The organism is Okeania sp. SIO2F5 (assembly GCF_010692685.1).
In the GTDB taxonomy this organism is placed as follows: domain Bacteria; phylum Cyanobacteriota; class Cyanobacteriia; order Cyanobacteriales; family Microcoleaceae; genus Okeania; species Okeania hirsuta.
This window is the reverse complement of sequence record NZ_JAAHGU010000001.1, coordinates 57672-139869: the sequence shown is the minus strand read 5'-3', so window position 1 is coordinate 139869 and position 82198 is coordinate 57672. Positions and strand designations below refer to the sequence as shown.

General features: G+C 35.9%; 71 protein-coding genes and 3 pseudogenes (1 of these 74 running past the window's edge). 30 read left to right on the top strand and 44 right to left on the bottom strand.

Going from position 1 to position 82198, the window contains the following annotated elements; translation table 11 throughout:
* The 4 genes and pseudogenes from F6K27_RS00585 to F6K27_RS00570 all read left to right on the top strand — a co-directional run.
* Nucleotides 1-124: pseudogene (locus F6K27_RS00585) on the top strand (photosystem II q(b) protein); the annotation flags it as partial.
* Nucleotides 125-460: 336 nt separating this feature from the next.
* Nucleotides 461-616: a hypothetical protein gene (locus F6K27_RS00580; protein ID WP_161564372.1), complete on the top strand. Its 156-nt coding sequence runs from the start codon at nucleotides 461-463 to the stop codon at nucleotides 614-616.
* Nucleotides 617-646: 30 nt separating this feature from the next.
* Nucleotides 647-844: a hypothetical protein gene (locus F6K27_RS00575; RefSeq protein WP_124143732.1), complete on the top strand. Its 198-nt coding sequence runs from the start codon at nucleotides 647-649 to the stop codon at nucleotides 842-844.
* 652 nt (nucleotides 845-1496) lie between these two features.
* Nucleotides 1497-2480, top strand: coding sequence for an ABC transporter ATP-binding protein (locus F6K27_RS00570; protein ID WP_124143733.1), 984 nt, complete (start codon nucleotides 1497-1499; stop codon nucleotides 2478-2480).
* Between the two features lie 538 nt (nucleotides 2481-3018).
* Here the strand turns inward: F6K27_RS00570 and F6K27_RS00565 are convergent.
* Nucleotides 3019-3957 carry a glycosyltransferase family 2 protein gene (locus F6K27_RS00565; protein ID WP_287273742.1) on the bottom strand — a complete coding sequence of 313 codons (939 nt, stop codon included), beginning with the start codon at nucleotides 3955-3957 and terminating at the stop codon, nucleotides 3019-3021.
* Nucleotides 3958-5935: 1978 nt separating this feature from the next.
* Between F6K27_RS00565 and F6K27_RS00560 the strand changes: the two genes are divergently transcribed.
* The 3 genes from F6K27_RS00560 to F6K27_RS00550 all read left to right on the top strand — a co-directional run bounded on the left by F6K27_RS00560 (nucleotide 5936) and on the right by F6K27_RS00550 (nucleotide 11512).
* Entirely contained in the window at nucleotides 5936-7303 is a 1368-nt protein-coding gene (locus F6K27_RS00560; RefSeq protein ID WP_287273746.1) for an NAD-dependent succinate-semialdehyde dehydrogenase, read from the top strand.
* 991 nt (nucleotides 7304-8294) lie between these two features.
* On the top strand, nucleotides 8295-9932 hold the full coding sequence (locus F6K27_RS00555; protein ID WP_287273748.1) for an acetolactate synthase large subunit: 1638 nt from the start codon (nucleotides 8295-8297) through the stop codon (nucleotides 9930-9932).
* A 401-nt stretch (nucleotides 9933-10333) separates the two neighbouring features.
* Entirely contained in the window at nucleotides 10334-11512 is a 1179-nt protein-coding gene (locus tag F6K27_RS00550) for a transposase (protein ID WP_353735905.1), read from the top strand.
* Nucleotides 11513-11861: 349 nt separating this feature from the next.
* Here F6K27_RS00550 and dndD read toward each other — a convergent pair whose 3' ends face one another.
* The 6 genes from dndD to F6K27_RS00520 all read right to left on the bottom strand — a co-directional run bounded on the left by dndD (nucleotide 11862) and on the right by F6K27_RS00520 (nucleotide 17474).
* Nucleotides 11862-13844 (bottom strand): DNA sulfur modification protein DndD, encoded by a 1983-nt coding sequence (gene dndD / locus F6K27_RS00545; RefSeq protein WP_287273750.1) that lies wholly within the window; start codon nucleotides 13842-13844, stop codon nucleotides 11862-11864.
* A 505-nt stretch (nucleotides 13845-14349) separates the two neighbouring features.
* On the bottom strand, nucleotides 14350-14493 hold the full coding sequence (locus F6K27_RS00540) for a hypothetical protein (RefSeq protein WP_161564373.1): 144 nt from the start codon (nucleotides 14491-14493) through the stop codon (nucleotides 14350-14352).
* Between the two features lie 226 nt (nucleotides 14494-14719).
* Nucleotides 14720-14857, bottom strand: coding sequence for a hypothetical protein (locus F6K27_RS00535; RefSeq protein WP_287273751.1), 138 nt, complete (start codon nucleotides 14855-14857; stop codon nucleotides 14720-14722).
* Between the two features lie 47 nt (nucleotides 14858-14904).
* Entirely contained in the window at nucleotides 14905-16461 is a 1557-nt protein-coding gene (gene dndC, locus F6K27_RS00530) for a DNA phosphorothioation system sulfurtransferase DndC (RefSeq protein ID WP_124143739.1), read from the bottom strand.
* A gap of 60 nt (nucleotides 16462-16521) precedes the next feature.
* Entirely contained in the window at nucleotides 16522-16806 is a 285-nt protein-coding gene (locus F6K27_RS00525) for an HNH endonuclease (RefSeq protein WP_287273752.1), read from the bottom strand.
* Between the two features lie 179 nt (nucleotides 16807-16985).
* Nucleotides 16986-17474, bottom strand: coding sequence for a hypothetical protein (locus F6K27_RS00520; RefSeq protein ID WP_287273754.1), 489 nt, complete (start codon nucleotides 17472-17474; stop codon nucleotides 16986-16988).
* Between the two features lie 761 nt (nucleotides 17475-18235).
* Between F6K27_RS00520 and F6K27_RS00515 the strand changes: the two genes are divergently transcribed.
* Both F6K27_RS00515 and F6K27_RS00510 read left to right on the top strand, forming a co-directional pair.
* Nucleotides 18236-18379 carry a hypothetical protein gene (locus F6K27_RS00515; RefSeq protein ID WP_161564374.1) on the top strand — a complete coding sequence of 48 codons (144 nt, stop codon included), beginning with the start codon at nucleotides 18236-18238 and terminating at the stop codon, nucleotides 18377-18379.
* Nucleotides 18380-18573: 194 nt separating this feature from the next.
* A complete protein-coding gene (locus tag F6K27_RS00510) occupies nucleotides 18574-20175 on the top strand; it encodes a DGQHR domain-containing protein (RefSeq protein WP_287273756.1) in 1602 nt (533 codons plus the stop codon).
* Between the two features lie 473 nt (nucleotides 20176-20648).
* Here the strand turns inward: F6K27_RS00510 and F6K27_RS00505 are convergent, their stop codons facing one another.
* Nucleotides 20649-20909, bottom strand: coding sequence for a hypothetical protein (locus F6K27_RS00505; RefSeq protein WP_124143742.1), 261 nt, complete (start codon nucleotides 20907-20909; stop codon nucleotides 20649-20651).
* Nucleotides 20910-21368: 459 nt separating this feature from the next.
* Between F6K27_RS00505 and F6K27_RS00500 the strand changes: the two genes are divergently transcribed.
* Nucleotides 21369-22259: a GlcNAc-transferase family protein gene (locus F6K27_RS00500; protein WP_287273758.1), complete on the top strand. Its 891-nt coding sequence runs from the start codon at nucleotides 21369-21371 to the stop codon at nucleotides 22257-22259.
* A 278-nt stretch (nucleotides 22260-22537) separates the two neighbouring features.
* Here the strand turns inward: F6K27_RS00500 and F6K27_RS00495 are convergent, their stop codons facing one another.
* The 3 genes from F6K27_RS00495 to F6K27_RS00485 all read right to left on the bottom strand — a co-directional run bounded on the left by F6K27_RS00495 (nucleotide 22538) and on the right by F6K27_RS00485 (nucleotide 26607).
* Nucleotides 22538-23077 carry a Uma2 family endonuclease gene (locus F6K27_RS00495; RefSeq protein WP_287273760.1) on the bottom strand — a complete coding sequence of 180 codons (540 nt, stop codon included), beginning with the start codon at nucleotides 23075-23077 and terminating at the stop codon, nucleotides 22538-22540.
* Between the two features lie 596 nt (nucleotides 23078-23673).
* Nucleotides 23674-24354 carry a hypothetical protein gene (locus tag F6K27_RS00490; RefSeq protein WP_287273761.1) on the bottom strand — a complete coding sequence of 227 codons (681 nt, stop codon included), beginning with the start codon at nucleotides 24352-24354 and terminating at the stop codon, nucleotides 23674-23676.
* A gap of 342 nt (nucleotides 24355-24696) precedes the next feature.
* Complete coding sequence (locus F6K27_RS00485; protein WP_287273763.1) at nucleotides 24697-26607, bottom strand: transketolase C-terminal domain-containing protein; 1911 nt, start codon at nucleotides 26605-26607, stop codon at nucleotides 24697-24699.
* Between the two features lie 1004 nt (nucleotides 26608-27611).
* Here F6K27_RS00485 and hpnJ point away from each other — a divergent pair.
* Complete coding sequence (gene hpnJ / locus F6K27_RS00480) at nucleotides 27612-29045, top strand: hopanoid biosynthesis associated radical SAM protein HpnJ (protein WP_287273765.1); 1434 nt, start codon at nucleotides 27612-27614, stop codon at nucleotides 29043-29045.
* Between the two features lie 963 nt (nucleotides 29046-30008).
* Here hpnJ and F6K27_RS00475 read toward each other — a convergent pair.
* The 7 genes from F6K27_RS00475 to F6K27_RS00445 form a co-directional block, all read right to left on the bottom strand.
* Nucleotides 30009-30173 carry a hypothetical protein gene (locus tag F6K27_RS00475; RefSeq protein WP_287244924.1) on the bottom strand — a complete coding sequence of 55 codons (165 nt, stop codon included), beginning with the start codon at nucleotides 30171-30173 and terminating at the stop codon, nucleotides 30009-30011.
* Between the two features lie 202 nt (nucleotides 30174-30375).
* Nucleotides 30376-31221, bottom strand: a complete 846-nt coding sequence (locus F6K27_RS00470) for an alpha/beta fold hydrolase (protein WP_287273767.1) — start codon at nucleotides 31219-31221, stop codon at nucleotides 30376-30378.
* A gap of 135 nt (nucleotides 31222-31356) precedes the next feature.
* Nucleotides 31357-32124 (bottom strand): class I SAM-dependent methyltransferase, encoded by a 768-nt coding sequence (locus F6K27_RS00465; protein WP_287273769.1) that lies wholly within the window; start codon nucleotides 32122-32124, stop codon nucleotides 31357-31359.
* Complete coding sequence (locus tag F6K27_RS00460) at nucleotides 32099-32224, bottom strand: hypothetical protein (protein ID WP_287273770.1); 126 nt, start codon at nucleotides 32222-32224, stop codon at nucleotides 32099-32101. Before F6K27_RS00460 ends, F6K27_RS00465 begins: the two co-directional genes overlap by 26 nt.
* Nucleotides 32225-32769: 545 nt before the next feature.
* Nucleotides 32770-32898, bottom strand: coding sequence for a hypothetical protein (locus F6K27_RS00455; RefSeq protein WP_287273772.1), 129 nt, complete (start codon nucleotides 32896-32898; stop codon nucleotides 32770-32772).
* Nucleotides 32899-32904: 6 nt separating this feature from the next.
* A complete protein-coding gene (locus F6K27_RS00450; RefSeq protein WP_287273774.1) occupies nucleotides 32905-33294 on the bottom strand; it encodes a GNAT family N-acetyltransferase in 390 nt (129 codons plus the stop codon).
* 435 nt (nucleotides 33295-33729) lie between these two features.
* Entirely contained in the window at nucleotides 33730-34932 is a 1203-nt protein-coding gene (locus tag F6K27_RS00445; RefSeq protein WP_287273776.1) for an LL-diaminopimelate aminotransferase, read from the bottom strand.
* A 16-nt stretch (nucleotides 34933-34948) separates the two neighbouring features.
* Here F6K27_RS00445 and F6K27_RS00440 point away from each other — a divergent pair, with 16 nt between their 5' ends.
* From F6K27_RS00440 to F6K27_RS00435, 3 genes and pseudogenes are all read left to right on the top strand, one after another.
* Nucleotides 34949-35248, top strand: coding sequence for a hypothetical protein (locus tag F6K27_RS00440; protein ID WP_287273778.1), 300 nt, complete (start codon nucleotides 34949-34951; stop codon nucleotides 35246-35248).
* Nucleotides 35249-35449, top strand: a pseudogene (locus tag F6K27_RS33410) (NAD(P)-dependent oxidoreductase); the annotation flags it as partial.
* Between the two features lie 69 nt (nucleotides 35450-35518).
* Nucleotides 35519-36139: an NAD(P)-dependent oxidoreductase gene (locus F6K27_RS00435; RefSeq protein ID WP_287273779.1), complete on the top strand. Its 621-nt coding sequence runs from the start codon at nucleotides 35519-35521 to the stop codon at nucleotides 36137-36139.
* Nucleotides 36140-36193: 54 nt separating this feature from the next.
* Here F6K27_RS00435 and F6K27_RS00430 read toward each other — a convergent pair whose 3' ends face one another.
* From F6K27_RS00430 to F6K27_RS00405, 6 genes are all read right to left on the bottom strand, one after another.
* The gene (locus F6K27_RS00430) at nucleotides 36194-36967 is read right to left on the bottom strand and encodes a class II aldolase/adducin family protein (protein WP_287273781.1); all 774 of its coding nucleotides are present in this window, start codon (nucleotides 36965-36967) and stop codon (nucleotides 36194-36196) included.
* A gap of 446 nt (nucleotides 36968-37413) precedes the next feature.
* Entirely contained in the window at nucleotides 37414-38769 is a 1356-nt protein-coding gene (locus tag F6K27_RS00425; protein WP_287273783.1) for a methyltransferase domain-containing protein, read from the bottom strand.
* A gap of 99 nt (nucleotides 38770-38868) precedes the next feature.
* Nucleotides 38869-39183 (bottom strand): hypothetical protein, encoded by a 315-nt coding sequence (locus F6K27_RS00420; protein WP_287273785.1) that lies wholly within the window; start codon nucleotides 39181-39183, stop codon nucleotides 38869-38871.
* A gap of 373 nt (nucleotides 39184-39556) precedes the next feature.
* On the bottom strand, nucleotides 39557-39892 hold the full coding sequence (locus F6K27_RS00415; protein ID WP_124145529.1) for a ribulose bisphosphate carboxylase small subunit: 336 nt from the start codon (nucleotides 39890-39892) through the stop codon (nucleotides 39557-39559).
* A 308-nt stretch (nucleotides 39893-40200) separates the two neighbouring features.
* Entirely contained in the window at nucleotides 40201-40581 is a 381-nt protein-coding gene (locus F6K27_RS00410; RefSeq protein ID WP_124145528.1) for a chaperonin family protein RbcX, read from the bottom strand.
* 292 nt (nucleotides 40582-40873) lie between these two features.
* Nucleotides 40874-42304: a form I ribulose bisphosphate carboxylase large subunit gene (locus tag F6K27_RS00405; RefSeq protein WP_124145527.1), complete on the bottom strand. Its 1431-nt coding sequence runs from the start codon at nucleotides 42302-42304 to the stop codon at nucleotides 40874-40876.
* Between the two features lie 837 nt (nucleotides 42305-43141).
* Between F6K27_RS00405 and F6K27_RS00400 the strand changes: the two genes are divergently transcribed.
* Nucleotides 43142-44977: a serine/threonine-protein kinase gene (locus F6K27_RS00400; protein WP_287273787.1), complete on the top strand. Its 1836-nt coding sequence runs from the start codon at nucleotides 43142-43144 to the stop codon at nucleotides 44975-44977.
* Between the two features lie 124 nt (nucleotides 44978-45101).
* On the opposite strand, the gene F6K27_RS00395 is transcribed toward F6K27_RS00400, so the two are convergent.
* Nucleotides 45102-45353, bottom strand: a complete 252-nt coding sequence (locus F6K27_RS00395; protein ID WP_287273789.1) for a type II toxin-antitoxin system HicA family toxin — start codon at nucleotides 45351-45353, stop codon at nucleotides 45102-45104.
* Between the two features lie 394 nt (nucleotides 45354-45747).
* Here F6K27_RS00395 and F6K27_RS00390 point away from each other — a divergent pair, with 394 nt between their 5' ends.
* Nucleotides 45748-45984, top strand: a complete 237-nt coding sequence (locus F6K27_RS00390; protein WP_287273790.1) for a hypothetical protein — start codon at nucleotides 45748-45750, stop codon at nucleotides 45982-45984.
* Nucleotides 45985-46357: 373 nt separating this feature from the next.
* Here the strand turns inward: F6K27_RS00390 and F6K27_RS00385 are convergent.
* From F6K27_RS00385 to F6K27_RS00365, 5 genes and pseudogenes are all read right to left on the bottom strand, one after another.
* Nucleotides 46358-46741: pseudogene (locus tag F6K27_RS00385) on the bottom strand (ferredoxin).
* A gap of 615 nt (nucleotides 46742-47356) precedes the next feature.
* On the bottom strand, nucleotides 47357-48445 hold the full coding sequence (gene cobT, locus F6K27_RS00380) for a nicotinate mononucleotide-dependent phosphoribosyltransferase CobT (protein WP_287273791.1): 1089 nt from the start codon (nucleotides 48443-48445) through the stop codon (nucleotides 47357-47359).
* A gap of 729 nt (nucleotides 48446-49174) precedes the next feature.
* Complete coding sequence (locus F6K27_RS00375; RefSeq protein ID WP_287273792.1) at nucleotides 49175-49834, bottom strand: DUF2232 domain-containing protein; 660 nt, start codon at nucleotides 49832-49834, stop codon at nucleotides 49175-49177.
* A 255-nt stretch (nucleotides 49835-50089) separates the two neighbouring features.
* Nucleotides 50090-50224 (bottom strand): hypothetical protein, encoded by a 135-nt coding sequence (locus tag F6K27_RS00370; protein WP_287283982.1) that lies wholly within the window; start codon nucleotides 50222-50224, stop codon nucleotides 50090-50092.
* 6 nt (nucleotides 50225-50230) lie between these two features.
* Nucleotides 50231-50935, bottom strand: a complete 705-nt coding sequence (locus tag F6K27_RS00365; RefSeq protein ID WP_124147463.1) for a Crp/Fnr family transcriptional regulator — start codon at nucleotides 50933-50935, stop codon at nucleotides 50231-50233.
* 823 nt (nucleotides 50936-51758) lie between these two features.
* Between F6K27_RS00365 and F6K27_RS00360 the strand changes: the two genes are divergently transcribed.
* The 3 genes from F6K27_RS00360 (at nucleotide 51759) to F6K27_RS00350 (ending at nucleotide 57085) form a co-directional block, all read left to right on the top strand.
* Nucleotides 51759-53555: a hypothetical protein gene (locus F6K27_RS00360; protein ID WP_287273793.1), complete on the top strand. Its 1797-nt coding sequence runs from the start codon at nucleotides 51759-51761 to the stop codon at nucleotides 53553-53555.
* Between the two features lie 401 nt (nucleotides 53556-53956).
* Entirely contained in the window at nucleotides 53957-55519 is a 1563-nt protein-coding gene (locus tag F6K27_RS00355; RefSeq protein WP_287273794.1) for a hypothetical protein, read from the top strand.
* A gap of 900 nt (nucleotides 55520-56419) precedes the next feature.
* Complete coding sequence (locus F6K27_RS00350) at nucleotides 56420-57085, top strand: sugar transferase (protein ID WP_205127549.1); 666 nt, start codon at nucleotides 56420-56422, stop codon at nucleotides 57083-57085.
* Between the two features lie 333 nt (nucleotides 57086-57418).
* Here F6K27_RS00350 and F6K27_RS00345 read toward each other — a convergent pair whose 3' ends face one another.
* From F6K27_RS00345 to F6K27_RS00320, 6 genes are all read right to left on the bottom strand, one after another.
* Entirely contained in the window at nucleotides 57419-58087 is a 669-nt protein-coding gene (locus F6K27_RS00345; RefSeq protein WP_287273795.1) for an ester cyclase, read from the bottom strand.
* A gap of 786 nt (nucleotides 58088-58873) precedes the next feature.
* Nucleotides 58874-59470 (bottom strand): GNAT family N-acetyltransferase, encoded by a 597-nt coding sequence (locus F6K27_RS00340; RefSeq protein WP_287273796.1) that lies wholly within the window; start codon nucleotides 59468-59470, stop codon nucleotides 58874-58876.
* Between the two features lie 614 nt (nucleotides 59471-60084).
* The gene (locus tag F6K27_RS00335) at nucleotides 60085-60540 is read right to left on the bottom strand and encodes a hypothetical protein (RefSeq protein WP_287273797.1); all 456 of its coding nucleotides are present in this window, start codon (nucleotides 60538-60540) and stop codon (nucleotides 60085-60087) included.
* Nucleotides 60541-60567: 27 nt separating this feature from the next.
* On the bottom strand, nucleotides 60568-61077 hold the full coding sequence (locus F6K27_RS00330) for a class I SAM-dependent methyltransferase (RefSeq protein ID WP_287273798.1): 510 nt from the start codon (nucleotides 61075-61077) through the stop codon (nucleotides 60568-60570).
* Nucleotides 61031-61624, bottom strand: a complete 594-nt coding sequence (locus F6K27_RS00325) for a type I 3-dehydroquinate dehydratase (protein ID WP_287273799.1) — start codon at nucleotides 61622-61624, stop codon at nucleotides 61031-61033. The genes F6K27_RS00330 and F6K27_RS00325 overlap by 47 nt, the downstream gene beginning before the upstream one ends.
* 40 nt (nucleotides 61625-61664) lie before the next feature.
* Nucleotides 61665-61901, bottom strand: a complete 237-nt coding sequence (locus F6K27_RS00320) for an ROK family protein (RefSeq protein ID WP_287273800.1) — start codon at nucleotides 61899-61901, stop codon at nucleotides 61665-61667.
* A gap of 38 nt (nucleotides 61902-61939) precedes the next feature.
* Here F6K27_RS00320 and F6K27_RS00315 point away from each other — a divergent pair, with 38 nt between their 5' ends.
* Nucleotides 61940-62524, top strand: a complete 585-nt coding sequence (locus F6K27_RS00315; RefSeq protein WP_375339643.1) for an RNA-guided endonuclease InsQ/TnpB family protein — start codon at nucleotides 61940-61942, stop codon at nucleotides 62522-62524.
* On the top strand, nucleotides 62427-62738 hold the full coding sequence (locus F6K27_RS34255) for an RNA-guided endonuclease InsQ/TnpB family protein (protein ID WP_375339642.1): 312 nt from the start codon (nucleotides 62427-62429) through the stop codon (nucleotides 62736-62738). Before F6K27_RS00315 ends, F6K27_RS34255 begins: the two co-directional genes overlap by 98 nt.
* Here the strand turns inward: F6K27_RS34255 and F6K27_RS00310 are convergent.
* Together F6K27_RS00310 and ribE are read right to left on the bottom strand one after the other, a co-directional pair.
* On the bottom strand, nucleotides 62710-63111 hold the full coding sequence (locus F6K27_RS00310; protein ID WP_287273801.1) for a hypothetical protein: 402 nt from the start codon (nucleotides 63109-63111) through the stop codon (nucleotides 62710-62712). The genes F6K27_RS34255 and F6K27_RS00310 overlap by 29 nt on opposite strands.
* Nucleotides 63112-63694: 583 nt before the next feature.
* Nucleotides 63695-64408, bottom strand: coding sequence for a riboflavin synthase (ribE, locus tag F6K27_RS00305; protein ID WP_287273802.1), 714 nt, complete (start codon nucleotides 64406-64408; stop codon nucleotides 63695-63697).
* A gap of 419 nt (nucleotides 64409-64827) precedes the next feature.
* Here ribE and F6K27_RS00300 point away from each other — a divergent pair, with 419 nt between their 5' ends.
* The 3 genes from F6K27_RS00300 (at nucleotide 64828) to F6K27_RS00290 (ending at nucleotide 68512) form a co-directional block, all read left to right on the top strand.
* Nucleotides 64828-65334 (top strand): bifunctional nuclease family protein, encoded by a 507-nt coding sequence (locus F6K27_RS00300; RefSeq protein WP_287273803.1) that lies wholly within the window; start codon nucleotides 64828-64830, stop codon nucleotides 65332-65334.
* Nucleotides 65335-65849: 515 nt separating this feature from the next.
* Nucleotides 65850-66965: an aldo/keto reductase gene (locus tag F6K27_RS00295; RefSeq protein ID WP_287273804.1), complete on the top strand. Its 1116-nt coding sequence runs from the start codon at nucleotides 65850-65852 to the stop codon at nucleotides 66963-66965.
* 995 nt (nucleotides 66966-67960) lie between these two features.
* Nucleotides 67961-68512: a gamma-glutamylcyclotransferase gene (locus tag F6K27_RS00290; RefSeq protein WP_287273805.1), complete on the top strand. Its 552-nt coding sequence runs from the start codon at nucleotides 67961-67963 to the stop codon at nucleotides 68510-68512.
* A 472-nt stretch (nucleotides 68513-68984) separates the two neighbouring features.
* On the opposite strand, the gene F6K27_RS00285 is transcribed toward F6K27_RS00290, so the two are convergent.
* Together F6K27_RS00285 and F6K27_RS00280 are read right to left on the bottom strand one after the other, a co-directional pair.
* On the bottom strand, nucleotides 68985-69830 hold the full coding sequence (locus F6K27_RS00285; protein ID WP_287273806.1) for a M56 family metallopeptidase: 846 nt from the start codon (nucleotides 69828-69830) through the stop codon (nucleotides 68985-68987).
* Entirely contained in the window at nucleotides 69830-70252 is a 423-nt protein-coding gene (locus F6K27_RS00280; protein WP_287273807.1) for a BlaI/MecI/CopY family transcriptional regulator, read from the bottom strand. The genes F6K27_RS00285 and F6K27_RS00280 overlap by 1 nt, the downstream gene beginning before the upstream one ends.
* Nucleotides 70253-70477: 225 nt before the next feature.
* On the opposite strand from F6K27_RS00280, the gene petE reads away from it, so the two are divergent.
* From petE to F6K27_RS00265, 3 genes are all read left to right on the top strand, one after another.
* Nucleotides 70478-70879, top strand: a complete 402-nt coding sequence (gene petE, locus F6K27_RS00275) for a plastocyanin (protein ID WP_287273808.1) — start codon at nucleotides 70478-70480, stop codon at nucleotides 70877-70879.
* A 542-nt stretch (nucleotides 70880-71421) separates the two neighbouring features.
* Entirely contained in the window at nucleotides 71422-71766 is a 345-nt protein-coding gene (locus F6K27_RS00270; RefSeq protein WP_287273809.1) for a c-type cytochrome, read from the top strand.
* Between the two features lie 747 nt (nucleotides 71767-72513).
* Nucleotides 72514-73443, top strand: a complete 930-nt coding sequence (locus F6K27_RS00265) for a tetratricopeptide repeat protein (protein ID WP_287273810.1) — start codon at nucleotides 72514-72516, stop codon at nucleotides 73441-73443.
* Nucleotides 73444-74700: 1257 nt separating this feature from the next.
* Here the strand turns inward: F6K27_RS00265 and F6K27_RS00260 are convergent.
* Together F6K27_RS00260 and F6K27_RS00255 are read right to left on the bottom strand one after the other, a co-directional pair.
* Nucleotides 74701-75249, bottom strand: a complete 549-nt coding sequence (locus tag F6K27_RS00260) for a flavodoxin (protein ID WP_287273811.1) — start codon at nucleotides 75247-75249, stop codon at nucleotides 74701-74703.
* Nucleotides 75250-76024: 775 nt separating this feature from the next.
* Nucleotides 76025-77029 (bottom strand): saccharopine dehydrogenase-like oxidoreductase, encoded by a 1005-nt coding sequence (locus tag F6K27_RS00255; RefSeq protein WP_287273812.1) that lies wholly within the window; start codon nucleotides 77027-77029, stop codon nucleotides 76025-76027.
* Between the two features lie 862 nt (nucleotides 77030-77891).
* Between F6K27_RS00255 and F6K27_RS00250 the strand changes: the two genes are divergently transcribed.
* The 3 genes from F6K27_RS00250 to F6K27_RS00240 all read left to right on the top strand — a co-directional run bounded on the left by F6K27_RS00250 (nucleotide 77892) and on the right by F6K27_RS00240 (nucleotide 79218).
* Nucleotides 77892-78104 (top strand): DUF2997 domain-containing protein, encoded by a 213-nt coding sequence (locus tag F6K27_RS00250; RefSeq protein WP_287243012.1) that lies wholly within the window; start codon nucleotides 77892-77894, stop codon nucleotides 78102-78104.
* A gap of 45 nt (nucleotides 78105-78149) precedes the next feature.
* Entirely contained in the window at nucleotides 78150-78536 is a 387-nt protein-coding gene (locus tag F6K27_RS00245; RefSeq protein ID WP_287273813.1) for a DUF1257 domain-containing protein, read from the top strand.
* Nucleotides 78537-78771: 235 nt separating this feature from the next.
* Nucleotides 78772-79218 carry a ferredoxin gene (locus F6K27_RS00240; protein ID WP_287273814.1) on the top strand — a complete coding sequence of 149 codons (447 nt, stop codon included), beginning with the start codon at nucleotides 78772-78774 and terminating at the stop codon, nucleotides 79216-79218.
* 764 nt (nucleotides 79219-79982) lie between these two features.
* Here the strand turns inward: F6K27_RS00240 and F6K27_RS00235 are convergent.
* The gene (locus F6K27_RS00235) at nucleotides 79983-81560 is read right to left on the bottom strand and encodes a sodium:proton antiporter (RefSeq protein ID WP_287273816.1); all 1578 of its coding nucleotides are present in this window, start codon (nucleotides 81558-81560) and stop codon (nucleotides 79983-79985) included.
* Between the two features lie 606 nt (nucleotides 81561-82166).
* Nucleotides 82167-82198 carry the 3' portion of a photosystem II protein Y gene (locus tag F6K27_RS00230; RefSeq protein WP_124147437.1) on the bottom strand. The gene runs 94 nt beyond the window's last position, so only the last 32 of its 126 coding nucleotides appear in the window; the start codon falls outside the window, past its right edge; its stop codon occupies nucleotides 82167-82169.

Genomic DNA, 82198 nt, shown 5'->3' with positions numbered 1-82198 from the left:
GGTAAATACTTGGGCAGACATCATTAACCGGGCTAACTTAGGAATGGAAGTAATGCACGAGCGTAATGCTCACAACTTCCCTCTAGATTTGGCTGCTGTAGAAGCTCCTTCTATCAATGGTTAATTTCTAGTTGATTGATTGAATTTTAAATTACTCAAAAAAACCCTCCCTTTGGAGGGTTTTTTTTATTTCTTTTGTGATACAACTTGAAGTACCGAATGTGGGTTATACCAAATTAATAAATATTTGCTACAAATAGCTAGGATATTTCTTAGGAGTAAACCCATCCCTAACCCCTCCCAGGAGGGTAACTCAGTCGGACTGAGTCAGAATCAATAGCTTCAATACCATTTTTCAGGTCGTAAATCATTCTTTTTGTCAAAGGACATATCATGCATTTGTCTTTTTATTCCTCTTACTATTCGTAACATTATTTTTTCACGCTTGGTATTAGATAAAATGAAAATTACTAATACAATTACAAAGCCAATATTTGTTAGTTGGGCAGCTCTGGCATTAATATTTGGGTCTTTCACTAAAGAACTAAATACACAAAATGTAACATCAGCTCCAGGAGGTAGCACAGGTTGGGAGCCTGTTTCTACTACAAATTAGTCAAATTGTGCAGCTAAAGCAGTACAGAAAATGAGCAGTTTAGTAGCAACAGGACTAATCAAAACTGTTACTGGTTCTTCTTCACGGTATGCAAGAGGGAATGCTGTTTTTAATATTGTCTGTCATAAGAATGGTAAGTATGTTAGGGTTGATATTATATGTTTTATTACTTGTCTGAATGATACTTATGACATTCGTTCCCAGATAGATAAAATGATGAAATGGTAAATTCAACCTTCATCTAAATTATTCAAAAAATCAAATTTTTTTAGAATTTAGTTTTTCCAAGGCTTCAAGTATTCTTGCTTTTAAATAACATATAAATAAGACTTAAACAAAAACACTATATGTAGTTAGTAATAAATTAAAACTATAACGTCTTATATATGTAGTGTCTAGAACTCAAAAATGGTTAAATCATGTGTACATAGGTTTTCATGTGGGTAGACCAAAGTAGCAACGTTCCATGGAATGTCCCTACTGGATTTTAGCTGTTATACCAATTTGATCAATGTTTGCTACAAATAGCTAGGGGATTTTTTCGGAGTCAGTGGTAGGGGCAAAAGGCCGTTTGCCCGTACAGGTAGGGGAGCTTTTGGTAAGGCAATGTATAGAATGAATAGCTTCGATGCCATTTCTTAGTTTATAACTTATCTTATTAGTCAAAGGGACATCTTATCGCCCTTATTATTTGTAACATTCTTTTTTCAAATTGGTATTACTTGAGGTCATCTTTGAGTTCTAGACACTACATATCTATAACGTTATAGTTTTTCAACATAGAAATCTATGAAGAAACCAGGTTTTCGGGTTCTCCTACTGAAGTCCTGATTCAGTTTATGATAAAAAATAAAATATTAAATATATAAGCTGAATTTTTATGGAATCTGCTGTCAATATTCCCACTGAAGTAAAGACACCAGAAAAATTGCCAGTGATAGAAACTAATAATTTAGGTAAATTTTACCGCACTGGTTTTTGGATGAATCAAAAAATAGAATCTCTTAAAAACTGTACTTTGACAGTTTATCAAGGAGAAACTTTTGGACTTTTGGGACAAAATGGTGCAGGAAAAACTACCCTACTTAAAACTTTATTAGGAATTGTATGCCCTACATCTGGATCGGGAGTTTTATTAGGGCAGCCAATAGGCGATCGAGTAATTAAAGAAAAAATTGGTTACTTGCCAGAAAATCCCTACTTTTATGAATATTTAACTGGATGGGAATTTCTAGAATTTGTAGCAGGATTATTTCAAATACCAACATCAATACAAAGACAAAGAATTCCAGAATTACTTGACCTAGTGGGATTGTCTAAATCAACAGCTATTAGAAAGCAACTACGTCAATATTCTAAAGGAATGTTGCAAAGAGTTGGTATGGCGCAAACTTTGATTAATGACCCTGAGTTAGTATTTTTAGATGAACCTATGTCAGGTTTAGATCCAATGGGACGTTATCAAATCAGAGAAATTATTATCTCGCTCAAAAAACAAGGGAAGACTATTTTTTTTAATAGTCATGTTTTGTCTGATGTGGAGAAAATATGTGATCGCATTGCTATTCTTGCACAAGGAGAATTAATTTGTATTGGTACTTTAGATGAAGTATTAGGAACTAATGAAAGTTATTATGTTAAGGGTAAAAGTGGTAATCTTAAGATTCTTAAACAATGGATACCAGATTTAGAATTTGAGCATAATTTTTGGCAAGGTCATTTGCGGGGAGACCCTAAAGAATTTTTAGTTAGTTTGGGATTAATGAAAGCTACACTGATGAAAATGAATATAGAAAGGCTTAGTCTAGAAGAGTATTTTATGCAGCAATTACGAGAAAAGGGAATTTTTTCTAGTAGAGAATAGGGTAATATGATGTGTCCCTCCGAGGGAGCTACGCTATAGGTTAAATACTTATAAATAACTTAGTGAGGAATGAGGAGCCGCCGGATCGGTGACGTACAGGAGTCAGGAATTAGAAGAGTAGAAAGGAGATCAAGTAAACATGATTCAAATATTTCTTCGGTACTGTCAATTCTTAAATGTTATTTATAGCTGATTATCTGATAGCCTAGCTCCCCCGGAGAGGCACATCATATTAAGTATGCAGCCCTATTTTTAATATTATTGTTAATGCTTTGTATTGTTGGTAATAATTATGTTTTTCATAACCAATTGAAAATTATAAAGTTGTCATAAAACCTATGATTTATAATTATTGAAGTTGGAATAATTCGCTTATACTTATAGAGCAGGTGATTATTTTTAAGTGTTTCATCAACAACTATTGATACTAAATTTAGTATGAATTTGGAACCTATATAATTTTACATAAAACTGTTCTATTCTCTATAAAAATAGTTTCGTAATATTCTTTTATCTTCATTGCTATATAAATATAAAATTAATTAATCAAAACTTTTTTGATTAAATTTTTATTGTCTTTTTTCATTCTTCTAGCAATAGTAACTTCTAAAAAAATTTGCCAGGCTTTCAGAGAAAAAAATGCTGGTAATAATATATTGATAGCTGTTAATAATTGTTTTTGTTTGAAAGCAACTATACCCCAATGTAAATTTATGTATTGCCGTATATCTTCAAGTTCTGGAATTAGATTAGAATACTTTTTATGAACTTTAGTATATATTTTTTCTTTTATTAAAATATTAGTATTACAACGTTTTTTCAAAGGAATTTTCCTGTCATATCCTCCTATCCAAATAGTACGATAAACTAAACATTGGTTGAGAAAAATAGCATCACCAAACTCAGTAATTCTAATCCAAGAATCAATATCATCGCAACTCCTTAAATTAGTATCCCATCCTCCAGATTCTAAAAAAGCATCCCGACGAAAAGCAACTTGAATAGGAGTACCAAATGGCAATGATTCTAGTAACATCCCATAGTGAATATCTTCTTGGGAAATATAAAATGCTGTTCCAGGTCCTCTTTTATAAGTACGACTAATTTCTACCTGATGACAATCAACTTGTGCTGCCTGACAAGAAAGAATCACTGCTTGAGAATGAAGAATAATTGCTTTAGTCATTTCCTCTATACAATTAGCTGCCATATAATCATCATCATCTAAAGGTTTTATCCAATCTCCCTGAGCATTTTGCACCCCTAAATTCATTGTTGCTGCATGACCTTGGTTAGAAGAAGTACAATAGTAAATTACACGATCTCCTAAGCTATTGACATATTTTTTTGTACCATCTATTGAACAGTCATCAACTACTATTATTTCACATTCAACCGTTTGTTCTAATGCCGAATTAATTGCCCGTTTTAATAAATCTAAGCGATTATAAGTTGTAATTACGATACTAAATTTCATTAGCAACTTTTCCTCTACAATTGCATTAATAATATCAGAAGATAAACTGTCATTTATATTAAAATCATAGTTGCAAATTTTACAATTTTTATTTATATTATAGCGAAAAAAACTACTGCTACACCAATTTTTCCTCTACAATTGCATTAATAATATCAGAAGATAAACTGTCATTTATATTAAAATCATAGTTGCAAATTTTACAATTTTTATTTATATTATAGCGAAAAAAAAACTACTGCTACACCAATGAATTTACCTATATAAAGATATGCTGTTTGTAATTTGTCTACTGTTAATTATAACTGAATTAGTAATATTGCTTCCTCTGCTTGTAATTATCTTCAGTCTAACTACGTTCCTGTAGATAATTACAATATATTTTTATCTCTGCTGAATTCAATAAAGTTTGTAGTAAGTTTTAAAATAATTATGCTTTTACAGAATTGTAAAGTATTAAATTTAAAATAACGGTTATAGTTATATTTGAATATTGAAAGATTATTTTCATCCCATTCTCATAGTTTCAATATCAAAGATATATATCTAGAAGTTATTTTTGATTGTTCATCAGTCATCCGTTAATATTTTAAACAGGTTCGTTGAAGACCCTCACGCCTCTGGTTAAAAAACTTATAGTATATATTGATGGCAGGTTGCTCATTTCCATCACACATTTGTTAACACAGTTCCTCCACAGGAGGCTAACTATTCACTTTTGACGGATTAAAATTACTCTTGTACAAACAACTTAACGTATGTCAACTGCCCCTGATAATTAGTTAGTTTTCCGTAGAAAATAAGATTGCTAGTTTTAAAATCTAGCTTACTTAAATCTACATCTACTAATATCTCAACATTATAAATATCTAAGTTTGATATTGCAATCTTAGTTGATAATTATGTTATAAAATTGTATCAAATAGTTTAGTCGTCAAAATTTATGATTGATAAATCATAATTAACAGTGTTTTTATGAAATTTTAGATATTACTGAACCTATGCCACTAATAAAATGCGATTAATCCAAATATGTACAGTGACGATATGGCTAACGCCACGCTCCGCGAACCCTAAAAAAGCATCACGGGCAAGCAGAAATACGCTCCCATCGTACAACTAGACGACGATATTTAAGTTGATACCACCCACGCGCAACGCTCTTGTTGAAAACTAGGTACAGAAATTTTGATCGGTCGTCCAGGTTTCTTTTTGCCTTTCCAAAGTCCCTTAGGAAGTTGAGGTCTAATCCCTCTTACTAGATTAAATATTTTTTGATCAACAGTAGTAAATTCAGACATGGTATCTTTAACGAAGTCAGAAGTTATTTTTGTAACGGGGATTTTGAGCAACCTTACAAAAATATTTCGCCTTAAAAGGCGGGGTTTTAGACCAATTATTTTGATAAAAGTGTGATACTTTTTATACATTTAATGATACCCCTATGATGCTGGTTTTTCTGGCCTGATAGGGAGATTTAGACGAAAGTCTAGCAATATTGTAGGTGATTGAGATAAAATATATATACATAGACTTCGCTACAGTTTGAGGAATAGTAAATAAAGACTGTCTATCAGGGCTTACAAAAAAACACTTATAATATAGAACTTAAAAACTAGAGTGCTCCACTATATATGGAGTTTATAACTGAAAAATTTGTAAATCCTATCTATAAGTGTATATTTTTTTATATCGTTAAATGATTGTAAAAGATAGTTAAGAATTAACTGTTTTGGCTAGTGCAAGCGAGTATGATAAAGTATAAAGCCAAACTAAAGTTAACAAAAATTAGTAAGCTCTTGGATGAAATTAACACCCAGGGGTAAAGAAGCGAATAAGTTAAACTATCGAAGGATTTACAGCCGCAAGAAAAAAAGTTATTGTCACATACTTTATTGTCACAAAATGTATTGATATTCATAACTTGTGACTTAATTTAAAAAGTAATTTTTAACTTGAAATTGAGGAGAAAAAATTAATGGCGATCGCTACAATTAATCCAGCAACAGGAGAAACACTAAAAACTTTTGAACCAATCACAGATGCAGAGATTGAAACAAAGCTAGAGCTAGCAATAACAACCTTCCGTCAATATCGTCAAATTATGATGAATCAACGTGGGGAATGGCTATTAGCTGCAGCAGATATATTAGAGAAAAATGCGGAAAAATTTGCCAAAATAATGACCCTAGAAATGGGTAAAACTCTGAGTGGAGCCATCGCCGAAGCTAAAAAATGTGCCCTAGTCTGTCGCTACTATGCAGAAAATGCAGCAAAATTTCTCGCTGACGTACCAGCACAAACTGACGCAAGTAAATCCTTTATCCGTTATCAACCATTAGGCCCAGTGCTAGCTGTTATGCCTTGGAATTTTCCCTTTTGGCAAGTTTTCAGATTTGCAGCACCAGCTTTAATGGCAGGAAATGTAGGTTTATTGAAACACGCCTCTAATGTTCCCCAATGTGCCTTGGCCATTGAAGAAATATTTAAAGAAGCAGGTTTCCCAGAAGGAGCATTTCAAACCCTATTGATAGGTTCCAATAAAGTAGCAGGCATAATGGCAGATGACCGAGTAAAAGCAGGAACTTTAACTGGAAGTGAACCAGCAGGAATGGCTTTAGCAGCAATAGCAGGTCAATCAATCAAAAAAACTGTTTTGGAATTGGGAGGTAGCGATCCATTTATAGTATTAGAAAGTGCTAATTTAGAACAAGCTGTGTCTACTGCAGTTACAGCTCGGATGTTGAATAATGGCCAATCTTGTATTGCAGCTAAACGCTTCATCTTGGCAGAAACCATTGCTGAAGAATTTCAACAGCGCCTAGTAGAAAAATTTGAAGCTTTGAAGGTAGGAGACCCTATGTTGCCAGATACAGATATTGGTCCTTTGGCAACTCCATCTATTCTTCAAGAGTTAAATGCTCAAGTAGAAGCTTCTGTTGAGAAAGGAACAAAAGTTCTGACTGGTGGTCATCTTTTATCTGACAGTCCGGGAAATTTTTACCCTCCTACTATTTTGGCGGAGATTCCAGTAGATTCCCCTGCTTATAAAGAGGAGTTTTTTGGTCCTGTTGCCTTGATATTTCGGGTTACTAATATTGATGAAGCAATAGAACTAGCCAATAACTCTCCTTTCGGATTAGGTGCAAGTGCATGGACTACAGATACAGCCCAGACAGATAGGTTAATATCAGAACTAGAAGCAGGTGCAGTTTTTATCAATGGTTTAGTCAAGTCTGACCCACGTCTGCCTTTTGGTGGGATTAAACGTTCTGGCTATGGCCGAGAACTTAGCAAAGAAGGAATTCTGGAATTTGTCAATATTAAGACAGTTTGGGTGAAATAACTAAGTATCTGGCGATAAATAAAGTTAATTTTGTCTACCTACTTAATAGCTGTTAGGACTTATAGCAATTACTTAAAATATTGTCATACTTAGATTTGATATTTCTCAATCCTAGAAGTTGAATTGAGTGCTTAGTATGTAATAATTCTGATTATTTTCAGAGTGATTTTTACACCCCAATCAAATATAGTGTTGCTTTTAAAAGTGGGTATTATACCAAATCCGGTGTTGAAAAGCCCCTTTTAAAACATTGACTAAATCTTTAATTAGAGCAAGGATTTAGGCTATAAAAATAAGAGATGTATGAAAACCGGATTTGGTATTAGATGTGATATAAAATCCGTTTGTACAGTTATCGAAAAACTTTCTTCTATATGTGAAGTAGTAGGGATGCTCTATAGAAAGTCCCTACATATTCCCACTATGGAATCCTAACTTCTAACCCCTAACTCTTAACTCTTGACTTCTAAGTTATCAAATAACTAATTATCTGGATTTGATGTGAGGTATTATAGGATGTTTAGCAAGTATAGTTTTTGTATCTAAAATAATTCCGAATCTACCTTTAACGCTTTCCCTATTTCAGGAGGATTAACTGGAGATTAGACAACTTTACCCACTAACAACTTTTAAAGCATCATCTTAGATTCAATCTAACAATAGGCAGGAAAAATAATTTTCAGATCTACTACTAAGGTATATTTTTTACTGCCTGTGCGCTGCTTTAACCAAATGTTAAATTGATTTCGCACAGATACTTAATTACCTGGGAAAAAAAGTTAAATAGAGGTTTGATTTATCTTGATTCCGGAAAAGAAAAAAATAATCATTTATAGAATTTGTGTTTTAAAATTAAGCATTATATTTCAGCCTGTAATTTTAGATAAATAGTCGAAATTACTTTTCGTTGTACCCGTAAATCTATCTGAATTTAAAGTTAAAACTTTCGATTTAGTTTTCTACCACCTTTGATCAAAGGAGAAAAATAGAGATGAACACTGCAGAATTATTGGTAAAATGCCTCGAAAATGAAGGAGTAAAATATGTATTTGGACTGCCTGGAGAAGAAAATCTAAACATTCTAGAAGCTCTCAAAGATTCTCCAATTCAATTTATAACTACTCGACACGAACAAGGTGCCGCTTTTATGGCAGATGTCTATGGTCGTTTAACAGGAAAAGCAGGAGTTTGTTTATCAACATTAGGTCCTGGAGCGACTAATTTAATGACAGGTGTTGCTGATGCTAATTTAGATGGGGCACCTTTAGTAGCAATTACAGGTCAAGTTGGTACTGATAGAATGCACATCGAATCTCACCAATATTTAGATTTGGTGGCAATGTTTGAGCCAGTAACTAAATGGAATGCTCAAATTGTTCGCCCTAGTAATACACCAGAAATTGTCCGCAAAGCATTTAAAGTAGCTCAACAAGAAAAGCCTGGCGCAGTACATATTGATTTACCTGAAAACATTGCGGCAATGTCTGTAGAAGGGCAACCTTTGAATCGTGATAAGCAAGAAAAATCTTATTCTGCTTATCAAAGTATGACTGAAGCAGCAGTAGCAATTTCTAAAGCAAAAAACCCTGTAATTTTAGTGGGAAATGGAGCGATTCGGGCTAATGCAAGTGAAGCTTTAACAGAGTTTGCAACACAATTAAATATTCCTGTTGCTAATACTTTTATGGGTAAAGGTGTGATGCCTTATACTCTTCCTCTGTCTTTATGGACTACAGGATTACAACAACGGGATTATATTACTTGTGCTTTTGATGAAACAGATTTGGTTATTGCAGTTGGTTATGATTTGATTGAATATTCACCAAAAAAATGGAATCCTCAAGGTGAAATTCCGATTATTCATATTGGAGCAAAATATGCGGAGATTGATAGTAGTTATATTCCGATAGCTGAAATAGTTGGAGATATTTCAGATTCTTTGAATGAAATTTTACGACGTTCTGAGCGAATGAATCAAGTAAGTCCGACTGTATCAGAAATTAGAACAAATCTTCGCTCTGAATATGAGGGATATAGTAAAGATAATGACTTTCCAATTAAGCCTCAAAAACTAATTTATGATTTACGTCAAGTAATGGGCCCAGAAGATATTGTTATTTCTGATGTTGGTGCTCATAAAATGTGGATTGCTAGACATTATCATTGTGACCGTCCTAATACTTGTTTGATTTCTAATGGATTTGCTGCAATGGGTATTGCTATTCCTGGAGCGATCGCTGCTAAATTAGTCCATCCTGACCGCAAGGTAATAGCTGCAACAGGAGATGGTGGGTTTATGATGAATTGTCAAGAGTTGGAAACTGCTTTGCGGGTGGGTACTGCTTTTGTGACTTTGATTTTTAATGATGGTGGTTATGGTTTGATTGAGTGGAAACAGGAAAATCATTTTGGTAAGTCTTCTTTTATTAAGTTTGGCAATCCAGATTTTGTTAAGTTTGCTGAAAGTTTTGGTTTGAAAGGTTATCGAGTTGAGTCTGCTACTGATTTAATTCCTACTCTGAAGGAGGCTCTTGCTCAAGATGTTCCTGCTGTGATAGATTGTCCTGTTGATTATCGGGAGAATGTTCGTTTTACTAAAAAGTCAGGTGGTTTAAGTTGTTCTATTTAGTTAGAAGTAGATTTTAGTAGGAGATTTTTCAGCAATTTATGATTGGTTATTGCTTGGTTGCTGAAAAATAATCCAGAGTTGGAAAGTTTCTGTATTTTCAGGAGTTCAGTAGGGTGGGAAATACAAATTTTTCAGCCACCAATGAGAAAATAACTAGGGAAAACTTACGATGAAATACGAAAATTTTTTCTATAGTTTAGCTATCAGAGAATGTTTAAAGAGTTCGAGCCACTATAATTTTTAATTTAGCGGTGAGATGAATTTCAACCAGTAAATTAATTGCACAATTATGAAACAAGTTTTGTGTTAGGATTAAATGGTATTTATAAATAAGTTGAATCACCAAATTGATTACTTTAACTTACCAGTACAAGCTGAAAACTCAGCATCAATAGGCAGAAATTAATCACATTCTTGATGTCTGTAAAAGTGTATATAACTATGCTTTAAGAGGGCATAAAGATTGGTTAAGTTCAAGGAAGTCACCAATCAATATTTGTTCGATTATTTCTGAATATATTATCCCTGGTGATACCCCTTACCCTAATTACAATTATCAGGCAAAAAATCTAACAACAGCCAAGAAAACTAATCCTAAGTTAAAATCAGTTAATGCTCAAGTTTTACAACAAACTTTAAAACAATTAGACAGGGCATTTTCTGAAATGAAATCTCTGGGTAAAGGCTTTCCTAGATTTAAGAAAAGGATGAGAAGCTTTGTTTTTCCTGCCATGCTGAAAAATTATCTAGGTTGCGGTAGATTCAAGTTGCCTCAACTGGGGTGGATTAAAATTAGGCAAAGTAGACCATATCCAGAAGTTATGGTAGCTAAACAAGCTAGGATAGTAAAAAAAGCTACGGGTTATTATTTGATGGTTAGTTTTACTTCATCAAAGTCAGTGCCAGATAATTTAGTAGGGAAAACATCATTAGGTATAGATGCAGGGATAGAAAGTTTTGTCGCTACTTCTACAGGAAAATTAATCAAGGCCCCTAAGTTTTTATCAGGTCAACTACGCAAGCTTAAATTGGCGAGCGACCCCGCGCCGCCTCCAGGCGCAAGGGAACGCGCGAGCTTGCTGCAAAGAAGGTTAAAACATAAAAATAAAGGGTCGAGTAATTGGTCAAAACTCCAGAATAGAATAGCTAGATTGGATGAGAAAATCTCTAATACAAGACGTGATTGGCATTTCAAGATAACTCATCAACTTTGTGATTTAGCAGACAATATTTTTGTCGAATATGTTAACTTTAATTCCTGGTCTAAAGGCATTGTCAGGAAACAATCTTTAGATAGTGGTATAGGTCAGTTTATTAACGAAATCTTACCTTATGTTTGTTGGAAACGAGGTAAGTATTATGCCAAAGTTGATAAGAATTATACATCTCAAGAATATCCTTTATGTGGGCATAGACAGAAAAAGAAACTCTCTGATAGAAAGCATAATTGTAGCAACTGTAGTTATCAAATAAATCGTGATGTAGCTGCTGCAAAAATAATCAGAAATAGAGGATTAATAGCCGTGGGGCACACGGCAAAAGAAAAGCGCACCGCCTGCGCTGAGGTTCCCTCAGCGTAAAGACGGAGCAAGAAAGCTTGTGGAGATGGTCTGACGGGGGTACAACTCAACTTGTTTGATTTGTTATCTAGCTAAGAATCTGTGATACAAGAATCTTCTGTTATAATCTCCGATTTAACGGGCGAGTGTCAATATAAAACTCTGGTATTTGACTTTGACAGAGAAAAATTATGGTAATTAAATTAAGGTGTGATTAGAAAGAAAGTTTTTGGTTACAAAAAATAGCTTATTTTCAGATTAGTTTGATTTTTTTGAGCATCATATTTGAGTAAATATTCACATTGGTAGAGAAATTTTCTACCCCTCTGTGAGTAACTTCAGTTGAAGTGACAGAGGAAAAAAAATTTGCTTACCAAAAATATCCTCTTTCCAGATTAGTTTGATTTTTTTGAGCATCATATTTGAGTAAATATTCGTGAGCGATCGCCTCTAAGTTACGGAGATTTTCTACTTCTGATTTACAAATCTCAGTATCGGTAGATAAAAGAATAACTTGATGACTAGCAGAAGGGAAATAACGTTCTACTAAATTCTGACGGTGGGATGAATCTAATCTACCCAAAGGTGTATCAATAGCGACGGGTAAATGTCTACCAGAAACCTTTGCCAAACCCCACAAAAACGAAATTGCCAAAAGCTGTTTTTCTCCAGCAGAAATGCGATTTTTAGGAACAACTTGCCCTTGATTATCGTAGAGAGAAAGAGCAAAATTATTATTATCAATAGCCACGCGATGCACCAAGTCTGATTTATGCAAAAGATAGCGGAAACACTCAGTAACTTCCATCTCTAGTTTATTCAACTTTTTCAGGGTTAACTTCTCCTTAAATAGCTGCAAAGTTTTCTTCACTTTACCAGAAGATTCAATGATATTTTGAATATTGTGACGTTCGATAGTTTCATCAGTATAGCTAAATAATTCCTTCTTAGTTTTAGTAATAGCATCCTCCAATTTTTTACGCTCGCGTTTACTATTTTCACAAGCAATCTGTATCCTAGCTAACTCAGTTTGTGCCTCCTGTAAAGCAGCTTCCAAAATTTTATAAGCTTCCGGAGATGCTGCACTTACTAGCTGCTTTTCTAGAACATTAATTTCCACTTCTAAATCCTTGAGACTGGTTAAACTTTCCCGAGCATTTTTTCGACAATTTTCAATCTCATAGCGCAACAAATTTTCTAGTAAAGTTAGCGCCTCTTCATCTGCTAATAACCAAGGTTCATCAATTTGATTAATATCCTCTTCAATCATCAGATTTTCTCGATCGAGAAACCTTTGAATTTTACTAATTTTGCCAGCAGGAATAGACAACTCATTCAGATAATTAACTAAACGTTGGTCTCTTTCCTGAAAAGCATCTAAAGCTATTTCTGCCTCATGGCGTAAAATCTCTACATCACCTTGAGAACTTGCTTGTTCCAAAAGAGGAGAAATTAAAGCCAGAGGTAAAGCTCCCGCAGCAAGTTCAACCATTTCCTGACGAGCATTTTCCATCTCTAATTCGACATCTTGAAATTCTTGTTTTAACTGACTTCTTTCAGCAGCAATTTTTCCCCCTTCCGAGACAAATTTTCTCATAGCTTTTTCTTGCTTTTGTTGAGCTTTTTTTAATTGCTTTTCCAAATCTGCCAATTTTTCTGTAGCAACTTCAAAATCTTTTTTTTGCTGATGGAGTTTTTGTTCAATTTCCTCTAAATTTGCTATTTCTTTAGTCTTGGCAAATTGCTTCTTTTTCCGAGTCACCAAAATATCCAAATCTGCCGCGAGACGTTCGGCTAATTCTAATCCTAATAATGACTGAATTGCATCTACTACTAAAGGTGGTGGTGTTTCTAGTTCAGCTAATTCTTTTACTTGTTCTCCATCAAATAGAAATAAGTTAGAAATTCCTAAAGGTAAGAGATTTTCTATATATTCATCCCAGGCATTTGCTAAGTAAGAATCAGGCCATTCGCCATCAAGAATTCCTAAACTATCTTTGCCATCTTTAGGATTTTTTTCCCAGGTACGAACTACGCGATATTCTACAAGTTGGTCGTCTTGAATATGTTCAAAAGCTAATTCAATGCGAGTTTTTTCTGTAGGGGGAGTATTACGATTTACGCATTGGGAAAGGAAGTCGCTATAAGTTAAGTTTCCTCTAGTTGAACATTGGGTGCGATGACCGTAAAGTGCGAGGCGAATGGCATCTAAAAGAGTAGTTTTTCCTCCTCCATTCATACCTCCAAATAAGATGATGGGGCGAGGGCGATCGGTAAGGGTAGGGCGGAGGTTTATTGTTTGTTTACCGGAGTAGGGTCCGAAATTTTGTAAGACGAGTTCTAGGAAAATCATTTTTTAGGGAATAGGGAATAGGGAATAGGGAATAGGGAGTAGGGAGTAAGGGGAAAGGTAGTGGGTTAACGAAGTCAGAAGTCAGAAGTCAGAAGTTAACCCACCCCTAACCCCTCCCAGGAGGGGAAGTAGGGGATTTGAGCTCCGCTCCAAAAATCTTGCGCCTTAAAAGGCGAGGTTTTAGACCCATATTATTTTGATAATTAACTTGATTTTTTTATTCTTAGAATTTACCTTTTTTCGGTAGGAGATAAGTTTGACAAATCCAATTTTCTTGTCAACCAACGCCCGAATTTTTGCCTTTGACTTAGACTGAGAAAAACAGAGGTTTCCCACAGATGAGTTTTCCAGAGAAATTTTCATAACTTTCTAGTCATTGTTGAATTTTCCCAGTAGAAGGTAAATCTGACAAATCCAATTTTCTTGTAATTTTTGCCTTTGACTTAGACTGAGAAAAACAGAGGTTTTCCACAAATGAGTTTTCCAAAGAAAATTTCATAACTTTCTAGTCATTGTTGAATTTTTCCCAGTAGGAGGTAAATCTGACAAAGAGAATTTTCTTGTTAACCAACGCCCGAATTTTTGCCTTTGACTTAGACTGAGAAAAACAGAGGTTTCCCACAGATGAGTTTTCCAGAGAAATTTTCATAACTTTCTAGTCATTGTTGAATTTTCCCAGTAGAAGGTAAATCTGACAAAGAGAATTTTTTTGTAATTTTTGCCTTTGACTTAGACTGGGAAAAAGAGAGGTTTCCCACAGATGAGTTTGTCAGAAAAATTTTCATCAACAGATAATTTTTGCCTTTGATCTAAGACTGGGAAAATAGAGTTTTACTAGAGATGAGTTTGCCAGAAAAATTTTTATAAATTCCTAGTCACTGTTGAATGTTTCCTGTAGGAAGTAAGTCTAACAAATATAGTTTTACTGTCAACCAACGCCCGAATTTTTGTCTTTGACCTAGATTGGGAAAATAGAGGTTTACAAAAGATAAATTTTCCGGAGAAAGTTTCATATTTTTATTTCTCCCCTGCTCCCCTATTCTACTGCTTTCCCACTCCCTTACTCGATATCTGCCGAATTTTGACGAGAAAATTTCATGTTTGCCCAACTTAATTGTTTAATTTTCTCTGAAACTTTTCCTTGCTCGACAGCTTCTTTAAGGTCTCTTTTATTATGAGCGTTTTGAATAGCTTCTTCCTTGGAACGAGAACTTGTTTCAAAACATTGTTCGAGACTTTCATAAATCTTATATCGGTGAGACTTAATATAATATTGCCGCTCTGTATCTAACAGTTTTGCCATAAGTTCAAGGTGCATCTCATCCCCATTGCATATTTCTTCTAATACTGACCATTCATCACTACCTAAAAGACTTATTCCTGCACCAGGACGACAGTCTTTAAATTTCTCTCCTGTTACTTCTTTATATATACGAGGTAAACTATCATCAAACTCGTGTTTTTCCTCTAACCAAATGCGTCTAATTTCACTCAGTTCTTCCAGAGAAATCAGAGTAATATCTCGCATATTTTCTGGAGCAGTTTCACGAATTTGTGTTTGAGCTTCTAACAGTTTTCTCAGTAAAGTATCTCGCCATTCTTTTTTATATGGACCAGGAATTGGTTCTACAGAAACTTCACCATCTATATTCCGTTCAAATAGTTGAACTGTACCCCAAATTCGCCGAAAATCTCTTTTATCTCTGTCCGAAATATCTAGTTCCCGACGCAAATCTATCAGAGGTTGTAACCATTCTTTTTCCTCATCATTTTGAATCATTGCTGACATAGATTTATCACTATCTACTAAGGTGCAAACCCAGCACCCAAAACGAGAACTTCCACAACTAGGAGTTGAAGTATCAACTACTAACGGACATTCATTATCTTCCGTCGCACCTCGATACATTGCTAGTAAATCTTTATTACTATTTCCCCAAGGATTTTCCCACTGCATTAAATATAGCCAAACTTCATCAGTTCGCCAGTCCTCAATAGGGGAATAAATTAAAGAATTAAGTAAATTGGCATTAGGACTAAGGCGTTCCCGTACTCGTTTTTCTTCTAATCTTTTCATTGTTCTAGCGCGGTTAACACTTTCAGCTTTACGAGTACCTAAAACTAGGATAACTTCTCCATTAGTTCGTACAGCATTACGAATAAAAAGATTAGATGGTTCAATTTTTAAACGTCCCGTACACCATCTAAATTTTAGACGGGGTGCGGGATAACCTTTGCCAATTAAACCTACCCAATATGTATATTGAATATCTGGTTGTAGAAGGTGAGTTTCTATTGGCATTTTCTGTTCTTGGGCAACTCTCTCAATGTTTTTTAGAGATTGTTTTACCCAAGCAGAAACATAAGGATTTTCTACTCGTGTATCAGTAGTAATTACATAAATTTTTTTAGTTCTTTTTTCTACTGGCAAAGTAGCGATCGCATTCCATATAAGTTGCAAAACTGCGGTACTATCTTTTCCTCCAGAATATCCAACAATTAAGGGGATTTCATCAAGGCAATATAATTCTTGAATTTCTATAGTTAGCTTTTCTATATCTTTGATTAGTTCAGCAGTTGTTCGCTCTGGAAAAAGAGATTTTTGTATTCCTACCATTTTTCAATACTCCTAAAATTTTTTTTAATTTATTCTGCATTTTTATGAGATAAATATATTTTAGCGATGCCATTGTAAAGCTTCTATTCTGGGGAAAGATTCTTTTTCATTTGGCAACCAAAGCTGATTACTATTAAATTCCTTCATTGGTTTAGAATTGGGTGATTCTTCTAAGAAATTATTGGAAACGATGATTTTATAATCATCAGTTATGGTAAATAAACCTTTATCGAATGCCCAATGATGATTTTTACACAGTGATATGCCGTTATCTATTCTATTGTCATAAAATTTGGCAAATGGTTTGATCTGGGCTCCATCTACAATATTTTGGTTTATTGACATACTGACTTTCATTCCACAAAAAGCACATTTATAGTTATAGGTATGTACAACTGCTTTACGAAAGATACTATCTCTAACTACAGATTTTTTGAAATATGATTTAGGTTGTTTTTGCTGTTGGTTTGATAAATTAATTGAACTTTCTTTCTCATTATTGTCTTTTGGGAATCTTTCATTAATTACGATAAGTTCTTTAATTTTTTTTTATTAGCTGAAAACCAATTTGCAATGAGTACGTCTATTAATTCTTTTCTAGAACTTTGCTCTTGTAGTAGTTCAAAAAGTTCTGGGTCTAAACTGGCATACTCAACTACCTGTTTTAACTGTTTAACAGAACTTGGCTGCTTTAAAGAATTAATTTTAGACTCAAGATGCCAGAATCTTTCACTCTTTAGAAAATAAAAAGGAAGGTGTAAACGATTTTTACCTTTATAAATACCAGATGATAAAATATCCCAATGTTTATTGAAGGTACTAATTAGTTCTTCAGATACAGAAATATGATTATTATTGATTAAACCTTGTGTAATCAAATCAATCACAGATAAAATCAAGATTGGTTTATATTCGGCTTTAGGACTAAGCTTTTGACTTGTCTTAAGTTCGGTAAAATATTGACAGTAGTATGCTAATTTTTTTTCCCTTTTTAATTCTTGATTTTTGCTCATTTATAGCCCCAGGCAAAACATCTATATTTTCAGTATTTATTTGTCATAAACTCGCAGATTAACTAAATAAATATGCCAAATTAAATCTCAAATAACTACCAGAACTAAATTTACTATAACTATTCTCATTCCTCCTTTTTAAAATTACAAAGTTAACTTGATTAGTTTCTCAGCAATACCTGTCACTGTAATGTTGTACTTTGAAAAAATCAATAAATTTTTCACCACTCCTCTTTACATAGAGAAATAAATTATGGTAATCAAGAATGATTTATGAGAAATGATATTAAATTTTCTTATAAATCAAGTAATACAGCAATCAATCTCTCACATCTGACACCTGATTGCTATATTTATTATAGCGATGCTAAATTGGTTGTAAAAATTTTTATAACAGTTAATTTTCAAGCAAAACCTTTAATATTCTGATTCTTAACTATCACCAAAATATTACAACTTAAATTGGATTTATATGGGTGTATCTCATATTTGCAAAAATACTTTTTTCCTATATATTCCCTGTTCCCTGTTCCCTAAAGCAATAAATTTTTGGCTTTATTCAAAATTGAGAGACACCCATTTCTATAGATGTTATTTCTATTTTAAGTAAGAATGCAATCACGATATTAAATATTAAAATCTATTAATACCAATTCACTTTAAAAATGTCATAAATAGTTTGAAACTTTAAATTTGAAATAATTTCCTGAAATTACTGAGCGTGTCTTTCATATCGCCCATAGAAAAGTTTTTAGGAAAGAATGAAACCGAACAGCTTACTTCAATATCTAAAAAAAGTGCTTGAGAATTTAGGAACAAAATATGTCATTAATTTTGCTTATGCACTTACTGCTGAGTTTGAAGCAATTTTCAGTGTCAAAAATCTCAAAGTATCCTTATTTTAAGGGTAAAAAAAGACATTAATATTCACCCCTTGTGTTTCATTGGTTAATATTGACATAATAAATTGTATATGATATACAAATAACTTACAATTAACAATCATATCAATCAAATAGTTTTTAAAAACATTTGTTAACAAAAATTTATATATACATATTTTTTTAAAAATTGTTAAAAATATTTCCCAAAATCAGCGATGAAAAAAACCAATAAACCCACCTCAGAAATAGCAAAAGAAATTTTAGAAAACGATAATCGAGAAAGAGAAGCGATCGCTATCCTTTTAGACAAACATATAGGCAAAGATGACAGACTTTTAGTACAAAAAACCATGATGGGAAAAACGGAAGCTTACATCGGTTCTGTCACTCTAGAATGGTTAGATAGTCGTGTACGTTTTGCCTCTCAACTACCATTATTTCGACAAAAATTTGATGTAGAAACAGACAATATAATTCGGGATGCAGAAACAATAGATGAAATTCAACAACGTCCCCTAGATTGGTCTCGTCAAGCTCCATTAACTCTATATTTAGCAACAAGAAAAGCTCATAAATTTCCAGCAGTATTAGTAGTAATTAGCCCTAGTTGGGTAGATAATCCTAAAGCAGAAGAATGGAATAAAAATGGAAAAGCAAATAAATCTGCTACTAATTTTTTACCCCTAGATTCAGAGGGAAAAGTAGGATTATTAGACCTACGTTTAGAAGTAGCAGTATTTGCCTTAGATGGTCAACATCGACTGATGGGAATTCAAGGTTTAATGGAATTAACAAAAACAGGTAGGTTGCCTAGATATAACAAACAAAAAAAACCAGTAGGTGCAGCTATTAATATTGATGATTTAGCAGAAACCCATAATATTGAATTACCAGAACTACAAAAATTAGCTTACGAACAAATAGGTATAGAATTTATTCCGGCAGTAGTAAAAGGAGAAAGTAGAGCACAAGCACGACGGAGAGTTAGGTCAGTTTTTGCTCATGTAAATTTGACTGCTGTGAAATTAAGTAAAGGGCAGTTGGCATTATTAAATGAGGATGATGGGTTTGCCATTGTGGCTAGAAAAACAGCAATTTATCATCCTTTATTAAAGGAGAAAGATAATAGAAATCCACGAGTGAATTGGGATAGTGCTACTGTAGCAACTAAGTCTACTGTTTTAACAACTCTTCAGGCAATTCAAGAAATGTCTGAAAGATATTTAAAACCTCGTTATCCTCATTGGAAACCTTCAGATAAAGGTTTAATTCCAATGCGTCCCGAAGAAGAGGAATTAGAAGAGGGACTAGAGGAATTTATGTTGTTTTGGAATTATTTATCTAATTTACCTAGTTATTCAAGATTAGAAAATGGTGCCGAAACTCCAGAATTGAGAAGATTTAGTTTTGAAATAAAACCAGGAGAAGGTCATGTTTTATTCCGACCTGTTGGGCAAATTGCTTTTTCTGAAGCTCTAGGAATTTTAATATATAAAAAAGGCTTTTTTTTGGAGGAGGTTTTTCAGAAATTAAATAAGTATGATGTGGATGGTGGTTTGAGTGGAATAGAATCTCCTGACTCAATTTGGTATGGGGTTTTATATGATTTTAATCGCAAACGAATGTCAGTAGCTGGGAGAGATTTAGCGATGAGATTGTTTATCTATATATTAGGTGGAGTTTCTGACAAAATGGAACGAGCAGAAATTCGTCGAGAGTTGGCAGAAGCAAGGAGAGTTGGGGATAATCAAGCTGTAGATTTTCAAGGTAAGTTTGTGGAATTAAAAAAGGTAGGGTTGCCGAAAATGTTGTCTTAAAGTGTTAGAAAAAAGTTAAGTTAAACAATTAATAATTAATTATTAACAATTACCTCTTCTTTTCAAGGGGAGGATTGACTCAAAAGAAAATTTTTTCTTCTCTTGGTCGATTGGATATGCCGAGGAGACCCGTTCTTGCAGACCCGCTCCGCTGTTAGCGTTTGCGGTAGCATTCCGGAACGGAAAGCTTTGCGGTAGCAAACGCCATCCCACCCTTCGGGAAGCTGCGCTAACGACCGCTGTTTCTCCTTTAAAGGAGAGGCTTTAAACCTTAATTATTCGGTAAGGAAGAGTTGATTGATGTTTTGAATTTTTTCAAATTATTGAGACTAGCTTTAGTGCAATAAACTGCAAAAATTTATCTGCAATGAAAGCTATTTTAGAAGTTTGTGGAGTCAAAAAAAATAAGTCTGCGCTTACAATAATTTCATCGCAATTTTTATTCAGTAATACTACACTACAGAATATTATTTTTAACTATTGCTCAATAAATATTTTTCTAAATACTGCCAATGTTGATGCCCGTATTCTTCTCGTAGTAAATCTTTCATATCAGCATTAATAACTAATTCTCCATCTTGATTATCTTGGAATAGTAGTCCATGGTCAAGTACCTCTTGTAGATCGGTGAGAGTATCTATTAAATTGGCGATCGAATAATGTTCTTCTACCCATTCAACAGGACTAGGTATTTCAGAATTAATATTTATTGGATTATTAGTATTAACTTCCATAATTTAATATCAGTAAAAATCCTGAATTTTAATCAATTGTTCAATCTTAATATATCATCTGATTATTCATGCCGTAATTTCAGTGAGGCTAGTCAAAGTGTTATTGTGAAAAATTTTTATGTCTTTTGCGATCTAGATCAATGGCATAGTGTTACCTCTTGTGGATCTACGGATGTTGAAGAAAATAATTGGAGCTATATATAGAGATAGGTGGCTTTTAGTATGGAAGAAGCTCTTTCTAGGCGTAATTTTCAAATTTCCTTTTTGTTGTGGCATTCTTTTTTATCGTTGATACAATATCAAATTGGATTTAGCTTGTAATTTTTATAAAAAAGTAAAAAAAGTCAAAGTTTTTGCTTAAAGTAGGATTTGAGTATTTAAATAACTGGATTCTGATTTGTTCTATCTAAAGTAGTAATAGTTTAAACAACATAATTAAGATGGCTATAAACAAATTTTATGGATAGTATTTTTATTCAAATAGTTGCCTATCGCGATTTAGAATTAGTCCCAACAGTAGAAGAAGCGATCGCCCATGCCACTCATCCTGAACGCCTCACTTTTGGCATTTGTTGGCAGTATGGTACGGATGAGGAAAAGGACTATATCAGCAAACTTAAAGGTATTAAAGATTGTCGTATTATTGCAGTGCCTGCTTCTGAAGCTCGTGGCGTAGGTTGGGCGAGGTCTTTGGTACAAAAGTTGTGGCAAAAGGAACGTTATACTCTACAAATTGATGCCCACATGAGATTTTTGCCTGGCTGGGATATAGAATTGATTAAAATGCTGGAAATGTGTCCCAGTGAAAAACCTCTTTTGAGTACCTATCCTCCTGCTTACAAACCCCCTAGAGAATTGGTTGGGGATACACCAAGTCGGTTAGAGGCAAAGGAGTTTGGAGATCCTGGTATTTTAAGTTTGAGAGCAATAGGCGATTTGAGTAAATGTAGTATTCCACAACTAGGAGCTTTTGTTGCTGCTGGGTTTATTTTTGCAGATGGGTTAATTATTGAGGAAGTACCCTACGACCCGGAGATTTATTTTACTGGGGAAGAGGTGTTATTTGCTGCTAAAGCTTGGACAAGGGGATGGGATATTTATCATCCTAATCTTAGTGTTTGTTGGCATTTTTATAATACTGGTAAAAAGCGGGTTGTACATTGGGAAGATCATCAAGATTGGTGGGTACAAAATAAGATATCTGAATCTCGTTTTCGTCAGATTTTGGGAATGGAAACTGCTACGGAAGATTTTGGCATTTATGGTTTAGGAAATGTCAGAAGTTTGGCAGAGTATGAAGCATTAGCTGGTGTTAGTTTTAAGGAACGTTGGTTTATTCGTTTTATTTAAGGAAGGAAGGATTTAGAAGTCAAAAGTCAAAAGTCAAAAGTTAGAAGTTAAAATTTAGGAAATTAGCTAACTACAAATATGAAAATTTTTTGCTTTGTTGGAAAGAGGAAAGTTGTCAGAATAGTAGTAGACAAACCATAAATATTTTTCCCAAATTTCGGAATCTGACTGGAGGAGGTTTTGCTGCAGATGGCAGAGATTTTTTTTGCGGTAAAAGGGAATGGCGTTTGCGAAAATTTTTGCCTTTGATATAGATTAGAAAAAAATATAATTAATTCTCAAGCTAATAAATCATCTACTGCCACATTAAAACCTATTAAAACTTTTTGAGTAGTAACAACCTGACCAGAAGTAAACATTAAACCTTGATTTTCAGTAACTATTATTATCCATTTACTCTCAGGAAAAACTAACCAAACTTCTTCGCCACCAGATTCTAAATATTCCTGAGCTTTTAAAAAGACATTTTCAGCTAAATCTGTAGGAGAAATAATTTCTGCACTTAAAGGAAAACTCTGAGGCAAAGTAGGATAATTTCCATATTCTGAAACTAACTCAGGAGTCAGATAAGCAACATCAGGCGATCGCCCTTGTTTGTTAGTACGACAAGGTACATCTGTATAAACTTCTCCACCTTGTTTACTGGCATTTTTATAGTCATCCCAATAACGACCGAGCTTCAATTGAATTTTTCCATGTCTTAATGTCATGCCGTTTTTTTCTATTAATTTGCCGTCTACCCATTCCATTTTTTCAGGAGGGTTTTTTGTGAAGTCTTCTAAGGAGATATTCTGATTTATAAGAGTAGAATTGATCATAGTTTAAGAAGGAAGAAGTAAGAATAAGGAAGAAGTAAAGTAAGGATATCGCTGAGAAACTCTGTGAATTTTTTTTTAGGGAATGAAAAAGTAAGAAGCAAGAATATGAGATTGTATTGATAGTAGAGTTGAGCATTAATACCCAAATCAAATTATCAAATTATTGTGCTATTTTTCGTCTGTTTAAGGTTTAATGGAATTGGTCGTTATCGTAGTTTTACTTATCCTCAAATCAAACAAGTAGTGAGACTTTTTATAGGAGTCAGGAGTAATATCATGTGCTGTGTATAACGGCTTCTTAAATTGTTCCAGATGGACAAAAACTCTCCACTAGAAATACCATTTAAGATTGGTTCTTCTTTAACAAGGCGTACAACAGCCTTATATCATCTCCGGTTGAACAGTTATAAATAAATAACGATGGAGGAGTCAGGAGTCAGGAGTCAGGAGTCAGGAGGGAAGAAAGAAGAAGGAAGAAGAAGAACTGGAGTTGAAAGAGAAAGTTTTTATCACTAATTATCCGGACATGATATTACTCACTGCACCCGAATAATCGACAAGGGTTTGATCAATATCAAAGAAAATAAACTTAATACTCATTTAACGAGAGAATTTGCTAATTCACTATAGTAATCTCTGTGGTGAATAGAATCCACTGTAATTGTTTTAATCTCGATAAATTTACTAATGCGGTTATAAAATTCAAATAGTTTATTTTGCCAATTTAAGTAGTAGATACTTACTTGCTCATCATTTCCTACTTTTTCCAGATACCGAGACCAGGCGGCGTTTCTATAAAGTTTAGTAGTAGCTACAGCTTGGTTAATCAGAGAATCTGGCAATTTCAGAATTACTACCGAGAATCCTAGTTCTTCTAAACGTTTATAAATATTCCTAATTTTGAATTCATCCTCAGAGGTTGAATCCCATAACTCCAAGGTTTTTAGGTTGGCATAATGACTACCTAGAAACCTTTCTAGGATAGAGTCAATCATAGCATTGCCTTGATTCTGATGAAATTTACTACCAGATTTCCAAGAGGCAATGCTTTCCAACTTCTCAACAATGTGAGAGGCCAAATCAATAGTAGCTTGTGCTGTTAAGATTCGCTTGGCTTTTTCATCTTCTAAAACCCGTTCGGTGTAATGTTCACTAATATAAACCTTTGTTCTAGAAGAATGTTTCGTCGCTAATACCTTTTGCAATTCTGTAATTAATGTGGTTTTACCAGATGCTACAACTCCCTCAAGAATCCAGCCATTAATCTGCTTTACCATAATATTATATCATGTTCGGTTGAATACTTATAAATAACTTAGCGAGAAGTCAGGAGTCAGAATTCAGGAGGGAAGAAAGGAGAAAAATCAAGATAATTTCAGTATTTCAAGATAATTTCAGTATTTATTCGGTACTGTCAGTTCTGAAATTTTATTTATAACTGATTATCCGAACATGATATTACTCCATTAGACTTGTTGGGAATTAAGCCGAAAAATTGCTAAAACCCTTATTAGTCAAGGTTTATAGTGTTTTTCAAGCCTCAAATCCTGAAAATATTATATAGTAAACTTTTCAGGCTTTTGAATTTTTATTTCCCAACAACTCTATTTAAAAGAAAATTAACTAGCTAACTCTTTAACCTTATTCATAATACCTTCAGGATCGATCCCTTGATGAGGGAACTGTTCCCATAGACCACCACAACCTTCTTGGTGAGTAGCTAGATAACCAAACTTAGGAGTCAGACTACGTTCCAATAACCAAGAACCGAAACGACTACCCAAACCTGTACGACGGTTGAATGCTTCAACAACCAATACAAAAGGAGCAGCACCAACTTTCTGCAACATATCTTCGTCAATGACGTTGAGAGTAGGTTTGTTAATCAAACCAACATCTATTCCTTGCTGTTTCAGACGTTCCACTGCATCAAGAGAGCGATATAACGCATCACCAAAACTGACAATATAACCTGCTGTACCTTCCCGGATAACTTCATCTTTCCCAGGAGTAAACTTATAATCTTCACCAAAGAATTCTTTACCATTGCTGTCTAACAGAATTGGTACTTTGGAACGAGTGGAGAAGATAAACCGCATTCCGGTTTGAGTAAATACTGCTTCCACACAAGCTTTCATTTGGTTCGCATCAGCAGGGAAATATAAGCGAGTTTCATAACCATCATCAAGACCGTTATCGGCAAACATATTGTTGATGCCAAAGTGACAAGTATTGTCTGCCATGTCATCTATACCAGCGTGGGAGAAGTGACACAAAACGTTAGAATTGTTCAACCGCGCCATTGTAATTTCAGAAATACACATTTCTAAGAAAGCACTGAATGTGGCAAAAATACCTTGTTTCCCTGCTTCCATACCAAACCCTGCAGCAGCAGAAAAATTACCACGCTCCATGATGCCACCACTAATAAACCGCTCTGGAAAAGCATCATGAATTTGTTTGAACCCACAAGAACCTTCTAAGTCACTGTCAACAAATAAATGATTTTTGCGTTCCTCTTCACTCATACCTTTGAGGACAGATACCACACTCTCGCCAAAGACATTCCGGTTAGAACCAACTTTATCACTTACACCCATGAAAGTGTAGCTTTGCTTTGGTTTTTCAATACCCTTGAGATAGTTAACTGCTTCAGTTCTACCTTTTGCTTCTAAATATTCGATCGCTAACTTTAGAGGAATCACATCATGTCCGTGGGTAGAACCTTCTAAACCTTCGATACCCACACTCATTTTCCGCTTATTAATAATAGCGATCGGACCTTCAGTGGTAGCTGCTTGACATATTCGTTGATACAGACCGTCTAAATCTTCCCCATCTCCTTCAAGCACAGTTAAGCCATGACCTGCTAACGTTTTGTTGAGATCGTAACCTTTTAAATAGTCGGATGGATGACCTGCAATAGTAACATCATTATCATCAATTATCAATTTAACATTGAGATTTTGTGCTACTGCCATTCTAGCTGCTTCAGCATCGTTACCCTCTTGTTGGGAACCATCGGAGCCTAAGCAAAATACTAATTTATCAGGATTTGCCATTGCTACACCGTTGATATAAGGCCACATATGACCTAGTCTACCGGAACTGAATTTAACTCCTGGAGTAAACCCTAATTCTGGGTGTCCTGGTAAATGAGAATTTGCTGCCCGATAATTTACCAGACGTTCCACAGGAAGTTCTCCTGCAATAGCTGCCATTAAGTATTGAGTAGCTACGCGGTGTCCAGCTTCATCAAAGAAAATAGGTACAAATTTTTCTGCTGCACCTCGGAAAAAGGCATCTAAAATCATAACTTCGGGTACTGTGTCATAAGGGCCACCTGTATGACCTCCTACTCCTCTAGCAGCACCAGTAGCGGTGAAGAAAATTATAGTATCACGGCAGAGTTGAATATTTGCTTTGAGTGTTTCGCGTTGTTCGTCTGTGAGAGTTGGGTTTGTGGGGTCGAGAGAAAGTGGTTTATAACTTCCTATGTCAATTGGAAATGGTGCTGTAGTAATTGTCATGGTTAATAACAGTGATAATATTTATCTATGTTTTATATATCTGTGTCCATAATTTATTTCATACCTGTGATGAGGGATAAAATGTTTATGGGCAAAGAATTAAAGAAAGCCTACCATAGTTGGTGAGTTTTTTAATAATTATTTTATTTTTTTACTAAGGGTGCTTAAGACCTTCAAGAATTAAGAATTTAGAATTAAGAATTTAGAATTACCTCTTCTTATAAATAAGAGGATTGGATCAAAGGATTTTTTTTTCTTCTCTTGGTCTCATGGATATGGCGCAGGTTTCGGAGCCATCCCACCCTAACGGGAAGCTCCGCTAACGACCGCTTTTTTCTCCATGAATGGAGAGGCTTTATACCTGAATTTTTCGGTAAAATCTACTATACAAAAAATTGAGTTTGTAGGTTGGGTTGACAAAGGAAACCCAACAAACATATCTTTAATTGTTGAGTTGTGAATCGCACTTTTTCCTTTCCTTTGGAATGCTACGCAAACGAAATGCTCTGCCAACAGGTGGCGGTGCAAAACAAAACTTGCGCTACGATCGCTAATTATTTGAACTTGATATTGGATATTATTTTGTTTTGGGTCTGAGTCGATATCCTAAAAATAAAGGTGGTGGTGCATTGTCATGGTGGTCTATTGTCATTATTTTGGTCAAGGACAAAATCAGTGGGAGCATCTTGCTCCCTCCAATTATTTTGATAAATTAAGGAAGTTATAAAATTTCCCTACGGAGGATTTCAAAAAAGGTTTATACTTATAGTTACATTTCTTCTTTCTCTCTTCCTTCTTTTTTCCTCCTGACTCCTGAGGACTCCGTAGCTCGTGTACTTATGGTATAAAAAGAAAGCGTAGGAATGTTCTCCAAAATATCCCTGTATATTAAAAACAGGACTTACGCACGGACACGAAACCAAGTGAGGGCGAATGGTATTTGCCCCTAAATATGGCGTTCTCAAGGTTAATTTGCGTAAGTCCTGAAAAATCTACTATTAAATATGAAAAAAACTCTATTTTTAAATCCCCCTTCCTTTGATGGTTTTGATGGAGGCGCCGGAGCTAGATACCAAGCAAAACGGGAAATTACTTCTTTCTGGTATCCCACTTGGTTAGCTCAACCTGCTGCTCTAGTTCCTGGAAGTAAATTGGTAGACGCTCCTCCCCATAACCAAACAGTGGAAGATGTGCTGAAAATTGCTAAAGATTATGAACTGGTAATTATGCACACCAGTACCCCTTCCCTCCCTAATGATGTTAAATGTGCAGAGGCAATTAAAACTCAAAACCCTGAGACACAAGTAGGTTTTGTTGGCGCTCATGTGGCAGTTTTGCCTGAAGAAACCCTTAAAGATAATCCAATTATTGATTTTGTCTGTCGCAACGAATTTGATTATACCTGCAAAGAATTATCCGAAGGAAAATCTTTTGCAGAAATTAAAGGGTTGAGTTTCCATGATTCTCAAGGCAATATTCACCATACACCAGAACGAGAATTGATTCACGACTGGGATACAATGCCTAGTGTTTTTCCGGTTTATGCAGAACATCTAGATATTCGTAAATATCTAATTGGTTATTTACTCGATCCCTACATCTCCTTATATACAGGTCGTGGTTGCCCTGCTAAATGTACTTTCTGTTTGTGGCCACAAACTATTGGCGGACATCAATACCGGGCTAAAAGTCCCGAAGCAGTAGGGCAAGAAATGGCAGAAGCAAAAGCTATTTGGGGCAGCTCTGTGCGAGAATACTTTTTTGATGACGATACCTTTACTATTGATAAAAAACGAGCGATCGCTATTAGCGAACATTTGAAGCGACTGAAGCTAACCTGGAGTTGTAATGCTCGTGGAAATTTAGATTACGACACTCTTAAAGAATTGAAAAATAACGGTCTACGTTTGCTGTTGGTAGGTTTTGAATCTGGAAATCAACAAATTTTGGATGGAGTCAAGAAAGGAATTAAATTAGAAGTCGCCCGCAAATTTATGGAAAATTGCCATAAGTTGGGGATTAAAGTTCATGGAGCTTTTATTCTCGGTTTACCCAATGAGAGTAGGGAAACTATTGAGGAGACTATCCGTTTTGCTTGTGAAGTAAACCCCCATACAATTCAAGTCTCGATCGCTTCCCCCTACCCTGGAACAGAATTATATAGTCAAGCTCAGGAAAATGGTTGGTTTACTGGCGATGCTTTGGTTGCTAATTCTGGAATTCAGATGTCATCGTTACAGTATCCTAATTTGTCAGGTAGTGAAATTGAAGATGGAGTTGAGCAGATGTATCGTCGGTTTTATTTTAGACCCAAGTCAATTATTCCTATAGTTGGTGAAATGCTAGCAGACCCGCAAATGTTAGTGCGTCGTTTGCGTGAAGGTAAAGAATTTCTTTCTTATCTGAGAGAACGTCATCAGAGAGCAGCGAGTCATTAATTGGCTAAAAGAAGTCAGATTAATCTACCTGTTTCTCAGTCAAAGCTTTATTCTAATTTTCTTTCTTCTAATTTTTTCAGAAATGCTGTGTTGTTACCACGCACCAGCATCAATTAGTACGATTCCAGGTCGATAACCTCTATCTAAACTACGCTGCTTCATAAAACCTCATATAGTCAGGACTTACGCAAAGACACTATATATAGCGCATAGTAAATAGAGCGATTGCTGACGCAAAGCTCCGCTAACGCTATAATTTTTTTCAGCGATCGCCCAGTATTTCTGATTCTATCTCTATCCATAAAAACTTAAATAACCGTCATTTTAATTGCAGCATATTTGAGTTCAGATACTAGATATTTAGATAATAATTGATGTTTTAGTTGATAAATAGTTTTTCCCAGAATGTTTGCCATTTTTTTCAAATGATTCCAAACCAACATAGCACAAGCAATATGATTTATTTGGATTTTTCTCAGACGACATTGACAGGAACCTAGGCCTGTTAATTGCTTAATTATGGCGTGAAATTATTCGATTTTCTATCTGGTTTGAGATTCAAATTCTACATCATCTTTACTGCATTAGCTCTCGTCATTAGTAGCAATATATTCTGCTGTGTTGGTAGAAACATTTACCCAGAAAGCTTGACTGTCTTGAGTGCGTCTTACATTCTGAGGAGACCTCAGAATTACGCACTCGCTTTTTTATTCCTTGGAAAACCTTTAATTTTAATTATTTTACCTGATATTTTTTCTGAGGAGTTCCAGCTTAATTCAGCAATTTTTTTATATTTTTCTACACCACCAGTGTCATCTACGTACGCGATTTACCTTGTAAGGGACAATAATAATTTTTTCCTAGGTTATCTATCAATGCCATTAATCTTTGTGTTGCATACCAACTATCCATTAATACAGTTTTAAATAGTAATTTCTTCTTTTTGACCACATTAAATATTATTTATTCAACATGATCTATTTGAGTTTTATTGTCACTATCTGGGTCGTAAATACGATAATCTATTATCCAAAATACTTCGGTTTTGGGATTAAAATATATACAATTAACTATTCCTATACTCAGAATTACTTGATGTACCGATACCACTATATTGTCGTCGCGCAAGTGCCTCTTTTCCTTCGGAATGCTTCGCAAACAGAGGAGCTTTGCTATCAATATAGGAGCAGGAATAAAGTTTTTTGCTTATTGCCAATTACAGGAGTTTTCCAATTAATAAGGTACAAAGTTTTATAACTCTAGGAAACAGGAAAAAGAATTAACAAGCTGTACCTCATTATCTAGGCAAAGTGCTATAATATCAATAATTTTACTGACGGCGATCGCCTATAGTCACATCAGTAATAAAATCCATCAATAAGCTATTAAATTTCTCTGGTGTTTCCCAATGTGGAGCGTGTCCCGCATTGGCAATAAATTCAATTCCTCCATTCCAAAGAGTGGGCATTTTCAATTCTGCTATATAATCAGCATTTACCAACTGCTCTTGTTCCCCATGAATAATCATTAAAGGAATCTTCATATTACCCACAATTTCAATCTCGTTTTGATAACCACCAGGGGTAATACTTGCACCTAAATTCCCACGCGCTTTGCCATCAGTTAAGGAAATATCTTCTAATAAAAACTCAGGAATTTCTTTCATATCCGGTCTGAAGAAAGTCGTCACATACGCCAACATATCCTCTTGACTTAGTTCCGCAGTGAAACCCAACCTCAAAGATGGATGTGGCAAAAAAGCATTTTCTAGATCGGGAGGGTTGTCAGCAATTGGTGGCGTACCAAAAATAACAATACCTTGTGCATCAGTAAGTCGATCGCTAGCTTCTAAAAGAATATGTCCGCCTAAACTCCAACCTACAAAAATTGCATTAGAAGCATCTAAAGCTTTAGCTACCTCAAGGACAGCATCAGCATAACCAGGGAGATTGTAAGTTAGTTCTGGGTTAACAGCTACATCTGAAAGTCCATGACCTGGTAAGTCCATCGCGATTAAGTGATACCTCTCACCAAACTGACTCTGTAATTGATGTAGGTAAGAGCGTCCGGATGAAGAATTACCATGAACTAGGAAAATAGTTTGCCCCTTACCTGAACTTTCATAATAAGAGATATTTTGGGTGCTAGTTTCGACTTTTTGTGGTATAAGTTCCATTTTAGATCAAAAAATTATAGTACAAATGAATCTTAACATTTTGTCGTAGCAGAGGTATCCAAAACAACAATGCGATGCCCAGAGGGGCGATCGTTTACTGCTTTGACCTCTGTAACCATTTAACCAAACTTGATATTAGATCGCTTTCTGGTAAACCATATATAAATCGTCGGGAGTCGCCTGTTTCAACTTAAACCCTGCCGCCTTCATCGTATCTTCTAGAAGTTGGCCATAGATCATTAAGAATTTATGCCGATCGCGAGCCACTATCTCCCCCTCTTTCTTAAAAATATAATCTTTTTCCCAAAAGTACATTTCTTGATTTTCTAGGAAACAGAGATGCTTTTGTTGAGCGTAAACAATGCCGTTGCCAATGTCTCGATCGCCATCGACCTCTGTTTTCTCTCCTTGAATGTTAAGTACTAATAAGCCACCGTCAACTAAATGGCGAGCAATATTGTTTAACATCTTAACGCTGTCCTCAAAATTTGGCAGCATATTTAAGTGGTAATCATTACCTACCCGATTAAAATTTATTGGACCGCCCTGGGAATATACCCCATCAAAATCTTCTTGCAAATCCATTGATAAGACATTACCTTCTACTACCTTTGCCCGGTTTCCCAAACGAGCTTTACTCCGGTCTAACATAGCAGTACTAAAATCTATGCCAGTTATCTCATAGCTGGAATCTAATTCGAGTAGTTTTTCTGCAAGTAATCCCGTTCCCACCCCAATTTCGAGCAGTTTTTTCCGACCTTTGAGGATAGAGTCGATGGACTGAGCTGCTTTCTGATAGTCGTAATACCCACTCTCCATAAGTAAGTCATAATACTGGGCAATGTCATCATATTTATTCATAAGTTGTTTCTCCTTCCTATTCCCAGGCTGTAATACTATCATTTTTCAATTCCATCAATACCATATCTGCTAGTTCGCCATTAGGCATCGGCCATGATTTATACATAATTTCTCTAACTACAAAACCGAGATTTTTAAACATATTAATTGACCTGTTGTTTGACAATAAAATTGCAGCTCCAATTGTTTGAATATATAATTCCTGAAAAGCATAAATAATTAGTCGTTTGTTCCTTTTCAAATCTACCGGGTTCAAAATATTCATCACGCACGGACACTTCTACATTTTGGCCTAAAGATACCTGATCGAGCCGTTGTAGAAAGCGTCCGCGATGGATAGGGTTGGGTTCAAGTGCTACATATTTTAACTGCTTCCACCGTGTGTTAAGTCTGGGAATCAGACTCTGTATAATTTCGATATCAATATCACCCTCGCCACTGCCAATACTGAGTACTGAGAAAGTCTTGTAAAAACTCTAACCATAAATGTAATGTGGGAAAACCGGGTTTACTATAATATATTCTACAGCAATTTTGATTTAAACGATCAACTTTATCTCAAAAATTTATAGTACAAAACAATGATTGTTATCAATAGTATCAAACATCTCAAATTATCCAAATATCATACAAAGCAAAGGAATTTATAATTACTAAAATTATGATTTTATTGGCTTTTTATTACCGCTACTTCCAGCTTGTCATACTATCATCATTTGTTAATTCCATCAATACCATATCTGCTAGCTCTCCATTAGGCATCGGCCATGATTTATACATAATTTCTCTAACTACAAAACCGAGATTTTTAAACATATTAATTTACCTGTTGTTTGATAATAAAATTGCAGCTCCAATTGTTTGAATATATAATTCCTGAAAAGCATAAATAATTAGTCGTTTTAATGCTAGAGTTCCGTATCCTTTATTTCTATATTTTTCATCTAGAATTGCTATACCAATTTCAGCAGTAAACAAATCCATATTCAAGCCTTTTAATACTACATATCCAATGGGAAAATTTTCTAGGTCTAGGTAAATTCCAAATGGTAGAGGCTGACTTTTTTGAGAATAGGGGAAAGCATAACTTGAAATTGTCTCTATAAATTCTTCTGTCTCGTCAGGTTTAAAGAATGTATTCCAACCTAGTAAATCTATTAAACTTTGGTCTTGATCCAGCTTGATTAAGTTTTTAAGATGACTATTTGTCATAGAAGCAAAAAAAAACTTTGAGTCTGTTGCTTTATGTTCTTGCTCTAATCATATTCTTTCATCCATAAAACTATCTATTTATTGCTTTAATTTAACGATGAAATGAAATCAACAAAATCTCCTGATCAAAGCAATAAACAGAGTTGCTAATCAGAGATTTTAAGTGTTGTTTCATTTCTGGATTAGATAGCAATTTTTCTAAGTCAAACAATTAATAATTAACAATTAAAAATTATCTATTTTTATAAATAATAGGATTTTCCTCAAGGATTTTTTTTTCTTTTTTCCCCATTAATTGAGAGGCTTTATACCTTAATTTTTCGAGATTTTTTAATGCTGATAATTCCTCTGTTTCCTTTAATTATTGCCAAATTAATTCAAAAATCATGGGTTCAAAAACAGAGATTTTGGAATTTATTAATCTAAATGATCGAATCATCCCGCAAGTATACAACTAGCTTTTTCCATATCTTCCCGACGACCCAAAGTGCTTAGGCGTAAAAAACCTTCTCCACTCGAACCAAACAATGAACCGGGTACACCAACAACCCCTGCTTTAAATAATAGTTCGTTAAAAACATCCCAAGAACTCATTCCCTCCGCTCCTTTTACCCATATATAAGGATTATTAGTACCACCAAAACAGTTCAGTCCAAAAGCTTCTAAACCTTCCTTGAGAATTCTCGCATTTTCTAGGTAGTACTTAACAATTTCTTGACATTCTTTTTGACACTGTTCCGACAAAACAGCAATTCCTCCTTGTTGTGCTAAATTAGAAGCACCCCAAAACCTGATAGATTGACTAATTCTAAACATTTCGGTCAACTCTCCTGCTACAGTGCTTTTAATAGTTAAGTCAACAGGAACTACAGACCAACCTAATCTTAATCCAGAAAATCCAGCCGTTTTAGAAAAACTACCCACTTCAATCGCACATTCAGTCGCTCCTTCTATTTCATAAATACTTCTAGGAATATTCGGATCGGTAATAAAAGCACTATAAACAGCATCAAAAATAATGATAGACTTATGGTTTCTAGCATAGTCAACAAAAGCTTTGAGTTGTTCTTTGCTAGCAACTCCTCCTGTCGGATTATTAGGAAAACAGAGATAAATTACATCCACCTTTGACTGAGGAATATCAGGAACAAAATTATTTTTATCGTTGCACTCTAGATAAATAATATTATTTCTACCTGCTAACAAATTTGCTTCTAAATAAGGGGGATAAATCGGGTCTTGTAGGGCAATAATATTATCTAAACCAAAGAGTTCCTGAATACCAAAAGTACCTGACTGTGCTCCATCACTAACAAAAATTTCCTCTGGTTTTAGATTAATTCCACGAGGTTTATAGTAGTTATTGCAGATCCCTTCTCTTAGTTTAATATTCCCATCAAATTCCCCATATCCTGTATAAGTTGACTGATGACCTAACTTCGTCGCAGCATCAACTAAAGCTTCCACAACTTTTGATGGAATTGGATGAGTTGTATCACCCCACGCCATCATGTATATTTCTTTTTGGGGATTAGATACTTGATAATCTTCAACCGTTTTAATTAACTTGTTTTTAATCATATCGGCGAAGGTATCATAAGCAAATAATTCACTCAGATTTGGATTTTTTGTAGTCATATTTAGGATTTTATTTATGTTTTCAATACTTATAATTTATGAAGCTGAAAATCTGGAACTATTCGTTACGGAACTCAAGGCAAATATACCAGATATTGATATCCAGTTCTGGCCAGAAGTAGAGAACCCAGACAAAATAGAAGCCATATTAACATGGAAACCCTCTCTAGGAATAATGGAAAAATTTCCGAACCTTAAAGGAATTATTTCCTTCGGGGCCGGAGTAGAAGAGATTTTAAAAGACCCCCATCTTCCCCAAAATGTACCCATTATTCGTATTGTTGAACCTTGTGTGACAGCAAGAATGACTGAATAAATCTTATTAGCTGTTCTTCGTTTTCACAGACAAGCATTTGAATATCAAACATTTCAAAAAGCACGACATTGGGAACCTTTACCTTTACCAGAAACCAGTTCCTGTACGATAGGAATTTTAGGTCTTGGTGTTCTGGGAACAGATGCTGCTCAGAAACTCAATACTCTTGGTTTTCCGATTCGGGGTTGGAGTCGGACACCAAAGAACATTGATGGTATAGAGTGTTTTTATGGACGAGACCAATTAATATCATGTCCGGTAGCATCGGTCTTGTATAGCAAAGGTAAGGAAGAAGGAAGAAGGAAGAAGGAAGAAGGAAGAAGGAAGAAGGAAGAAGGAAGAAGGAAGAAGGAAGAAGGAAGAAGGAAGAAGGAAGAAGGAAGAAGGAAGAAGGAAGAAGAAAGAGGGAAGAGGGAAGAAGGCTACCCTCGCAAGAAAAAACCATCATTTCCTGTAGATATTCACCCTTGGGTTTACACAAACGATATAAACGGACATGATATAAAACTTTGCTTGAGTAAATGTCGTGTCCTGGTTTGTTTACTTCCCTTAACTAGAGAAACAGAAGGGATTCTTAATCGTGAAACCTTTTCAGCTATGCTTAAAGGAGGTTATTTGATTAATGTTGCACGAGGACAACACTTAGTAGAAAAAGATTTATTAGAAGCATTAGATTCAGGTCAACTTTCAGGTGCTTGTCTAGATGTTTTCTCTCAGGAACCTTTACCTGAAAATCATCCATTTTGGTCACACCCTCAAATTACAATAACACCTCATGTAGCAACTCAAACTGATTCTGAATACTGGACAAAACCAATTGTAGATGCTATTCATTGCCTTCGTGATGGTCTTCCTTTGCAGAATCTGGTAAATTGTGAACAAGGTTACTAATCTCAAATCCTGTTAATGGGTGAACAAGCGAGCAAGATGCTCGCACTCCCTCTACTAATCACGATATGAAGGATCAAGGCGATCGAGCAAACGACGATTAGCTTCCCATACCCTGGCGACCTCCTGGTTGTGGAAGGTCGGTTCCTCAAACTGGCGGGCTGTATGTTCGCAAATCTCAGGTGGTGGTATAATAGGTTTAGTTCCAGTACCTAGCACGTTAACTTGGATATCACACGCCTGATTCAGATAGTACATATAGTAAAATGCTTCAGCTATAGTTCGCCCGACAGTTAAAAGTCCGTGGTTACGCAGAATTAAACATTTCTTTGCGCCCAGAGATGCAACGATTCGCTCGCGCTCATCAAGGTCGAGTGATATACCCTCGTAGTCATGGTAGGCAACACGATTATAGAATTCCATGGAAGCTTGGTTAAGTGGCAACAAACCTTCTTCCATAGCAGCAACTGCCATACCACTCATGGTATGAGTGTGGAAAATCGCATGAGCATTAGGACAACCTAAATGAATAGCGCTATGGATGGTGAATCCAGCAGGATTTACGTCAGCATCTGTAGCATCAATTTTGTTACCATTGACATCAACTCGTACTAGATTTGATGCACATATCTCATCGAAAAGCAGACCATGGGGATTGAGAAGGAATATAGCTGGTTCCTCCTGAATGCGCACAGAAATATGGCTGTATATCATATCCGTCATCCCGTAGTGATGAATCAAGCGGTATGCAGCAGCTAGTTCTACGCGCAACTCTTGTTCATTCTCAGGGCAGGATTTAGCTAAAGTTTCTCTGGTTTTAGTAATGCTCATTTCAGTTAACAGTTATCAGTTATCAGTTAGCCTCCTAACGGAGGAGCTATGCTATCAGTACCTCCTAATGACGTAGGAGGCCTGAAATACTGAAGTTTATTTTTTTCATCCCCTTGTATAGCGACAGCTAGTGGCGCAGCCAAGGGGAGGCTTGAGACCTTATTTTTTTGTCATACTTGTATTGATTAGGACTTACGCAGCACAACGTCTTTCCGTCATTGCGACCGATAGGGAAGCAATCTCAAATCCCTGTTTTTCGTACCTTATGCGTAAGTCCTGTTGATATAGCATTTCTCAAGAAGCGTGAGGTACAGTTCTTTCGATCCCCCCTAACCCCCGTTTAACAAAAAGCGCAGCATCCTCTGGCTTCCCCCTTCCCAAGGGGGACGGGAGGGGGATCATTAATGTACCTCACGAGGCTGAAAACTGCTATAGTTACACCTATGTTAATTAGCATTAAAGGATATCAGGAAAACCTCTTCAGGAAAATAATAAACCGAGTTTCTGAGCAATGAATTGAGATATCGTTCCATCTTCGGATGAGACAGTAATTCTTCCAAGGTAATCTCGTGTGATTCAGATAACTGCTCTGTTTCCTTATCCTTGTTAAAGTAGTTAACTGTTGCCTCATGTTTGATGTAATGCTCTAATGCTGCATAGTCATCAGCTTTGATTGGCTCTTCATAGAATATCCTATGGACTTGATGCTGAATTCCACATTCATCCAGACTCTCTATGACATCTTCAGCAGAGGTAAATCCTTCGCCTTTTCCTTCCTTGAAAATTTGCAGGTATTGCTCATAAAAATCGACGTAAAAAGATTTACGAGTCGCCAAAGCAATAAATCCAACTCCTGTATCCTTCAGCAAACTAGCACACTTTTTCAATACAACCGCCAAATCCTGGCGGGGAATCATATAAAAGCCGTGCATCGACCACAATAAGTCGTAAGCATTTATTTCCAGATTAGCCGATTGAATTGTACTAATATATTGGTTCCCTTGCTGTAAGGGAAGATGGATTTTCTGACGAGCTTGAGCAATTGAACTTCCAGAAGGATCTAAGGAATCATAAACAATATTGCCAATTTCTTCATCAAGTTGGATGTATTGACTAAAAGCTTGCAACCAACGCCCTGTTCGACACGCAACATCTAGTAATCTCAGAGATGAACTTTTGCTCTGATGATATTGTGATAAAAAAGTACCCAACCAGTCGAAACGCTGCGCTAACTGCCAATAATCAATTACTGGATCTTTGTCTTCTGGACTTCTTTGTTCAACAGTAACGCTAGGAACTGGTAAGACAAAAACCCCAATTGGTTCATTTATAAATGCTTTCCCACTTTCCTCAATCTCAGCCAATCTCCAAAATGCTTGGAGAATCTTAGCAAATTTTACTTCCTGAAGCTGGCGCAAATCGCATTCCATACAAAAGGACATAATTTTAACGCCTGTTTCCAACCCTTGGAGACATTCAGTTACATCCAGACGAGCATCGACATGGTAATACTGATGCGGATGAGATTGAGTATCCAGTAAATTTCTAATATCCTCTGCTGTGAACATCTCGTTTTGGTTCCCTTTTGCTTCCAGCATAAACTCGCGCTGGATTTGAGGTATACCTGTAGCTGTTTGGTGGACAATCACCACCTGTCCCCCTACCTTCGTTTGCTTTAAAGCACTCTGGATTGCTTGGTAAGGCTCATCAAAGTAATATAAAACATGAGTCAACAGAACTAAATCGTACTTCTGTTCGCTTTCAAATCTACCTGGTTCAAAATATTCATCGCGCACAGACACCTCTACATTTTGGCCAAAAGATGCTTGGTCGAGCCGTTGTAGAAAGCGATCGCGATGGATCTGGTTAGGTTCAAGTGCTACATACTTTAACTGCTTCCATTATGGATTAAGTCTGGGAATTAGGCTTTGTATAATTTCGATATCAATATCACCCTCGCCACTACCAATACTGAGTACCGAGAAGGTATCCTTTTGGTGTGAGCGTGAATAACTTCGCTCCAGTAATACTGTTACATTATTGCGGAACCATTCAATGGCAGAAACTGTCATCGTCGAAGCTGCTTTGCGCAATTCATAACTCTCAGCGTAAAACTCATCATCCAGTGGTGGAGCGACAAATTTTTGATGGTGTTGCGAGTGACGATCAATATCAGAATATTTCAAGTTCTCTGGATATTTGTATTGAGTTTTCATTTAAAAAATCAGGTAAGGATTTAGAATTTCGCTAATTTTGTCCTTCTAGTCAGTCAGCAGTTATATCATGTCCGGTTGAATAATTAGACTTTGGTGGAAGGAAGGCAGAAGGCTTTAGTTATCTAGGATAGCAGTTAGTTATCTAGGATAGCAGGAGGCAGAAGGTTTTCTCAAGAGTGTCACCTTAATTTTATATACGCTCCGATGCTACCGGACATGATATTATCATCAAAAATTGGTTTTTCCAACCCGCAGAAAGCTTCCATGGAACGTCTTTACATTCTAGACAATTTAGCGGAATGAATGATACAAAAAAATAGTGGAGCAGACAAGGTTACCTACCCCACTATAACTAAATTAATTTAGCTATGAATTAGTATCTTCTTTGATTTGGCTTATGTACGATGAAGCTCAATACCTGACACTGCTTCACATTATCAAAACCCATCACGCGAATATAGCAATCAGGATTTTCAGAACGGCAAGCATCGATCTCACTTAAAACTTCTTGAACTGTTTTGGCATGGAATAGAGGTAACTTCCACAAAGTCCAGTAGTGCATTTCTGGTGCAGAAGATTCACTAAATTCTACACCAGCGATGAAACCTTGATCCAAAATGTACTGAAGTTGCTGACTAATTTGGTTAGGACTCAGAGGAGGCAAATAGGAAAGGGTTTCAAAACGACGCTCTTTTGGTAATGTTCTCATGTTTTTTTACTGTTTAATACAATGTGCAAGGGAGCCAAATTTTGAATCAATCAAGATTTTATATCTCAGCCCCCCGGTCTCTCCGTGGAGGAAAATTTAACAAGCTATCAGCTATCAGCTATCAGCTATCAGCTAAAATTGGCGGGTTTAAGTTCCCCACTATATCTATTTGAAAAATTAGTGGTGTACGTTGATGGGGGTTTGTAGACACGGAGTGGCTTCTTTTGAATATCCCCCATTTTATGCCTTGAGAGCTGACCGCTGACCGCTGAGGTGCTTACTGCTATTTTAACCGCAAATTTTCGTGGCTAATCTGTTCGTTGCTCTGGATCTAAACTAGGGTCAGCTATTTCCAGTTGCGTTATCTTTTCCAGATACCGACGGCGATGTTCCATATTATCTTTCTGAATACCACTGCGCAGCATTTCTGGTAAATACTCAGCCACTTCCTCTGCTAAATGTTCTCGAACGGTCATCACTCTAAATGCTAATTCTTTATTTTCCTGGAGCAACTCTTGTAGGTAAGCTTCTCCATCTTGAATTTTGCCTGTTGAGGAAAAACCACTTAACCAAATTGCTAAGGGAGGGTTCGTCTCTCGTAACTGAGCAGTTACAGTCCGCACAGCTTGATAGGTCAGGTAGCTCGTCAGTACCTTTGCAGTATCTTTCGCAACTTTTTTAATATCCATTTTTGACCCCAGCCTGAATATTGTTGTTAGACTTTAGATTTTAGATTGAGGATTGATTAACTAGCTATCAGCTATTAGCTACTAGCAATCAGCGTGGATAGTCCACATAAATAAAGACAGGCTCTAGCTTGTCATTTAACTTTAGGAGGGGTTTAAGTTTAAATCCCCTGATAAAAAGCTGAATGCTGAACGCTGAAAGCTGAACGCTTTTTAAATCCTTAGCAGACAAGTGTGACATATCTATTTCACTATTGCCATCTAAAATCTAAAATCCCACATCTCAAAGACAGACTTAGAGGGTATCCATTGCCTCGAACTCGAACTTGATTTCTTTCCATAGTTCGCAAGCAACGGCCAAGTCAGGAGACCACTTAGCAGCTTCACGGATAACATCGCCACCTTCTTTGAAGAGGTTACGACCTTCGTTACGAGCTTGGATACAAGCTTCTAGAGCTACACGGTTAGCTGTTGCACCAGGAGCATTACCCCAAGGGTGACCCAAAGTACCACCACCGAATTGTAGGCAGGAATCATCACCAAAGATTTCAACCAAAGCTGGCATATGCCAAACGTGAATACCACCAGAAGCAACTGGCATTACACCAGGCATGGATGCCCAATCTTGAGTGAAGTAAATACCACGTTCGCGGTCTTGCTCGATGTGGTCTTCCCGCATCAAGTCAACAAATCCCATAGTGATACCTTTTTCACCTTCAAGCTTACCAACCACAGTACCAGAGTGTAGGTGGTCTCCACCAGACATTCTCAAGCACTTAGCCAAAACGCGGAAGTGAATACCGTGAGCTTTCTGACGGTCAATTACAGCGTGCATTGCTCGGTGGATGTGTAATAAAACACCGTTACGACGACACCATTTGGCCAAAGTTGTATTTGCAGTAAAACCACCAGTTAGGTAGTCGTGCATGATGATTGGAGTGCCAATTTCCTTTGCAAACTCAGCACGCTCCATCATTTGTTCAACGGTGGGGGCAGTTACGTTCAGGTAGTGGCCCTTAATTTCACCAGTTTCAGCTTGGGCCTTTTCAATAGCTTCTTGTACAAACAGGAAGCGATCGCGCCAGCGCATGAAAGGTTGAGAGTTAATATTTTCGTCATCCTTTGTGAAGTCTAAACCACCGCGCAAGCACTCATAAACTGCTCTACCGTAGTTCTTAGCAGATAGACCCAACTTAGGCTTAATAGTACAACCTAATAGAGGACGACCATACTTATTTAATTTGTCACGTTCAACAGTAATACCGTGAGGAGGACCTTCAAAAGTCTTCAGATAAGCTACTGGAATCCGCATATCTTCCAGACGTAGTGCTCGTAATGCTTTAAAACCAAATACGTTACCTACAATAGAGGTCAACATATTAGTTACAGAACCTTCCTCAAACAAATCTAGAGGATAAGCTACATAGCAAATATATTGATTATCTTCACCGGGAACCGATTCAATATCATAGCAACGACCTTTGTAGCGATCGAGGTCAGTCAACAAGTCAGTCCATACTGTTGTCCAAGTACCAGTAGAAGATTCAGCAGCTACCGCAGCACCAGCTTCTTCTGGAGGAACTCCAGGCTGAGGAGTCATACGGAAGGCTGCCAGAACATCTGTATCTTTTGGTATGTAATCAGGGGTGTAATAAGTTAGTTTATAGTCTTTTACTCCAGCCTGATACCCAGACTTAGACTGAGTTTGTGTTTTAGCGTAACTCATATATTCTTTCCTAAGAATCTATTCACTTTTCTGCTATACAGCATACTATTTTAGATAATATCAAGAATTAGAACTTTTCCACTTTAAAGATTATTTTTTTATTAATAACTTTTTTTAATCTATTTGTTACATTTGTTAATTTTATCGCCATAATCATTTAAAATAAATCAAGTGAATAATTGCTCATTGACAAAAAAACACAAATATGCAAAGTAAAAACAATTTTAATTATCCCAGATTAAATATTGAACAAATACAGGGGATCGTAAAAAAACGAGAGATTCACCAAAAGTGCAAGATTTGAGTAGTGAACTAATAAGGAAAAAACTTGACTATAATTTTATGTAGAAATTATTGCTAGTATCAAAATAATATAATTACTTTTTCCAGAAACAATAAGCACTTAATACAAGAAAAAATCGGTAAATTAATTTTTCTAGAGCGCTAATTATTCAGCACCTTTCTATCGATAACTAATACCACTATCGGACTCAAGTAATCTACATTTAACTTGCATTTTTGTCTGCAAAATAAAAATAATTAGACCTAATGGGACTTACACAAAATCAAGCCAGAAAATAGGATCAAATATAGATGGGCAGAGGCTTTTACGTCAAAAAGGCATAAATCCTGAATCAGCAGGGGTTCTAGCCATTTTTAAGGCATCGAGGTAATTCCCAACTCTTGACTGAATTTGACGCATTTTTTCTACGATAAAATGTCTGAGTACCACTAATTATCCTTAAGCTAAAGTGACATGGTTTTCAAGAAGAGCGAACTTTTAAGATAAAAATATAAGTAATTTTCCTATTGTCCTCAATTCATATCTAACTGTAGATGACTGTACATCAGTCTGTTTTATCAAAAGTCCACTGTATCAACCCCCATTGTCTAAGTCCAATCCAGCCATGGGGAAATAACTTTTGTCAAAGCTGTGGAACCCCACTTCTCATTAACGATCGCTACATTCCCCTGCGAAAATTAAGCGCTGGTGGATTTGCGAAAATCTACATTATTTGGGACCAAGAAACTCAAACCGAACGTATTCTGAAAGTATTGTTAGAAAGCTCTCCCAAAGCACTCGAACTATTTGACCAAGAAGCTTGGGTACTTGCCAGTATCCGCCATTCAGGTATTCCTAGAGTCGAAACAGGAGACTATTTTCACCTACGCAAGCGAAATAGTCAGCCAGAAGTGGGCCACTCTAGCCAATGGTTTCTCCCATGCCTAGTCATGGAAAAAATTGATGGTTGTACTCTAGAAGAAATTCTGGAACAATATCCCCAAGGATGTCCAGATTTCTATGTAATCAATTGGCTTTCCCAAGCGGTAGAAATTTTATGGGAATTACACCGCCGGAAAATTATTCACAGGGACATAAAGCCTTCTAATTTAATGTTGCGGGAAATCCAACCTTCAACTTTGACAAAATCTTCTTTATCCTATTCTTTTCATCATCAACGAAAAAAAAGAGGTCAACTGGTCATAATTGACTTCGGTGGGGTAAAACAAATTAGTAGTTATAGAATCCAACCTAGAGAAACTGTAGCAAAACGCAGCACAACCAGATTAGTATCTCCTGGATATAGCCCTCCAGAACAAATTAATGGAGGTGAAATTGGCCCTTTTACAGATTTTTATGCTTTGGGCCGTACTTGTATTCATTTACTAACTGGTCAATATCCAGCAGAATTGGAAGACCCCTTAACAGGTAAGCTAAAGTGGCGTCAACTTAAGCCAGTTCATCCAGCTTTGGCTAACTTACTTGATGATATGGTGAGCTTAGATGCGGCCCAACGACCAGCAACAGCAGCAGAAGTGCAAGTCCGTTTAGCTAAAATTTATCGACGGCAAAAGAGGTCTCTGAGAATATATTTGTTAGCTACATTAGCTACAACTGTTAAAAATTCATTAATAGCTCTGTTGAAAAGTCTCAGTGAGAATATTAATAGGTTATTATTTACGCTGTCTAAAATTTTTCATCAAATAGTTTCAGGATGTGTAGATACAATTTGGGAAATGGTGTTGGGGGCAATTGGGGGAAGTATTGGGGCAACATTCGGATTAATTTTTGCTTATTGGTCAGGAATAGGCGATCGCCTCGCTAGTATATTTACTAATCTAATTTTTCTTGTGTGGGATGTTCCCCTAAATATTGGTCCGGAAATACTTGTCTTTGGTTTAGCTGGTTTGGGAACGGGAGTTGGTTTAACGGATGTGGGAGGTTTAGGTCAACGTCGTCGTTATGGGTTGGCTGCATTTATGGGAATTATTGGTTACATTTTAGGAGGGTTATGTTGGCAATTTTCCCAAGTTGGTAGTAGTGTCTATACGACAAAAGAAGATTTAATTATCCTAGAAATTATGGGTAAATTATCTGTGGGGGTAGCTACTGGTGTTGTTACTCTAGGACTTGGTTTAAGAAAGCATAACTTTATTTATGCTTTGATAGTTGCTAGTTTGACGGCAATAGTTTTTGTTGGTTTGGAGCAATTTAATATTTTTCCAGAGTTATTTTTACAGTTTACTTTTATGAATTACAGTCAACCTAATTTATTAGAATTTTTTACAAGCATAACTTTTTTCAGTTTGTTAGGTTGCATTGGTGGTTTTTGTTTGGGTGTGAGTCATTATGTGATTATTCCTATTTTACGTTGGTTGGGTTTACGATAAGTACAATGTGGTTTGTTTGGGAAGGGGCGATAATGCTCCGCACTGCTTGTGCGAACGCTCTTGTTTAATAGTGAGGTAATAGCGAAGTCATTTTTTCCCACCAACCATAGAGTGAGCTTTACCATCATAAATTGGCTATAAACTCTTCTGGCATAACTTTAGCTTGTCTGAGAATTCCACTAAGAGTACCAGTTTTTAATTCTTTGTGCATTGGTACAACACAAACAATTTCTCCATCAGGCAAAGGTTTTTTGAGAACGACATGACTACCTGTTTGTCTAGCTTGATAAAATCCCAAACGCTCTAAGACACCAATAGCTTTTTTGCTGGAAATTATTGGTAATTTAGGCATAACTATAGCAATGAGCGCTGGCATCTTTACATATTACATAAATATTGATAATGTAACATAAAAGTAACTGTATGAGCTGTATTTTTCATAAATTAGGCGATCGCTAAAGGTTAAAGTTTTAAGGATGCGTGTAAACAATTTCAAGCTATAAACTGTAAATTATCAATACCATTACAGACATCCTTAAAACTTTAAGGTTTAGCGATCGCCTAATTTATGAAAAATACAGCTCATACAGTTACTTTTATATTACATTGCAAATATCTATGTAACATGTAAAGATGCCAGCGCTCATTGCTATAAGGAAGCAATTTCCTCTTACAAACAAGCAGAAAAAATCTACCCTACTCAAATTTCTGCTCATAATTGGGGTACACTTTGTTGGTATGGCAGTCTTTATGAAAAAGCTGCTAATGTTATGTTTGCTTGTGAGAAAGCAGTCACCCTTGACCCTAAAAAAGGCTCTATTGTTGATAGTCGGGGACTTGCCAGGGCTTTAACTGGGGACATTAAAGGAGCGATCGCAGATTTTCAGGTATCTGTAGAATGGACGAGTAATGAGAAGAAAAAAGCACAACGGCAAAAATGGATCGAAGCGCTCCAGGCAGGTGAAAACCCCTTTACTGATGAGGTGTTGGAGAGTTTGATAAATTAATTGTTATTTGCTGGAGTCGATAGAAAGAATTTATTGGAAATGACTATTTGACGAAAAAGATAAGTTAAGAAATACCCTAGCTATTCGTAGCAAACATTTATAGCGCTGTGCGCAGGCAACAGGCAACAGGCAACAGGCAACAGCTCATCTGGGGGAATAAAAAACCGATAATATCAGGCTTTTAGCTATTGGACAGTTACTGTAATTTGTAAATATGCCAGCGCACATTGCTATATCAATTTGGTATAACTTTTGCTTCGACTGCTATAACATTGAAATGGTGCGTTACGCGATCGCCCTCTCCACTAGACTTGAGCATAATTAATCTTCTCGCTAACGCACTAACGCACCCTACAGGAATTAATGAAAAGAATCAAATCTTCTTTTTATCTGCATTTTGCTTATTTCTATGACTAGCAATACGAGCTGCCCCACTATCAACAAGACTACCAGCAATAGGAATCACCTGATACTTGCGCTCTTCTTCCAGAGTATTTAGTTTGGTATAATCAACCCAGTGAATACAATCTACAGGACAAGTGTCGATCGCTTCTTGGATTAATTCTTCAGGGTCGCCATCTTGCTGAAAAACGCGCGCTCGCCCATGTTCTGATTCTATATAAAAAGTATTATGAGCAACATGAGCGCAATGTTTACAACCGATACAGGTAATTTCATCAACGTCAACTCCCTTTTATCGCAACATTCCACCAAGTTCGGGTTCCAAACCTGAACGTTCGGGAGTATTGCGTAACATTCCACCAAGTTCGGGTTCCAAACCTGAACGTTCTGTGTTAGACTCAGGAGATGATGTAGAAAAATCTAGGGCGTTGGTAAATCAAGAGATGAAACTTTAAGAGTAATCTGTTTCTGATACCTCTAAATATCTAACCAGAGTAAGTGATGAGTATCACCCCTAGTAGAAAATCATCTTACCAATTACGGCGTTGGTGATTTGAGGCATGATATCATGTCCGGATAATTAGTGAACAAAAAACTTTATCTTCTACTACTCTTTCTTCTTATTTCTTCCCTCCTAACTTCTGAGGACTGATTCCTAACTCCTAAGTAGTTAAGATTAGGAATTACGTCGATGCGTTAAAAATGGCTAGCACCCTTAGCGGGACTTACACAAAACAGACGCCAAAAAATAGGCTAAAATGTAGACATTCAGAGGCTTTTACGTCAAAAAGGTATAATATCATGTCCGGATAATTAGTTATAAAAAAACTTTCTCCTTTTTCTCCTGTTGTTCTTCTTTCTTCCCTCTTTCCTCCTGACTCCTGAGGAGAAAGAATTACAAAGATAAACGTAGTTATGGCGATTGAAAATTTTTTTTATGTCCAATTAAACGGATTTGATATAAGTCCCACTATAAAAACAAACTTTCAACAGCTTGAAGCAACTGAACTTGACTCCAATCTCTATATAAATGAGCTGCGATCGCACATCCTCCACAACCCACACCTTCTTTAACATACCCCTGTTCATAAGCTCGTAATTGAGGATAACAAGACTCAGCAAAACTAACTTTTGTTGCCATCAAAGGCACAATACCAATTTCTCTAGCTAACCCCACAGTATCTCCTGTCGGGTCTTCAGCAACCCATCGAGTTGTTCCCACCACAATATTCTCAGGCAACCAAGATAAAGAATATTTTGCCGCTAATGCTTGCATCAAAGCATAAACAGCTAACATTTGTGTACCACCAGCTAACATCACCCCTACTTTGAGACTTGCTGTCATTGCCATTCCTGCGACTACTATTTGCATCGGGTCTCCCACCGCAGCGACCAATTTTAGGGGTTGTGCAAGCGGAGGTACAGAATTAAAACCAGAAACTTGTAAACCTTGGCGCACCACAGCCAACTTTTGAGCATGATTACATTGAGGATGACTGCTATTAACTTTGCCTGCAGCAGCAATACCTAAACCTAATAAAATTGCTAAAGCTGTAGTTGTACCTCCAACTACACATTCTCCTAATATTAAATAGCTATCTTTTGCTTCAGCAGCTAACTTATATCCCCAACTCTTTCCAGCTTCCAGTAAATGTTCAACAGTTGCCATATCTAAAGCATGACCAGAAGTTAAACAACGAGCTGGAGTACCTCCCAAATCAATTGTTGGTACAGTGGGTTGATGAGTTAAACCAGCATTAAATAAGTAGAGAGGAATATTGAGAGCATCAACAATTGCTTTTGTGATTAAAACTGGAGAAGCACCAGCATCAAGGGGTGGTAATGGATATTTAGGTTGTGGTTGAAAACCATTATATAAAAATTCAACATCTGCCAGACAAGTATATTGGCGGTCTTTTGGAGTTGCCCCTGCTGCAGAAATTCCCGGTATTAGACCTGTATCTGTAAATCCTAATATACAGCCAAACACTGGTTGGCGTCTCCGATACCTTTGCAGCCAATTTTTTCCCTGTTGCACCTGAGTATATACACGAATCATTATTATTATTGAGTAATGGGTAATTTCAGTTATCAGTTATATAGCAGGGAACAGGCAACAGGCAACAGGCAACAGTGGGAAAAGTATTTCTCTGTCTTACGGTTCATCATCAACATAAGTCATATCATGTCCGTTGGTATCGTTTGTGTAAAAGTTAGCGTGGATATCTACAGGAAATTTAAGTTTTTTTCTTGCTCAATTGCCTTCCTGTTTGTTGCCTTCCTGTTTGTTGCCTTCCTTTTCTATACAATACTGATGCTACCGGACATGATATCAAACACCAACTCGTTCCTTGCTATAGCAGTAGTCATTAAGGGAACAGGGATAAATATAGCGCTGTGCGCAGGGAACAGGCAACAGGGAACAGGGAACAGGGGGAATAAATTGCCGATCATATAAGACTTCTAGCTCTTTTGCCCCTACTACAATTTGTAAATATACCAGCGCTCATTGCTATAATAGTCGTACATTGTAATTATTGTTGTTACCAGAGACGGTAATGAGAGCATCTTGCTCCCTCGTTTTGAGGATGCCCACACTAGGCATTGTTCATCTGCATATATCATTATTATGCAGAACTACCTATTTTTGATTTTTGGAGATGTCTATTGGAGAGGAGAAAAGTTTACCTACCACCTAATACCTAATATCTACAAAAGAGTTTGCTCAGTTACGCTACCGCTAACACACCCTACCACCTACCACCTACTACCTACCACCTAAAATCTACTACTCATAATCAAGCAAAACTCTTACCCATTTAGGAGGTCTAGGAATAGGGTTACCGATCCGGTCTAGTAACAATAAAGCTACCAAATGTACAACAAATAAATACACAACATTATTCACAAATACCATAACTAAAGCAAGTGCTTGAATTAAAGGCAAACTAGGTTGAGCTAATAATCCCAATTTGATAAATACCCATTCTAGGAATTCTGTAACTTGTGTAGTTAAATATATCCAGAGGTCTTGTCCCAACAAAAGTGAAAGTAACCAAAATCGAAAAAAGAAACCAATAGAGCCTAGTATAGAACCTAAACCAACAGAAATTAACCAATTTCCTCCTCGTTTCCACACTGCCCCTAACATTACTCCCATGAAACCAAAGGGAATAACAAATAAAATACTACGAGTTGGCCCCATAAGCACAGATAAAAGTAATCCTGATACTACTGCACCCATCCAAGCGGCACGGTTTCCCCATCGTAAATATAGTAAAGCAATTGGTATTGGGAAGAAAACTCTTAATAATGGTCCCAAGGGAAAATAATAATTGATAAACCAAATTAAACTAGCTGTACTGGCCAGAAAAGCTGTTTCTACCAGAACTATTGGTTTATCTTCTTTGCTGGTGGATGATGTTATTCGATCTGAAGTTGTTTTCACAGAATTGCTTTGGCCTTATATATTTTGGTTATTAAAATTTAATTTACTTTTAATCTACTTCTGGATTAAACGGCGTTGCTGATTTGATATATGAAATTCAATTAGTGGTAAATTTTCACCCAAAACAATAGACATCTCCAGAAAAGAGGGAACAGGGAACAGGGAACAGGGAACAGGGGGAAATAATTGATAATTTATGGATAATAGTTGATTTGATTTTTAATTTTTGGAGATGTCTAATAGTGGGAATTATATCTATAATTCTGACTCTAAAGTCACCGAAAAACTTTTTTCTGACTCCTGATTCCTGTCTCCTGTCTCCTGTCTCCTGTCTCCTGTCTCCTGTCTCCTGACTCCTGACTCCTGTGAAATAATACATTTATTCAGCAACCCCGATTAAACAAGTGTACGTTCCAATGCGTGTATATCAGGAATACATAATGTATCGCGATCGCGCTTGATTAATGACTTTTTTTCTAACTTACTTAAGACTCTAGTCACTGTCTCTCTGGCCAACCCACTTAAACTACTCAGCTCTCTATGAGGCAAATTAGGAATTTCTCTTCCTTGTTGAGAATCTATACCTTGTCCCTCTGCTAGAAATAGTAAAATATCTGCTACCCTGGCCTGAGCATCTGCTTCTCGTAGTCTAAGTCGTCGATTCACTTGTCGTAAACGTCTGGCCATTAATTGAGCTAATCGAATTCCTGCTGTGGGTTCAGTATTAATTAGATGAGCAAAATCCTGAGCTGGCATATTACCAATTAATGTGGGAGCTAAGGTAATTACGTCAGTAGAGCGAGGTACTTCATCTAAAGCAGCCATTTCTCCAAATAATTCGCCTTTACCCAAAATATTCAGCGTTACTTCTTTACCATCCAAATTATAGGTGCGAATTTTTACCCACCCATCCAGAATGAAGTATACAGATGTCCCCCAATCATTCTCCAGCAAGATTACCTGATTTGGTGGATGTTGACGACTGACCACATGAATTACTGCTTTTTCTAATGCTTCTTCTGATAAACCCTCAAAAAATGAGGTAGATCGCATTAATTCTTTAATATTTAATTGGGGGTCGCGATTATACCTTTCTTCCATAAAGTTATTTTTTCAATATTAATAGGGCAGTATATTTAGCCCACAGAGCAACTATAAATTAATAGTTAAAATTAATACATATTATATTAGTAGCCAATTGGCCAATTTTAAATATCCTGAAAGTCAACAACTTTGTGGAAGTTATGAAAGGGCTTTTACAGTATGGTAGTACATAGATATACGTACAAGATTTGTCAGAAATCCAAAATATAAATAATAAATCCAGAAACTTTTACTACTGCTTCTAGTTAAGCGCTCCTTGACGGATTAAACATCCACAGGATCATAATACTGTTTCCTAATCCTAAGAGATTGTCTAAACAGCTAAATTTGAGGACTATTATAGTTAATAAATATTATGTATTTGACACTCTATGGGATAAATCCGTGCCGATTCTAAAGGTCGTTTAAACAGTTGGATTTATCCCCTGTTTAAACTTTTCATTAGTTTAGGGACTATCATTGACCCCTACCTTTAAATCATCCATGCCCATTACAGACACAGCTTTCTCAAGATTCAAAGGACATAAAACACCTAACCATGGACTAATATTTTGAGAAGCATTCCACTCAGCATTGCGTTGATAACCGTCATACCCTGTAAAAGATAGAAAGCAAAAGTCTTTAAATTATTAATTTAATCATATCCTGCTATTGCCACATCAAGCTATACGTTAGACTAAAGAGTCTGAAAAAACCTTAACACTTTTAATTGAATTAATCTCCAATTTGTATATCCAGTATGAAAGAGTAATTTTAAAGTCAGTTATGCTCTCATCAGTTTTATAATTCTTAATAAAGGTGAGCGACAGAGGTGAAACTCTTGAATTTCCAGAATAAGCAAATCAAATCAATCATCAGTGAAATAGATGAGGTGCTAAGTCAGTCTAGCACTGAAAATTCTCCTAAAGTCCTAGAAAAAACACTCAGAAAATCTCAAAAGATACTAAAGCAGGTGCTGAACTATCTGAGTCAGAATGTGGATACAATCTCAAGTCTACAGCTACTCTCTGTTGACCCACCTTCAAATTCGGAAAATATTATTGACCAGACGACAAAGCAATATCCACAACAGCTAGAAGAGTTTTTGAATCCTATTAATCACTATCTACAAGAAGATTTTCAAATTCTTAAAGAACAACGACGAGCTTTGCAACAAGAAATTAGGCAACTGGAGAAGCAAAGACAAGATAATTATTCCCTAGCTCAACAATATGCTAAACAGGAGCAAATTATCTCTGAGTTTTCTCAAGCTTTACTTGGCCCAGTGCAAGAAACATTGGTGGAACATTTGTCTCATTTAACCAACCAGCATCCATATCCAAGTCAAAGTGCTTTACCTGTTAAGCAAAATATCAATCCACAGACTTCTAAGAATATTGAACCTTCTGAGATGGTGACAAGTTCAGAGGATAAATTTAGAGAAGATTCTAACTTTGATCGGTCATTTATTGATGACTTCAATACAGAAGATCATCAGGAAATACAGCAAGAGTCAGAAAATTTTATAGCATCCAATGTTAATCCTCAAAATATTCAACATAAAAAGCCATCTTCTCAAATAAATGAATTATATGAGCCTACCGATACAACAGTATTACCTTATCCGGGATATGAGTTTGTTGCAAAAGTAAATACAGAATCAAATACAACTGAAACAGATGATTCAAACCCTCAAGAATCATCAATTCAGAATCAACTTAATCTTGATCAACAGCAAGATTTAGAAGTTACTAAAAGTCAAGACCAGGAAAATAAAACTTTTGCTCAACTAGAAGCTCCTAGTTTTGAAGAGAATTACACACAGTGGCAAAAATATCAAAATTCAACTGCTAAAATAGAAGATGCAGAAATAGCAAATTTGATCGAATCACCACTAAATTCAGGGTCAAAGTTAGACAACTCAGAAGATGTAGAAAGCACTCAAATTATCGAATCTCTCAGTCATCTTTTCGGTGAACTAGAGATAAATGAAGGACAAACTAACCAATTAATTGTGTCTCTGGAATCTAAACAAGAACAAGAACAAACACAAGAACAAACAAATTACAGCAATAAATCAGAAGAAGAAGAGTATCTTCAGGCATCCCCTAAAGAAAGTCTCTTACCAATACAAGAATCGGATGAAGAACAAAATCAAAATATAGAATTATTATTAGATACTAATACCCTCAATAATTTGCGTTCTGATTTAGAAAATTTAGAAGAATTTGACTTAGAGGAATTAGCAGATGATTCGCAACAAACTGAGTTTCAATTAGGAGAATATTCACCTGTATCTTTAGCAGAAAGTAATCTTGAATCGACTAATGATTCTGTTACTTCGACTTCAGAAGCAAAAGTTACTAACTTAGAAGTTACTAACTTAGAGGGTTTATTTATAGATATTGGTGATGTTTCAGAAAAATTAAATCTAACGAACCAAGAAAATACTCAAAGTTCAGCAGAAAATACAGAAAATGAACAAACTTTAGAAGATATTTTAGATGGCTTAACATCTTCAATAGAAGTAGAACAAATAGAAACAGATGAGCGAGAATTTTTACCGCTAGAAACTCTACTTCAAGACCCTCCAGAGACAGAAAAAAAAAATTTAATTTATCAAAACAGACAGATATAACACCAGATAAAACATCTTTACTATGGTATTTAGGAATTGACTTTGGTACTACAGGTATTTCTGCAGCATTATTTAATCGTAGCAGTAGTGAAATTTATCCTATATATTGGGAGAGATTACCAACTCAACAAAAGTTAAATATTACTCAAACAAATCAAGAATTTACTCTCTCAACAAAAATAGGCCAAAAAACTTTCAATTCTACCAAAAAAATATATCACCTACCATCAACTTTATACATACATCAAAAATCATCTAAAGAGAAAAATATAGAAGAAAAACCCTTATTACTACAAAACTTTAAACCTGGTTTAAAAGTTACTATTCCTTACCTTTCAATTAAATTTAAAAAACAAAAATCGCAGGATAAACCAGACAAATCTTTTCTTCTAGGTTCTAACTTGATTGCTACAACTGCCCATGAACCAATTTTACAGTTGTCTGAACATGAACAAATTCCCCTCAAGTTAGTTAATCAAGGATTAGTAACTTTATTGACAACCCTTCAGTCCCAAGCTTTTGGCCAAGACTCTATTTCTTTAACTGATAGAGAAACTCAAACAATAGTTACTTTACCTAATGATTATAATTGTGGCGCAGTAGGATTAGACCAAGAAACATTTTTTTCAGCTTTGGCACAATTAAAATGTGTGTTAATTGGTAGTCCGACTAATTGGCCAGAAGCCTATCGCTTCAATCTGAGAGAAGCAGTTTTAGAAGCAGGTCTTGTCAAAAATGTCAATCAAGTAATTGTGATTGAGGACGCGATCGCTACTGCCCTATCAGAATTAACTTCAGTAAGAGAAGATTCAAAAACATCTACGATCTCAGAATTTAGAAGGGGCAAAATTTTAATTGTGAATGTGGGAGCAACTACAACAGAAATGGCCTTAGTTAATTTCCCAGATGATGGCCAAGATTTAACTTATTCTCACTTCCATTGCCATAGTTTTGCTTATGGAGGTCAGGCCCTAGATCAAGATATTGTTTGTCAACTATTACTAAAAAACGAAAATATTTCGCCCCAGACCGAGAAAGAAAAGAATCAAGAACAATCTACTCAATTATGGCCACGGCCAGGCTATCCAGATTTGTCAATTAGGTCTCAACTACAGCAATGGTTACAAAGTTCATCCTATAGACAAGAATTATTAGCAGCAGCTCGTAATTTAAAAGTCATTCTGCCATCTGAAAAAGAATTTACTTTGAATATAGGCGATCGCCAATGGAGTTTACAACAACAAGATTTAGAAAAAAAAGTATTAGAGCCTTTTATACAACAATTAAATCAGGAGTTAAATAATTTTTTGAGTAGGGTGGGAATATCTCCGGTGGGAATTAACCGCGCTTTATGTACTGGAGGTAGTGGGAGTTGGAGTGGGATATCTCGTTGGTTACGTCAAAAATTGCCTAATGCAATTATTGTTCAAGATGCAAAAGTTAATTCTGAAAATGTAGAGTTAGGGCAGGAAAATCTGCAGGGATCGGATAATTGTTTATCTGAGATTGAAGATATTAAATTAACTATAGGTAGGGTTGCTTATGGTTTAGCTATTTTACCTCTTTATCCACAAATTATAGATAGACCTCAACAACAGTACAACGACTATTTTTTACTTTGGGAAATACTACGAGTTTTTCCAGATCATCCTTTATCTCTAAAAGAAGTTTATCAATTATTAGAGGAGCAAGGAATAAATACTCGTGTTTGTCAGGAGAACATTAAGACTATTTTAGAAAGTAAACTACCTCCAGGTTTAGTGCCTTCGGAGGAAGATGTCATGCTATTGAGTGAAGTTTCTCGACAAAATTCTGAATATCAAAGTTTGAGAGCAAAGCCACTTTTTTGCCAAGAACCTGATGGTAATGGGTATCGTTTGAGTAATGAACAAGCAGAATATGTAAGAGAATACTTAAATATGCTAGTGGCTAATACTAGGCAAAAATTTGAGGAACCCCTATAAAGTTAGCAGAAAATGTGGCGTTGCTTAAATGTAATAATAATTAGACATCTACTCCACCCATAGGGAGTAGGCAGCTTTGCTGTAGGCAGTAGGGGTAAAGAATTGATAATTTCTTTGGGATATAGATATTGATTTTTGATTCTTGGAGATGTCTATTAGCTGAAGGTAAAATTGAAAAACTGATGTTTTGCGCCCAAAGTTAATCTCAAAATCATTACCACTCAGCAACGCCGAAAATGTAATTTAGCGATCGCTTGCTCTACAAGTTTTCCTGGTCAAAAATAGTTTGCATTATAAGCTTAATACAAAAATATTACAATATTTTGTTTATAGAACCTATTTGATATCTATTTAAAAACAGATGGGGAGTATTTTTTAACCTGCTTCCCTTATGCCTTCCCTTCATCTCCTGACTCGGTCTTCCTGACTCTTGTAAAAAAACGCGGGTCGCGGACTAAGATACCAAATGGGTTCTATAGGACAGATAACGGAATATGGAGCAGCAAATATTTATCTAAAGTCCCATTAACATATTGTTAAAAAAAACACCTAAGGGTTTCTCGTTACAAATAATTGTATTAGAATATACCATTTTTGTGATTTTAATTACATAATACTTAATTCGATCTACAAACACCAGAAAACATAAAAAAGCAAAATCTTTAATTATACATAATATTTTTTCTCTTTCCGGAAGATTTGATGATGGATTACCAAAACAACACATAAACTTTAAAAAACGGCTGATATTTGTGAAGATTCAGTAAAGTTAGGTATTTTACCCTACCACCTTAAATCTAGCTCTTCTAAGATGTAAGTATAAAAATTTTCCATAAATATAAAACATAATGTCACAGTGCAAATTTTATGAATACATCTAACTTATCAGTCTCTTCAAATATGAATTCTCTAGCAGTTCTAGAACACAAATACTCAACTAACTTATACAAACAAGTAGCTCATCCGTCTGTCAATAGTCCAAGCAAGCGTCTGATTGATATTTTAGGCGCCTTAGTCGGATTAGCGATCACAGGAGTATTTGCAATTCCTGTATTTATATTCATGCAATTTGATAGTCCCGGTCCGCTATTTTTCAGTCAGGTTCGCTGTGGTTTTAGGGGAAAAACTTTTTGGATCAGGAAGTTTCGTTCAATGGTTGTTGATGCAGAAAAACTGAAGCACCTTGTCAAAAACGAAGCAAAAGGTAACATTTTTAAAAATGAGAAAGATCCTAGAATAACTCGTATAGGTCGCTTTCTGCGTCGGACTAGCTTAGACGAACTACCTCAATTCTGGAATGTTCTCAAAGGAGATATGAGTTTAGTGGGAACTCGCCCTCCTACTTTTGATGAAGTCAAAAATTATGAAGCTCATCACTGGCACAGACTGGATATCAAACCTGGTATGACTGGAGAATGGCAGGTTAATGGTCGCTCTAGTGTGAAAGACTTTGAAGAAATAGTACGCATGGATATTGACTATCAGCAAAAATGGTCTATTGCATACGATCTCAAGTTAATATGGAAAACAATTTGGGTAGTATTTAATAAGTCAGGTGCTTGTTAGTTCTACTTTTTTGCTCGGAGTTCAATGTCGCATTTCTCAGAAATAGATTTGAGATGCTGTTTAATGCGACTAGAATAGAAGTTATTTTTAAAATAAGAAAAGAAATCTGATTATTCCGTAGCAAATTAGATTTAATTAGTTATATTATATGGAATTGTTGACCCACTATCTTTGCTAGCGCAGATATTCTCCTAATTGTTCGAATAAGCGTGAGGTATCTTTAATCAAGATGGGAGCAATATGCTCCCACTACTTATTAATAATGAAATTTTGGCAGACCACTACTATATTTTCTGTATTTAATTATCGCCGAAGTATTGTAAAATGATTCTCTTATTTTTGACTATGAAATGGGCAACCACCAGCCGTTAAATCTTTGATAAATTTACTATTATCAAAATAATGTTCTACAGACAAAATTTTTAAATCTTCAGTTACTCTAGCAATACTCATGCCAATAATTTCGATTGTTTCGCCAGTAGGTTGATAGTCTTTAAAATTACCTTGAAAAGTTCCCCAATGTCGCCATTTAAAAGTAACATTTGGCGGTCCAGAAAGCACTTCTATTACTTCCCAGAGAAACCCATTTGGAAAAGCTTTATTAAAGGTTTCAAAGGATGATTCAAAAGTTTCTTCGTCAGGATCATAATGTTTATTTTTACTAATAAAAAGATTATATGTCCCGTGTTTTCCTGCTTCCTGAGCAGTATATTCTTTTCCTCCATTACTACTCATGCGAAATTGATCGGCAACAACAGATAACCACTGTTCAGGATTAATTTTATTAGATGCTTCCATCTCAAAAGTCCTGACTAGGTTATGAGCGATCGCTTCTAAAGACCCTTCTGGATGATCATATTTACTCTCTTGTTGAAAAACTCGATCATTGTGAGAATAATCTGGTCGTTTTCCGCCTCGCCATTCCACATCTATATCATTAGAAATTACTTTTTCTCTATCTTGCACCCATAGGGGTAAATTTGTAGAATTAGTATTACTCATATAATTTTTATTGCTAGGGTGAAGTACAATTTTTTTGACTTTAGAGAACATACAACAGGATAAAAAAAGTATTATATTTTACTTTATCGGCATTAAAAATGCTATATTTGTTCTCAATTATCTGAGTGGATTCACACTTTCATTAATTTACTAGATTATTTATTGCTGCCATAGATTATTACATAATGATTTAATTTTTTGATTATAAGTCAACGGAAATTAAAAAAATTAATCAACCTTATTCATTTTTTTATCTTAGTTTTTTCAACAAATAAAAATCATCTTGACTCAAACTATATTTAATATCATGTCCGTTTAATTAATGATAATGTAGATGTAAATTCAAGAGGGAACACTGGAAACGAAGCATAAATTTGGGATATTCCTTCCAGATGGCTTCAGTCGAAGATTTTTATGATACTTAATCATCTGGAGATGGTATAATACCAAATCAATAAATATTTGCTACAAATAGCTAGGATATTTCTGAGCAGTTAACCCACCCCTAGCCCCTTCCAGGAGGGGAAGTCAGGAGTCAGAATGAATAGCTTTAATACCATTTTTCAGGTCGGAAATCATTCTTTTTGTCAAAATACATATCCTGCATTTGTCTTTTTATCGCACTTATTATTCGTAACATTCTTTTTTCGAATTGGTATAACAACTTGTTGCTAAGACTCTGAATAAACAAAATTTTGTTCAAACTTTAATCCCATTTTCTCCATAACTTGAATAGATGCTTTATTTTCTAACAATGCACTTGCTGCTACTGAAAATTAATCAACCTTATTCCTTTTTTACTCTTGGTTTTTCCAGCAAGTAAAAATAATCTTGACTCAAACTATATTTAATAACTTTTTGCTGAGATTCTGAATAAACAAAATTTCGCTCAAATTTTAATCCCACTTTTTCCATGACTCGAATAGATGCTTTATTTTCTAACAATGCACTTGCTGCTACTTGCTGTATTTCCCACTCTAAAAAACCTTTGCTAATTAAAGCTTTTGATCCTTCAGTTGCATATCCTTTTCCCCAAACTTTTCTTTGTAACCGATAACCAAGTTCAATATCATTTTCTTGATACAATGCTGCCCCCATATAACTATCTAAACCTGGTCGAAAATGAAACCAACCAATGAATTTATTACTTAACTTTTCAATAGCTGCCCAAAAACCATAACTCTGATATTGTTGGTAATACCTGAAAACTTTAGGCAAAAATTTATTTTTAATCTCATCGTAAGTCGTAGGTGTTCCGGAGCGATCGCCTAATTTTGTATATCGAGTTACTTCTGGGTCACTATCCAACTCAAATAATAATTCTGTATCAGCTTCAGTAAACTGTCGTAAAACTAATCTTTCTGTCTCTAGAAAAATCTTCATTATTTGATCTCAAGTTTCATTAATTAATTATAAGAAAAACGTTTTTATCTCTAAAAATAAAATCTCTTAAATTCCCATTTTTTCTGTTAACTAAAACTTTTACTGATAGGTATTATAGAGGTTTTCATGTTTCATAGAATACAACTATTTCTGTAACTTATTAAACTTTAGGTATATCTATAATTTGTACTGTAACCTACCTTTGTGAAAACCGCTATAAATTATGAATTATTTTATGTTCGCTAGAACAGTTCTAATGATGCTCGTAGTTGGACTTTAGCCCTAATACAAAAATTCAAAGGACTAGAGCAAAACTACATCAAAAATTTCTATTATAATATCATATCCGGATAATTAGTGATCAAAAAACTTATCCTCTTGCTTCAACAGTAAATCTTTCTATTTTCCCCTCCTGGGAGGGTTACGGGTTAGTCCCCTACTCCCCTACTCCCCCGCTTCCCTACTATCTTAATAATATGAGCGATCACTTCTAAAGACCCTTCTGGATAGTAATATTTACTATCTTATAGTAATATTTACTCTCTTGTTGAAAAACTTGATTATTTTGAGAATAATCTAGTCGTTTTCCGCCTCGCCATTCCACACCTATATCACTAGAAATTACTTTTCGGCAGTGACAAATTTACTTTGACTGAATAGTTCTTCTCCGCCGCTGTGTAAATTGACTCAATCAGAGTCGCACTGCGCCAGCATGACTCTGCTACTGTAAGATTGCAATTGTTATCAGCGAGTAACTCACAGAAGTTTTCTAGCTGAAGTTGGTAGGGTAAAAAAGGATCATCAGCAGCAGGTATGGTAATAGTTTCAGCTTTTTGGTTATCACCTCTATAAATAGTTAAGGGTTGAGTTGAACGAACTCCTTGATTACTAAATCCGAACAATGTATTCAACTGTGCTGCACCTTTAGTACCAATAGCAGTGATGTAAGTAATATCCTGGGAGATTTCATTTGTCGCCCAAGCTGCGTCTAGAGAATCCGACCACATACTGTATAATTCCCGTTTCTCCTGTCTCCTGTCTCCTGTCTCCTGACTCCTACCCTCATCCATAAGACTTTTGAGCGCAAACCCTATTTATCAATAGCTATTTGAGGAAAGAGGCGAAGTAGCTCGCCTTCCTATGATTTTTAAGTAATCTTGATCGAGTAAAGAATGTTTATTCTTTATCGCTGGTTCAGTAATAGGAATTGTCTCCCAAAAATCTGATGTAATCTCTAATTGTTTACGAGTTAGTAAGTGCAAAGAATAATCATTCGAGTATAAGTTTAAATTAAACTTTTCGGCAAGAATAGATAAAGATTTAGAAGTATAAAAACAAATATGTTGTCCTTCTTCAAGAGAATAATACCACCATTCATGAGGTTGAGGATTGTTTGATGGTAGTAACCTTGTACTAAACAGTACATTCGAGGAAAGATTAAGAATATTTTCTATTTCATTTAGAGGATTTGCAAAATGTTCAAATAGCTCAAATGAAGTGATAAAGTCATAGTTATTTTCTGGATACTCTTGAGTTTCAAATCCTCGGGCAAATAAATTATTACAGTATTGATCGTACCAGTAAAAGTCGTATCCTAAATCTCTCATTAGACGGACAAATAATCCGCAACCTCCACCGATGAATCATCTCTACAGTGTCTGCTGCTTGTTTAGCAAATCCGACTACTTTAACAATATCTGCCCCACTTTGAGATAATTTTCGATGCAAACCTGTTAAGTCAGATGGCATACCATCAAAAGTATGGTGAGATACCATAATTTGACTTGGTGAGGCGGGTTTTTGAGCTAATAAACTAGCCACAGTATCCCATTCGATATCGACATGAGCCGCTCCTAATTCAATTGCTTTTAGCAAAGGTTGCAAACGCTCGGTTTCTGAGCCAGCAAATTTACCCCCTTCGCGAATTGGTCGATGGGTTAAAATTAGTTGACATGGACTTGCGGCAATTAAACGTTCTACATCGAATTCTGCCATCAAATCTAAGCGTATTTCCGCCAAAGAGACTTGAGTCGCAACACGATGAAGTGTGTCTAAAGTTTCTTCTGTTGTTGGTAGTCCTAACGAGACAGCTAATTTAGGGTGGTTATAATCCCTAGCAGCTTTTATTTTTGATATATGTTTATTAGCTATCATGTTTTACTCAAAACTATATTTAATCATGGAAACACTAAACTTAGGAGAAAAATGTTGATTGTTTTTGTTGCGCAAGAGCGATCGCTCCCATTACTCCAGCATTGTCACCTAATCTACTGGGCAGAATTGAAACAGTCCTACTAGGAATATTTGCCGTTTCTTGGGTTACAACAGCTTGTAACGGAGCTAAAAACAATTCACCTGCATTGGTTACTCCTCCACCAACAATCACAACTTCAATATCGATGAGATTAATTAAATTAGCGATAACAAGCATTAAGAGATTTAGAGAGAGCGTTTAAAAACTTTTTTACTATTCCCAAACGTGGGTTTCCGAACTTTAAGAAAAAAGGAAAAAAAGACAGTTTTTATCTAGAAGGAAGAATTAAAATCCTGAAAGGAAACTATATCAAACTACCCAGAATAGGAATAGTAAAAACTTATGAAATCTTACCTTCTTGCAGAGTCAAAAATGTCACCATCTCCAAACGTGCAGATGAATGGTACATTAGCTTTAAATCTGATGAATATCAGCCCAAATCTCCGACTAAAAAACGGGCTGCTATCGGTGTAGATGTAGGTATAAATGCTTTAGCAACTTGTAGCGATGGAACCACCTACGCTAACGTCAAAGCCTACAAACAAGTAAAGAAACGACTAGCTCGTTATCAACGTCGTGTCAACAAGAAAGAGCAAGGCTCTAAAAACAGAGCCAAAGCCATCAAAAAATTAGCAAAACTGCACAAGAAAGTAGCTGATATCAGAGTAGATGCACTACATAAACTAACAACATGGGCGAGCTTTGAACCACAGCACCATAGTCATAGAAGATTTGAATGTAAGTGGAATGCTCAAAAACCACAAGTTGGCAAGTGCCATAGCAGACTGTGGCTTTTATGAGTTTAAGCGTCAGCTAACATACAAGTGCGAGTGGTATGGAAGCAAGCTAGTAGTAGCAGATAGGTTTTATCCAAGTTCTCAAATATGTTCTCATTGTGGGCATCAACAGAAAATGCCGTTGAATGTTAGACTATACGAGTGTGAGAACTGCGGGTTAAAGGCAGACAGAGACTTTAATGCTGCTATCAACCTAGAAAACTATGTGAATAAGTAGCTTGAGTTCCAAGCGATTTTAAGCCTGCTCTCGAAGATAAGTTACAGACTGCGGTCAGTGGTCTTCTGTGAGACAGGAAGCTAGCTCCAAAGCTCATGCAATTCCGGTATGGGTAAGTTTGGGTAAGTTTAGTAGAACGGAAAGAATCTCCTAGATGCTGCCAATATTCTTCTAGAGGTGGTTCTCCTTCACCCACAACTCGGTGATATGCTTCACAAAAAGCATACCTGGACAAATATTCTGAATCAATTATGACTCCATCCAAATCAAAAATAAAAGTATCGAAATGAGAATGTGCTGACCCAGGTGGAGAACAATTCCACCCGAGGAAAAAGCATTTATCCAAAGCCCGAATCAAATCAGGGTGAGTCATACCCACTCTGTTGCGCTGTGGGGCAAGTTCAAAGACCCCACCATTCAGTTTAGTGGTAAGCTATCTCTGTGAATAATCAAAAATTCCAACTTTTTCAGCTATAGAAATTAAAGAATTTATTTTCAAAACCTATTATTTTTAATTATCATTACTGTCGATAGATACAAACAATATTCATTAACAGATTATAAGCAAGAAAATCATAGATTTTTGCAGATAATCGTAGGTTTCTAATACCAAATTCAAAAAAGGTCGCTACAGTATTAATCTCAAAACTCCTACCAACAGAATAAAGCACTGTAACAGTATTTTTTGAAAATGGTATTAGAACGGATTCTTAACTACAGTTAATTCTTGGTTCATAGACACAACTTATTAACTCAGATTTCTCATCATTAACAGAGGTCGAAGTCTCCCTTAGTCGCATCTTTAACTTAAAACCCGACGTTATGCTTATGCCACAAAAAGGGATTCTCTAATATTGCTAATAGAGACTTTCTATTTCATAGCACCTGCCTCCAAGGCTGAACCTTGTTTTCGCTATAGAATTGCAGTTAAAAACTAGGAAAAATGTTCCTTCATTTTAAATAAAACCGTTTTCACTCAAAAATTCTGGTGTAATATCTTTGAAACTATTAACATGAGAATTTCCTACCAAAACTGAATGGTTATTAGAACCATGACGTAGAAACTTAGCCACATATTTACCAAGAATATCTACCTCAATATTCACTAAACTACTTGCTTTTAAATGACACAAGTTTGTTTCATTAAAACTGTGAGGAATAACTGCTACTTCAAACCAGTTACCATCCAAATCGCAATCAGCCACAGTTAAACTAATACCATTAACTGCAATACTCCCCTTAGAAACAATATAGGGAGCTATCTGACGTTGCCACCTGTCGTCCTTTGTTTGTGAAGCTGTAAATCTCATTTCCCAGGCATTAATTGTTTCCACAGAGGTTTCCAAACGTCCAACCCCATCAATATGACCAGTAACAAAATGGCCTCCTAACTTACTACCTGCTCGCAATGAAGTCTCAAGATTTACATACCTATCCGACATTTGACCTAATGTACTACGTTGTAAGGTCTCAGGTGATACGATCGCCACAAATCCTTGAGCTAAAATGTCTATTACTGTTAGACAAACACCATCTACAGCTACACTATCACCAATGGCCAAATCTTCCAAAATAATTTTACTGCCACTAGATGATGCCAGAGAAATTAAAACTTGGCTTTCTTCTAAAAGCTTAATTTTTCCTAAAGCTTGAATCAATCCTGTAAACACTGTTTTTCCTCTGATTAATTAATTAAAGATTAGTTAAATTTTATGAACGCAAACTCTATTAATATTCCTTTAACAGCAACGCTATAGCAGCGCGCTAGGCGTATATTTACAAATTGCAGGAACTCCCCAATAGCTAAAAGTCTTATATTATAAGCTTTTTATTTCCCCTATTGCCTGTTGCCTATTGCCTGGGCGAAGCGCTATAGTCTTAAAATTACACGGTTGTTATATCATGGTGAGCCATTAGTCAAGGTAGACACCATCCTCTCAAAAATCGAAGATAATAAATAAATGTAAAAATGACTCATATAGGTAAATAGGTAAATATCAAGTCATACTAAAAATTACTCGATCCTTATCTATACTGACTTACATTCTATATATCTTGACAAAAATTATTATAAAATGAGGCCGAGCCAATGATTGAAATGAAAGTTGTAGGAATAGCATTGGATGCATCAACACGGAATCCAATCGTATTGTTAAGAGATGGTACCGAGCGACGTGCTTTGCCCATCTATATAGGTCAAGACCAGGCCAAGGCAATTATCAGCGCTCTGGAAAACCATCAGCCACCACGTCCATTGACTCACGACCTCACGGTTAGTATTTTAGAATCACTGAGTGGGATGTTGGAAAAGGTGGTAATTCATTCATTGCAAGATAACACCTTCTATGCAGTGCTAATTATTAAGCAAGGAGAAACTAAAAAAGAAATTGATGCCAGGCCCAGTGATGCGATCGCTATTGCCCTACGTACCAATAGTCCCATCTGGGTAATGGAAGAAGTCGTAGCAGATGCCTCTATTCCAGTAGACCAAGATGCAGATGAAGCAGAAAGGCAAGCCTTTAGGGACTTTATATCAAAACTTCGCCCTGAAGATTTAATCAAACGTGGTGGTTCTAGCACTGGTGAATTATCCTAGTACTATTTTAATAGAATTAAAAATGCAAAAGTCAAAGAAGATTTATTTAGCTGAAAACTTTTTCAAGTTTATTTGAACCTTGGCCAAACGGTCAATAGTAGTTAGGACTAAGGTATTGCCTATACCAGATTATATCATAAATGTTGAAAGAGGACTCCCGTTATCATCGCATTTATTGAACGGTGAGATGAATTTCAAGCAGAAAAATAATTGAGCAATACGCGCGCATTTTTAGTGTTATAATTTTATCAATAGCCGTGGGGCACACGGTTAAATAAAAGCGCACCGCCTGCCCTGAGGTTTCCTGAGTTTAAAGACAGAGCAAGAAGACTTGTGTGGATGGTCTGACAAGGGTGCAACTCAGTTTATTTGATTTGTTATCTAGTTAAGAATCTATTTACTGGCAAGAATCTCCTGTTATAATCGCGAGACTTAACCCTGAGAGTATAAAAAGATAGGTAGAAAGAAGCGATCGCTCAATAGCAAAACTAAAAACTAAAAACTAGAATATATAGGTGCACTACCGCAGGTTTGGCAAAACGAACTTAAACCTCTCAGTTTTTTCTTTGGGAACTATGCGATACTTGGTATCTCAGGAAAATGCTGTAGAAACAATCAAGCAAGCTGTAAATATGGGAATTAACCACATAGAAACAGCTAGAGGTTATGGTAAAAGTGAAAAATATCTGGGTGCGACGTTGGTCTGTGAGCTGCAGCGTACCCAACTTTATATTACAACAAAAATTACACCCACAAGAGATGTCGGTTTAATAGAACGCTATATAAATGAATCTCTAGAAAACCTAAATACAGATTATTTAGACTTTTTGGCTATTCACGGCATTAATACTTGGGAACATTTAGAAATTACCCATCATGGAATTAAAGCACTACATAAAATGATTGATGATGGGCGAGTCAGACACATTGGTTTTTCTACTCATGGCCCTTTAGATGTAATTTTAGCAACTATTAATACTGACTTTTTTCAATTTATTAACTTACATTATTACTACTTTTTCCAACATAATGCCCCTGCAATAGAGTTAGCCAAACAAAAAGATATGGGCATTTTTATTATTTCTCCCGCAGATAAAGGTGGGCAATTATATACACCATCTCCTACTCTTCAGGAACTGTGTCAACCTTTTTCTCCATTGGAATTAAATTATCGATTTTTGTTAAGTGACCCGAGAATAACAACCTTAAGTGTGGGTGCTGCTAGGCCACAAGAATTAGAATGGCCTCTGAGTATCAGCAGTTGCACGCAACCCCTCACTCCTCAAGAAGCAGAGATATTTCAGCGTTTGGAAAATCAGGCTTTAACAAGGTTAGGCACAGAAAAATGTAGCCAATGTTATGCTTGTTTGCCATGTCCAGAAAGTATTCATATTCCAGAAGTTTTGAGATTAAGAAATTTGACTGTAGCCTATGATATGACAGAGTTCGGTAAGTATCGATATGGGATGTTTGAAAATGCAGGTCATTGGTTTCCAGGTAACAAAGGAAGTCGATGTACTGAATGTGGTGAGTGTTTACCCAGGTGTCCAGAAAACTTAGATATACCGACTTTGTTGAAAGATACACATGAAAAACTTAAGGGTTCCTCTGGTCGTCGGTTGTGGGAATAATCTAGTTATGGCAGAAGTAAGAAGGAAAGAAGGAAGAAGGAAGAAGGAAGGGGGAAGAAGGAAAAATCTTGCCTTGTCTGAGTTTTATAGCGGTTTTCATGTTTCATAGAATACAACTATTTCTGTAACTTATTAAACTTTAAGTATATCTATAATTTTTACTGTAGTCAACATGAGTGAAAATCGCTATAAGCATAAGCTTTTGATATGTCCGCGCCCTTTGGTTCGACGGCTATAAAAATCCCTAAGCTAAGTAAACAAAATTATTTGTATATTTACTGTTGAGTTATATTTCTTTACCTACAGATAGTTTAAGCTAGTTTATTTTAGTAAAAAATGCACTGGTTATTTTGTGTAGGTATACCAAATTATTCAGTAGTCTAATATCATGTCCGTTTAATTAGTGATAAAAAACTTTCTTCTCCTCTTCCTTCTTCTTGCTTCCTGACTCCTCGCTAAGTTATTTATAAGTAGGGTTTGCGCTCAAAAATCTTTTAGTAGGGGCAGGAGACAACCCACCCCTCGCCCCTCCCCCTCCCAGGAGGGGAATACAGGAGACAGGAGACAACCCACCCCTCGCCCCTCCCCCTCCCAGGAGGGGAGAAATGGGAATTAAGAGGAGGTAGAAGTAACAATGTAAGAATGATTTTTCTGCCCAACTCTTACCATTAATATTAACTTTTTGAGCATGAAGAGCTCAAAACCAGGAATTTTTTTCAACCTAAAACAGCTAAAGCATTGATAGATCAATGCTTTTAGATTTAATCAGCAAACCCTAAGTATTCAACGGGACATGATATAACTCCTGACTCCTGACTCCTGACTCCTGACTCCTTCTTCAAAGTGAAAAGTTGATAGCTGACTACTGATTACTATATTGTGCAAAATCTAACAGAAAAAAGTATCAAACTTTCTGCACAATTTAATGCATATGCTCCAATCAAATCTGTCTTTTCAGACATATACTAACTCAGAGTTTCAAATCAATAACTAAAATGAACAAGCTGACTTCTACAGAGAAAAAGTTTTACTACTTTGCCTATGGATCTTGCATGTGTCCTGTAGACTTAAAACGAACCTTGGGAGAAAATACTCATCACTATGTTATAGGTCCTGCTAAACTTAAAGGATATAGAATTGGATTTTATCGTTATTCAGAAAAGCGTAATTGTGGAGCGTTAGATGTAGTAAAAGACCCGAATTCTAATGTAGAAGGAGTGCTTTATCATTTACCTTTAAGGTTACGCCCTCGACTAGATGAAAGAGAAACTGTAAAATTCGATTTTATTAAACAAATTCACTGCGGTGGTTATCGACCAGAAATAGTGAAGGTATATAGTCAGGGAAAATTATATAGTGAGGTTTGTACCTATATTGTTATAGATAAATTACCCCAGGAATTAGCTCCTAACGATTGGTATTTTAATGTTGTACTTAGAGGAGCTATAACTTGCGGACTTTCTGAAGAATATTGTTGGAAATTGTTTGAACACATGTATCATTTACAGCATCAGAAAAGACAACAATATTTCTTGTCAGCAGCTTAGATATATAGCGCTACGGGCAAGTTAGAAGTCAAAAGTCAAAAGTCAAAAGTAATATCTGACTTACTTTTAGCATTTAGTATTGTCTTAACCTAATTGTGTAGTGCTATATATCTCTGGGTTAAAAAAGGCAGAAGATGAAAATCTATCAAGAAATTTAGGGGGTTTTCACGACCCTCTAAACTCTGGCACTTCATGTCTTGATTGAGATTCTTTTTTTTCTTTTCTGATATGAATCTAATTACTCTAAAGCATTTTTTTTGTTAAAAACGATTAAATCACAATTTACAGCAGATTGCAGATAGATGAGGTACAAATATAGATGATAAAGTGTTTGTAGTGCGGGCATCTTGCCCGCGACTGGTGTACCTCACTAATATGAAATATGCTGTATATCATGTCCCAATAATAGCGCGAGAAACAAAAATTCTTATCCTCTTCCTCCTTCCTTCTTCCTTCTTCCTTCTTCCTTCTTTCACTGATGAAATAACATAGTCATTAAAGGGAAAAAATTTAATAATATCCAACTACAAAACCAGTAATTATTTTGCTGTATAGAAAAATCTGGTTCTGCTAACAACGCATCAATTCTTTCAGTCAAACGGTTAGGGGGAGTTGTACAACTAAATGCCGCAGCAAAATTAGCTGTCTGAGTTAAACGATCGCTCACCATTAACAACAAAGTCTCCGCCAATAATAACCCATCAACTTGTTTTTTTGCCCACTGATCGGCACGCACTTCTCGAAGAGTTAAAAGTTCATGCCACAAAATTTCAGTATTTGGTAAAAAAGGCACAATCTTTCCTAACCAACTTAACCAAAAGAACCAAAAAGTATCTCGATAATAATAATGTGCTTGTTCATGATTTAAAACCGCATAAAGTTGCTCGGAATTTAATCTTTCTATAAGTCCTTTACTCACTACTAACTGAGAATTCCAAAGGCCTATTTGGGCACTAAATAAAATAGGAGTATCCAGTAAACGTACTGATTTACCCTCAATAATTATTTGAGGATAATTATTCACCTTTTGTACAGACCGCCAACCTTCATAACCTAAAATCAAACCTAAAATAGCTGTCCATCCACAAAAAACCCAGGCCAATAAATAACTCAACCATCCAGTCGATAGTCCAAGCATTTCTCCTTGAGGACCCATACAAATAACTGCAATGGCCGTCGTAATTAATATGATGGGAGAAGAAATAAATAACAGCAGCGATCGCTCCCAACGTTGGCCCCAATTACGCGGAGTAAAAAAGTAAGTTTTTCTGAGGCCATAAGATAACCCAACAGCTCCCAAAATGATGATCAGGTGCATTATTCTTTGTCCTCCCTAACTTTGCGTATAGCTTTTAGCTTTTCGGCGATCGCTTCTATTTGCTCGATACTAGCAGAATCTAAACTATCGGCAAAAGAGGCCACCAAATCTGGGTTTCCTACTTCCAGAAATTTATTTAATTGTTGATGCGCTCTCAACATTTGAGCTTCTCGACGAGAAATTAAAGGTCGCCACACAAAAGCACGCTCACTTTCATCACAAATTAACCAACCTTTTTGAGTCAGGCGACGTAGCACTGTAGTGACTGAAGTATAAGCTAGTTCTCGGTCAGGGTCAGCCAGAATATATTCATGTACCTGTTTGACTGTGACACAACCTAATTTCCAAACAATATTCAAAATCTCTGTTTCCAGAGGGCCTAAAGACATTTGTTGTGGACGGTGATCTGGTAAAGGACTCATTATTTTTTATTTTTAGATTTTGACAACACCGTAGTGAAAATTTCTCCTTATATTATGTTAAATTATTTAAGTATGACAATCTGTCGTTTTACAATTTAAAATCTCCGAATCTCCATAAATTAGATTTTCACCCAGATAGAATCAGGGTTTCAGATTTTTTTTGGAAGATATCTATTGTACAATGACCTGTGAATACATAATAATCTTAAAAAAACAGGAGTAAAAATGCGTTTTATTTCTTCACTTTCCAAGTCTGTAGCACTGCTAGCTTCCATAGCAATGCTAGTTATCGGTAGTTTAGTATTCTCTAATCCAGCAGAAGCAGCAAACTATACAGTAACAATGGGTGCTGGTGGACTACAATTTAGTCCTAGGAAAGTAGCTGTTAAACCAGGTGATACAGTTACATTTAAAAACGGTATGCTCCCACCTCATAATGTAATGTTCAATCCTGCTAAGTCACCAGATGCAGCTCTAGCCAAATCGCTTTCCCACAAACAAATGGCATTTAGAGCTGGAGAGAGCTTTGATGTAAATATCCCAGCAGATGCTAAGGCTGGTGATTATGAATTCTTCTGTATTCCTCACCGTGGCGCTGGTATGGTTGGCCATATGGTTGTAAAATAATAGGCAGAACTTAAGCGTAAGAAACTGCTTTAAAATTGCTTTACTGTAGTTTATCAAGGTAATTACAAGAATACTTGTTATTGCGCAGATTACTAAATAGTTTAGTTCTCATAATAATAATTGAAATTTAGAGTTATAACTGATAACTCTTCAATATTTCTCCCTCTAAAAATTTATCTATCACAAGTGTTAATAACTTCAACAATTAATTCTTGTGATTTAGATAATTTTAGGGGGAGAATAATTATTTTTATCATTAATATAGCAGTCGTAGGAAAAGTTAAGACAGTTCAAAAGTTTAAAACTCAAACAACGTAAGAATTTTCCTTCTTCCTTCTTTCTTCTTCCTTTTTCCTTCTGCTATAAAGCACTCTAAAATATCAGTACAAATTTAAAATGTAGTATTAAAAACTATTTGATAATGGTTAATTTGATTTTTATGTTTGACAGGATGTCGTTTGACTTAATATAAAGGTGCAATTTACAATTAACAACGCAGATTTAATAATTTTCTGTATTTATTTTGAGAGAGGAGAACAAAATTGAAAAAATTACTATCAATTGTGGTTTTGGCCATAACTTTTTTTGTTGTTGCTGTACAACCCCCCGCTTTAGCTGCAGACTTAGCTCATGGAAAGCAGATATTTCAAGGTAATTGTAACGCTTGCCATTTGGGAGGTCGCAATACAATCATGGCACCGAAAACTCTAAAAACCGCTGCCCTAACAAAATATCTTAAAGGTTTTGATAAAGATCCTGTAGCAGCAGTTACTTACCAAGTCACAAATGGTAAAGGTGCAATGCCAAGATTTGCGGGCCGTCTCAAACCTAACGATATTGCAGATGTTGCAGCTTATGTTGTAGATCAAGCTGGCAAATGGAAATAATTTAGATAAAAAATTAGCTTCATCTTGAAATAAGTCGGACTGGACTTGTTCGGTGACTATCAACCACTGTAAAAACAAAGTAGTTATTGCTTAGTCAAAAATTGCTTCTGTTTCTCAGAAAGTTCTGACCGTCTTCAAAAGTATCGAAAATCTACACAGACGCATCTGTTTTCTGTGTATCTAAGTTATGAAAGTATTAGCGAGAATAATTCTCTACTTCACAATTGAAAATTTTCTCGTCCTAATAAATTTTTCTTTAAATAGTTAGTTGGGGTGAAAATTTAGAGCGAAAGAAACTGCTGAGTTTGCTCTAGATGTTCACCCCAATATTAATATGTAAGCATTTCCTGCGGAATGCTGCGCAAACAGCTATCAGCAGTCAGCTATCAGCAATTATAGTTATTCCAATTAAGATTGAGACAAGGGTTTCTTGCCTTGAAAGAGTTTCAGTCTTATTCAGAATGACTATAGTAGTGAATAATTACTTCTCAGGTTTGGTCCTGAGACTTTGGCAGTAACTTTTTATTATTTTTCAATTTCAAAGGTTGGTTTTACCTTCCCTAAAATTAGTAGCTGATAGCTAATAGCTGACGGCTTAATGCTGACATTAATATTGAAATAAATATAATAAATTTAGATAGAACTCGGATTATCAGTTGTAATAAAAACTATTGAGGCTAATTAGCATTTAATGTAAAAGCCATAGCTTATTATCGCCAATAACTATTATCAATCTTCACAGATATTATGAACAACTTTTATCGATTTCTACTAAGCATTGGCATAGTTTTTGCAGTAATATTTTTTTCATTCTCCCCACCAATGAAAACTGCAACTGCTAGCTCACAGAGCGGAATGTATAAAAAATTTTTCACTGAAGGTATAGCTAATACTCAAGATAAAAACTATGAACAAGCAGTTAATAATTTCACCAAAGCAATAGAACTTAATTCTAACTTTGCCAGTGCTTATAGTAATAGATGTTTAGTTTATCTTCAGTGGGAAAAGTACCAGCAAGCGATCGCTGACTGTACCCAAGCTATCAAACTCAACCCAAAAAATATAGAAGCAAATCTTAATCTAGGTTTATCTTACTACAACATTGGTAATTACCAACAGGCCATTGCAGAATATACCAAAGTCCTTAATCAAAATCATAACGATTTTCGTGCTTTATACAATCGAGGTTTAGCTAATTTTGAACTGAAAAATTATCAGAAAGCTGTAGTTGACTATAACCTAGTTTTAGCAAATACCAAGCAAGACAATAATTTTGATCGAGCAGATATCTATAACGAGCGAGGTTTAGCATATTTAATGTCAAAAAAAATGCACAAGGCAATGGCAGATTTTACTTATGCTATTAATATTGATGCTCATAATTCCAGAGCTTATTTAAACCGAGGTTGTGTCTGTAGCAAAATGGGAAATATAGAAAGAGCAATGGAAGATTTTAGCAAAACTCTACAACTTAATCCCCATGAAGCTCAAGCTTATTTAAACCGAGGACTCTTACACCACCACCAGGGACTTTATCAAGCAGCAATTCAAGACTGGCAAGCTGCAGCAAAATGTTTCTGCGATGGAGGGGATATGATAGCTTATCATCACACTCAAGCTCTGATTAATCAACTTCAAACATGGCTCCTATCATCTAATCAAACTGCTATTGCTTAATATACTACGGAAATTACCCATAGTCTCACCTTAAGTTTTCAACCTCTATAGAAACCTCACAACATTAACCCCAGAAATAGACATCTCCAGAAAAGAGGCAACAGGTAACAGGCAAAAAGCAACAGGCAACAGGGAGAAATAATTGATAATTTATGGATAAGAATTGATTTTATTTTGGATTTTTGGAGATGTCTAATAGAGAAAATAATCGCCTCAGCCTCCAAACCATCATTTTATGAAGCTTCAGAATCGGCGGCGCAAGTTTTTTTGCCTTGCATCTTCCAAAAAGTTGTGAGATAATTTATGTCTTGGGAGTTGTTCGCCCCTACGCATGACTTTTTATTCAACGCAAAAACCGGACTTTCCCCTGACTATCAACAAGAGTAAATTATCTACTTTTACAAAAAGACCAAATAGCTTTAGTAGAAACCGACAACATTCACTTCACAAACAGAGAAAATTATTACTTCATCCTCCATCCATCATTTTGTTAAGCTCAAAAATTGGCGGCGCAAGTTTTTTTTGCCTTGCATCTCACAACTTTTTGGGAGATAATTTATATATTGGGGGTTGTTCGCCCCTACGTATGACTTTTTATTCAACGCAAAAACCGGACTTTCTCCAGACCATCATCAAAAGAAAACTACAGCATATTTCAGTCAAATGATGTACAAGGTAAATGGTGAAAATCTTGTAGTGCGGGCATCTTGCCCGTGATGGATGTACTTCATAGAGTCGCAAAGTGCTATATCCACTTTAAAAAAAAAGACAAACAGAGTTTCTATGGAATGCTAGGCTCACCCCAGAAGTACAGAAAATAATCGCCTCAGCCTCCAATTCATCATTTTATGAAGCTTCAGAATCGGCAGCGCAAGTTTTTTTGCCTTGCATCTTCCAAAAAGTTGTGAGATAATTTATATGTAGGGGCAAACAAGCCCCTGCATATGACTTTTTATTCAACGCAAAAAACCAGAATTTCCCCTGAGTATCATTAAAGAGAAAATTATCCACTTTGATGTAAACATGAATATTCAAAAAAAAAGTTGAGGAATATTCCCCAACTCCAAAAGGAGATGAACTTAGATGCAAACAAAACAAATTTTCACACGATGTGATAGATATTACTATTTCCGGCTAAACAGTTGCCATTACTGAAGTCGAAAAACATCTTAAAATTAGAAATTTATTCAAACAACTCCTAACAACTTTACTGTAGATGGTTAGCCAGATTTAATATCAACCTTCAAATTTCAATATCTAAGCAGGTATCAACACAGCACTTTCCGTGCCTACAAAAATGGGGCGTAACGCTTCAACCCACTGTGTAATTCTCTCTTCAGTTAACTCACTTTGGTTAACCTCATCAATAGGCAACCCCACAAATTTACCATTACGCACCGCTGAAGAATGTTCAAAACTGTAACCTTCAAGAGGAAACTCTCCCACTATAGTTGCACCGAGTTTCTCGAAGTGGTCACACATAAGTTGCAATGCGCCAGCAAAGTGCTTTCCATGACCGACTTGATCTGCTGCACCAAACAAAGCAATAGTTTTTCCTGTAAAATCAGGCTTTTCGATATCCATGTCAAAAAGTGGTTCGCGCCAGTCATTCTGTACTTCCCCGGCACCCCAGGTAGAACAACCCAATAATAAATAATCATAATCAAGAAGTTGACTATATTCGTCGTAATCTTCTTCCATACTATAAAGATCGCAAATTTCTTCCCCGAATTTTTCGCGCAATGCTTCAGCGATTTCTTCAGTTACACCTGATGTGCTACCATAAAATATGCCAATTTTTGCCATGATCAACACTCCCGATCAGTTTTGGTAAAATTCATTAAATCTGGTGAGTTAGACAATTGCCAAAGCTCGACCCAGATTTTTGAGGGTTTTCGGTGATTTATACAAGTTATTTGCAGAACTTTCTTGCTTCAAATTCTTCTTAATAGATTAGTCTCTTTTTTTTGCTAAACTAAGAAGCTAGACAGTGCAAAGTTCTTGGAATAACTATTACTAGCTAAGGCTTTCAGCGATCTAAAAGTTAAAAACTCTTTATTCACAACTGTAAGTACTGTAAGCCTTTTCCAGTAATACTTTCAGTCTTCAAAACAAATCGTTTTTTGGAAGAACTTTGTACTCTCCAGTAAGAAGTAATTTTAATAAAATTAGCAATTATTTATTTAACTGTAGGGACAAGTACCATTCGCCCTATTAAGTCAAAGAACAAAGGCCAATTAGAGAAAACTCTTCAAATAACCTGGGAATAGAAAGGAATTTTTGTATCAACCCTATCTACTTTTGAATATATCGGGTAAATTAATTGAAATCTGTATCAATTGTATTTGAGAATACTTTTGAATAAGTTTATAATAGATCGAAAAATTATTAATTGATTTGGGCTAAGTAAACCTTTCCCCTTATGCTTATTTTTGTCAGAGCTACAATTAATAAAACATCTCATTAAGCCTCAAATACACCTTTTTTAAAGCACTTGTAGGAACGTTCCATGGAACGTCCCTACATTTTTTTGGGGAATTTTTCCTCACCCCCCATAATTTGATTTTTGAATTATATTAAACTACCGCACAAATTGTGGCATAACTTCCGCAGCAGTAAACAAACCATAAATACCTCTTCGATATAAATCTACTCCTGCTTTCAAATAGCCAAAAGCAGGGCCACAAACATTAGCTGCCATACTCGTTTCATCTCCCAATGTAAAAGTATGTGTAGAAATTTTGCCCTCAAAAGTACGGCCTGTAACTTGAACATTAGTACTCAAAGGTTTTTTCGGGTTGCGAGTATCAACAATACCTCCCACACTCACCCGGTCGCGATCGCAAATTCCGGCCAACTCCAACATAATATCGTCAGCGTGTTCCATATTTTCCAATTTCAACAGACCATTAGTCTCCTCCAACAAAGCCTCAACTTCAGCATCAGTCATGGCCTTAGCTTTTTCCACATCATATCCAGGCAAATGGCCAATATCCTCACGAATTGTAGCTCGGTAAGCTTCCCAATTAGCAATACCCACTCCAAAAGTAATATTCACACTATGAATTTCAGCATAACTCTGAGCCGCAATGGCCGCTGCTGCAGTTAACAAACCAGGAGTTGCGCCACAACCAGTCATATAAGTAATACCCGCAGCTTGTAGCTCATCTTTCAAGGCCAATAATTGCTCTACAGCACTGGTACGCTTAATCGCATCCACCAATACACCCCGCCAACCAGCAGCAATAAATTGTTTTGCCACATTTGCCATAAAAGTATTAGGCAAGTTTGGTAAGGCCAGAAAATAACCATCCACAGTATCAGCAACTCCGATTAATTCTTCAATACTGTGACTGCTTAAAACGCCACCAGATTCTAAATGGCCTAAAGACCCTTGAGTATTGTACATGGTCATACATTGGTCGGGATTTAATCCTTGAGTGTTGTAGGCATAACCTTTTTGGTCAGCAGCAGCAACCCAGAGCATTTCTTGTTTAGGAGCGAGTACCCTAGCTGCAGCTTGACCCAGGCCACCGAAACCTAAAACACCTACACGAATTTGATTTTTGGAATTTGTAGTTTGCATAGCACTTATAGTACTTAATTTAAGTGGACAGACTTTTATTATCTGCTAAGGTGCATCACTGCGGAAGTCATGCCATTTAGCTGGATTTAAAAGTCAAAAGTTAAAAGATCGATAAAGACGAGGGAATTTAACCTAAAGTTCCTAGTTCGTTAGGGATTTAATTAATTGTCTAAAAAATCTATTTGCAATTATTAGAAATTAACGAAAATGAAATAATTCAAAACCTAATTTTCACTAAGAAAACATAAAAATTATTTCAGATAATATAACGAGCCTTTATTCTTAAGGAAGAGAGAAGAACAAAGAAGGCTTTATTTATCTAGGAGATAAGATTAGTAATTAATCTTATGTTAATTCTCCTAAGTCCTACTACACAAACAGCTATTCCATCGGTTCTAACGGTTATGGCAACTGATTACATATCAACTTAACCTAGAAAATCATTTGTATTTTCAACAGATACTTGACCGACAAATTCCAAAATACTTATTGGACAAGAAATATCAAAGAAAAATATTTTCTTTAACAGTATGAGTGATATTTGTCAAGCGCTTTTAGCTTGAAGTTTTATTATATTACTCACCTGGTTATCTTCTTGATCCCATATTTCATCGTACTTGAGTCCATTATCTTGACGGTTTCCAAAATATACGTCAAACTTAACAAATAACTGATGTATTGCTTCAGATTATATTAACTTTTGTTAAAAAATGACTCGTAATCTATCAATTAGTAAAAATTGATTTAGATTAAAATAAAGTCATTTAATAACAAAAATAAGCAACATCAGCAGGCATCACTTTCAAATAATTGGTGTCGGCGTATAGTCCTACAACTGTTGTTCATATATTGAGCTATGAACATGGAAACTTTAGAGTTCATTATTTATCCAGATGGTCGAGTACAGGAAAAAGTTACTGGCATTGTCGGTACATCCTGTACAGAAGTAACTAAGGCAATTGAAGAAGAATTAGGAATTATTCTCACTCAAGAATCAACTTCTGAATACTTTGCTCAACAGCAGCATCAGTCTGATACTGCTAAGACGCAAGTTTCTTCTTTTAGCAGTTACTAAAATTTTTTTTCTTGTTGAGTTCAGTTTATTTCTCTTAGAATTACTATGTCACACTTTAGTCAAATCAAAACTCAAATTCGTAACTTGAATTCTTTGCAGTCCGCTCTCACAGATTTAGGTATTGACTGGAAATCTGGTCCTACAGAAGTTCGTGGTTATCGTGGACAAACTAGCACTGCTGAAGTAGTTGTAGAACAGAATAATGGGTATGACTTAGGGTTTACCTGGAATGGAAATGAATATGAGTTGGTCGCCGATCTACAATTCTGGCAACAAGCATGGTCTGTAGATCGGTTTCTTAATATGGTGACTCAGCGCTATGCTTTCCATACTGTAGTTAATGAAACTGCTAAACAAGGATTTCAGGTTACCGAACAGCAAAAAAATCAGGATGGATCTGTACGTCTAGTTGTTCAACGTTGGAGTGCTTAAATAGCAGTCAGCAGTTAGCGATCAGTACTCAGCTTTCCAAATTGTGGAAAAGTGATTTCAACTATAGGTTGGGTTTTGCGGTGCAATATGTTTGCGGAGCATTCCGTAAGAAAAAGCATTAGCGAAACCCAACAGCTATTACAATACAACATTAGTAGTGTATTTTTGGTCTATCAACGAAGGCCAACTTACTAAATTTTATATACATTTAAGATAATATTATTACTTTTACAAAATGTTAGATTTTTCTTCATCCTCCCTAGAAGGTGAGACAGAACGTTCAGGTTTTGAACCCGAACTTGGTGGAATATTACGGGATGCTCCCGAACGTTCAGGTTTTGAACCCGAACTGGGTGGAATGTTGCGACCAAAGGGAGTTTACGTTGATGAAATTACCTGTATCGGTTGTAGACACTGCGCTCATGTTGCCCATAATACATTTTATATTGAACCAGATCATGGGCGAGCGCGGGTTTTTCAGCAAGATGGGGACTCTGAAGAATTAATCCAAGAAGCGATCGACACTTGTCCTGTAAATTGTATTCACTGGGTTGATTATACTAAACTAAAAAATTTAGAAGAAGAGCGCAAATATCAGGTGATTCCTATTGCTGGTGGTCCTGTGGATAGTGGAGCAGCTCGTATTGCTAGTCATAGAAATAAGCAGAATGCGAATAAATAGTAATGATGTACAAGGTATGAATAGTCAAACTCTTGCTGTGTGGGGACTTATAGCGGTTTTCATTAACATAGAATACAGCTATTAGGTCTGTAATTATTAAACTTCAAACATACTTATATTTTGTCTGTAGTCTACCTTTGTGAAAACCGCTATATATTATGTCCGGGGTTGCACATTCTGGAATGATATTGGCAAAAATTAGTTTAGACTCTGACTAAAAATAACCATTAATTAATCATTCTAGCAATTGATTAATCCACAATCCAATTCAATCAAAAATCTCAAATCATTCGTCGCTGTGCAACGCCTTATGTCCGGTAGCATCGGAGCATATATAGAACTAAGTTTCAATAGACATCTCCAGAAAAGAGGCAACAGGCAACAGCTCCGGAAAGCAACAGGGAACCCACCCCGAACCCCTCCTGGGAGGGGAATAATTGATAATTTATGGATAAGAATTGATTTTATTTTTGATTTTTACCAGATGTCTAATTGAAAGAAACTCTTTCCTACCGAATGCTACGCAAACAGCATAGCAGCATAGCTGCCCTCTGCCTTCCACCAAAGTATAAGTATTCAAGCGGACATGATATTCCTGCAAAATATGTACCTCACGATATGTACCTCACGGGCAGCAGGAAGTGCTATAATTACAACAACAGCGATCGCTCTTTATACCTTTAGCATTTAAAAATCAAGAAACCATAGGGAGAATTTCCTGTGGAATGCTGCACAAACATGAATTGCTTCTACTCCATTCCTATTTATGATTCTTGCTCTTCTTTCTCCTCAAATACTTCTGCCAAAAGAGGAGAAATATTACTATTCAACTTACCTGCTCGAATAAACTCAGCATAAGTTTCCGCTTCGATATCCACCAACTCTTCCCGCAATAACTTCATATCCAGCGCCACTAACTGAGAGTGTTCTGCTTGCATTTTATCAATTTTCTCCTGCAACTGCTTCAATTCCTTTTGCAAAAATTCTGCCTGATAGCGATAATATTCTGGGTCAATTTCTTGCAACCTGACCAACTCAGACACATAATTAAGCACCCGTTTTAAAGCTACACGGCGAGCGGTCGTTTCCATATATTCCTGACGCAACGGTTGGTCGCCTATTAAACCCAATACTTTCAACATTGACTGAGTTGTTAAACCTTGCACCAACAATGTAAACAATACCACCCCAAATACAACTGCCGTAATTTCATCTCGCCCAGGCAAAACTACAGGTACACTCAACACCAGAGCAATAGAAACCGAACCTCGTAAACCTCCCCACCAAAGTAACGTTTGTTCTTTTAAACCAATATTTGACTTGACTACCAAATTACTCAAAGCACTCAAACTATAAACCGAAATTGCTCGCGTGACAAGAACTGCTCCAATAGCTACTGCTATCAATAATATATTATCTGCCAGATTTGAATATCGAATTTGATCGCCTATTAACAGAAACACTATGGAGTTGACAAAAAATGCCACAAATTCCCAAAACTCACTAACTATTAACCGAGTGCGGGGGTTCATCCCAATGCGGGAACCGAAGTTACCTAAAATTAAACCAACAGTGACAACCCCAATAACTCCCGACCCCCCTAATTTTTCTACTATTACATAAGTACCATAAGCAGAAACTAAAGTTAGTGACTGTTCCACCAAAGGTAAATCAAAACGTTGGGTGAGGTAAGAAATGCCAAAACCAATTAAGCAACCTATACCGACACCGATGCCAACAAAACTAAGAAAAGTGAATAGAGAGTCCGAAATAGAAAATTTATCTACTGTTCCTAATGGAATTCCTACGAGCAAAGTAAAGGCAACAACCGCCACCCCATCATTAAATAAACTTTCTCCTTCCATTAAGGTGCGTAGGCGTTTACTTGCTCCTAATTCTTTTAATAAAGCTACTACAGAAATAGGATCTGTTGCTGATAAACTAGCTCCGACCAGAAAGGCGATCGCTAAGGGAATTCCGGTGAAAAAATTCAAACCATAAGCAATACCAACTACAGAAATAATTACACCAATAATGGCAAAAAATCCCACTGGAACTAAATCTCGTTTTAAGTCTCGCCAATTCAAATTCCAAGCAGCCTCAAATAATAAAGGAGGCAAGAAAATTTCGAGTATTAATTCAGGAGATAAATTGACTAATCTCACATCAATAAATGCCAGAACTAATCCGAAAATTACTAATAATAATGTAAAGGGAATTCTACGGAACCAACTAAAAACTCGTGAGAGAGTAGCCACACTCAGAGAAACAGAAAGAACTAATAAAAACTGTTCTATATTTTGCTCAATAGCTGTTTCAGTTACGGCAGTTTCTAAAGCCATACATTACCCCTAAATTTTGCATAAAATTAATGTAAGCATTTCCTAGGTCATGCTGCGAAACAGCTATTAGCTGTCAGCTATCCGCAACCAGACTCTCTCCTTAAGGACAGTGTTTAAATTAATATAGACTTTAAGAGCAAGGAAGCAAACTTTTGTAGTAAGACAATTAATAAAGCTTTGATCGTAAACTAAAAGTAATAGCTGATAGCTGACGGCTGTTTGCACAGCATTCCGGAGGAAATGCTTACAAATTAATATATATCTCCATAAAATAAACTTGCCCTTTATTTGCTATAAACTAGAGTGTAATAACTCAAAAAATCATTTTCCGTGTTTTTTTCCTAAAAAAATCTTTCCATATCCGCCGTTCCCTATTTTCTATTCCCTACTTTTACAAAAAGTCTATATCTTTTTCACGCCTATGTCTAATAGACATCTCCAATAATAAAAAATAAAATCAATTACCCCACATAAATTCTCAATTCTTTCCCCCTACTCCCTACTCCTTACTCCCTCTTTTGAAGGAGATGTCTAATAAATAAAAATACCGACTGTTGTCTGAGTGTAAGAAACAGTCGGTTTTTTAGCAAAGAGCTGAGGTTGAATCTAAGCTTCTTTGTTTAAGAACTTTTGGATTT

Coding starts and splice junctions, on each gene's coding strand:
- F6K27_RS00345 (WP_287273795.1), bottom strand. CDS start 58,087: ATGAGTAATACTAATTCTACAAATTTACCCCTATGGGTGCAAGATAGA.
- F6K27_RS00415 (WP_124145529.1), bottom strand. CDS start 39,892: ATGAGAACATTACCAAAAGAGCGTCGTTTTGAAACCCTTTCCTATTTG.
- F6K27_RS00490 (WP_287273761.1), bottom strand. CDS start 24,354: ATGGTAAAGCAGATTAATGGCTGGATTCTTGAGGGAGTTGTAGCATCT.
- F6K27_RS00235 (WP_287273816.1), bottom strand. CDS start 81,560: ATGGCTTTAGAAACTGCCGTAACTGAAACAGCTATTGAGCAAAATATA.
- F6K27_RS00470 (WP_287273767.1), bottom strand. CDS start 31,221: ATGGAACTTATACCACAAAAAGTCGAAACTAGCACCCAAAATATCTCT.
- F6K27_RS00560 (WP_287273746.1), top strand. CDS start 5,936: ATGGCGATCGCTACAATTAATCCAGCAACAGGAGAAACACTAAAAACT.
- F6K27_RS00255 (WP_287273812.1), bottom strand. CDS start 77,029: ATGCAAACTACAAATTCCAAAAATCAAATTCGTGTAGGTGTTTTAGGT.
- F6K27_RS00285 (WP_287273806.1), bottom strand. CDS start 69,830: ATGCACCTGATCATCATTTTGGGAGCTGTTGGGTTATCTTATGGCCTC.
- F6K27_RS00500 (WP_287273758.1), top strand. CDS start 21,369: ATGGATAGTATTTTTATTCAAATAGTTGCCTATCGCGATTTAGAATTA.
- F6K27_RS00580 (WP_161564372.1), top strand. CDS start 461: ATGAAAATTACTAATACAATTACAAAGCCAATATTTGTTAGTTGGGCA.
- F6K27_RS00340 (WP_287273796.1), bottom strand. CDS start 59,470: ATGAAGATTTTTCTAGAGACAGAAAGATTAGTTTTACGACAGTTTACT.
- F6K27_RS00540 (WP_161564373.1), bottom strand. CDS start 14,493: ATGAAAATTTCTCTGGAAAACTCATCTGTGGGAAACCTCTGTTTTTCT.
- F6K27_RS00365 (WP_124147463.1), bottom strand. CDS start 50,935: ATGGAAGAAAGGTATAATCGCGACCCCCAATTAAATATTAAAGAATTA.
- F6K27_RS00400 (WP_287273787.1), top strand. CDS start 43,142: ATGACTGTACATCAGTCTGTTTTATCAAAAGTCCACTGTATCAACCCC.
- F6K27_RS00420 (WP_287273785.1), bottom strand. CDS start 39,183: ATGAAAACTCAATACAAATATCCAGAGAACTTGAAATATTCTGATATT.
- F6K27_RS00250 (WP_287243012.1), top strand. CDS start 77,892: ATGGAAACTTTAGAGTTCATTATTTATCCAGATGGTCGAGTACAGGAA.
- F6K27_RS00445 (WP_287273776.1), bottom strand. CDS start 34,932: ATGACTACAAAAAATCCAAATCTGAGTGAATTATTTGCTTATGATACC.
- F6K27_RS00240 (WP_287273814.1), top strand. CDS start 78,772: ATGTTAGATTTTTCTTCATCCTCCCTAGAAGGTGAGACAGAACGTTCA.
- F6K27_RS00515 (WP_161564374.1), top strand. CDS start 18,236: ATGAAACCGAACAGCTTACTTCAATATCTAAAAAAAGTGCTTGAGAAT.
- F6K27_RS00505 (WP_124143742.1), bottom strand. CDS start 20,909: ATGGAAGTTAATACTAATAATCCAATAAATATTAATTCTGAAATACCT.
- F6K27_RS00450 (WP_287273774.1), bottom strand. CDS start 33,294: ATGACAAATAGTCATCTTAAAAACTTAATCAAGCTGGATCAAGACCAA.
- F6K27_RS00300 (WP_287273803.1), top strand. CDS start 64,828: ATGATTGAAATGAAAGTTGTAGGAATAGCATTGGATGCATCAACACGG.
- F6K27_RS00430 (WP_287273781.1), bottom strand. CDS start 36,967: ATGAGCATTACTAAAACCAGAGAAACTTTAGCTAAATCCTGCCCTGAG.
- F6K27_RS00290 (WP_287273805.1), top strand. CDS start 67,961: ATGAACAAGCTGACTTCTACAGAGAAAAAGTTTTACTACTTTGCCTAT.
- F6K27_RS00520 (WP_287273754.1), bottom strand. CDS start 17,474: ATGAGCAAAAATCAAGAATTAAAAAGGGAAAAAAAATTAGCATACTAC.
- F6K27_RS00555 (WP_287273748.1), top strand. CDS start 8,295: ATGAACACTGCAGAATTATTGGTAAAATGCCTCGAAAATGAAGGAGTA.
- F6K27_RS00535 (WP_287273751.1), bottom strand. CDS start 14,857: ATGAAACTTTCTCCGGAAAATTTATCTTTTGTAAACCTCTATTTTCCC.
- F6K27_RS00570 (WP_124143733.1), top strand. CDS start 1,497: ATGGAATCTGCTGTCAATATTCCCACTGAAGTAAAGACACCAGAAAAA.
- F6K27_RS00350 (WP_205127549.1), top strand. CDS start 56,420: ATGAATTCTCTAGCAGTTCTAGAACACAAATACTCAACTAACTTATAC.
- F6K27_RS00575 (WP_124143732.1), top strand. CDS start 647: ATGAGCAGTTTAGTAGCAACAGGACTAATCAAAACTGTTACTGGTTCT.
- F6K27_RS00390 (WP_287273790.1), top strand. CDS start 45,748: ATGTTTGCTTGTGAGAAAGCAGTCACCCTTGACCCTAAAAAAGGCTCT.
- F6K27_RS00410 (WP_124145528.1), bottom strand. CDS start 40,581: ATGGATATTAAAAAAGTTGCGAAAGATACTGCAAAGGTACTGACGAGC.
- F6K27_RS00510 (WP_287273756.1), top strand. CDS start 18,574: ATGAAAAAAACCAATAAACCCACCTCAGAAATAGCAAAAGAAATTTTA.
- dndD (WP_287273750.1), bottom strand. CDS start 13,844: ATGATTTTCCTAGAACTCGTCTTACAAAATTTCGGACCCTACTCCGGT.
- F6K27_RS00405 (WP_124145527.1), bottom strand. CDS start 42,304: ATGAGTTACGCTAAAACACAAACTCAGTCTAAGTCTGGGTATCAGGCT.
- F6K27_RS00320 (WP_287273800.1), bottom strand. CDS start 61,901: ATGCTTGTTATCGCTAATTTAATTAATCTCATCGATATTGAAGTTGTG.
- F6K27_RS00565 (WP_287273742.1), bottom strand. CDS start 3,957: ATGAAATTTAGTATCGTAATTACAACTTATAATCGCTTAGATTTATTA.
- F6K27_RS00465 (WP_287273769.1), bottom strand. CDS start 32,124: ATGATAGTATTACAGCCTGGGAATAGGAAGGAGAAACAACTTATGAAT.
- F6K27_RS00525 (WP_287273752.1), bottom strand. CDS start 16,806: ATGTCAATAAACCAAAATATTGTAGATGGAGCCCAGATCAAACCATTT.
- F6K27_RS00245 (WP_287273813.1), top strand. CDS start 78,150: ATGTCACACTTTAGTCAAATCAAAACTCAAATTCGTAACTTGAATTCT.
- F6K27_RS00310 (WP_287273801.1), bottom strand. CDS start 63,111: ATGACTCACCCTGATTTGATTCGGGCTTTGGATAAATGCTTTTTCCTC.
- hpnJ (WP_287273765.1), top strand. CDS start 27,612: ATGAAAAAAACTCTATTTTTAAATCCCCCTTCCTTTGATGGTTTTGAT.
- petE (WP_287273808.1), top strand. CDS start 70,478: ATGCGTTTTATTTCTTCACTTTCCAAGTCTGTAGCACTGCTAGCTTCC.
- F6K27_RS00495 (WP_287273760.1), bottom strand. CDS start 23,077: ATGATCAATTCTACTCTTATAAATCAGAATATCTCCTTAGAAGACTTC.
- F6K27_RS00330 (WP_287273798.1), bottom strand. CDS start 61,077: ATGAGAGATTTAGGATACGACTTTTACTGGTACGATCAATACTGTAAT.
- F6K27_RS00455 (WP_287273772.1), bottom strand. CDS start 32,898: ATGTTTAAAAATCTCGGTTTTGTAGTTAGAGAAATTATGTATAAATCA.
- F6K27_RS00335 (WP_287273797.1), bottom strand. CDS start 60,540: ATGGATGAGGGTAGGAGTCAGGAGACAGGAGACAGGAGACAGGAGAAA.
- F6K27_RS00440 (WP_287273778.1), top strand. CDS start 34,949: ATGTTTTCAATACTTATAATTTATGAAGCTGAAAATCTGGAACTATTC.
- F6K27_RS00280 (WP_287273807.1), bottom strand. CDS start 70,252: ATGAGTCCTTTACCAGATCACCGTCCACAACAAATGTCTTTAGGCCCT.
- F6K27_RS00325 (WP_287273799.1), bottom strand. CDS start 61,624: ATGATAGCTAATAAACATATATCAAAAATAAAAGCTGCTAGGGATTAT.
- F6K27_RS00265 (WP_287273810.1), top strand. CDS start 72,514: ATGAACAACTTTTATCGATTTCTACTAAGCATTGGCATAGTTTTTGCA.
- F6K27_RS00395 (WP_287273789.1), bottom strand. CDS start 45,353: ATGCCAGCGCTCATTGCTATAGTTATGCCTAAATTACCAATAATTTCC.
- cobT (WP_287273791.1), bottom strand. CDS start 48,445: ATGATTCGTGTATATACTCAGGTGCAACAGGGAAAAAATTGGCTGCAA.
- F6K27_RS00460 (WP_287273770.1), bottom strand. CDS start 32,224: ATGTTTAAAAATCTCGGTTTTGTAGTTAGAGAAATTATGTATAAATCA.
- F6K27_RS00260 (WP_287273811.1), bottom strand. CDS start 75,249: ATGGCAAAAATTGGCATATTTTATGGTAGCACATCAGGTGTAACTGAA.
- dndC (WP_124143739.1), bottom strand. CDS start 16,461: ATGGTAGGAATACAAAAATCTCTTTTTCCAGAGCGAACAACTGCTGAA.
- F6K27_RS00485 (WP_287273763.1), bottom strand. CDS start 26,607: ATGACAATTACTACAGCACCATTTCCAATTGACATAGGAAGTTATAAA.